This window comes from Streptomyces sp. NPDC027962, from assembly GCF_055566095.1.
Genome location: NZ_JBVHTA010000001.1, coordinates 248,662 through 355,815 on the forward strand (window position 1 = coordinate 248,662; position 107,154 = coordinate 355,815).

At 70.5% G+C, this 107,154-nt stretch carries 87 protein-coding genes (1 of these 87 only partly in view); 41 read left to right on the forward strand and 46 right to left on the reverse strand.

Features of this window, described 5'->3' with window-relative positions; translation table 11 throughout:
- A protein-coding gene (locus ACZ4SA_RS01165) for a glycoside hydrolase family 5 protein (protein ID WP_468268180.1) crosses the window boundary here: on the forward strand, nucleotides 1-1,165 show its 3' portion. 293 nt of this gene lie to the left of the window's left edge; the window shows 1,165 of its 1,458 coding nt (coding positions 294-1,458); the start codon falls outside the window, past its left edge; its stop codon occupies nucleotides 1,163-1,165.
- On the opposite strand, the gene ACZ4SA_RS01170 is transcribed toward ACZ4SA_RS01165, so the two are convergent.
- Nucleotides 1,143-1,997 carry an MBL fold metallo-hydrolase gene (locus tag ACZ4SA_RS01170; RefSeq protein WP_468268184.1) on the reverse strand — a complete coding sequence of 285 codons (855 nt, stop codon included), beginning with the start codon at nucleotides 1,995-1,997 and terminating at the stop codon, nucleotides 1,143-1,145. The two genes, ACZ4SA_RS01165 and ACZ4SA_RS01170, sit on opposite strands and share 23 nt — an antisense overlap.
- Before the next feature lie 189 nt (nucleotides 1,998-2,186).
- Here ACZ4SA_RS01170 and ACZ4SA_RS01175 point away from each other — a divergent pair, with 189 nt between their 5' ends.
- Both ACZ4SA_RS01175 and ACZ4SA_RS01180 read left to right on the forward strand, forming a co-directional pair.
- Complete coding sequence (locus ACZ4SA_RS01175; protein ID WP_468268187.1) at nucleotides 2,187-2,396, forward strand: helix-turn-helix domain-containing protein; 210 nt, start codon at nucleotides 2,187-2,189, stop codon at nucleotides 2,394-2,396.
- Nucleotides 2,396-2,968 (forward strand): Clp protease N-terminal domain-containing protein, encoded by a 573-nt coding sequence (locus tag ACZ4SA_RS01180; RefSeq protein ID WP_468268190.1) that lies wholly within the window; start codon nucleotides 2,396-2,398, stop codon nucleotides 2,966-2,968. The genes ACZ4SA_RS01175 and ACZ4SA_RS01180 overlap by 1 nt, the downstream gene beginning before the upstream one ends.
- A 146-nt stretch (nucleotides 2,969-3,114) precedes the next feature.
- Here ACZ4SA_RS01180 and ACZ4SA_RS01185 read toward each other — a convergent pair whose 3' ends face one another.
- Both ACZ4SA_RS01185 and ACZ4SA_RS01190 read right to left on the reverse strand, forming a co-directional pair.
- The gene (locus tag ACZ4SA_RS01185; protein ID WP_468268193.1) at nucleotides 3,115-4,149 is read right to left on the reverse strand and encodes a PadR family transcriptional regulator; all 1,035 of its coding nucleotides are present in this window, start codon (nucleotides 4,147-4,149) and stop codon (nucleotides 3,115-3,117) included.
- 1 nt (nucleotide 4,150) lies between these two features.
- The gene (locus tag ACZ4SA_RS01190; RefSeq protein ID WP_468268197.1) at nucleotides 4,151-5,017 is read right to left on the reverse strand and encodes a DUF4097 family beta strand repeat-containing protein; all 867 of its coding nucleotides are present in this window, start codon (nucleotides 5,015-5,017) and stop codon (nucleotides 4,151-4,153) included.
- Between the two features lie 157 nt (nucleotides 5,018-5,174).
- On the opposite strand from ACZ4SA_RS01190, the gene ACZ4SA_RS01195 reads away from it, so the two are divergent.
- Nucleotides 5,175-5,984: a hypothetical protein gene (locus tag ACZ4SA_RS01195; RefSeq protein ID WP_468268200.1), complete on the forward strand. Its 810-nt coding sequence runs from the start codon at nucleotides 5,175-5,177 to the stop codon at nucleotides 5,982-5,984.
- A gap of 27 nt (nucleotides 5,985-6,011) precedes the next feature.
- On the opposite strand, the gene ACZ4SA_RS01200 is transcribed toward ACZ4SA_RS01195, so the two are convergent.
- The 7 genes from ACZ4SA_RS01200 to ACZ4SA_RS01230 form a co-directional block, all read right to left on the reverse strand.
- Nucleotides 6,012-6,191, reverse strand: coding sequence for a DUF6104 family protein (locus ACZ4SA_RS01200; RefSeq protein WP_003992906.1), 180 nt, complete (start codon nucleotides 6,189-6,191; stop codon nucleotides 6,012-6,014).
- A 100-nt stretch (nucleotides 6,192-6,291) separates the two neighbouring features.
- Nucleotides 6,292-10,098: a multifunctional oxoglutarate decarboxylase/oxoglutarate dehydrogenase thiamine pyrophosphate-binding subunit/dihydrolipoyllysine-residue succinyltransferase subunit gene (locus ACZ4SA_RS01205; RefSeq protein ID WP_468268203.1), complete on the reverse strand. Its 3,807-nt coding sequence runs from the start codon at nucleotides 10,096-10,098 to the stop codon at nucleotides 6,292-6,294.
- A 334-nt stretch (nucleotides 10,099-10,432) separates the two neighbouring features.
- A complete protein-coding gene (locus ACZ4SA_RS01210; RefSeq protein ID WP_468268206.1) occupies nucleotides 10,433-11,536 on the reverse strand; it encodes a HAMP domain-containing sensor histidine kinase in 1,104 nt (367 codons plus the stop codon).
- On the reverse strand, nucleotides 11,533-12,270 hold the full coding sequence (locus tag ACZ4SA_RS01215) for a response regulator transcription factor (RefSeq protein ID WP_100111355.1): 738 nt from the start codon (nucleotides 12,268-12,270) through the stop codon (nucleotides 11,533-11,535). Before ACZ4SA_RS01215 ends, ACZ4SA_RS01210 begins: the two co-directional genes overlap by 4 nt.
- A 105-nt stretch (nucleotides 12,271-12,375) precedes the next feature.
- Complete coding sequence (locus ACZ4SA_RS01220; RefSeq protein ID WP_468268209.1) at nucleotides 12,376-13,071, reverse strand: spermidine synthase family protein; 696 nt, start codon at nucleotides 13,069-13,071, stop codon at nucleotides 12,376-12,378.
- A gap of 164 nt (nucleotides 13,072-13,235) precedes the next feature.
- Complete coding sequence (locus tag ACZ4SA_RS01225; RefSeq protein ID WP_468268211.1) at nucleotides 13,236-13,883, reverse strand: GNAT family N-acetyltransferase; 648 nt, start codon at nucleotides 13,881-13,883, stop codon at nucleotides 13,236-13,238.
- Between the two features lie 100 nt (nucleotides 13,884-13,983).
- A complete protein-coding gene (locus tag ACZ4SA_RS01230; RefSeq protein ID WP_468268476.1) occupies nucleotides 13,984-14,790 on the reverse strand; it encodes a nucleotidyltransferase in 807 nt (268 codons plus the stop codon).
- A 184-nt stretch (nucleotides 14,791-14,974) separates the two neighbouring features.
- Between ACZ4SA_RS01230 and lon the strand changes: the two genes are divergently transcribed.
- The 3 genes from lon (at nucleotide 14,975) to ACZ4SA_RS01245 (ending at nucleotide 18,993) form a co-directional block, all read left to right on the forward strand.
- Nucleotides 14,975-17,386 carry an endopeptidase La gene (gene lon / locus ACZ4SA_RS01235; RefSeq protein WP_468268214.1) on the forward strand — a complete coding sequence of 804 codons (2,412 nt, stop codon included), beginning with the start codon at nucleotides 14,975-14,977 and terminating at the stop codon, nucleotides 17,384-17,386.
- A gap of 126 nt (nucleotides 17,387-17,512) precedes the next feature.
- Entirely contained in the window at nucleotides 17,513-18,310 is a 798-nt protein-coding gene (locus tag ACZ4SA_RS01240) for a pentapeptide repeat-containing protein (protein WP_468268217.1), read from the forward strand.
- Nucleotides 18,311-18,453: 143 nt separating this feature from the next.
- Nucleotides 18,454-18,993 carry a MarR family winged helix-turn-helix transcriptional regulator gene (locus ACZ4SA_RS01245; protein WP_468268220.1) on the forward strand — a complete coding sequence of 180 codons (540 nt, stop codon included), beginning with the start codon at nucleotides 18,454-18,456 and terminating at the stop codon, nucleotides 18,991-18,993.
- Nucleotides 18,994-19,142: 149 nt separating this feature from the next.
- On the opposite strand, the gene ACZ4SA_RS01250 is transcribed toward ACZ4SA_RS01245, so the two are convergent.
- Nucleotides 19,143-19,931, reverse strand: coding sequence for a hypothetical protein (locus ACZ4SA_RS01250; RefSeq protein ID WP_468268223.1), 789 nt, complete (start codon nucleotides 19,929-19,931; stop codon nucleotides 19,143-19,145).
- 363 nt (nucleotides 19,932-20,294) lie between these two features.
- Here ACZ4SA_RS01250 and ACZ4SA_RS01255 point away from each other — a divergent pair, with 363 nt between their 5' ends.
- The 5 genes from ACZ4SA_RS01255 to ACZ4SA_RS01275 are packed head-to-tail and all read left to right on the forward strand — an operon-like array spanning nucleotide 20,295 to nucleotide 26,252.
- Nucleotides 20,295-23,420 (forward strand): nitrate- and nitrite sensing domain-containing protein, encoded by a 3,126-nt coding sequence (locus ACZ4SA_RS01255; RefSeq protein ID WP_468268226.1) that lies wholly within the window; start codon nucleotides 20,295-20,297, stop codon nucleotides 23,418-23,420.
- Nucleotides 23,417-23,899, forward strand: a complete 483-nt coding sequence (locus ACZ4SA_RS01260; RefSeq protein WP_468268229.1) for a roadblock/LC7 domain-containing protein — start codon at nucleotides 23,417-23,419, stop codon at nucleotides 23,897-23,899. Before ACZ4SA_RS01255 ends, ACZ4SA_RS01260 begins: the two co-directional genes overlap by 4 nt.
- Complete coding sequence (locus ACZ4SA_RS01265) at nucleotides 23,899-24,336, forward strand: DUF742 domain-containing protein (RefSeq protein WP_468268232.1); 438 nt, start codon at nucleotides 23,899-23,901, stop codon at nucleotides 24,334-24,336. The genes ACZ4SA_RS01260 and ACZ4SA_RS01265 overlap by 1 nt, the downstream gene beginning before the upstream one ends.
- Complete coding sequence (locus ACZ4SA_RS01270; protein WP_468268235.1) at nucleotides 24,317-24,985, forward strand: GTP-binding protein; 669 nt, start codon at nucleotides 24,317-24,319, stop codon at nucleotides 24,983-24,985. The genes ACZ4SA_RS01265 and ACZ4SA_RS01270 overlap by 20 nt, the downstream gene beginning before the upstream one ends.
- A gap of 31 nt (nucleotides 24,986-25,016) precedes the next feature.
- The gene (locus ACZ4SA_RS01275; RefSeq protein WP_468268238.1) at nucleotides 25,017-26,252 is read left to right on the forward strand and encodes a styrene monooxygenase/indole monooxygenase family protein; all 1,236 of its coding nucleotides are present in this window, start codon (nucleotides 25,017-25,019) and stop codon (nucleotides 26,250-26,252) included.
- A gap of 102 nt (nucleotides 26,253-26,354) precedes the next feature.
- Here ACZ4SA_RS01275 and ACZ4SA_RS01280 read toward each other — a convergent pair whose 3' ends face one another.
- From ACZ4SA_RS01280 to ACZ4SA_RS01295, 4 genes are read right to left on the reverse strand one after another with little or no spacing between them, the layout of a single operon-like run.
- Nucleotides 26,355-29,210 carry an outer membrane protein assembly factor BamB family protein gene (locus ACZ4SA_RS01280; protein ID WP_468268241.1) on the reverse strand — a complete coding sequence of 952 codons (2,856 nt, stop codon included), beginning with the start codon at nucleotides 29,208-29,210 and terminating at the stop codon, nucleotides 26,355-26,357.
- 12 nt (nucleotides 29,211-29,222) lie between these two features.
- Nucleotides 29,223-29,498 carry a hypothetical protein gene (locus tag ACZ4SA_RS01285; RefSeq protein ID WP_468268244.1) on the reverse strand — a complete coding sequence of 92 codons (276 nt, stop codon included), beginning with the start codon at nucleotides 29,496-29,498 and terminating at the stop codon, nucleotides 29,223-29,225.
- A 10-nt stretch (nucleotides 29,499-29,508) separates the two neighbouring features.
- Nucleotides 29,509-30,237 (reverse strand): TetR/AcrR family transcriptional regulator, encoded by a 729-nt coding sequence (locus tag ACZ4SA_RS01290; RefSeq protein WP_468268247.1) that lies wholly within the window; start codon nucleotides 30,235-30,237, stop codon nucleotides 29,509-29,511.
- A gap of 43 nt (nucleotides 30,238-30,280) precedes the next feature.
- Nucleotides 30,281-31,216 (reverse strand): AurF N-oxygenase family protein, encoded by a 936-nt coding sequence (locus tag ACZ4SA_RS01295; protein WP_468268250.1) that lies wholly within the window; start codon nucleotides 31,214-31,216, stop codon nucleotides 30,281-30,283.
- A 164-nt stretch (nucleotides 31,217-31,380) separates the two neighbouring features.
- Between ACZ4SA_RS01295 and ACZ4SA_RS01300 the strand changes: the two genes are divergently transcribed.
- The gene (locus ACZ4SA_RS01300; protein WP_468268253.1) at nucleotides 31,381-32,496 is read left to right on the forward strand and encodes a ferritin-like domain-containing protein; all 1,116 of its coding nucleotides are present in this window, start codon (nucleotides 31,381-31,383) and stop codon (nucleotides 32,494-32,496) included.
- Nucleotides 32,497-32,511: 15 nt separating this feature from the next.
- Here ACZ4SA_RS01300 and ACZ4SA_RS01305 read toward each other — a convergent pair whose 3' ends face one another.
- The 7 genes from ACZ4SA_RS01305 to ACZ4SA_RS01335 form a co-directional block, all read right to left on the reverse strand.
- Nucleotides 32,512-32,970, reverse strand: coding sequence for a DUF3291 domain-containing protein (locus ACZ4SA_RS01305; protein WP_468268256.1), 459 nt, complete (start codon nucleotides 32,968-32,970; stop codon nucleotides 32,512-32,514).
- Nucleotides 32,967-34,019, reverse strand: a complete 1,053-nt coding sequence (locus ACZ4SA_RS01310) for an amidase family protein (protein WP_468268479.1) — start codon at nucleotides 34,017-34,019, stop codon at nucleotides 32,967-32,969. Before ACZ4SA_RS01310 ends, ACZ4SA_RS01305 begins: the two co-directional genes overlap by 4 nt.
- Nucleotides 34,020-34,021: 2 nt before the next feature.
- Complete coding sequence (locus tag ACZ4SA_RS01315) at nucleotides 34,022-35,482, reverse strand: penicillin-binding transpeptidase domain-containing protein (RefSeq protein ID WP_468268259.1); 1,461 nt, start codon at nucleotides 35,480-35,482, stop codon at nucleotides 34,022-34,024.
- Entirely contained in the window at nucleotides 35,479-36,870 is a 1,392-nt protein-coding gene (locus ACZ4SA_RS01320; protein ID WP_468268262.1) for an FtsW/RodA/SpoVE family cell cycle protein, read from the reverse strand. The genes ACZ4SA_RS01315 and ACZ4SA_RS01320 overlap by 4 nt, the downstream gene beginning before the upstream one ends.
- Nucleotides 36,871-36,946: 76 nt before the next feature.
- Complete coding sequence (locus ACZ4SA_RS01325) at nucleotides 36,947-37,210, reverse strand: hypothetical protein (RefSeq protein WP_468268265.1); 264 nt, start codon at nucleotides 37,208-37,210, stop codon at nucleotides 36,947-36,949.
- 125 nt (nucleotides 37,211-37,335) lie between these two features.
- Nucleotides 37,336-37,644: a zinc-ribbon domain-containing protein gene (locus ACZ4SA_RS01330; RefSeq protein WP_468268268.1), complete on the reverse strand. Its 309-nt coding sequence runs from the start codon at nucleotides 37,642-37,644 to the stop codon at nucleotides 37,336-37,338.
- 30 nt (nucleotides 37,645-37,674) lie between these two features.
- On the reverse strand, nucleotides 37,675-39,816 hold the full coding sequence (locus tag ACZ4SA_RS01335; protein ID WP_468268270.1) for a PBS lyase: 2,142 nt from the start codon (nucleotides 39,814-39,816) through the stop codon (nucleotides 37,675-37,677).
- Between the two features lie 173 nt (nucleotides 39,817-39,989).
- Between ACZ4SA_RS01335 and ACZ4SA_RS01340 the strand changes: the two genes are divergently transcribed.
- Entirely contained in the window at nucleotides 39,990-40,790 is an 801-nt protein-coding gene (locus ACZ4SA_RS01340; protein WP_468268273.1) for a nuclease-related domain-containing protein, read from the forward strand.
- An 80-nt stretch (nucleotides 40,791-40,870) separates the two neighbouring features.
- Here the strand turns inward: ACZ4SA_RS01340 and ACZ4SA_RS01345 are convergent, their stop codons facing one another.
- The 3 genes from ACZ4SA_RS01345 to ligD all read right to left on the reverse strand — a co-directional run bounded on the left by ACZ4SA_RS01345 (nucleotide 40,871) and on the right by ligD (nucleotide 43,212).
- Nucleotides 40,871-41,302: a nuclear transport factor 2 family protein gene (locus ACZ4SA_RS01345; protein WP_468268276.1), complete on the reverse strand. Its 432-nt coding sequence runs from the start codon at nucleotides 41,300-41,302 to the stop codon at nucleotides 40,871-40,873.
- Nucleotides 41,303-41,416: 114 nt separating this feature from the next.
- On the reverse strand, nucleotides 41,417-42,328 hold the full coding sequence (locus ACZ4SA_RS01350) for an ATP-dependent DNA ligase (protein WP_468268279.1): 912 nt from the start codon (nucleotides 42,326-42,328) through the stop codon (nucleotides 41,417-41,419).
- The gene (gene ligD / locus ACZ4SA_RS01355; protein ID WP_468268282.1) at nucleotides 42,325-43,212 is read right to left on the reverse strand and encodes a non-homologous end-joining DNA ligase; all 888 of its coding nucleotides are present in this window, start codon (nucleotides 43,210-43,212) and stop codon (nucleotides 42,325-42,327) included. Before ligD ends, ACZ4SA_RS01350 begins: the two co-directional genes overlap by 4 nt.
- Before the next feature lie 41 nt (nucleotides 43,213-43,253).
- On the opposite strand from ligD, the gene ku reads away from it, so the two are divergent.
- Nucleotides 43,254-44,306, forward strand: a complete 1,053-nt coding sequence (gene ku / locus ACZ4SA_RS01360) for a non-homologous end joining protein Ku (protein WP_468268285.1) — start codon at nucleotides 43,254-43,256, stop codon at nucleotides 44,304-44,306.
- A 112-nt stretch (nucleotides 44,307-44,418) separates the two neighbouring features.
- Here ku and ACZ4SA_RS01365 read toward each other — a convergent pair whose 3' ends face one another.
- Together ACZ4SA_RS01365 and ACZ4SA_RS01370 are read right to left on the reverse strand one after the other, a co-directional pair.
- Nucleotides 44,419-45,531 (reverse strand): right-handed parallel beta-helix repeat-containing protein, encoded by a 1,113-nt coding sequence (locus tag ACZ4SA_RS01365; RefSeq protein ID WP_468268288.1) that lies wholly within the window; start codon nucleotides 45,529-45,531, stop codon nucleotides 44,419-44,421.
- A 240-nt stretch (nucleotides 45,532-45,771) separates the two neighbouring features.
- Nucleotides 45,772-48,264: a SpoIIE family protein phosphatase gene (locus tag ACZ4SA_RS01370; RefSeq protein WP_468268291.1), complete on the reverse strand. Its 2,493-nt coding sequence runs from the start codon at nucleotides 48,262-48,264 to the stop codon at nucleotides 45,772-45,774.
- 159 nt (nucleotides 48,265-48,423) lie between these two features.
- Between ACZ4SA_RS01370 and ACZ4SA_RS01375 the strand changes: the two genes are divergently transcribed.
- Nucleotides 48,424-48,498, forward strand: coding sequence for a 50S ribosomal protein bL37 (locus tag ACZ4SA_RS01375; protein WP_403856427.1), 75 nt, complete (start codon nucleotides 48,424-48,426; stop codon nucleotides 48,496-48,498).
- Nucleotides 48,499-48,734: 236 nt separating this feature from the next.
- Here ACZ4SA_RS01375 and ACZ4SA_RS01380 read toward each other — a convergent pair whose 3' ends face one another.
- Complete coding sequence (locus ACZ4SA_RS01380) at nucleotides 48,735-50,075, reverse strand: glycoside hydrolase family protein (protein ID WP_468268294.1); 1,341 nt, start codon at nucleotides 50,073-50,075, stop codon at nucleotides 48,735-48,737.
- Nucleotides 50,076-50,257: 182 nt separating this feature from the next.
- Here ACZ4SA_RS01380 and ACZ4SA_RS01385 point away from each other — a divergent pair, with 182 nt between their 5' ends.
- From ACZ4SA_RS01385 to ACZ4SA_RS01405, 5 genes are all read left to right on the forward strand, one after another.
- Complete coding sequence (locus tag ACZ4SA_RS01385) at nucleotides 50,258-51,277, forward strand: LacI family DNA-binding transcriptional regulator (protein WP_468268297.1); 1,020 nt, start codon at nucleotides 50,258-50,260, stop codon at nucleotides 51,275-51,277.
- 54 nt (nucleotides 51,278-51,331) lie between these two features.
- Nucleotides 51,332-52,675 (forward strand): ABC transporter substrate-binding protein, encoded by a 1,344-nt coding sequence (locus ACZ4SA_RS01390; RefSeq protein ID WP_468268300.1) that lies wholly within the window; start codon nucleotides 51,332-51,334, stop codon nucleotides 52,673-52,675.
- Between the two features lie 76 nt (nucleotides 52,676-52,751).
- A complete protein-coding gene (locus ACZ4SA_RS01395) occupies nucleotides 52,752-53,741 on the forward strand; it encodes a carbohydrate ABC transporter permease (RefSeq protein WP_468268303.1) in 990 nt (329 codons plus the stop codon).
- Between the two features lie 7 nt (nucleotides 53,742-53,748).
- Nucleotides 53,749-54,591 carry a carbohydrate ABC transporter permease gene (locus ACZ4SA_RS01400; RefSeq protein ID WP_468268306.1) on the forward strand — a complete coding sequence of 281 codons (843 nt, stop codon included), beginning with the start codon at nucleotides 53,749-53,751 and terminating at the stop codon, nucleotides 54,589-54,591.
- 28 nt (nucleotides 54,592-54,619) lie between these two features.
- The gene (locus tag ACZ4SA_RS01405) at nucleotides 54,620-55,603 is read left to right on the forward strand and encodes a carbohydrate kinase family protein (protein WP_468268309.1); all 984 of its coding nucleotides are present in this window, start codon (nucleotides 54,620-54,622) and stop codon (nucleotides 55,601-55,603) included.
- 519 nt (nucleotides 55,604-56,122) lie between these two features.
- Here the strand turns inward: ACZ4SA_RS01405 and ACZ4SA_RS01410 are convergent.
- The 3 genes from ACZ4SA_RS01410 to ACZ4SA_RS01420 are packed head-to-tail and all read right to left on the reverse strand — an operon-like array spanning nucleotide 56,123 to nucleotide 59,114.
- A complete protein-coding gene (locus ACZ4SA_RS01410) occupies nucleotides 56,123-58,138 on the reverse strand; it encodes a M48 family metallopeptidase (RefSeq protein ID WP_468268312.1) in 2,016 nt (671 codons plus the stop codon).
- A complete protein-coding gene (locus ACZ4SA_RS01415; RefSeq protein WP_468268315.1) occupies nucleotides 58,135-58,905 on the reverse strand; it encodes an RNA polymerase sigma factor in 771 nt (256 codons plus the stop codon). Before ACZ4SA_RS01415 ends, ACZ4SA_RS01410 begins: the two co-directional genes overlap by 4 nt.
- On the reverse strand, nucleotides 58,902-59,114 hold the full coding sequence (locus tag ACZ4SA_RS01420; RefSeq protein ID WP_468268317.1) for a hypothetical protein: 213 nt from the start codon (nucleotides 59,112-59,114) through the stop codon (nucleotides 58,902-58,904). The genes ACZ4SA_RS01415 and ACZ4SA_RS01420 overlap by 4 nt, the downstream gene beginning before the upstream one ends.
- A gap of 88 nt (nucleotides 59,115-59,202) precedes the next feature.
- On the opposite strand from ACZ4SA_RS01420, the gene ACZ4SA_RS01425 reads away from it, so the two are divergent.
- From ACZ4SA_RS01425 to ACZ4SA_RS01450, 6 genes are all read left to right on the forward strand, one after another.
- Nucleotides 59,203-59,334 (forward strand): hypothetical protein, encoded by a 132-nt coding sequence (locus ACZ4SA_RS01425; RefSeq protein WP_468268320.1) that lies wholly within the window; start codon nucleotides 59,203-59,205, stop codon nucleotides 59,332-59,334.
- A gap of 75 nt (nucleotides 59,335-59,409) precedes the next feature.
- Entirely contained in the window at nucleotides 59,410-60,141 is a 732-nt protein-coding gene (locus ACZ4SA_RS01430) for a DUF7873 family protein (RefSeq protein ID WP_468268323.1), read from the forward strand.
- Between the two features lie 716 nt (nucleotides 60,142-60,857).
- On the forward strand, nucleotides 60,858-61,532 hold the full coding sequence (locus ACZ4SA_RS01435; protein ID WP_468268326.1) for a hypothetical protein: 675 nt from the start codon (nucleotides 60,858-60,860) through the stop codon (nucleotides 61,530-61,532).
- 530 nt (nucleotides 61,533-62,062) lie between these two features.
- Nucleotides 62,063-63,235 carry a serine/threonine-protein kinase gene (locus ACZ4SA_RS01440; protein WP_468268329.1) on the forward strand — a complete coding sequence of 391 codons (1,173 nt, stop codon included), beginning with the start codon at nucleotides 62,063-62,065 and terminating at the stop codon, nucleotides 63,233-63,235.
- Nucleotides 63,236-63,355: 120 nt separating this feature from the next.
- A complete protein-coding gene (locus ACZ4SA_RS01445; RefSeq protein ID WP_468268332.1) occupies nucleotides 63,356-66,376 on the forward strand; it encodes an SNF2-related protein in 3,021 nt (1,006 codons plus the stop codon).
- Between the two features lies 1 nt (nucleotide 66,377).
- On the forward strand, nucleotides 66,378-71,882 hold the full coding sequence (locus ACZ4SA_RS01450) for a DNA methyltransferase (protein WP_468268335.1): 5,505 nt from the start codon (nucleotides 66,378-66,380) through the stop codon (nucleotides 71,880-71,882).
- A gap of 329 nt (nucleotides 71,883-72,211) precedes the next feature.
- On the opposite strand, the gene ACZ4SA_RS01455 is transcribed toward ACZ4SA_RS01450, so the two are convergent.
- From ACZ4SA_RS01455 to ACZ4SA_RS01470, 4 genes are all read right to left on the reverse strand, one after another.
- Nucleotides 72,212-72,616 (reverse strand): restriction system modified-DNA reader domain-containing protein, encoded by a 405-nt coding sequence (locus ACZ4SA_RS01455; protein WP_468268338.1) that lies wholly within the window; start codon nucleotides 72,614-72,616, stop codon nucleotides 72,212-72,214.
- 199 nt (nucleotides 72,617-72,815) lie between these two features.
- The gene (locus ACZ4SA_RS01460; protein WP_468268341.1) at nucleotides 72,816-73,001 is read right to left on the reverse strand and encodes a DUF397 domain-containing protein; all 186 of its coding nucleotides are present in this window, start codon (nucleotides 72,999-73,001) and stop codon (nucleotides 72,816-72,818) included.
- Nucleotides 72,998-73,861 (reverse strand): helix-turn-helix domain-containing protein, encoded by an 864-nt coding sequence (locus ACZ4SA_RS01465; RefSeq protein ID WP_468268344.1) that lies wholly within the window; start codon nucleotides 73,859-73,861, stop codon nucleotides 72,998-73,000. The genes ACZ4SA_RS01460 and ACZ4SA_RS01465 overlap by 4 nt, the downstream gene beginning before the upstream one ends.
- A gap of 291 nt (nucleotides 73,862-74,152) precedes the next feature.
- Nucleotides 74,153-74,326, reverse strand: a complete 174-nt coding sequence (locus ACZ4SA_RS01470; RefSeq protein ID WP_468268347.1) for a hypothetical protein — start codon at nucleotides 74,324-74,326, stop codon at nucleotides 74,153-74,155.
- 123 nt (nucleotides 74,327-74,449) lie between these two features.
- Between ACZ4SA_RS01470 and ACZ4SA_RS01475 the strand changes: the two genes are divergently transcribed.
- Nucleotides 74,450-74,908: a DUF6069 family protein gene (locus ACZ4SA_RS01475; RefSeq protein WP_468268350.1), complete on the forward strand. Its 459-nt coding sequence runs from the start codon at nucleotides 74,450-74,452 to the stop codon at nucleotides 74,906-74,908.
- Nucleotides 74,909-75,437: 529 nt separating this feature from the next.
- Here the strand turns inward: ACZ4SA_RS01475 and ACZ4SA_RS01480 are convergent.
- The 6 genes from ACZ4SA_RS01480 to ACZ4SA_RS01505 form a co-directional block, all read right to left on the reverse strand.
- Nucleotides 75,438-76,073 (reverse strand): hypothetical protein, encoded by a 636-nt coding sequence (locus ACZ4SA_RS01480; RefSeq protein ID WP_468268353.1) that lies wholly within the window; start codon nucleotides 76,071-76,073, stop codon nucleotides 75,438-75,440.
- Between the two features lie 506 nt (nucleotides 76,074-76,579).
- Nucleotides 76,580-77,353 carry an inositol monophosphatase family protein gene (locus ACZ4SA_RS01485; protein ID WP_468268356.1) on the reverse strand — a complete coding sequence of 258 codons (774 nt, stop codon included), beginning with the start codon at nucleotides 77,351-77,353 and terminating at the stop codon, nucleotides 76,580-76,582.
- On the reverse strand, nucleotides 77,350-77,985 hold the full coding sequence (locus ACZ4SA_RS01490; RefSeq protein WP_468268359.1) for a 2'-5' RNA ligase family protein: 636 nt from the start codon (nucleotides 77,983-77,985) through the stop codon (nucleotides 77,350-77,352). Before ACZ4SA_RS01490 ends, ACZ4SA_RS01485 begins: the two co-directional genes overlap by 4 nt.
- A complete protein-coding gene (locus ACZ4SA_RS01495; protein WP_468268362.1) occupies nucleotides 77,982-78,842 on the reverse strand; it encodes a carbohydrate kinase family protein in 861 nt (286 codons plus the stop codon). Before ACZ4SA_RS01495 ends, ACZ4SA_RS01490 begins: the two co-directional genes overlap by 4 nt.
- A complete protein-coding gene (locus ACZ4SA_RS01500; protein WP_468268365.1) occupies nucleotides 78,839-80,146 on the reverse strand; it encodes a DUF4145 domain-containing protein in 1,308 nt (435 codons plus the stop codon). Before ACZ4SA_RS01500 ends, ACZ4SA_RS01495 begins: the two co-directional genes overlap by 4 nt.
- A gap of 75 nt (nucleotides 80,147-80,221) precedes the next feature.
- Nucleotides 80,222-81,493: a hypothetical protein gene (locus ACZ4SA_RS01505; RefSeq protein ID WP_468268368.1), complete on the reverse strand. Its 1,272-nt coding sequence runs from the start codon at nucleotides 81,491-81,493 to the stop codon at nucleotides 80,222-80,224.
- A gap of 272 nt (nucleotides 81,494-81,765) precedes the next feature.
- Here ACZ4SA_RS01505 and ACZ4SA_RS01510 point away from each other — a divergent pair, with 272 nt between their 5' ends.
- From ACZ4SA_RS01510 to ACZ4SA_RS01535, 6 genes are all read left to right on the forward strand, one after another.
- Nucleotides 81,766-82,224, forward strand: a complete 459-nt coding sequence (locus ACZ4SA_RS01510; RefSeq protein WP_468268371.1) for an ATP-binding protein — start codon at nucleotides 81,766-81,768, stop codon at nucleotides 82,222-82,224.
- 153 nt (nucleotides 82,225-82,377) lie between these two features.
- The gene (locus tag ACZ4SA_RS01515; protein ID WP_468268374.1) at nucleotides 82,378-83,619 is read left to right on the forward strand and encodes a DUF262 domain-containing protein; all 1,242 of its coding nucleotides are present in this window, start codon (nucleotides 82,378-82,380) and stop codon (nucleotides 83,617-83,619) included.
- Entirely contained in the window at nucleotides 83,616-84,803 is a 1,188-nt protein-coding gene (locus ACZ4SA_RS01520) for an AAA family ATPase (RefSeq protein ID WP_468268377.1), read from the forward strand. Before ACZ4SA_RS01515 ends, ACZ4SA_RS01520 begins: the two co-directional genes overlap by 4 nt.
- 55 nt (nucleotides 84,804-84,858) lie before the next feature.
- Nucleotides 84,859-85,800, forward strand: coding sequence for a hypothetical protein (locus ACZ4SA_RS01525; protein WP_468268380.1), 942 nt, complete (start codon nucleotides 84,859-84,861; stop codon nucleotides 85,798-85,800).
- Between the two features lie 108 nt (nucleotides 85,801-85,908).
- The gene (locus tag ACZ4SA_RS01530; protein WP_468268383.1) at nucleotides 85,909-92,706 is read left to right on the forward strand and encodes a DEAD/DEAH box helicase; all 6,798 of its coding nucleotides are present in this window, start codon (nucleotides 85,909-85,911) and stop codon (nucleotides 92,704-92,706) included.
- Nucleotides 92,703-94,985: a UvrD-helicase domain-containing protein gene (locus ACZ4SA_RS01535; RefSeq protein ID WP_468268386.1), complete on the forward strand. Its 2,283-nt coding sequence runs from the start codon at nucleotides 92,703-92,705 to the stop codon at nucleotides 94,983-94,985. Before ACZ4SA_RS01530 ends, ACZ4SA_RS01535 begins: the two co-directional genes overlap by 4 nt.
- Nucleotides 94,986-95,060: 75 nt before the next feature.
- Here the strand turns inward: ACZ4SA_RS01535 and ACZ4SA_RS01540 are convergent, their stop codons facing one another.
- Nucleotides 95,061-97,655, reverse strand: a complete 2,595-nt coding sequence (locus ACZ4SA_RS01540; protein WP_468268389.1) for an NACHT domain-containing protein — start codon at nucleotides 97,653-97,655, stop codon at nucleotides 95,061-95,063.
- 262 nt (nucleotides 97,656-97,917) lie between these two features.
- On the opposite strand from ACZ4SA_RS01540, the gene ACZ4SA_RS01545 reads away from it, so the two are divergent.
- The 5 genes from ACZ4SA_RS01545 (at nucleotide 97,918) to ACZ4SA_RS01565 (ending at nucleotide 103,691) form a co-directional block, all read left to right on the forward strand.
- Complete coding sequence (locus ACZ4SA_RS01545) at nucleotides 97,918-98,877, forward strand: nuclease-related domain-containing protein (RefSeq protein WP_468268392.1); 960 nt, start codon at nucleotides 97,918-97,920, stop codon at nucleotides 98,875-98,877.
- A gap of 163 nt (nucleotides 98,878-99,040) precedes the next feature.
- Nucleotides 99,041-99,859, forward strand: coding sequence for an HAD-IIA family hydrolase (locus ACZ4SA_RS01550; protein ID WP_468268395.1), 819 nt, complete (start codon nucleotides 99,041-99,043; stop codon nucleotides 99,857-99,859).
- A 444-nt stretch (nucleotides 99,860-100,303) separates the two neighbouring features.
- The gene (locus ACZ4SA_RS01555; RefSeq protein WP_468268398.1) at nucleotides 100,304-100,831 is read left to right on the forward strand and encodes a hypothetical protein; all 528 of its coding nucleotides are present in this window, start codon (nucleotides 100,304-100,306) and stop codon (nucleotides 100,829-100,831) included.
- 392 nt (nucleotides 100,832-101,223) lie between these two features.
- Nucleotides 101,224-101,520 carry a GYD domain-containing protein gene (locus tag ACZ4SA_RS01560; RefSeq protein ID WP_468268401.1) on the forward strand — a complete coding sequence of 99 codons (297 nt, stop codon included), beginning with the start codon at nucleotides 101,224-101,226 and terminating at the stop codon, nucleotides 101,518-101,520.
- Nucleotides 101,521-102,539: 1,019 nt separating this feature from the next.
- Nucleotides 102,540-103,691, forward strand: coding sequence for a M48 family metalloprotease (locus ACZ4SA_RS01565; protein WP_468268404.1), 1,152 nt, complete (start codon nucleotides 102,540-102,542; stop codon nucleotides 103,689-103,691).
- A gap of 32 nt (nucleotides 103,692-103,723) precedes the next feature.
- Here ACZ4SA_RS01565 and ACZ4SA_RS01570 read toward each other — a convergent pair whose 3' ends face one another.
- Both ACZ4SA_RS01570 and ACZ4SA_RS01575 read right to left on the reverse strand, forming a co-directional pair.
- On the reverse strand, nucleotides 103,724-104,347 hold the full coding sequence (locus ACZ4SA_RS01570) for a hypothetical protein (protein ID WP_468268407.1): 624 nt from the start codon (nucleotides 104,345-104,347) through the stop codon (nucleotides 103,724-103,726).
- Complete coding sequence (locus tag ACZ4SA_RS01575; RefSeq protein WP_468268410.1) at nucleotides 104,347-104,715, reverse strand: hypothetical protein; 369 nt, start codon at nucleotides 104,713-104,715, stop codon at nucleotides 104,347-104,349. Before ACZ4SA_RS01575 ends, ACZ4SA_RS01570 begins: the two co-directional genes overlap by 1 nt.
- A 438-nt stretch (nucleotides 104,716-105,153) precedes the next feature.
- On the opposite strand from ACZ4SA_RS01575, the gene ACZ4SA_RS01580 reads away from it, so the two are divergent.
- Nucleotides 105,154-105,501: a GntR family transcriptional regulator gene (locus ACZ4SA_RS01580; protein WP_468268483.1), complete on the forward strand. Its 348-nt coding sequence runs from the start codon at nucleotides 105,154-105,156 to the stop codon at nucleotides 105,499-105,501.
- 1 nt (nucleotide 105,502) lies between these two features.
- Nucleotides 105,503-106,075: an HD domain-containing protein gene (locus tag ACZ4SA_RS01585; RefSeq protein ID WP_468268413.1), complete on the forward strand. Its 573-nt coding sequence runs from the start codon at nucleotides 105,503-105,505 to the stop codon at nucleotides 106,073-106,075.
- Here the strand turns inward: ACZ4SA_RS01585 and ACZ4SA_RS01590 are convergent.
- Both ACZ4SA_RS01590 and ACZ4SA_RS01595 read right to left on the reverse strand, forming a co-directional pair.
- Entirely contained in the window at nucleotides 106,063-106,536 is a 474-nt protein-coding gene (locus ACZ4SA_RS01590) for an NUDIX hydrolase (RefSeq protein WP_468268416.1), read from the reverse strand. The genes ACZ4SA_RS01585 and ACZ4SA_RS01590 overlap by 13 nt on opposite strands.
- Nucleotides 106,537-106,538: 2 nt before the next feature.
- Nucleotides 106,539-107,111: an XRE family transcriptional regulator gene (locus tag ACZ4SA_RS01595; protein WP_468268419.1), complete on the reverse strand. Its 573-nt coding sequence runs from the start codon at nucleotides 107,109-107,111 to the stop codon at nucleotides 106,539-106,541.
- Nucleotides 107,112-107,154: the final 43 nt, after the last annotated feature.

Below are 107,154 nucleotides of genomic sequence, written 5' to 3' on the forward strand. Positions count from 1 at the left end.
CAACTTCGCCCGGCTGCTGGTCTTCTGGGACGATCTGGAGCCGGTGCGCGGGCAGTACAGCGAGGCGTACCTCCGCAAGATCGAGCGCGTGCTCGACTGGGCGCGAAAGCACGGCATCCAGGTCCTCCTCGACGCCCACCAGGACGTTTTCGGGCCCGCCTTCGGGCACCGCGGCATTCCCGAGTGGGCGACCAGGACCGACGGGCTGCCTTTCACCCCGCACCCCGACGACTGGTTCGCCGAGTATTTCGAGCCCGCCGTGCAGCGCGCGTTCACCCATCTCTACGAGGACCCCGACCTGCGACGCGCCCAGGCGCACATGTGGCGTGTGCTCGCAGACCGTTTCGAGGACCATCCCGCCGTCATCGGCTACGACCTGATCAACGAGCCCATGGGCGAGATCGCCGAGGGCGAGGACCTGCCGACGGCCGCCCGGCGTATCGAGGCCGAGCAGCTCACGCCGATGTACAACCGGCTGGCGGGCGCGGTCCGTTCCGTGGACCGGGAGAACTGGATCTTCGTGGAGCCGACCCCGATCGTCGGCGAGGGCGTGCCGACCGGGCTCGGCCGGATCGAGGACCCGAGGACGGTCTACGCACCGCACTTCTACAACACCGCCATGGAGGCCGGCGCGGACTACGACCCCGCTGCCGGCTGGATCGAAGCGTACGAGCGTGCCGTGGCCGCCTATCCCGCGCAGTACGGGGTTCCGGTCGTCGTCGGTGAGTGGGGCCCGCTGAACAACGCCCTGCCGAACATGGGCCGCTTCTACCGCGAGGCCCTGGCCTCCCTGAACCGCTACAGCTCCGGCTGGGCGGGCTACGTCTGGTGCTACGGCAGCGGATACTGCGCGCTCGACGCGCAGGGCGGTTTCCGTACGAACAAGGAGCGGACCGCCGCACCGTACGCCGCGGCTGTGGCCGGGCGGGTCACCGCCGACACATATGCCCCGGGGAGCGCGACCTACCGGCTCGAGTACCGGGCGAAGCCGGGTACGACGGAGATCTCGCTGCCGCCGAGCGCGAGCGGTTGGCGTATCGAGGTGACCGGGCACGCATGGACCCCGACCTCAGGCGCCCCGGCCCACCGGGCGGCCACCGTGTGCGTCCATGGCCGGCCGGGCGCGCGAGTCGGTGTCGTCGTCACTCCTCGTACACCACGATGAAGTCGCCGCTCGGCCCCCGGCGGGCGGCGAGCGCCTCGCTCAGCCGGCGCAGATGTCCCGGCGTCAGCTCGAGTGGCGGCTCGTCCGGCTGGTACGTCGTGCCGCGCGGATAGTCCTGGTCCGGAGTGCGGGTCATCTCGATGTGGCAGCCGAGGACGTGTGTCACCCGGGTCGTCTCGCAGAAGGCCAGCAGCCGGTCGACGGTGGCGGTGAAAGCGGCCAGGTCCTTGACGTACAGCCGGCCCGGGTAGAGGGAGTCGCCGGTGAGAAGGAGGCCGGTGTGCCGGTCGTGGAAGACGACGGCGGACTCCTCGTGGCCGGGGCCCGGCAGCAGATCGAGCACCCTTCCGCCCAGGTCCAGCTCCGCGGGGCGCAGCGGCCACTGCTCGAAGCCGAAGTACGAGATCACCTCGGCCCGCGACGGCCCCACCGTCTCGGTGTGCGGCCGGTCGGCGAACTGCCCGTCGCCGGCGATGTGGTCGCCGTGCGCGTGCGTGTGGGCCACGATCAGCCCGTACTCCTGCCGACCCTCCCGCGGACGGAGACGCAGCCACGCGTCGATCAGTGCGTCGACCGTGGCGCGCAGCGGCATGCCGGAGGGGTCGGCGGTCGCGCCGGAGTCCAGCAGCAGCGCCCGCTCGTTCCCGAACAGCAGGAACAGGAACGGCGCCTCGAAGTGGACGGACTTGTTCTGGCGCAGGATCAGGGTGTGCTCGGAGTACGCGTGGACCTGGATCGCCGGCGCGGGATCGTCCGCGGGCGAGGGATGCCCCGCATGCCACCGGACGTCGAGGCAGCCGGCGACGGGGGCGTCGGTACGGAAGTCGATCACGTAGCTCACCGTACGCCGCCCGGTCCCGCCCGGTCCGCCCCCGGTTCCGGGTGTTCGGCCGGGCAGGAACAAAGTCCTGGCACCAGGACTCAATCCCGCTCAGTTTCCAGGAACGGTCCGAGAGGCACCCCTGCCCTTGATGTCAACCACGGTTGACGCCCGGGTGGGTGTCAATGTAGGTTGACAGCCATGACCGAAGCAACAGATCTCGCCGAGCGCGCCGGTGATCGTGATCCGCGCGTCGGGCTGCGTGCCGTCGCCGCGCTGCGGCGGCTGCTGGAACAGCTCGAAGCCCTGCAGGTCAGAAGCGCCCGCAACCAGGGCTGGTCGTGGCAGGAGATCGCGGCGGAACTGGGCGTCAGCCGACAGGCCGTACACAAGAAGCACGGGAGGCTGTGATGTTCGAGCGGTTCACCAAGGACGCCCGTGCGGTGGTGATCGGGGCCACCGCGTGTTCGGAGCGGGCCGAGGCCTCCACTGTCACCCAGGAGCATCTGCTGCTGGCGCTGATGGACCTGGAAGGAGCCCGGACCGCGTTCGCCTTCCGCGCCCTCGGAGTCATGGACCGGCGGGACTCGCTCGAGGCCGCCCTGGCAGACGCCCGCCGGCGGGGCGGCATGACCAAGGCGGACGAGGAGGCCCTCGCCGGCCTCGGAATCGACGTCGCTGAGATCGTCGCCCGGGTCGAGGAGACCCATGGGACCGGGGCGCTGGCCGCGGACCGCAGGGACCGGCGCTGGTGGTCCGGTCACCGCACCTTCACCCGCGAGGCGAAGCAGACACTGGAGAAGTCGCTGCGGATCGCGCTGGGCAGGCGCGACAAGGTCATCGGCGCGGAACACATCCTGCTGGCACTCGCCACCGGGCCGGGTGTGGTTCCGGAGGTCCTCGCCGACCACGGCGTGACGTACGCGGCCTTGGAGCGGGCGATGTTCGGCGAGCCGATCGGCGGGACGGCAAAGGCGGGTTGAGTCCGGGCGCGCGGGCCGGCGAGCCTGACGGCGGCTGAGGCAAAGGCGCGTTGAGCCCAGGCATGGGTCAGCGAGCCTGACGGCGGCTGCGGCAAGGCGGGTTGAGCACGGGTGCGGGTCGGGGCGAGAGGCGCCCCGACCCGTGGTCACTCCCTGGGGCCGCGCAGCAGGGCGACGATGTGCGCCGCCGCTGTCGACAGATGGCGGCGGGCCTCGCCCAGCTGGTCCGCGGTCACGCCGTGGTCGCGCGCCGCGTCCCGTACGTCGTCGCGGAACCGGTCCAGCAGCCGTTCGAGATCGCGCACGGGATCGGCCGAACCCCTCGTGTCCACGGCGTCCTTCGCCCAGTCGGGGTCGACGTCGGCCGGTTCCGGCTTCACATACGGCGGCCATGCCGTGCCGCGCGCCATCCCGCCGAGCTGGGAGGTCAGCTCCGTCAGCCCTTCGCGCACACCGGTCGGCCAGTCACCACGTGCGAAGTGGCCCTGGACCTGCTCCTGCACCTGCCTGGCGATGCGCTGCATCTCGGCGCGGGCGCTCTCGTGCGCCTCCTGCGCCTGTCGGCGTGCCTGCTGTGCATCCTCGCGGGCGCGGCGCGACTCGTCCTTCGCGCGGCGTGCCTGCTCCTTCCATTCCTGCTTGGCGCGCTTGAACTCCTCCTTCGCCGCCCGCCACGACTCCTTGTCCCCGAAGTCCCCGAAGTCCCCGGGACCCGCGGAGTCACCGGAGTCTGACGGGCCGCCGAACTCGCCGCGCCCCGGCTGCCGGTCGCCCCTCTTGCCGCCGGACGCCTTACGGGTCCGGTCGGCGGCCGCGCGCATCTCACTGCGCAACGTGCCGGCCGCCCCCCGCACGTCGTCGCGGATCTCCGCCGCGAGTTCGGAGACGGACTCGCGGATCTCCAGCTCCAGATCGGCCAGTTCGCCGCTGCGGCCCGCCAGCTCGGCCCGGCCCGCGTCGGTGATCGAGTAGACCTTGCGACCGCCCTCGGTGGCGTGGGTGACGAGGCCCTCGGCCTCCAGCTTGGCCAGCCGCGGGTAGACAGTGCCCGCACTCGGCGCGTAGAGGCCCTGGAAACGCTCCTCGAGGAGGCGGATCACCTCGTAGCCGTGGCGCGGGGCCTCATCGAGGAGCTTCAGCAGATAGAGGCGGAGCCGGCCGTGGGCGAAAACGGGGGGCATGTCAGAGTCCCTTCCCACTCGGGGTGTCGGCGGGCGCCGCCTCATGCGGTTCGTCCTCGGCCGGCGGCCTGCGCAGCAGCGCGATGGAGCCGGAGACCGTGGTCGCCTTGAGCGTGCCGGTGCCCGCGCCCAGCGTGCCGGTGATCCTTTTCGCGCCCCACTGGCCACTGACCCTGAGGTTCTCGAAGGCGTTGGACACCGCGCCGCTCGCGGTGTTCGCCTCGACGCGTGCGTCCGCCGGATGCGGCAGCCGGATGGCGACCTCGCCGGAGACCGTGGCCAGCCGGATGTCCGTGGGCCTCTCGCCGCGGTCGAGGTCGATGACCATGTCACCGGTGACCGATTCGGCCTTCACGGCGGACCCCGCGCCGTCGATCACGGTCAGGTCGCCGGAGACCGAGTTGTAGCGCAGGTCGCCGGTGACGGACTGGGCCTCGAGGTTGCCGGAGACGGTTTCCGCGCGGACGGCGCCCGAGAGGCCGACCAGCGTCGTGTCGCCGCTGACGCCGCGCACCACCGTCCGGCCGCGGACGCCGGAGACGACCGCGCCCGCTCCGACGACACCGACTTCGACGGTCGCGGCGGCCGGTACCGCGAGCGAGACGACGGCGCTGCGGTGATGGCCCTTGGGGTCGAGCCACTTGAGGAAGCCCGTCCAGGGCAGGTCCTCGTAGGAGACGGTGAGGGTGGAGCCGTTTCTGGTGACGACGAGCGGCGGGCCTTCGACCTCGGAGATCTCCAGGCGGGTGGAGCGTTCGTCCGTGCCCACGACGTTGACCGTTCCATTGACGATACGGACATTGAGGGTCGTCACCGGGTCGTCGAAGGTGAGCTTCCTCTGCTCCGCGACTTCCCACGTCTCTGCCATGGTGCTGACCTCCCGGGCCGCCACGACGCAACATATCGCGTCTCGTTGGGAACACGATATATCGCGGTTGAGCGATGTCAAGCGTGATCCCGCCTCGCTGGACGCGCAGACCGCCCATGAGCGTCTGCTTCAGGGCAAATTGCCCTAGCGTGGGAGCATGAACGCGACATCCGTCGGAGCGCTGCTGCTGTGCCGGGCCGAACCGGCGGCCGTACGGCGCCCGGCCCATCTGCTGCGCGAACAGGTGCTCCTCGCCCCCGCCGGCCGCGAGTGGAGCGCGCTCGTCCCCGAGGGCCGGCCGTGGCTGGACGGCCATGAGCACGTCGACGCGGTCGTCGGCGGATGGGCCGCCGCGCTCGCGGTCGGATCGAGTCGGCCCGTCCTTGCCCTGTGGTGGGACGGCGACCGGGCCGGCTTCACGCTGGCCGCCGGCTTCCGCCGCCCGGTCGGATACATCTGGCTCGCGGACGGCACCCCCGTCGGCGAGGACGAGGCGATGCGCACCTTCGCCGCGCGCCTGGGGCTCGACCCGGTCCTCGACCTCCAGGCCCTGGAGCCCCTGACGGCGCCCGACCCCGACTCCGACGCGCGGGCGCGGCTGATCGGCCTGACCGCGGTCCTGTCCCGCACGGGCCTCGATCTGCCCGCCGGCCTCAGCCCGGGCGGCCCGGCCGACCGGCTGCGCTCGACCGCCCGGCAGGCGGACGCCGAGACGGTCGCGTCCACCGGACCGCCCGAACCGGCACGGGCGAAGCAGGCCGGCGAGCTCGAGGAGCGCCCTACCCGCTGCCCGTGGCCCCACGGGACGGCAGCCCGCCGCGCGGGCGCCGTCCAACTGGGCATGGGACTGCCGCTGGTGGCCTGGGGCGCTTGGCGGCGCAGCGCCGGGTGGGCGGCCGCCGGAGCGGTACTGGTCGCGCACGGCGCGCTGGCGCTGTCGTGCGGCGAACCGCGGCCGAGGGTCTGACCTGTCGACGGGACCGTCCTGACCGAGCTACTCGTCGTCCTCGTCGTCGAGTCGGGCCAGCCAGGTGGCGAGGCGTTCGACGGGGACCTCGAAGTCCGGGTTGAGATCGACGAACGTGCGCAGCTGCTCGGCGAGCCACTCGAAGGTGACCTCCTCCTCGCCGCGCCGCTTCTCCAGTTCCTCGATGCCGCGGTCGGTGAAGTACATGCCATCAGGATATGACCTGCGAAAAGCCGAAGGGCCCGGCCCCCGCGACTGATCGCGGGGGCCGGGCCCGGGTACTACGTCACTCGGCGGCGCAGCCGTCTCACGCGTCGAAGACGTCGTTGACCAGCTGCTCCTGCTCCTGCTCGTGGCGCTTCTTCGAACCCACGGCCGGGGACGAGCCGTGCGGACGCGAGATGCGGCGCAGGCGCTCGCCGTGCGGGATGTCCGCGCCGACGGCCAGGTCGAGGTGGTCGATCAGGTTGAGCGCGATGAACGGCCAGGCACCCTGGTTCGCCGGCTCCTCCTGGGCCCACAGGTACTTCTCGGCGTTCGGGTACTTGGCGATCTCGGCCTGGAGCTCGGCACCCGGCAGCGGGTACAGGCGCTCGAGGCGGATGATCGCCGTGTCCGTCGTGCCGCGCTTCTTGCGCTCGGAGTCCAGGTCGTAGAAGAACTTGCCGGACGTGAACACGACCTTGCGGACCGCGGCCGCGTCCACCGAGTCGTCGCCGATCACCGGGCGGAAGCCGCCGGTGGTGAACTCCTCCGCCTTCGACGCCGCGGCCTTCAGACGCAGCATCGACTTCGGGGTGAAGACGACCAGCGGCTTGTGGTGCGGGTTGTGGACCTGCCAGCGCAGCAGGTGGAAGTAGTTCGACGGCAGGGTCGGCATCGCGACCGTCATGTTGTTCTGCGCGCACATCTGGAGGAAGCGCTCCGGACGCGCGGAGCTGTGGTCCGGTCCCTGGCCCTCGTAGCCGTGCGGCAGCAGCAGCGTGACGCCGGAGTGCTGGCCCCACTTCTGCTCGGCCGAGGAGATGAACTCGTCGACGACGGTCTGCGCGCCGTTGACGAAGTCACCGAACTGGGCCTCCCACATGACCAGGGCGTCCGGGCGGGCCAGCGAGTAGCCGTACTCGAAGCCCATCGCCGCGTACTCGCTGAGCAGCGAGTCGTAGACGTTGTAGCGGGCCTGGTCCTCGGACAGGTAGAGCAGCGGGGTGTAGTCCTCACCGGTCTCCTGGTCCACCAGCACCGCGTGGCGCTGGCCGAACGTGCCGCGGCGGGTGTCCTGGCCGGACAGCCGGACCGGGGTGCCCTCCATCAGCAGCGAGCCGATGGCCAGCGTCTCGCCCATGCCCCAGTCGATCGTGCCGTCCTCGACCGATGCCGCGCGGCGCTGCATCTGCGGCAGGAGCCGCGGGTGCACGGTGATGTGGTCGGGGATGTTGACCTGGGACTCGGCGATCCGCTTGACGACCTCCTGGGAGACCCCCGTGGTCACCGAGACGGGGAACTCCGGCTCGGCGTCCGGGACATGGGCCGGAGCCGGGTGGCTGGTGGCCTCGCGCACCTCGGCGAAGACCTTCTCCAGCTGGCCCTGGAAGTCCTGGAGGGCCTGCTCGGCCTCTTCCAGCGTGATGTCGCCGCGACCGATGAGCGACTCGGTGTACAGCTTGCGCACCGAACGCTTCTTGTCGATCAGGTTGTACATCTGCGGGTTGGTGAACTGCGGGTTGTCGCCCTCGTTGTGACCGCGGCGGCGGTAGCAGATGAGGTCGATCACGACGTCCTTGTTGAACGCCTGACGGAACTCGAAGGCCAGGCGGGCCACGCGGACCACGGCCTCCGGGTCGTCGCCGTTCACATGGAAGATCGGCGCCTCGATCATGCGGGCCACGTCGGTGGCGTACATGGACGAACGCGACGACTCCGGGGCGGCGGTGAAGCCGACCTGGTTGTTGATGACGATGTGGACCGTGCCGCCGGTGCGGTAGCCGCGCAGCTGCGACATGTTCAGCGTCTCGGCGACCACGCCCTGGCCCGCGAAGGCCGCGTCACCGTGCAGGGCGACCGGCAGGACGGTGAAGTCCGTGCCGCCCTTGTTGATGACGTCCTGCTTGGCGCGGGCGACACCCTCGAGGACCGGGTCGACGGCCTCGAGGTGGGAGGGGTTGGCGACCAGCGAGACCTTGATCTGCTCGCCGTCGAGGCCGGTGAACGTGCCCTCGGCGCCCAGGTGGTACTTGACGTCGCCGGAGCCGTGCATCGACTTCGGGTCGAGGTTGCCCTCGAACTCCCGGAAGATCTGGGCGTACGACTTGCCGACGATGTTCGCCAGCACGTTCAGCCGGCCGCGGTGGGCCATGCCGATGACGACTTCGTCGAGGCGCGACTCGGCGGCCGAGTCGATGACCGCGTCGAGCAGCGGGATGACGGACTCGCCGCCCTCCAGCGAGAAGCGCTTCTGGCCGACGTACTTGGTCTGCAGGAAGGTCTCGAAGGCCTCCGCCGCGTTCAGCCGGCGCAGGATGCGAAGCTGCTCCTCGCGCTCCGGCTTGGAGGTGGCGCGCTCCACCCGGTCCTGCAGCCACTTGCGCTGCTTCGGGTCCTGGATGTGCATGAACTCGATGCCGGTGGTGCGGCAGTACGACTCGCGCAGCACGCCGAGGATGTCGCGCAGCTTCATCATCGACTTGCCGGCGAAGCCGCCGACGGCGAACTCGCGCTCCAGGTCCCAGAGTGTGAGGCCGTGCTCGGTGATGTCCAGGTCGGGGTGCTTGCGCTGGCGGTATTCCAGCGGGTCGGTGTCGGCCATGACATGGCCGCGGACCCGGTAGGAGTGAATCAGCTCGAAGACCCGCGCGGCCTTGGTGACGTCGTCGTCGTGCGAGGCGTCGATGTCCTTGAGCCAGCGGACCGGCTCGTAGGGGATGCGCAGCGACTCGAAGATCTCGTCGTAGAACTCCTCCTCGCCGAGGAGGAAGTTCGCGACGATCCGCAGGAACTCGCCGGACGCGGCGCCCTGGATGACACGGTGGTCGTACGTCGAGGTGAGGGTCATCACCTTGGAGATGCCCAGCTTGTTCAGGGTGTCCTGCGAGGTGCCCTGGAACTCGGCCGGGTAGTCCATCGAGCCGACGCCCATGATGACGGACTGTCCGGGCATCAGACGCGGCACGGAGTGGACGGTGCCGAGGCCGCCGGGGTTGGTCAGCGAGACGGTGACGCCGGTGAAGTCGTCCATCGTCAGCTTGTTGTTGCGGGCGCGGCGGACGATGTCCTCGTAGGCCTGCCAGAACTCGAAGAAGTTCAGCGTCTCGGCCTTCTTGATGCCCGCGACGACCAGCTGGCGGTCGCCGTTGGGCTTCACCAGGTCGATGGCCAGACCGAAGTTGACGTGGTCGGGCTTGACGAGGGTCGGCTTGCCGTCCTTCTCCGCGAAGGACCAGTTCATCGACGGCATGGCCTTGATGGCCTGCACCATCGCGTACCCGATGAGGTGCGTGAAGGAGATCTTCCCGCCCCGGGCGCGCTTGAGGTGGTTGTTGATGACGATGCGGTTGTCGAAGAGCAGCTTCACCGGGACGGCGCGCACGGACGTGGCCGTGGGCAGCTCCAGCGACGCGTTCATGTTCTTCGCGACCGCGGCGGCGGGGCCGCGCAGTGTCACGTATGCGGGGCCGTCCGCCGGCTGGGCGTCGGCCTTGGACGGGGCCGGCTTGGCCGCGGCGGGCTTCGCCGGGGCCGCGGGCTGCGCCGGAGCGGCCGCGGGGGCCGGCTTGGCGGGAGCCGCGGGTGCCTGCGCCCGGGCGGCGGGCGCGGGCTGCGCCGGGGCCGCCGGCTGGGCCGGAGCGGCGGCGGCCGGGGCGGGAGCCGCCGTGGCGCCGTCGGTCTGAGTCTGCTTCGCCCCCGCGGCGGGAGCATCCGCCGTGGCGGCCGCTCCCGGCTTGTAGTCGGCGAAGAAGTCCCACCAGGCACGGTCGACCGAATTCGGGTCCTGGAGGTACTGCTGGTAGATCTCGTCGACGAGCCACTCATTGGCACCGAACGCGGCGGCAGGGTTGTGACCCTGCCCGGCTTGGTCGGTCGAGATGCTCGAGTTACTGGGGGACTGAGACGACACGGCGAGAACCGCCCTCTTCCGCTTCACAAGGTGATGGACAGCGGAAATAAAGGCTACGCCTCCCTGGCCGAGAGGTGCAGGCCGGGCCGGTCAACGTCGTGCAAGTCACACCGAAGGGCGCGTTTCGGAGCCGTTAATGGCGGGAAACAAGCATGGTTCACTCGACGTGAGGTACGCCTGACGGCGGTCACGGGCCTTCGGCCCGCACCTTCGACGGAGCTCCGGCAACGTCGTGACCGGCCGCTTTCCGCGGCTTCGCGTGGCGGCTTCCCACGTCTCGACTGTCTACACGCAGAATCCGTGCTTCCGGTTCGCTTCCGGTTCGAACCCTACGTCAAGCCCGCGCCGACCGGACGCCCGGAAGGGTGACTCGGATGCGGCAGCCGTGTGCGGATTCGGCCACTCCGATACGCCCGCCGTGCAGATCGACGGCCCAGCGCGCGATCGCGAGGCCCAGCCCCGTACCACCGTCGCTGCCCGGACCGTGCGGGGACGGCACGCCACCCCGGTTGAAACGCTCGAAGACGCGGTGGCGCTCCTGTTCCGGGATGCCCGGCCCCTCGTCGAGCACTTCCAGGTGGAGAGACTCCCGGTAGGGGCCGCGCCGGGCCCGTACCGTCACCCGGCCATGGGCCGGCGAGTGCTTCACCGCGTTGTCGATGAGATTCGCCACCACCTGGTGCAGCCGCTCCGCGTCCGCGTACGCGGTCAGCTCCGGCGGCGACACGTCCAGGTGCAGATGGACGTCGGTACGGGTGTGGTGGCCGGAGCCCGAGGCCAGACCGCGCCGCGAGGACGCCAGATTGGCCTCCTTCAGGACGCCCGACAGATACGGCCACACCTCGAAGCGCCGCGCCCTCAGCGGCAGCACACCGTTGTCGAGACGGGACAGGTCGAGCAGTGTCTCGACGAGACGGCCCAGGCGCTCGGTCTGCCTGAGAGCCGTCCGCATCGTCTCCGGATCGGCGGCGGACACCCCGTCGACCACGTTCTCCAACACCGCCCGCAGCGCGGCGATGGGAGTGCGCAGCTCGTGCGAGACGTTGGCGACCAGCTCCTTGCGGTGCCGGTCCACGGCCTCCAGATCGTCGGCCATCCGGTTGATGGTGGAGGCCAGGTCGCCGAGCTCGTCGCGGCGGTCCGCGCCGCGCACCCGGCGCGTGTAGTCGCCGTGCGATATGCCCTTGGCGACCGTGTTCATCTCGTCCAGCGGCGCGGTCAGACCGTGCGCCACGAACTGGGTGATCAGTAGGGTCGCGATGATCGTGAAGACGGTGATGAACCGCAGTTCGGTCTTGCTGTGCAGGGCCATCAGCAGCAGACCGGTGGTGATGAAGACCGAGACCACCACGAGCGTACTGAGCTTGGTCTTGATCGATATCGTGATGGACGCGGTGCTCAGCCGCTTCCGTGGTCCGCCGGTCCGCCGCCGTCTCATGGCGCCGGCGTCTCCAGCGCGTAACCGACACCGTGGACGGTGCGGATGCGCTCGGCGCCGATCTTGCGCCGCAGAGCCTTGATATGGCTGTCGACCGTGCGCGTGCCGGACGCGTCCGCCCAGTCCCACACCTCCGCGAGCAGCTGCTCGCGGGACAGGACCGCGCGCGGCGTGTTCGCCAGGCACACCAGCAGGTCGAACTCGGTCGGCGTCAGATGTACGTCCTCGGCCCGCACCCGCACGCGGCGCTGTGCGTGGTCGATCTCCAGCTCGCCCAGGCGCAGGATTCCGCTGCGCGGCGTCACCGCGGCGAGCGCTGCCCGCTCCACCCGGCGCAGCAGGACGTGCACCCGGGCCGCGAGCTCCCGCATCGAGAACGGCTTGGTCATGTAGTCGTCCGCGCCGACGCCGAGCCCGACGAGCATGTCCGTCTCGTCGTCCCTGGCGGTCAGCATCAGTACCGGTACCGGCCGCTGCGCCTGCACCCGGCGGCAGACCTCGAGCCCGTCGAAACCGGGCAGCATGACGTCCAGGACCATCAGGTCCGGCTGCCAGGCATCGGCCGCGTCGACGGCCGCGGGGCCGTCGAGAGCGGTCTGCACCAGGAAACCCTCGGCCCGCAGCCGTGCCGCGATGGCGTCGACGATCGTGGCGTCGTCCTCGACCACCAGCACCCGGCGCTGGGCACCAGGAGTGGCCGCGACGCCGCCTTGCGTGGTGTGTGTCTGCTCCATCGCCCCGCCCTTGTACGCGTTCTCTGCGAGCTGCATGTGGATCTCTGGTTCGAAGGTGGATCCCGTGTGTAGTCCAGCAGCGTAAAGGCACCGACGGCATCCCGGCTACGCAGGGCGAACCCCGAGGTGGACCACGTCCGGTACGCCCCGGGCAACCCGGATCTCTTCGGTTCTTACCCCGCTGAATCCGGCATTCCGCAACGCATCCTCGAATTCCGCGGACGGCTGCGCGGACCATACGGCCAGTACTCCGCCGGGCTCCAACGCGCCCTGGCAGGCGGCCAGTCCGGTCGGCGAGTACATGTTTGTGTTGTCCTCCGTGACGGTCCAGTCGGGCCCGTTGTCGATGTCCAGGCACAGAGCGTCATAACGGTCCGTGGTCGAACGGAGGTAGGCCAGAAGGTCCGTGTGAAGGATCACGCAGCGGGGATCGCCGAGGGCCTGACCGGAGATCGCTGCGAGTGGTCCCGAGCGGTGCCAGTCGATGACGGCCTGCTCGCGCTCGACGACGACGATCCTCCGCCAGGACGGGTTCGCGGCGGCATGAGCGAGCGAGAAGCCGACCCCGAGCCCGCCGATGAGCACGCTGGGAGCGACGTTGCCCGTGTCGAGTGCGGCGTACGCGGCGTCGATGAGCAGCCGCTCCGACCGCCCGTCGGAGGTGTCCATCAGGAAGCTCCCGTTGGCGATGATCTCGTGCACCGTCGTGTCCCCACGCTGCCGGCGCCGCAGCACGACCTCCCCGTAGGGCCCCTCGCGCCGGTCGAGCGTGACGGGGGCGTCGGTTTCGGGGAACTGCATGGCTTTCGACCTCCGGGCGGCGGTGGAGTGGCGACACGGACCGCGTCCATCTTCTCCGGCGGCCGACGAAGGGTACAAACCTGTTGCACGGCCGTTCGGCGGGTGCGGTGACGGCCGTCGCGGGCGAGGCCCGCGGCGATTCACCGGCTGTGATTCCGCGGTCTTCAGTTCCCTCCCGGGCTGTGGAACAGGCTCACCAGCGGGGTGTGGGTGCGCCAGCCCAGGGACTCGTAGAGGGCCCGGCCGTCGGGTGTCCCGCCCAGCACGCCTACCGTGGCGCCCCGTTCGAGCGCGGCGTTGTGGAGAGTGTGCATCACCAGTCGTCCGAGGCCCTTGCGGCGGTGCTCGGGCGCCGTCTCGACCTGGTCGACGACGGCCGTGCGCCCGGTCGGTGCGATCTGGGCGCGGGCCGCGAAGGAGCCGTCGGCGGCCACTACGAGGGCCCGGACGACACCGCCGCGTGTCCAGGTCTTGAGGGTGTAGCCATCGGGTACGACCGTTGCGGCGCGGCGCAGTTCGGCGGACATCAGCCAGCCGGGTTCGTCGACCGACCAGTCGGGGCCCGCCCAGGCGACGACGGAGTCGGGGGCGGCGAACACCTTCAGCCAGACGGTCGGCGCCGCCACCTCCGCGGCGACCTTGCGCACGGTCGCCTCGTCGTCCGCGGTCAGGACATGGCGGGTGGCGTGCTTGACCTGGCCGACGTCGAGGGTGAAGCCCCAGGGTCTGGGCACCGGGTCCGCGGAGCCGCGTGAGACGGCCCAGCCGCGTACCCAGGCATCAACGATCTCTGCGGTGGAATCGAAGGACATCCCGGCTCCTCGGTACGCTGAAGTAATAGACCATATCGTTGAGTGGCTATTACATATCGGTCTGAGGGGTGTCGGCGACCGAATAAAGGGGTGACGCCGGTCACGGGCGGGGTGCCTTCTCGCCGTGCACCGCCGTGTACTCCGCTGCCAGCCACGGGCCCAGGTCCTCGACGAGCGTCGTCAGCACCGCACGGTCCGCCGACCGCGTCCGGGCGGCGGCCGCGGCAAGCCGCATCTGCGCGGCCCGCTCCGGGTAGTAACGGCCGAACACTTCGGCGGACTCGACCAGATCGCTGGTCCAGCCGCCCCAGCGCGGCATGACCAGCGTGAATCCCGAGCGCACGATGCGCCGTGCCGCCCCACGGGACAGCGCGCCGAGCTCGGCGTTCGTGGCGGTCTCGTCCGCGCGGCGGCGCCAGCGCGGCACGGCGAGGGTCAGATCCCCGTTGGTTTCCCGGGCGAGCAGCGCGGTCGGGCGGTAGCGGGGCAGGCGGGTGGCGAGGTCGTCCCCCAGCAGCGGGGTGCACAGGCATGCGACGAAGAAGCCGAGGTCATGGCGCTCGAGCTCGCTGAGCAGTGCCGGGACGCCGAAGAGCAGGGTGCCGGCGCCGTCGATCTGGGCGAACTGCCGGTCGAGCGAGGCCTCGATCCTCAGGGCGTCCGCTCGGTCGTCGTCCGTCGGCTCCTCCCGCAGGGCCAGCAGCAGGTCGAGGTCGGAGCTGCCCGGGACGGCGTTCCCGCGCGGCACGCTGCCGTAGAGATACGCGCTGTGCAGCCGGCCGCCGCCGAACGTGTGGGTGATCGCGGCGCGTGCCGCCGCCACGACCGGAGCGAACGGGGCCTGCACCTGCCTCAGGGCACCCTCCCGCGCGATCGTCCCGTCGGCGTTCAGCCCCTTGGCCCCCATGGATTCTCGTGGCATGGGGGCACGCTGTCACGGAGCCGGCCCCGCTTCGGCTTCCGACCGGAAACATGCCTGGCCGCAGCCCGTGCGAGCGGTGATCGCTCACAGCGAACAGGCGGCAGGGAACATTCCAAGGCTCACCTGCATTGAGTCGGTGTAGCTCAACTTGACTGCCTAAGGGGAGATCATGGCTGCCGATTCCACGGCGAACCTCACACTGCCCGTCCTGCCGCTCGACGACGAGGTCGTGCTGCCCGGCATGGTCGTGCCGCTCGACCTGTCCGACACCGATGTACGGGCCGCGGTCGAGGCCGCTCAGGCTGCCGCCCGTCCCTCCGGAAACGGCAACAAGCCGAAGGTGCTGCTCGTTCCCCGCGTCGACGGCACCTACGCGGCGACGGGTGTGCTCGGCACGGTCGAGCAGGTCGGCCGGCTCTCCGACGGCGACCCGGGTGCACTGATCCGCGGCGTCGGCCGCGTCCGTATCGGCGCCGGTACGACAGGGCCGGGGGTCGCTCTGTGGGTCGAGGGCAGCGTGGTCGAGGAGACGGTTCCCGACCAGCTGCCCGGCGCGGTGACCGAGCTGGTCAAGGAGTACAAGGCGCTGGCCACCGACTGGCTGAAGAAGCGCGGCGCCTGGCAGGTCGTCGACCGGGTGCAGCAGATCGAAGGCATCTCACAGCTAGCCGACAACGCCGGCTACTCGCCGTTCCTGACCACCGCCCAGAAGATCGAGCTCCTGGAGACCACCGACCCGGTCGCCCGCCTCAAGCTCGCCACCGAGCAGCTCCGCGACCACCTCGCGGAACAGGACGTCGCCGAGTCCATCGCGAAGGACGTCCAGGAGGGCGTCGACAAGCAGCAGCGCGAGTTCCTGCTGCGGCGTCAGCTGGACGCCGTACGCAAGGAGCTGCGCGAGCTGAACGGCCAGGAGGGCGAGGACGAGTCCGACGACTACCGGGCCCGTGTCGAGGCCGCCGACCTGCCTACGAGCGTCCGGGAGGCCGCGCTCAAGGAGGTCGAGAAGCTGGAGCGGGCCTCCGACCAGAGCCCCGAGGGCTCCTGGATCCGTACCTGGCTCGACACCGTTCTCGAACTGCCCTGGAACGAGCGGACGGAGGACGCGTACGACATCCGGGGCGCCAAGGCGGTGCTTGACGCGGAGCACGCGGGCCTGCAGGACGTGAAGGAGCGGATCACCGAATACCTGGCGGTGCGCAAGCGGCGCGCCGACCGGGGCCTGGGCGTGGTCGGCGGGAGGCGCGGGGGCGCGGTGCTCGCGCTCGTCGGCCCGCCCGGCGTGGGCAAGACCTCCCTCGGCGAGTCCGTCGCCCACGCGATGGGACGCACGTTCGTGCGCGTCGCGCTCGGCGGCGTGCGGGACGAGGCCGAGATCCGCGGCCACCGGCGTACGTACGTGGGCGCGCTGCCCGGACGGATCGTCCGGGCGATCAAGGAGGCCGGCTCGATGAACCCCGTCGTCCTGCTCGACGAGATCGACAAGGTCGGTTCCGACTTCCGCGGGGACCCGGCCGCGGCCCTGCTCGAGGTCCTCGACCCCGCGCAGAACCACACCTTCCGCGACCACTACCTGGAGGTCGAACTCGACCTCAGCGACGTCGTCTTCCTGGCCACCGCCAATGTGCTGGAGGCCATCCCGGAGGCGCTGCTCGACCGCATGGAACTCGTGCGGCTCGACGGCTACACCGAGGACGAGAAGGTCGTCATCGCCCGTGACCACCTCGTGCCGCGCCAGCTGGAGCGGGCCGGCCTGGAGACCGGCGAGGTGACCCTGGACGAGTCGGCGCTGCGCAAGCTGGCCGGCGAGTACACCCGCGAAGCGGGCGTACGGAACCTGGAGCGGGCCGTCGCGCGGCTGCTCAGGAAGATCGCGGCACAGCACGAACTGGGCGACCGCGAGCTGCCGTTCACCGCCACCGACGGTGAGCTGCGCGGTCTCATCGGCCGGCCGCGCCATGTGCCCGAGTCCGCGCAGGACCCGGCCGAGCGCCGCACCGCGGTGCCCGGCGTTGCCACCGGTCTCGCCGTGACCGGCGCCGGCGGCGACGTCCTGTTCGTGGAGGCGTCGCTCGCCGACCCCGAGACGGGCGCGGCCGGACTGACCCTGACCGGTCAGCTCGGCGACGTCATGAAGGAGTCCGCGCAGATCGCGCTGAGCTTCCTGCGCTCGCACGGCGCGGAGCTGGAGCTGCCGGTCGCCGACCTCAAGGACCGGGGCGTGCACATCCACTTCCCGGCGGGCGCGGTGCCCAAGGACGGCCCCAGCGCGGGCGTCACGATGACGACGGCGCTCGCGTCGCTGCTCTCCGGGCGTCTGGTGCGCACGGACGTGGCGATGACCGGTGAGGTGTCGCTGACCGGCCGGGTGCTGCCCGTCGGCGGCGTGAAGCAGAAGCTGCTCGCGGCGCACCGGGCGGGCATCACGACGGTCGTGATCCCGAAGCGGAACGAGGCGGACCTGGACGACGTCCCGGCCGAGATCCTCGACAAGCTGGAGGTCCACCCGGTGACGGACGTCCGGCAGGCGCTGGAGATCGCGCTCTCCCCGGCGGACGTGCCGGTGACGGCCGCGGCCTGAGCGGCGGCGGCCGAGGGGCCTGGCGATGGTGGCCTGAGTGCCGGTGGCCGACGGGCCCGGCGGTGGTGATGCTGGTGACCCACTGCCGGGCCCGAGCGGTGTCCACCCGTCCCGCACAATGGACGGATGACCGCTCTGCAGGCCGACTGCTCGAACTGCTTCGGGCTGTGCTGCGTCGCACTGCCCTTCTCCGCATCCGCCGACTTCGCCGTGAACAAGGACGCCGGGGAACCCTGCGCCAATCTGCGCACCGACTTCAGCTGCGGCATCCACACCCGCCTCCGCGAGAGCGGCTTCCAGGGCTGCACCGTCTACGACTGCTTCGGCGCCGGTCAGCAGGTCTCCCAGGTCACCTTCGGCGGCCGGGACTGGCGGCAGGCCCCGGAAACGGCCGACGAGATGTTCGCGGTCTTCCCCGTCGTACGGCAGCTGCACGAACTGCTCTGGTACGTCGAGGAGGCACTGACGCTGCCTGCCGCGCGCGAGGTGCATGCGGACCTGCGCCGGCAGCGCGAGACCGTCACGGAGCTGACCCGCCTCGCCCCCGACGCCCTGCGGAAGCTGGACGTCGCCGCGCACCGCGCGGAGGCCAACGCAACTCTGCTGCGGACCAGCGAGCTCGTCCGCGCGGAGGTCAGGCGCAAGAAGAAGGACCGCAGGGGTGCCGATCTTATGGGCGCCGCGCTCAGGGGCGCGGATCTGCGGGGTGTCAGCCTGCGCGGCGCGTATCTGATCGCGGCCGATCTGAAGGGCGCGGATCTGCGGCTGGCCGATCTCATCGGAGCCGACCTCAGGGACGCCGATCTGTCCGGCGCGGACCTGACCGGCTGCATCTTCCTCACCCAGCCGCAGCTCAACGCGGCCAGGGGTGACACGGCCACCCGGCTCCCGGACGGGCTCACCCGCCCCTCGCACTGGTCGTGACGACCGGCGCGGCGAGGCGCGGGCGGCCCCGGATCGGGTGCCGACGACTCAGCCGTTGGGCCTCAGCCGTTGGCGAGGGCCTGGACGCGGGACCGTCCGCTGCCGTTGGTCCATGCCTGCGAAATACTGGTGGAGCTGCGGCAATGCCTGGCCGCTGGAAAAGACTTTCAGGACCGGAAGAGCGCGCGAGGGGTGCTGACGTGCACGAAGGCGGTACGGCGAGTGGAACGGGCCCCGGGGGAAGAAATGGTGTGGACCAGGAATTCCTCGCCCTGGAGCGGGAGTTGTCCGTGTTCCTGCGCCGCGCGAGGGCTTCGTCCGGCGAAATGGCGCGCGAGGTGCACCCGGAGCTGGAACCCGCCGCGTACGGACTGCTCGTACGGCTGGAGGAGGCCGGAGCGCAGCGCGCCACGGAACTGGCCGGCTACTTCGGCGTCGGTAAGGCGACCATGAGCCGCCAGCTGCGCGCGCTGGAGGAGCTCGGCCTGGTCGCCCGCGAACCGGACCCGGCCGACGGCCGGGCTTCCCTCCTACGGCTCACGGACGAAGGGCTGGCCCGCTTCCGTCATGTGCGCGACGCACGCCGCGACCGGTACATGAGCAAGCTCGCCGACTGGGACCGCGGTGAGGTCGCGGAGCTCGCCCGCCTGCTCCACCAGCTCAACGCCCGCGCGGAGAGCTGACCGGCCGCTGGCGGGGCGGGCTCCCGCCCGAACCCGGCGCCTCGATCGCCGGCAGGCCCGGCCGGGCGCGGGGGGCGCGGCGTCCGGCCGGGCGACCCCGCCGTTTCCCGCCCGCGCTCCCCGTCCGGGCTCCACGCCACCGCGCCGCGTCACAGCTCCGCGAAGACCGCCGACGCGTCGTCGTGGAGCTTCCACCGGATCACCGCCGTACGGGCCTTCGCCGCCGTCTCCAGATCCCGCACCCGGTCGATCAGCCCCTGTGCCCCCTGCTTGCGCAGCAGCGCCACGCACTGACCCCAGTCACCCTCGGCGAACATGTCGACCCAGCGGGACGCGCCGTCCGTCAGGGCGGCCAGGGAGCGCACCCGCGCGCGCGGAACGCTGCCCGTGACCGCGCGCAGCGCCACCGACGGGTCGGCCGCCGCCGTGAAGAAGCCGCCCTCCGCGTTCCGCAGCGCGTCGGCCGACGCGTGGGTGCGCAGTGCCTCGCGCGGCAGTCGGTCCAGCCGGTCGTCGAGCACCGCACAGGCCGTGCCCTCGGGTGACTCCAGCAGCAGGGTGGAGTCGGAGAGCACCAGATACTCGACCTCCTCCTCCGGGCCGCCCCAACGCGCAAGGACCACCGTCGCCTGAGGCGTACGCACGTGAGAAAGGTCACATGTCCCGCGGTGGGCATCCGCGGTGCGCCGGATTGCCTCCGCGAGGACCTCCCGAAGCGTGAGGTCGCGCCGCGAACCGGACAGTTCGACCAGTGCGCCCCCGAGGCGAGCGGTGAACCACGGCACGTCGTGAAGGCATCCCGCATCGCCGGCGGGAGGCGTGACACCGTCCAGCGCCACGACTGTTCCGCCCTGGCCCGAGGCGGGCAGAGCCACGGACACCCAGTCCTCATTGGGGCGTTCGGGGGAGCCGGGTGAGGTGGCGAGTTCGATACGCATGAAGCCAGTCTGCATGAGACCTTCACAAGGTCCCCGCGGACCGGCGATCGGCCGTACCAGCAGGTCAGACCGGGTGCTTCGCCCCGAATGGCGCGCTGTGCGAAGGTGCGGGCGCGCATCCTGCCAAAGGGTCGCCGGAAGGTCCAACCCGGGGCCTCGCACGGGCCGTACGGGCGCTTCCGGGAGTTGTTCGCCAACTCCCGAGTGTTGTTCACTCGTTCGGGTGGCGGAGCGGCCGATGCGCGCCTCCCTCCCAAAAGCGCTGGAATGGTCGGAAGCCGTACCAGGGGTGGGGCTCACGCGTGTGACCGGTCGTCATCTCTGCTTCATGGGTGGACGAGTCAAGCAAGATTGCGAGCACCGGTGCAGAAGAAGCGGCCTCGGAGCAACGGCGGCAGGCCCACTGGGACCCCGGGAGACCTCCAGGTCCTGGCCACCCCCCAGGCGACCCCGGCACCACGGACGCAGGACGGGCACACCGCCGACCGCCCTGCCGAGCAAGTACCGGCAGGGCGGCCCCGCAGGGTGCGCAACCGGCTGGTCGGCGGCGTCGCCGTGGTCGGCCTCGTCGTCGTGGCGGCCGGCACGCCCGGCATCCTCGCCACCTCCGCGGAACTGACCGAGTCCCAGCGGCTCGTCACCCTCGCCGGACTCGACCGCCAGGCCGTCACCCTCGCCCACTCGCTTGCCGACGAGCGCGACGAGGTCACCGCGTACATCGCGGCCGGCCGCGACGACCAGAAGGGCGACGGGAAGGACCGCCGCAAGACCTCCGGCACCCTCAGCGCCCGTGTGGACCGGCAGATCGACGAGATCCGGACCGACATGCCCGCCGAGCGCGCAGACCTGCGCCGCTCGCTCGCCGGCGTGTCCGCCATCCGCAGCAGCGCAATCACCGGCAACGGCACCGCGATGGAGGCCCACCAGGCCTACACGGCCGTCATCTCCGCGCTGCACGCCCTGGCCGACGAGCTCGCCGACCGGACCCCGCCCCGCGCCGCCGACTCGACCCGGGCACCCGCCGCCCTCGGCCTCGCCGTCGAACAGGCCTCCGCCACCCGCGGGCTTCTGCTCGCCGCGCTGGCCGTGCCCAAGCCGGAGAGCGTGCTCACCTACGACCCCGTCACCGGTCTGCCCGTGCAGAGCGCCGGCGAGGACTCGGGCGCCGACGCCCGCTCCCGCAACGCCCTCACCGCCGCCGCGCAGCAGTCACGCGTCCGCGAACTCGCCGCGCTCGCCGACTTCCAGCAGGCTGCCGGCAAGGCCGGCCGCGACAGGTTCGGCTCCACCGTCACGGGACCCGAGGTCAAGACCGCGGAGACCTATCTAGCGCGCCTCACCGACCAGCCCCGGCTGTCCAGCGCCGAACGCGACACCGACCCGGCCAAGCTCGAGGCCGCGCTCACCGCCCGCATCGAGCAGATGCGCGGCGCCGAGTCCTCCCTCGCCACCGACCGGATCGAACGGTTCGAGCAGCTGCGCGACGACGACGTCACCGCCCTCGAAGTGCGGATCGCCCTGCTCGGCGGCCTTCTGGTCGTCACCGTCGGCGTGCTCGCCGCCGTCTCCCGCACCCTCACCCGACCGCTCGCCGTCCTGCGTATCGGCGCTGCCCGTCTCGCCGAGGCGCCCGCACCCCAGGCGGAGGAGCCGGTCCGCTTCACCGGCCGCAACGACGAGTTCGCCCAGGTCGTACGGTCCCTGAACACCCTGCACGGCAAGGTCCGCGACCTCGGCTCCCGGGCCGAGCTGCTGAACGGCGACCGCAGCGAGCTCATCGGTGCGCGCGAGGCCCTCGAGACCGAACTGACCGCGGCCCGCGCCGAACTGCAGCAGCGCACCGACGAGATCACCACGGAGCTGGCACGGCTGCGCCACACCGTCCACCACACCTTCGTCAACCTCTCCCTGCGGACCCTCGGCCTCGTCGAGCGCCAGCTCGGCGTCATCGAGAACCTGGAGGAGCGCGAGCAGGACCCGGACCGCCTCGCCACGCTGTTCAAGCTCGACCACATGGCCACCGTCATGCGCAGGCACAGCGAGAACCTCCTGGTCCTCGCCGGCACGGACCACGGACACGGACACGTCGCTCCCGTCCCGCTCGTCGACGTGCTGCGCGCCGCGGTCAGCGAGATCGAACGCTACGAGCGCGTGGTCATCCAGTCCCTGCCGCCGCACGCCCAGGTCGCGGGCTTCGCCGCCGACGACCTCAGCCACCTGGTCGCCGAGCTCCTCGAGAACGCGACCTCGTTCTCGCCGCCGGACGCCCAGGTGGAGCTGTCCGGCTGGCTGCTGGAGAGCGGCGAGGTGATGCTCTCGATCCAGGACGCGGGCATCGGCATGACCGCGACCCGTATCGCGGAGGTCAACGCACGCCTCGAGGACCCCGAGACGTACGAGACCGAGCCCCCCGCGGGCCGCGAGGGCGAAGGCCTCGGACTGAGGGTGGCCGCGCTGCTGGCGGCGCGTCACGGTGTACGGATCCAGCTGCGGGAGCACAAGCAGGGCGGGATCACCGCGGTGGTCGTCGTACCGAAGGGGCTGATGCCGACCGGGCCGCCGGCCGCGGCAGAGCGTCAGGTCCCCGTGTCGGGCACAGCGCCCGCGCTGAACCTCCCGGGCTCGGCGGCCGAGGCCAACTCGAACGCACTGCCGCGCAGTCCGCAGCGGACGGCGGCGGAAGCGGCCCTGCGGGGGGAGACGGTCGCTCCGGCGGATGCCGCGGTGGTTGACTCCGCGGCGGATCAGAACGTGGTGGATCCGGCCGGCCCTTCCGACGACGTCGACACCGCCGACGTACTGGACGACGACCTCCATGACGATCTCCTCGACGGAGACGGAGACGGAGACGGAGACGGAGACGGAGACGGCGATCTCGAGCCTGCCGTCCCCGCCGAGACCGACCCGTTCGTCGAAGCCGCGGAGCGGGCGATCCTGGCCGCGGCCGAGGAGCAGGAGACACACGAGCGGACGGCAGACAGCGAACCGGCGGCGGTCGGGATCGACCAGGAGACGTTCACCATGCGCCTGCCGCGGCAGGCGGAGGCCACGGACGTCCCCGCTGCCGAGGAGTACCCCGCCGAGACGCCGCCGGCGGCGGAGCCCACGGCCGAGAATCCTTCGCACGAGAGCCCTGCGGCCGAGACTCCTTCCCACGAGACGCCTGCGGCCGAGTCGCCGGACGCCCTCGCCCTCCAGCACCGCGTGACCGACAAGGGCCTGCCCAAGCGCACCCCCAAGTCGGTCAAGCCCGCCACCGGGCCCACCGAGCGCACCGGGAGCATCGACGCCGAGGCGCTGCGCCGCCGGCTCGGTGGCTTCCACCAGGGGGCGAACAAGGGCCGGCAGGACGCCGAGGCCGAGATCGTGGAGGCCGCAGCACAAGCGACCGCAGCTCAAGCGACTGCAGCACAAGCGACCACAGGGCAGACGAACCAGCGGGACACCGAAGCAGAAACGGGGGACACAGTCGAGGAGGCACGCAGTTGACTGCGACCGGCACGTTCGGCCTGAGCAGCGAGGCCCGCAACCTTCAATGGTTGCTGGGCAATCTGGTGGAGGAGGTGCCAGGAGTACGGTCGGTCGCCGTCGTCTCGTCCGACGGACTGCTGCTGCTCTCCTCCGACCCCGAGCAGAACGCAGCCCCGGCCGTCGTCGGCCGCCCCGATGGCCCCCGGGGCTCCAGCGCGGACCTCGCCACCATCGTCTCCGGCATCGGCAGCCTCACCATCGGTGCCGCGGGCCTGATGGACGGCGGCGGCGTCAAGCAGACGGTGATCGCCATGGAGGAGGGCAGCCTCTTCGTCATGTCGATCAGTGACGGGTCCCTGATCGGGGTGCACGCGACCCCCGACTGCGACATGAGCGTCGTCGCGTACCACATGGCCCTCTTCGTGGGCCGCGCCGGACACGTCCTCACCCCCGAAGTCCGCAGCGAACTGCGCAAATCGATGGAGAGTGGCCTGTGATGTCCGCCCCCAAACTTCCGGTGCGCGGCGACGGCAAACGTCCCGCCCGGGTCCGCCCGTACTCCCTCACCGGCGGCCGCACCCGTTTCGGGCACGTACTGCTCGTCGAGACGTTCGTCGCCGCGCTCGAGGCACCGCCCGAGCGGAGCGAGCTGGGGGTACCCCCTCTCCGACGGCTGAGGGCGAGCAAGGAACTGCCCGGTGGCAACCTCGCCCGTGTCATGCCCGAGCTGCGGGCAATCGTCGAGCTCTGCCGCCGTATGCGTACCGTCGCCGAGATCTCGGCGCTGCTCAAGATACCGCTCGGCGTCGTCCGGGTGCTGCTCAGCGACCTGGCGGACCAGGGAAAGATCCGCGTGTACGGAACCGGTCACGGCACCGGTCAGCCCGACCGCGCACTGCTTGAAAGGGTGCTGAGTGGACTCCGCCGCCTCTGACACGCTTCCCACCCGGGCCCGGACCCAGGACGCTCCCCAGGAAGCAGCCCACCGGCCGCAGCCCGAAGAGGCGCTGCAGCCGTGGCAGTTGGACACCACCCGTGCCCCCACCGCGACGAAGATCGTGGTCGCGGGCGGCTTCGGCGTCGGCAAGACGACGTTCGTCGGTTCGGTCTCCGAGATCACGCCCCTGCAGACAGAGGCGCTGATGACCCGGGCGAGCGAGGACACCGACGACCTCACCGCCACGCCCGACAAGGTCACCACGACAGTGGCCATGGACTTCGGCCGGATCACGCTCGACGACGATCTGGTGCTCTACGTCTTCGGCACGCCCGGTCAGCAGCGCTTCTGGTTCATGTGGGACGACCTCGTGCGCGGTGCGATCGGCGCGATCGTGCTCGCGGACACCCGGCGGCTGGAGGACTGCTTCCCGGCGCTGGACTACTTCGAGAGCTGCGGGCTGCCGTACATCGTGGCGGTCAACCATTTCGAGGGAACGACCGCGTACGAGACCGCGGACGTACGGGAGGCCCTGACGGTGCCGCCGCACGTACCTGTGGTGATCATGGACGCGCGCAATCGGATCACGGTGATCGAGTCGCTGCTGGCACTGGTCGCCCACGCTCTCGAGGCCACCCCCGAATAGCCTCCCGAACATCAACGGAGAACCCCTCGCCATGCGGAAGATACTCATAGTCGGAGCCGGACAGTCCGGTCTCCAGCTCGCCCTCGGCCTCCAGTCGAAGGGCTACGAGGTCACCCTGATGTCCAACCGCACGGCGGACGAGATCCGGTCCGGCCGGGTCATGTCCACGCAGTGCATGTTCCACACCGCACTCCAGCACGAGCGCGACCTCGGCATCAACTTCTGGGAGCCGCAGGCGCCGCAGATCGAGGGCCTCGGCGTCTCCGTCGCCGCTCCCGACTCGAGCCGCGCCGTCGACTGGGTCGGCAGGCTCGACGGTTACGCGCAGTCCGTGGACCAGCGGGTGAAGATGGCCGGCTGGATGGACGCGTTCGCCCAGCGCGGCGGACAGCTGGTCATCCACGGCGCGGCCGTCTCCGACCTGGACTACTTCTCCCGCACCTACGACCTGGTCATGGTGTCCGCCGGCAAGGGCGAGCTGGTCTCGATGTTCGGCCGGGACGCGTCCCGTTCGCCGTACACCGAGCCGCAGCGCGCGCTCGCCGTCGCCTACGTCCATGGTCTCGGCCCGCGCCCGGAGCACCCCGACTACGATGCGGTCCGCTGCAACCTCGTCCCGGGTGTCGGCGAACTGTTCGTCATGCCGACCTTCACCACGTCCGGCCGGGCCGACATCCTTTTCTGGGAGGGCGTCCCCGGCGGCCCGCTCGACGCGTTCCAGGGCGTCAAGGACCCGGCAGAGCACCTCTCCCTGACGCTCGAGCTCATGGAGAAGTTCACGCCCTGGGAGTACGCGCGGGCAACCAAGGTCGAACTGACCGACGCGGGCGGCACGCTCGCCGGCCGCTACGCCCCGACCGTCCGCAACCCCATCGGCCGGCTGCCCGGTGGCGGGCTGGCCCTCGGTGTCGCGGACGTCGTCGTGGCCAACGACCCGATCACCGGCCAGGGCTCCAACTCGGCGTCCAAGTGCGCCGCGGCCTACCTGGCCTCGATCACCGAGCACGGCGACAAGCCGTTCGACGCGGAGTGGATGCAGGGCACGTTCGACCGCTACTGGGACACCGCACAGCACGTCACCAAGTGGACGAACGCGATGCTCGGCGTCCCGCCGGAGCACGTACTGAACCTGATCGGCGCGGCCGGTCAGCTCCCGCCGGTCGCGAACCGCTTCGCCAATGGCTTCAACGACCCCTCGGACTTCGAGAACTTCTTCTACGACCCCGAGAAGACGTCGGCCTACCTGGCCTCGGTGTCCGGCGCCTGACCGGCTGCCCGAAATCCCCCTCGTGGCCCCGTCAGAGCTCGCCGTCGCACCGGCAGGCAGCTCTGGCGGGGAGGCGGAGCGGCGACGTGGTTGCCGGTGTGGTCAGTCCACCGGCAGGGCGTAGAACGTCCGCCCCCGCTGGATCACGGCCCGGCCGTCGCCGCCGCCGGGCAGGACCGTGTAGCGCGGCGCGGCCTGCTCCTTGGCGTCGGTCGCGCCTGCCTCCTGGAACTTCCACAGCCGCCGTCCGTCGCGTGCCGCGAACGCCGTCAGCTGCGCGGCGTCGCCCGCGAGCACCGTACGGCCGCTGCCGCTGAGCACGGTCCGGGGCGTCTGGCGCCATGCCGGCGCCTCGGTCCAGCGCCGCCACAGTTGCCGTCCTGTCGCCATGTCGACAGCGCTCACCTGCTGGTAGCGGTTGGCGACGTACAGGTTGGGCCCGTGCAGGGCGGCCGTTCCGTACGGATGAACACCGGCTTCGCCGACCGTCTTCGCGGCGGGCAGGCGCCACAGCCGCTTGCCTCCGGAGCTGTCGTACGCGTGCAGCTCGCCGCCCGCGGAGGCGAAGACCTTGCCCGTCCTGCCGTCGCCGGTGACGATGGCGTTCGCGGCGACCGTGGTGAGCGGCACGGACTTGAGTGCCTTGCCCGTCCGCCGGTCGAAGGCGAGCAGCACGGATCCGTTCTTCGCGGCCTTCCGCTGGGCGGGGGTGAGGGTGGAGCCCTCCTGCCGTACGAGGACGCTGTCGGTCCGGGCGGCGACCAGCTGATAGCCCGGTGTGTACGGGGCGCGGCCGTCCGGGACACGTGCCCGCCACAGTTGGTTGCGGGTGGTCAGGTCGAAGGCGACGAGGTAGGTCTCCTTCACGGTGACCTTCCGCTTGCGCTTCTTGACGGTCCTCTCGACCGACTTCGTGACATGGCCCACCAGCCAGACGGTGCTCCCGTCCGCCCCGGCCGTCCCGCCGAAGGCCAGGGTCTCGCCGGGGCGGGCCAGGGTCTTGAGGGGCAGACGGTGCACGATCCGGCCGTCGCCTGCGGCGATCCACACAAGTTCGTCGGGGCCGACGACGAGGCAGAGCGTGTCGTCGACGGGTACGGCCCCCAGGGCGGACGCTGCGCCGTCGGCGGCCCAGAGACGCCGGCCGGTGTGCAGGTCCACGCCGGTGGTCCGGGCGCTGTCGGTGACGACCAGCACGCGGTCCTGCCAGACGGTGGCGTTGACGGCGCCGGCGCGGTCGGCGGGGTGCTCGTACCGCCACAGCGGATCGGGCGCGAGTCCGGCCATGCGGCTGGGCTTCGGCGCGGGAGCGCCCGCTTTCGGACTCTCGCCGGACCCGGCGAACGCGTATCCGATCCCGCCACCGACACCGACCCCGACCAGCGCGGCAACGCCTGTGACGACCAGACCGCGCCGCGACATCCCCTGCCCGGGCGAGCCGCCGGGCGGGGCGGCGAAGGCGGCACGGGCTTGGACGCCGGGCACGGCCGGTCCGGCCGGTCCGGCCGTGCCCGGCGGGGCGGCGTATGCGGCGTCGGTGTGGAGGCCGCCGGTTGGCGGGAGAGGGTTGGGGACGGGCGTGTTGCCGGGCGCGGCGGTGCCCGGCGGGGCCGCCGCCGGGGTTCCGGTCCCCGCCGGTCCGGGCGGGAGCGCGCCGAGGTCGGGGGTGAGGGAGGCCGCCGGGTTCGCCGGCCCTCGGTGGGTGGGGCCGTGGCGGGTATCGGCTCCGCGGCCACCCGTCGGCCACGCAGGCGTGGCACCGACGTCGGCGCGGCTTTCGCCGCCGCGCGCCGGCCGGCCGGGCAGGCCCGAGGGCACACCCCTGCCGCCGGGGGCGCCCGGAGCCGCCTGGCCCGGCAGGGCGAGAAGCGCGGGCGGGGCCTGTCCTGCCGGGGCGGGCCCGAGGCCGGCCGGAGCGCCGGCCGGTGGCTGGGCGCCGGGCGTCGCCTGGGCCGCCGGTAGCGCCTTTGGCGCCGCCGCGGCCGGTAGGGGCGCGCGGCGGACGAGCATGGTCGCGGTGTCGCCGACCGCCGCGCCTCCGGCGCCCCGCAGCGTCGCCGCCTCCGTGGCCTGCCTGCCCAGGGACGTCCGCAGCGCCTCGGGGAGCCAACCGTCGCGGGCCAGTGCCGCTGCGCCCTCCAGAGCCAGATCCGCGGCCACCGTTCCCGCCCTGGGGCGGTCGTCCGGTGACTTGGCCAGGCACTGGGTCACCAGGGGCCGCAGCTCCTCGGGGACGCCGGCGAGGTCGGGCTCCGCGTGTGCGATGCGGTTCGCGTCCGCGAGCGGCGTCGTGCCCGTGGCCGCGTACGCCAGCAGGAGTCCCAGGACGAAGATGTCCGAGGCCGTTCCCGGTTCCGTGCCCAGTACTTGCTCGGGCGTCAGATAGCCCAGCCGGACCGAGAGTTGTCCGCCGGGTCCCGCCTCGGCCACGGCCGCCGCGCCCAGCGCACCGAACGCCGTCAGTCGCGGGCCGTCCGCCGTGAGCAGCACCGTGTCCGGCGCGAGGCCTTGCAGAACCGTTCCTGTCGCGTGCACCCGCGACAAAGTCTCGGCCAGTGCCGCGCCCAGTGTCCGTACGGCACGCTCGGGCAGCGGACCGGCGAGCGCGATCGCCTCGCGCAGTGTCAGGGCCGGGACGTACGGCGCGGCCGTCCACAGCTGCTCCCCGTCCGTGCGGGAGTCGACCGGCGCCTGCACCCATCCGCCGGCCAGCAGTTCTGCTGTGCCCGCCTCCGCGTGGAAGTGGCGGCGGAAGGCGGCGAGCTGCACGAGTCCGGGGCGGGCCAGCGCGACGACGACCGGTCCGTCGTCCTCGTCGTCCGGTCCGGCGGCGAGGAACCGTACGCAGCTCGCCGATTCACCCAGGCGTGCCAGCGTCCGGTACGGTCCGACCCGCTCCGGATCGTCCTGCTGCAGCGGCTCCACCGCGACATTCCCCCCTGGCGACGCGACCGACATGGTTCCGTGATCCTATGGCGCGCCGTTCGGCTTCGACCAGGGCCACCTCAGCTCGCGCCGTTCCACGCCCTCGGGTGCGTACGCGTACTTCCAGCCGCGCTGGAGCCCGAGCCGCTTGCTGTAGCCGGACGGGACGCGCCGGTAGGCGTGCACGGTGGGCGGGGTGCCGTCGTCGTTCGGGACGGGGACCTTGTACCACTTCGGCGGGTGGCCGGTGGGGCCGACCAGCACGGGCAGCACGCGGCCGTCGAGCGGGCCGCCCTCGAAGGGGGTGTTCTCGCTTCTCACCGGACCAGTGTCACAGCAGGTGCGCTGCTCCGCCCGCGGCGGGTGCCAGCCTGTGCAGCAGTGTGCCGACGGGGCCGCCGGGGGTCTCCTGCTCGAGCAGGTCCGCCACGACGGCGGCCGTTTCCTCGTCGGTCGCCGCCGTTGCGGCCAGCAGGGCGACAAGGTGGTCGACGAGCCATTCGCGCAGTTCGTCCGCCGCAGGCTGCTTGTCCTCGTCCAGCCAGATCAGCGAAGCCGCCTCGACCGCCGCGATCCAGGTGCGGACCATCATCCCAAGCCGTGGCCCCGGGCGGTCCACGCCGAGGTGGACCAGGATCTGCTCGGCGGCGGCCCGCCGCACCTCGTCGACGATCGCGGTCGTACGGGAGGTCTCCGCGACGCTTCCGCCGCGCAGCAGCGCGCTGAACCCGGCGTCGTGCTCGTCGACGAAGACGAGGTAGCGGTCCAGGACCCGGGTGAGGCGCTCGGTCGGTGGGCCGACCTGCGGTTCGGCGAAGCACTGCTCCAGCCGGTCGGCGGCGGAGCGCAACGCCGCCTCGTACAGCTGTTGCTTGCCGCCGGGAAAATAGCGGTAGACGAGGGGCCGGGACACCCCGGCCTCCTCCGCCACGTCGTCGAGTGAGATCTCCTCCGGCGGCCGGTGCGCGAAAAGGGTGAGCGCCGCCGCGAGCAGTTGCGTGCGGCGCTCCTCGACACTGAGCCGTCGGTACGCGCGGGTCGCGGGAGCGGGACTGGTCATGCTCCGCAGCGTAACCGCAGCGTGCCGCCTGCCTCTCATACGATCAGGCGAGAAGGCCGGAACTCTTCCACAGCCTGCGGCCGGCCCCCCGAAGGACACCGATGTCGTCCAGGAAGTCGGTCAGCCGGCGCGCGCCGGACTGCATGACCTCCCGCCGGTGCCCGCTCGCCCGCACCTGGGCGACGGCCTCGCGCCGGTCGAGGCCGACGTTCTCGTACACCTTGGGGCTGACGAAGCAGACACTGAAGACGCGGGCCGCCTCGCCGCAGCTGAGGCGGGTGAACTCCTGCTCCCAGCGCGGCGCGGTCACCATCTGGCGTCGCAACTCCTCGCGGGCGTACCGAACATGACGTGCCTCCTCCACCACGTGGATGCGGGTGACACCGCGCACCAGCGTCTGCACCCGCTCGTCGGGGAATGTGAGGCGCTGCATCCAGTCGAGGATCTCCTCGCCGAGGAGGGTCGCGGCGAACGAGCCGGGCGTGGTGGAGACCGTCTTCAGGACACGGGCCAGGTTGTGGTAGACCCGCGGCACCGGGTACTCGGGCGTCCCGCCCTTCTTGATCATCCTGGCGAACATCATCGAGTGCCGGCACTCGTCGGCGATCTCGGTGAGCGCGTAGCGGACGTGGTTACTGGTCAGCGACTTGTCGTAGATGTGGCGCACCAGCAGCTGCATCAGGATGATCTCGAACCAGATCCCGAGCGAGGCGAGCGAGGCGGCTTCGTGGCGGGCCAGGTCCATCCGCTGCTCCTCGGACATCCTGCGCCACATCGGGGTGTCGTAGAGGGAGACCAGCTCGGGGGGCCAGAACCACTTGCCCTCCTCGACCGGCGCCTCCCAGTCGAGTTCCTTGTCCGGGTCGAAGGAGTGCTTGGCGGACGACTCGAGCAGGCGTTCCGCGACCTGTTCGCGGTCCCGGAGCGGGCCGAGTGCGTCGCGAAGCAGCTGCACGTCGCGTTCGGTCACTGTTGTCATGGCTGTGCGCACCTCGCGAGTGGGGTACTGGTGTCACGCTATGAGACTCCCCGTCAGCAAGCCCGTCAAGAGTGCGCGCACAAGTTGTTGACTCTGCGTCTACCAGCGTGTGAGCCTGCCAACTGCCCCTGTTCTCCGAGGAATACGAGGCGAAGGAGCCGTCAGTGTCGACCCACGACCGCTACACGAACGCCCCCGAGAGCCCGCTCTGGCAGGTCCCCGCCTCCGGCGCCGCCCGCTTCAGCTGGGAGTACGAAGAAGGCCGCGAGCGGCTCCTCGCCCTCTACCAGAAGGGCAAGGACAAACAGTGGGACGGCGCCAAGCGCATCGACTGGCACCTGGAGGTCGATCCGTACGACCCGCTGGGCACGCCGGACGAGGCCCTGACCCTGTACGGGACCCGCCACTGGGCGAAGATGACGGAACGCGACAGGGGTGAGCTGCGCAAGCACTACACCTCCTGGCAGTTCAGCCAGTTCCTGCACGGCGAGCAGGGCGCCATGATCTGCGCGGCGCGGATCGTCGAATCCGTGCCCGACCTCGACGCCAAGTTCTACTCCGCCACCCAGACCATGGACGAGGCCCGGCACGCGGAGATCTACGGCCGCTTCCTGCACGAGAAGATCGGCATGCTCTACCCGATCAACGACAACCTCCAGTCGCTGCTCGGGGACACCCTGCGCGACTCCCGCTGGGACATGCCCTACCTCGGCATGCAGGTGCTCATCGAGGGCCTGGCACTCGCCGCGTTCGGCATGATCCGCGACACCACGACCAAGCCGCTGCCCAAGCAGATCCTGGCCTACATCATGCAGGACGAGGCCCGCCATGTGGCCTTCGGCCGGATGGCGCTGCGGGACTACTACCAGCAGCTGTCGGACGCGGAACTGCGCGAACGCGAGGAGTTCGTGATCGAGGGCTGCTACCTGATGCGCGACCGGCTGCGCGGCGTGGAGGTCCTGGAGAACTTCGGCGTCTCGCGCAAGGAGGCGGAGGAGCACTCGGAGCAGTCCGAGTTCCTCCACCTCTTCCGCAAGCTGCTGTTCAGCCGGATCGTGCCGTGCGTGAAGGACATCGGACTGTGGGGCGAGCGGCTGCAGAAGGCCTATCTCGACATGGGCGTCTTCGAGATGGGCGACGCCAGTCTCGACCTGCTGATGTCGCAGGACGAGGAGATCGCCGAGCAACTCGACCGGGAACGCTTCGCGGCGGAGGAACAGGCCCGTGTGACGGAGGTGACGGACGCGATCGCGGAGGGGGCGGGACCGGTCAACACGTGAACGTCGATCACTCTGTCAGACTCCGTCCCTGGGCGCCGGGAAGGTCTTCCGCAAGGTGAACGCCCGCTCCGTCGGGCCGTGCTCGCGGATGTGCACCAGGCGTTCCTCCGCCTCGCGGACCGTCGGCCGGTGGCCCGCGGGGACCCACCACAGCGTTGTCATGACCTCCTCCATGCGCTCGAAGAACTCGTAGCGCCGCTTCAGCAGTTCCCTGTGCGTGCCCTGGTACATGAACGCCGTCAGGGCATCCGGGTCCCGCCACACCGACATGTTCACCAGCAGCCATTCGTCGCCGAAGATCCGCAGGTCCGTCGCGTCACCGCCCTCGCTCTGGAGCCGCCAGACGAAGCCGTCGGCGGCGTCCGCGACGGCGTTCACCGGGACGAGGTTGTCCACGAAGTCCTGCAACTGCGGTGAGTCCAGCGGATGTTTGAGGCAGCCTATGTTCACCTGGGCAAGCTCGTGAATGGTCATGGCCGCACAGTAATCAGGCACTCCTGAGCGGCCACCGCCATTTCGACCAGTGAGACGTCCGTCCCCCGCTCCGCCACCAGTTGGAGCCCGACCGGACAGCCGTCGCCGGTGAAACCGGCCGGGACGGTGGCAGCCGGATGGCCGCTCAGATTGAACGCCCAGGTCAGCGCCGTCGAGTAGACATCGGTTCCCGGGCCCTCGTGGCCGTGCGGGCGGTTGGGGGTGGCCGGGGTCAGCAGCAGGTCCGCCCGGGTGAACAGCGCGTCGAGCCGCCGGTCGTTCTCCTCCCGTACCGCCTCCCCCTGCGACGGGCGGCCACCGCGCACGGCCGACCAGGCGTCGTACGGGTCGAGGAGCGCGCAGTCCGCGGCCACCGTCCGCACGACGCCGGCGGACTCCAGCCGTGCCACCGCCGCCCGAGCTGCCTCCGCCACCTCGGGGTCCGTCGCGGCGAAGCCGAGGTCGGGCGACCATACGGCCCGCAGGGGCAGTGCCGGGGGTGCCGGCGCGTACGCGTCCAGCACACAGCGCAGATACGGCCGGGCGTCCGCCGCGGTGGGCGTCAGCACCCCCGCCGCCGCCAGACCCGTACGGTCGGGCGACGGCAGCAGCCCGTTCGTCGTCTTCAGCCCGAACACCCCGCACCACGCCGCCGGGATCCGTACCGAGCCCGCGCCGTCGCTGCCCGTCGCCAGGCCCACCATCCCCGCCGCGACCGCCGCCGCCGAGCCCGCGGACGACCCGCCCGGGGTGCGGTCCGCACGCCACGGGTTGCGGGTCGGCCCGTGCGCGCCGAGGCCCCAGGTCTGCCAGTACGTGCCGGGCCCCGGCACCGACGTGGAGCCGACCGGTACCGCGCCCGCCGCGACCAGCCGGCGTGCCGCGTACGAGCGGATGCCGGAAGGCCCCTTCACGGCGAACGGCAGCCCGGCCAGCGGCAGTCCAGGGTCCGTGGCGCGCTCGCGGGCGAGCGCGTCCTCGCCCCACACCTCGATGAAGGCGCTCAGGCCCGGATCGAGCCGGCCGATGGCCTCCAGCGTCCCGGCGATGTTCACGAGTCCCAGAGTGCCGCCTCCATGACCGCCCGCGCGATCGGGGCCGCGCTGCCCCCGCCGCTGATGTCCTCCCGTACCGCGGACGCGTCCTCGACGACCACGGCGACCGCGACCGCGGGCAGGGCGGCGTCGCGGCCCTGCGCCCAGGCGATGAACCAGGCGTACGGGAGTCCGGAGTTGTCGATGCCGTGCTGCGCGGTGCCGGTCTTGCCGCCGACGGTGGCGCCCTTGATCGCGGCGTTGGCGCCGGTGCCGTCCTCCACGACGCGCACCATCAGCTCACGCAGCCGCTGCGCGGTGGCCGGGTTCATGGCCCGCCGGTAGGCGCGGGGGCCGTTCTGCGCGGCGAGGTCGCCGTTCGACCGCGTCAACCGCTCCACCAGGTAGGGGGTCCGGATGTCGCCGCCGTCGGCGACGGCCGCCGCGACCATCGCCATCTGCAGCGGTGTGGCCGTCGTGTTGAACTGCCCGATCGAGGACAGGGCGAGCTGGTCAGGGGACATGTCGGTGTCGAAGTTCGACGCCGTGACCGCCGACGGGATCCGCAGGCCGGAGTCGTTGAAGCCGAAGGCGCGTGCCGTGGCGACCATGTCCGTGAGCCCGACCCGTACTCCGAGGTTCGCCATCACCGTGTTGCAGGACCATTGGATGGCGTGGGCGAGGGAGGCGTTCCTGCAGCCCTTCGTCGCGTTGGGCAGCGGTGTGCGGGTGCCGGGCAGCAGGTACGGCTCCGGGGTGCGGGTGGGCGCGTCGACGTCGTCCACGGCCCCGGTCTCCAGCGCGGCGGCGGCCGTCACGATCTTGAAGGCCGAGCCCGGCGGATACGTCTGACGGATCGCCCGGTTGAGCATGGGCTGCGTGGGCGCGCCGTTGAGCCGCGCCCACACCCGCGAGACGCCGCTGCCGGTGCCGGACAGCAGCCCGGGGTCGTAGGACGGGCTGCTGACCAGCGCCAGGATCCTGCCGGTCGACGGTTCGACCGCCGCGACCGCCCCGCGCCGGCCGGCGAGACCCGTATAGGCGGCCTCCTGCATCGAGGCCCTGATCGTGGTGACGACGTCGCCGCCGGGCGGCCGGTCGCGGATGATGTCGTTCCACAGGGGCAGCCGGGTGAGCAGGGGGTCGGTGCCGCTGAGGATCGAGTCCTCCGCATGCTCGACGAACGAGGTGCCGTACGTCTGCGACGCGTAGCCCGTCACCGGCGCGTACAGCGGCCCGTGGCGGTAGGTGCGCTCGTGGCGGAGCTGCTCGCCGGTGTCCCTGGACCCGGTGACCGGGAGGCCGTCGACCAGGATGTCGCCGCGCGGCTCGGCGTAACGGGCGATGGCCTGCCGGCGGTTGGCGGGGTTCCGCTCGAGTTCGCCGGCCTCGACGAGCTGTACGCGGGCGGCGTTGACGAGCAGCGCGAGCAGCAGCAGCAGGCAGAACACGGCGGCGTGCCGGATGCAGCGCGTCACTGCCGTACCGCCGGCGCGGGGGGGAGGGCGCTCACGTCCACGGGTGCGGGGTGCGGCGCGCGGGCCGAGTGGCTGGCCCGGACGAGCAGCGCCACCATGATCCAGTTGGTGACCACGGAGGAGCCGCCGTGCGCGAGGAACGGCATCGCCATACCGGTCAGCGGGATCAATCCCGTCACGCCGCCCGCGATGACGAAGACCTGGAGCGCGAGGATGGAGGACAGGCCCACCACGAGGAGCCGGCCGAACGGGTCGCGCAGTGCGAGCCCGGCGCTGAAGCCCCGTGCGACCAGCAGGGCGTAGAGCAGGAAGATCGCGCTCAGGCCGACGAGGCCGAGTTCCTCCCCGGCGGTGGCGAGGATGAAGTCGGACTTCGCGGCGAAGCCGATGAGCACGGAGTGGCCGAGCCCCAGTCCGGTGCCCAGCATCCCGCCGGAGGCGAAGGCGAACAGCGACTGGGCCAGCTGCCCGGCGCCCTGCCCCGCCTCGATGCTCGCGAACGGGTTCAGCCAGTCCTCGACCCGGCTGTGGACGTGCGGCTCGAGCGATCCCACGGCGTACGCGCCCGCCGACGCCAGCACCAGGCCGACCGCGATCCAGCCGAGCCGGCCCGTCGCCACGTACAGCATGATGACGAAGAGCCCGAAGAACAGCAGCGAGGTGCCGAGGTCCCGCTCCAGCACCAGCACGCCGACGCTGACCAGCCAGACCGCGACGATCGGGCCGAGGACCCGGCCGGTGGGGAGCTGGAGCCTGCGGATCAGACGGCTGGCGTGGGTGAGGGCGTTGCGGTTGGCGGCGAGGTACGCGGCGAAGAACACGGCCAGCAGGATCTTGGCGAACTCACCGGGCTGGAAGGACAGTTGACCGAGCCTGATCCAGATCCTCGCCCCGTTCACCGGGGGGAAGAAGATCGGCGCGCTGAGCAGGACGAGCGCGGCGGCGCCCGAGACGTACGCGTACTGCCGGAGGGTGCGGTGGTCGCGCAGGAGCAGGACGACGCCGATGAACAGGGCGACGCCCAGCGTGGACCACACCAGCTGGGTCGGGGCCGCCCGGTCCTGCGGCGTCTCCAGGTCGAGGCGGTAGATCAGCACCAGCCCGAGGCCGTTGAGCAGGACCGCGATGGGCAGCAGCAGTGGGTCCGCGTACGGGGCGCGCAGCCGTACGGCGAGATGCGCGAGGAGGGCGAGGACGCCGAGGCCCGCTCCGTAGCCGGCGACGTCCGGCGGCACGGCGTCGTTCCTGGCGAGTCCGACGGCGACGTAGCCGTAGACGCAGATGAGGACCGCGCAGACGAGGAGCGACAACTCGACGCCCCGCCGCTTGACGGGGTGCCGCGCGGGGTGTGGCTCGGGCGGTGGAGCGCCCGCCGTCGTTCCGGTCATGCCACGCAACGTAGCAAGTGGCGGGTTTGTTTGTCCCTTTTATGTCATAGTGCGCCGACGTCGAACAGACGGACTGTCACATCGGTTCGCCCGGCTTCGTGAACGGCGCACACCCGGGCCGCGTCAGATGTGCCAGGGCGCCGCCCTCCGGCGCGTTCGTGAAGCGCAGCTGGGCGCCGGTCACGGCCGACTGTCCCGCCGCGATGGTCGGTCCGAGCCCGTGCCCTTTGCCGCCGCCCTCGGTCCGGAACCGCTGCGGCCCGTGCTCCGCCGGATACGCCGGACCGCCCGGCCCGTGGTCGTGGACCGCCACCCCCGGCCCGTCCACGGTCACCGCCACCGGGGGCCGCCCCGCCCGCCCGTGTCCTGCGGCTCGCGGCTGCCGCTTCCGGTGCGCCCGCCCAGTGCTGTCCCGGCTGCTGCGCCCGTCCGCCCAGTGCTGTCCCGGCTGCTGCTCTCCCGCGCTCAGCGCTGGTACGGGTGCTGTCCCGGCTGCTGCGCCTGCCCGTGGGGCTGCCCGCCGTGGGCAACCTGGCCGCCCGCCGACTGGAGCTGCAGCTGCTCCGCCTGCTCCGAGGTGATCTGCTGCTCCGCGCCGCAGAAGGTGCACTGCGTCGCGTACTTCGTCGAGAACGGGAACAGCGGCACGAAGAACAGCGTGAACTTCGTGACGCGCTTCCTGAGCGTGTGCGCGGAGGGATTGCCGCAGTGGCCGCACACCAGCGTCAGTATCGCCAGCTGGTAGATGTACCCCTTGGTACCGAAAATGATCATGTTCTCGGGTCCTCCCCGTTCCTGGTCCGCTCAAGGTCTGCGGTGAACCGCCCGCCGGCACAGGGCCAGCAGCCTCTCGTCGTCCACGATGTCATGGCCGTCCGCCCCGTTGTCGAGCGCGTTGTGACGTCGTGCGCACAGCAGCTCCCGGTCGACGAGCCGCTCCGCACCCTCCGCGCCCGCCGTCGTGAGCTCCGCCAGGCACTCCGCCGCCGGAATCCGGGCGCGCGGCAGCGTCTCCCAGACGGAACGCAGCGCCGGCCACGCCTGCTCCGGATCGCCCGTCACCCGCCACAGGGCGCCCGCCGCCCTCACCCGTGTCCACGGCTCGATCGACCGCAGCAGCCTGCCCAGCTGAGGCGCCGCCGCGGCTCCGGCCGGACCGAGGCCCGCGAGCACCGAGGCCGCCGTCCGCCTGGCCCCGTGGTCCGGCACGGTGAGTACCGAGCACAGCACCGGCATCACCGCGTCCGCGTCGCCCTCGATCGCCCACAGGGCCCCCGCGGCCCGCGCCACGAGCGACGCGTCCGCCCAGGAGGAACCCGAGGAGCTCGAGGGCACGGGTCTGGAGCTGCCCTGCGCGCGATGCCCCGCCTCGTGCAGCAGCGCCCACAGATCGGGCACCGCCTCGCCCGCCGCCGGCCCGAGAGCGGTCAGCGTCCGCACGGCCGACTCGACCACCCAGGCGCGCCGTTCGCCCGCCGCGCTCCGCAGCACGCGCAGCACGGCCGGCACCGACCGGGCCGCCTCTTCGCCTCCGCCGACGACGGACAGCCCGTGGAGCAACGGCCCCGCCCGGTCGAAGAACCGGTCGTCCAGCTCGATGCCGGCCAGCCGATCGCACAGCGCCGGGGCCAGCGGCGCGGCCGCCCGCCCCAGCTGATCCAGCGAGTGCCCGAGGTCCCGTGGGGGCTCCGCCCGCTCCAGCAGCCGCGACAGGAGGGGGACCGCCCGTGCGTCACCCGCCCTCGCGAGTGCCACGACTGCCGGGCCGAGCGTCGGCGGCCCGTTCTCCCACTCGCGTATCCAGGCACCCGGGTCGGCGTCCAGGCGCTGGGCCAGCGCGTCCACCGCCGGCGCCGCCAGGCCGAACAGCTCCTTCAGGGCGTACGCCGCCGCCCCGCTCAGCCGGGGGTCGGGGTCCGCGAGCTGCTCGCCGATCAGCCCCACCAGCTCCCCGTAGGCGCCCCGCCACGTCCGCAGCAGCGCGCTGCTCATCCGTACGGCGTCGATGCGCTGCGCCCGGTCCGGGCTGCACAACTGGTCGGCCAGCAGCGCGATCCGGTCGTCCACGCGATCGCCCAGGCCGGAGTGGAGCGCACGCAGCAGATCCGCCGCCCAGGGGGCGCCGCGGTCCGCGGTGTCCGCCGCCCGCACCTGGCGCAGCTGCCCCAGCAGCGTCGGCGACGGCAGCCGCTCCGCGGCCTGGAGCGATGCCATCGGCTCCGTCCGCAGCTCACGCAGCAGCTCCGTCACCCCCGGTACGACGTCGGAGGGCAGCGCCGTGGGTGCGCAGCGGGCCAGCTGGGCGAGCGCGGCCAACCGCAGCCCCGCGCCATACGCCATCCCGGACAGGCCGGTGAGCCACTCCACCACCTCGGGCAGCAGGCCCTGGTGCCGCAGCGCGATCCGGCCGGTGGCCTCCACGCAGGCCAGCCGCACCTCCGCGTCCGGTTCGCAGTCCAGCCGCGCCCGCAGCAGCCGCAGCACCCGCACCGGGTCGCTGTGCAGCGTGGCAAGTGCGAGCGGCGCGGCGAGCCGCACCCCGCGGTCCGGGTCGCCGACCAGGGCGAGGAAGACATCCGCGCCCGCGGTGACCGCCGAGGCGGCCATGGCGTAGTTCGCGGCACCCTCGAACTCCTCGTCCTCCGGGTCCAGTTCGTCGTCGCCGTCCAGATCGATGCCGCCGATGCTGGTCAGCAGCTCGACTATGCCGCCGCGGTCCTGCACGGCGGGGTCCGCCGCCAGCTCCATCAGGAACGGGATGCAGGCCAGCGTCGAGTCGTACACGTCCCCCTGGTGGTGCACGGTCCCGTACATGCCGTCGAGTGCGGTCTCACGCTCGACGGGATCCGCGGAGGCGAGTCCGCGCAGCAGCTCCGGCACATCGTCGGCCGGGCCGTGGGCATGCTCCAGAGAGGCCCATTCGACCTCGTCGATTCCCGCGAACACGATTGTCCCCCTCCCAAGAAACCTTGGGTCTCAACCCTTGTGTCTGGGGGAAGTGTGCCCCACGGATCCGACATCCTGACCGGTATCCGGCGGGGTTGTCTCGGCGTTGTTGAATCCAGGCCTGTTGCCGCCGTCGGCCGTGGCTGTTCCCATGGTCGGGGGTGGTGATGCCGATGCAGCGACTACGGGTGACGCCCACACGTGTCCAGGGCAGGGACCGCCTGTACGTGAGCCTCCCCGGCGGCGCCGACGTCGCCTGGTACGACCGCGACACCGGCCGGGTCGCCCTGATCCGCGAAAGCCACCGCGACGCCGTGCTCGCGGCCCTCGCCCCCTTCACGACGGGCGAGATCACGGTGGGGCCGCCGCCCGTCCCCACCCGTGCCGAGCTCGCCCGTCTCGCGCTGCCGCCGGACGACGACCTGGCGCCCAACCGGCCCGGCGAGGCGCTGCTCGCGGACCTCGAACGCCACCCGCCCGCCGCCCTGCGTCTTCGGCCGGACCCGCGGCGCTCCGACCTCGAGGCGCAGGCGCGGATCGGCGGCATGCTCGAGGAACTGGAGCCCGCGGGCTGGCGCGTTCTGCACTCGGTGCCCCTGCCGGGCGCCGACCGCGTCGACCATCTGGCCGTCGGCCCCGGCGGCGTACTGGCCCTGCACACGCTCGCCGCCCACCGGCAGCGGGTGCGCGTCGACGGCGCCCGGGTTCTGGCCGGCCGCGGCGGGGGCTGCGACCTGAGGCTCACCCGACGCCGCGCGGAGCGGGCCGCGCATGCACTGACCGTCGCCGTGCGGCCCGTTCTCGTCGTGGTGGGCGCGGCCCGTCTGGACGCGGCCTGGGCGGACGGCGACGTACGGATCCTGCGGGGCGAGGAGGTGCCCGCGCTGGCCCGGCAGGGCGGCGTGCTCAAGCCGGCCGACATCGAGGCGCTGTACGCGGCGGCGCGGGACCGCCGCACCTGGCTCGGTGCCTGACGGCCCCGCCCGCCGGGTGTCCTACGGCTGGAACGGGTCGCTGCTCGCCGGAGGTTGTGGCCCCACCGGAGCTTGTCGCCTCACCGGAGGTTGTCGCCCCAGCCGCCCTGCATCATCGTCTGGAACGCCCACTTCCCGTCGCGCCTGATCAGGATGTCGGCGTAGCGCAGCTGCTCGGTCCGTCCGTCCATGGTCATGGTCGAGTCGGTGAAGACGACGGCCATGGCGGGGGAGAGGAACACCGGAGTCCGTACCGACTCGAAGGTGATGTCGTCGCTCCCGTCGCCCATCACATGGCCCATGGTCTCGATGAACTGCCGGCGGTCCCACTGGGCGGAGGCGCCGTCGCCCTGCGAGTCGTCGCTGATCAGGTTGAGCGGGAAGACGGCCATGTCCGCCATGCGCCCGACGTCGCGTTTTGCGCTGTGCGCGTCGTAGGCGGCGAACCACTCCTGGATGCTCGCCAGCTCCTCGGCGCTCGGGGTGTATCCGGTGTCGGGCAGAAACGTCACACTTTCTCCTTGCCGCTCATCGACTGTGGCCACGCACGTGGGTGACCCCCTGGGCCCACCTACGTGCGTCGAGGAAGGTAATGCCCCGACCCTTCAGTAGTCAAACTTGATTAATCATATCCGGTCGAGTTCCTCCGGAGTCCTCAGCCGCAGCACGGTCGTCACGGTGTGCCGTGTGGTGCCCAGTTCCACCTCGGCCGTCACCCCTGGCTCCACCGCCCGGTACGCCACCTCGCCGATCCCTGTCGCGACGGCCGCCCCCGTCCCGCCGGTCGACCGCCCGCCCAGCACCGTCGCGGACTGCGCCCGTAGCCCCGGCTGCATCGGGCTGGACACCAACGGGGTGTCGTCGTCCGGCAGGACGACGACCAACGCGGTGGGCCGGCTCTCCGGCCCCGTGAAACCGACGACCGCCGCGTCATGCGTCGCGGTGTGCCGCAGCTTGCGCCACAGCCGCACGCCGCCCCGGTACGTCTGGTCGAGCCGCTTCACCACCAGCCCCTCGACGCCGATCGCCGGCAGCCTCTCGTACCAGCCCTGCGCCTCCTCGGCGTCGAGCGTCATCGGTACGGGCTGCAGAGGCGGCCCCAGCGGTGCGACCAGCGCCACCAGCCGCGCCCGCCGTTTCTCGTACGCGAGTGGCCGCAGATCCTCGCCCGACTCGGCCAGCAGGTCGAAGGCGGCGTACGAGGCGGGCAGGCTGCGCGCGAGCGTGGGTGCCCGGCCCGGTGTGGCGGCCGCCCGCTTCTGCACCGCGGCGAAGTCGGTGCGTCCCTCGCGCCACACCACCACCTCGCCGTCGAGCACCGTGCCCTCCGGCAACTGCCGGGCCGCTGCCGCGAGATCGGGGAAGGCGGCCGTGACGATCCGCCCCGACCGGGCCTGCAACAGCACCTCGCCGTCGATACGGAAGATCACCATCCGGTGGCCGTCGAACTTCGGCTCGTACGCCAGCCCGGCCGCACGCGGCAACACGTTCACCGATTCGGCGAGCGCGACCTTCAGCGGCGGCCGGGGCAGCGTCACGGCAGGCGTCCCGCTCCGGTGTGCTCGGCGACCGGGGCGAACAGGTCCCCGTACCGCTCCAGCCTCGGGCCGATGGCGGAGAGCCGGAACACCAGACCGGCCCCGTTCGCGCTGCCTTCCTCGACCTCCTCCCAGGTCACCGGCGCCGAGACGGTCGGCTCCTGGCGGGCCCGCAGCGTGTAGGGGGTGGCGGTGGTCTTCGCGGCGGCGTTCTGGCTGTGGTCGACGAAGACCTTGCCGGGCCGCAGCGCACGGGCCATCCGGTGCAGAACGAGCTGCGGCAGCGCCGCCTCGCCCTCGACGGCGAGGGACTTCGCGTACGCGGAGACCCGCTCCGACGGTGTGGGTTTCAGCGGCACGACCAGATGCAGCCCCTTGGAGCCGGACGTCTTTGCGTAGGCCGTGAGCCCGTCCTTCTCGAGCCGCTCGCGCAGCCACAGGGCCACCGCGCAGCACTCGGCGACGGAGGCGGGAGCGCCGGGGTCGAGGTCGAGGACCATCCGGTCGGCGACGGCCGGCTGCTCGGCCCGCCACTGCGGTGTGTGGAACTCGACCACCAGATTCGCCGCCCAGACCAGTGATGCGAGGTCCTCGATCACGACCTGCCGCGCCTTCGGGTCATCCGACCGGGGGACCGGGGCCGTGCGCACCCAGCCGGGTGTTCCGGGCGGCGGGTTCTTGGTGAAGAACAGCTGGCCGTCGGGGCCGTCCGGGTAGCGGAGGAAGGAGACGGGCCGGCTGCGGAGATGGGGGAGGATCGCCTCCGCCGTGATGGCGTAGTAGTGCACGATCTCGCCCTTGGTGGTCCCGGTGGCGGGGTGGATGACCTTCTCCAGATTGGTGAGCGCCAGTCGCCGCCCCGCCACCTCCGTGATCGGCGTCATACGATGAGAATCCCATGAATCTCGGGCGAAAGGGATGAAACGTGCGATCCATCTGGAACGGCGCGATCTCATTCGGGCTGGTCAGCATCCCGGTCAAGCTCGTCAACGCGACGGAGAACCACTCCGTCTCCTTCCGACAGATCCACGCCGCCGACGGCGGCCGGATCCGCTACCGCAAGGTGTGCGAACTGGAGGAGAAGGAGGTGACGCAGGCCGAGATAGGCAAGGCGTACGAGGACGCCGACGGCTCGATGATCCCGATCACGGACGAGGACCTCGCCTCCCTCCCGCTGCCGACCGCGAAGACGATCGAGATCGTCGCCTTCGTCCCCGCCTCCGAGATCGACCCGCTCCAGATGGACACGGCCTACTACCTCTCCGCCAACGGCGTACCGGCCGCCAAGCCCTACACGCTCCTGCGTGAGGCGCTCAAACGCAGTCAGCGTGTGGCCATCGCCAAGTTCGCACTGCGCGGACGCGAGCGGCTCGGTATGCTGCGGGTCGTCGACGACGTGATCGCCATGCACGGGCTGCTGTGGCCGGACGAGATCAGGGAGCCGGAGGGGGTCGCCCCGCAGAGCGACGTCACCGTGCGGGACGCCGAACTCGACCTGGCCGACGCGCTGATGAACACCCTCGGCGAGGTCGACCTCGAGTCCCTGCACGACGACTACCGCGAGGCGGTCGAGGCCATGATCGCTGCGAAGGCCGAGGGCGGGGGCGCGGCCCCCGGGACGGCGCCGCCGGAGCGCGAGGGCGGCAAGGTCATCGACCTGATGGCCGCTCTGGAGAGCAGTGTGCGCGCCGCACAGGAGGCGCGGGGCGAGGGCGCGGAAGAAGCCCGTGAGGCGGAGGTGACGCCGATCAAGGGGCGGCGGGCCGCAGCCTCACCGAAGTCGCCGGGCGGGGCGAAGAAGTCGACCTCCACCACCGCGAAGAAGACCGCCGCCAAGAAGACGGCGGCGGCCAAGTCCACGTCGTCGGCGGCGAAGAAGTCCTCTTCGAAGACGTCCACCAAGTCCACGGCGAAGTCGACGGCCAGGTCCACCGCCAAGAGGGCGGCCCCGTCCGCGAAGAAGCGCTCCTCGGCGTGACGGTGTCCGGGCGCGGTGGGCGGCGTCCGGTGGCGCTCGGCCGAAATCTCCTCCCGGCGTTCGAGCGCCGCCCCCCCTGGTCAGAATCTCCCCCGCCACCGCGTCCGGGCGGTCAGCGCCCCACGGTGGCGGTGGCCGTGGTGCCGCAGCACTCGAAGGTCTGCACGGGTGCGCCCGACGTCTGCCTGATCCGTACACCGTCGAGCACCGCGTGTGGGCCGACAGCCGATGCGACGACTGCGACACCGTGTACGCCGCCCCGGATCCGGTCCTTGTGGACCGTGAAGGAACCGTCCCGGAGTGCGATCCCGACATACGAGTTCCACCGGATGCTGTTGTGTCCGATGTCGACGCCTCCGCCTGCGACGTCGATTCCGACCTGGTTGCCTTCGATCCGGTTGTGCCGCAGGACGGTGCCCGGCGAGTCGGCGAGGATGCCCGCGTGCTGGACCTCGTTGAAGAAGTCGGGGCCGCAGCCCGGGTCGGGCTCCCGGCACTCGTTCTCGCTGATGGTGCTGTGGGTGACACGGCCTGCCGAGCCGGCCACGAACTCGATGCCATCGGTCGACAACGTGGGGTGCCCGGTGACGGTGCTGTGCTCGACGGCGGCGGTGGAACCCTCGTTGAGGACGACCACGCCCGCGCCCTGGTAGCCCGTGATCTCGGTGTGACGAATGGTCGCCGAACCCGTACTGGTCATCGGTTCCCCGATGCGGACGGCGTTGGCGCTGCGGAAGCAGGGTGCGGCGGGGGTGTCGGTGATGTGGGTCACGGCGGCGTGGCCGAGGTCGAGATGAGCGCCCTCGAGCACGCGGATGCCGGAGCCGAGAGCGCCGTTCTCGCACGTGCCGGGGCCCGGCCCGCTGACGGCGAGGCGGGACAGCGAGACGGACGCGCCGTTGCGGATCTCCACGATCGAGTTGCTGCCGCCGACGCCGGGAGCCAGAGTCCGCGGGGCCAGAATCGTCGTCCTCCGGTCGCCCGATCCGACGATGGAAACGTCCTTGTCGATCACCACTTGTTCCCGGTAGACACCCGGCCGGACGGCGATCCGGTCACCGGCGTCGGCGGCGTCGACCGCTGCCTGGATCGTCGGATGGTCCATGGGGACCACGAGGTCGTGTCGCCCGTCGGCCGCTGCCGACGTCGTCACCAGCGGACCGGCGATCGCGGTGACGACACAGAGGCTCAGGCGGGCGGCCGCCCTGACAAGTCGAGTTGCCATTCCGATTCCGCTCTCTCGTGGGGGCGCTCGCACCCCGGATCCGGGCATGGAACCGGGCAATCGAGAACCGTCGGCCGGACACCCCGGCCGGGCCGCCAACGTATTCACGGCTCCGAGGACACGGCACACCCACACGTCCGACCGGGGTCCCGCTTCCCCCTGTCGGCCCCTCCAGGGGCCGCCCCCGCATCCCGCCCGTCCGAAAAGACATGCCCGGCCCGACGCTCGCCCCTGGCGGCGTCAGCCGAACGGGAGCTCCCCGTCGCCGTCCGTCGGCAAGGCCTGCTCCGTCCAGATGGTCTTGCCCGCTTGCGAGTAGCGCGTCCCCCACCGCTGGACCAGCTGCGAGACGATGAACAGCCCCCTGCCCCCTTCGTCCTCGACCGTGCTGTGGCGCAGATGCGGTGACGTGTGACCGGAGTCCGCGACCTCGCACAGCAGCGTCCGGTCGCGGATGAGGCGGAGTTGCAGCGGCCCTTCGGCGTACCGGACGGCGTTGGTGACCAGCTCGCTGACCACGAGCTCGGTCGAGAACCCCAGCTCGTCCAACCCCCATTCGCCCAGCTGCTCCGTCGCGAGCTCCCTGGCGTGGCCCACCGCGACCTTCTCGGCGGGGAGTTCCCACGCGGCGACATGGTCGGCGTCGAGTTCGCGGGTGCGGATCAGGAGCAGCGCCGTGTCGTCGGCCGTCGTACCCCCCGGCAGCAGCTCCGCCACCACCCGCTCGCACAGCTCCTCCAACGGCCTGTCGTGGGCGCTCAGCACTCGCCTCAGGGTGTCGAGCCCCTGCTCGACGTCGCGGTCACGGGACTCGACCAGGCCGTCGGTGAACAGCGCGAGCAGGGTTCCCGTCGGCAGTTCGACCTCCAGGGACTCGAACGGCAGCCCTCCGAGACCCAGCGGCGGTCCGGCCGGCAGGTCCGGGAAGGAGAGCGCGCCGTCGGGGGGCACGACGAGCGGCGGCAGATGTCCGGCCCGGGCCATCGCGCACCGGCAGGTGACCGGGTCGTAGACCGCGTACAGGCAGGTCGCCCCGGTCGTGACGTCGGGGTGCGGGCCGCCGGGCGCGTCGGCCTCGGCCGGCGGGAGGTCAGGCGCGAGGCCCTGCTCCGCCTCCTGCCGCCCCTCCGGCTCCGACGGCCGGCCCACCAGATCGTCGAGCCGTGTCAGCAGTTCCTCGGGGGGCATGTCCAGCTTGGCCAACGCCTCCACCGTCGTACGCAGCCGGCCCATCGTGGCCGCCGCGGCCAGCCCGTGCCCCACGACGTCCCCGACCACCAGGCCCACCCGGGCGCCCGACAACGGGATGACGTCGAACCAGTCCCCGCCCACGCCGGTCACGCCGTCGGCCGGCAGGTAGCGGTGGGCGACTTCGACCGCGGACCGCCGCGGAAGATGCTGCGGCAGCAGCTGGCGCTGCAGGGTGAGGGCCGCGGCCCGCTCACGGGTGAAGCGGCGCGCGTTGTCGATGCACACGGCCGCGCGCGTCGTCAGCTCGTCGGCGAGCGCGACCTCGCCGTTGTCGAAGAAGAACGGACGCAGGTCACGGGTGTAGGTCACCAGCCCCAGCGGTGCGGCGCCCGTCCGCAACGGCACGACGAGCACGTTCTCGTCGACCACGAGCCCGCCGGAGGCGAGGCTGCGCCGCTGGGGCGAACCGGGCGGGTGGTCCACGAGCCGGGGCAACCCCTCGGTGCCCGCCGTCACCTCACCGTCCGCCGGGCCGACCACCCGCACCAGTGCGGCCCGCGCCCCGGTGGCCGCACGCGGATCCTCGCCGTCCAGCACGGCCTGCACGACGTCGACCGCGACCGACGAGGCGAAATCCGGTACGACCACCTCCGCGATCTCCCGCGCCGTGGCCGCCACGTCCAGCGTGGTGCCGATCATCCGGCCCGCATCCACGAGCAGGGCCAGCCGCTTCTGGGCCACATAGCGGTCGGTGATGTCGAAGGCGTCCTCGCACACCCCGAGCACATGCCCTTCCGCGTCCTGGAGCCGGTAGTACGAGCAGGACCAGACATGGTCCGCCCCGGGCTCGCTGGGCATCTGCGCCAGAAAGTGCAGGTCGAGTACGGGCTCCCCGGTCTCGAGGACGTCGCGCATGACCTCGTTGAGACTCTCCGGATACCCCTCGGTGATGACCTTGCCGCCCGGATAGAGTTCGTCGGACCGCATCCCCCGGTACTGGGCGAACGGTCGGCCGATCTCGTGGCCCGACGCGGAGTTGTCCCAGATCAGCCGCAGGTCGGTGTCGTAGATGGCCAGCCCGAGCGGGGACTGCGTGGCGAGCCCCTGCAGCATCGCCAGCCGCGACTCCCACAGCCGCAGACGCTCCAGCTCCGCGGCCACGAGAACCCGTGCCGCCCTGCCGCCTTCGGACAGCTCGCCCACCGTGGTGGCCACCGACAGCGAGTGGCCGTCCCGGTGCCGTGCGACGCGGATGTCGCTGCCGCTGAGCGGGAGGCCGTGTCCGGAGCCCGCGGCGGGCACCGGCCCGCCCGACAGAAAAGCGTCCACAGGCCGGCCGACGACCTCGGCGGCCGGGTATCCCAGGAGATCCTCGGCCCCCGGGCTCCATCCAATGACCCTGTCCTGGTCGTCGAGTACCACCGTGGCCGCCACGGCGATGTCGAGCGGGCCACGGAAGTCGGCACTTTCCGCGGCGTTCTGTGCGCTCCACGCGCCCGCCGCGCACCACGTACTCGTCGACGCCGGGCCAACACGGTTCATTACTTTAAGAATCGTCCCGTGCGTGTCCTCGCACAACCGATGAAGCCCGGCCGGCGCCACGGCACCTGGGTGCGGGCCCCGGAGCCCGAACCTAGACTGACTGGGGCCCGGAATCTCCCGGAATCTCCCTGAATGTTCTGCACACGACGGAGGTACGCCATGTCCAAGCGAGGCAACAAGCGACGAGCCCGCAAGAAGAAGGGCGCGAACCACGGCAAGCGCCCCAACAGCTGACGCGCGGGGCGGCCCGGGCCCCCCGGCCCGGTGACCGCCCGGCTCTGAGGCGGTACGGCTGCGCCCCGCCGCCTCCGGGCCGGAGGCGGCGGGACACAGCCGGAACATCACGGGGCGTGCCGTGCCGCCATGAGACGCACCAGTTCCTCGGCGGCGGTCACCCCTCCCCGCCCCGCGCGAGGGGCGGCGCCGTGGCCGGGGATGCCTGGGTTTGTCGGTCGTCCTGTGGGCTCTGGTCAGCGGGGCGAAGGGCCGGGCCAGACGGCCGAGGCGTCGTCGCGGTGAGGATCGGGCAGGTGGATCGGACGGGTGGGGACTGTGCGGATCCGTCCGTCCGATATCGCCGCCCACGTGGCGGGGCGTCCCGAGTAGCACAGGGTCGTCAGAACGAAGACGCCGTCCGCGTAGACCTCGACGTACTCACCGATGGTGAGGATGCGCAGGGAGGCGGCCGGCTTGGTCAGGACGGTCTCGCCGAGCCTGCCTCCGCCGGGGCCGGTGACCCAGAGGTTCGTGCCGTCACAGCCGACGGCGAGGGCCGGGCCCTCGTCATCGGTGCGCAGGGCGACCTCCATGCGGCCAAAGACGCTGATGTCTCCGACCGCGTGCAGGGCGGGCTGGTCGGTGGCCTCGCCGAGCCAGGTCTCCAGGCCGGGCCACCATTCCAGGCGAGGTGCCTCGTTCGGGGGCGTGACCAGGAGTTTCGGCTGCGCGAGCATTCCGCGGCAGCGTTCGCCGGTGTCGGTGAGGCCGACCCGGCGAGGGGTGGTGTGCAGCACGACCCGGGAGCCGTCGGGGGCGTCGATGACCCGGGGGGCGTACGAGCCGGCCGGGCCGAGCGGGCCGTGGCGGGTCCACGGGCCGCGCAGACGGGGCGCCGTCCATGCCTCGAAGCCCCGGGTGGCGCCGATGGAGCCGATCAGCAGCCAGCCGCCGTCGTCGAGGCGTTCCAGGACGGGGCACTCCAGCTCGTCGACGTCGCCCGGGGAGATGAGCGGCGGGTGCACGGTCCAGTGCTCGAGGTCGTCGGAGGTGGCCAGGGCGACGCAGCCGCTGACCTCGACGGGCAGGGAGGCGTCCTGGGCGCAGACGACCATGACCCAGCCGTCCGACTCGTCGTCGCGTACGACGAACGGGTCGCGCCAGCCCATGCGTTCACCGGTGAGATACCACCGCGCGTCCGCTTCCACGACCGGCCCGGTGCCGTGACGGTGCCAGCCGGTGCCGTCGGTGCGGTCGGAGTACGCCAGGCCGACTGACTGCAGCGGCCGGCCGCCCGGGGTGAGCCCGGAGACGCCGGTGTAGAACATCGCCGTCCCGGCGCCGTGCCGGACGGGGTGCATGGTCCAGACGGCCTGCTGGTCGAACCTGCCGGGCAGGCCGTTGCCGAAGACGGTGCCCTCGGGCCGCCAGTGGACCAGGTCGGTGGAGGTGGCCCGGCCGTAGGAGGTCTCCATCCGCAGATGGTCGAACTCACTCGTCCACGGGCCCTGCAGATGAAGCACCGCGTAGCTGCCGTCGTCGTCGCGCAGCAGGGCGAAGTCGTTCACGCAGAGGCCGGGCGGGGCGTATCGCATGCGCACTTCCTGTCGGCTGGACAGCGCTCAAGCGTGTGCGCTGATCGCGGGTCTGGTGGATCTCGGTTGAGAATCGACCCAAGTAAATATGAACGCAAACGCTTGCGCAATGAAGGGGGTGGGTTTACGGTCACGTCACCTCCAGATCACACCCACGTGAAACCGACGGGAGGACCGCCCCCGTGACGGTCAGCATCACCGACGTCGCCCGCACCGCCGGCGTCTCCGCATCCACCGTGTCCCGCGCCCTGCGTGGCCGGCCGGGCGTCTCGGACGAGGTACGAGCGCATATCACGGCCGTCGCCGCCGAACTCGGCTACACCGCCTCGCGGTCGGCCTCCACGCTGGCCGGCGGGCGCACCTTCACCATCGGGGTCATCGCCCCGTACGTCGGTCGCTGGTTCTTCGGCACCGTGCTGGACGCCGCCGAGAAGGTGTTCAGCGCTGCCGGCTACGACCTCCTCTTGTACAACCTGGGAACGCCGGAGGCACGCAAGCGTTTCTTCGCCCAGCTGCCGGTGCGCAAACGGGTGGACGCGGTGCTGTCCCTGCTGATCCCCGACGAGGAGGAGGCCGCCGCGCTGCGCTCTCTCGGGGTGCCGCTGGCCACGACCGTCGGAGGAGCCAGGGACGGCTTCACCGTGGTCGGCATCGACGACCACGCCGGCGCCACCGGCGCCGTGCGGCATCTGGTGAACCTGGGACACCGCCGGATCGGCATGATCTCCGGCGCGAGCGAACCGCTCCACTGGACCACCCCCGTCCAGCGCCGCCAGGCGTACCTGGACGTGCTGGCCGACGCGGGCATCGCGCATGACCCGGCACTGGAGGTGGACGGCGGCTACACGGTCGAGGGCGGCGAGCGCGCGATGACCGAGCTGCTGGCCGCCTCCCGGCCGCCGACCGCCGTGTTCGCGCAGTCCGACGAGATGGCGATGGGCGCGCTGCGGGTGCTTCGCCGCCACCGGTTCACGGTGCCCGACGACGTGTCCGTGGTCGGCTTCGACGACCACGAACTCGCCGAGGTGATCGGGCTGACCACCGTCGCGCAACCCGTCGCCGGCCAAGGCGCGGAAGCCGCCCGGCTGCTGCTGGACCAGCTCGACCAGCCGGGCACCGAACCGCCCGGTCACGTACAGATGCCCCTCCGCCTGGTGCTGCGCGAGACCACCGCCCCGCCCAACCCCCGCGGGCCCCAGTAGCAAGCCCCCACCCCGAAGTACCCCGAACCCCACCCCGGCACGGAGGCACCACCCATGAACACCCGAAGCAGAGAGCTGCGCCGTACGGCCCGTACGGGTCTGGCCCTCGTCCTTCCCCTGGCCGCGCTGGCCGCGTGCGGCGGGGGCGGCGGTACGGACGCATCCGCCGAGGAGGGCAGCGGCAAGGGCACCGTCAGCGTCTGGGCCCACCAGGGCCAGGAGAGCGAGGCCACCGCGCTGCAGAACGCGGTGAAGTCGTTCAACTCCTCGCAGAACGACATCAAGGCCGAGCTGAAGCTGATACCCGACCAGGACTACACCAAGACCATAACCGCCACTGACGCCTCCGAACTGCCGGACGTGCTGGAGTTCGACGGCCCGACCATGGCGAACTTCGTCTACAACAAGAAGCTCGCCCCGATCGACGGCCACGTCTCCGCCGAGACCCTCGACAACGCCACCGACGCCGTCAAGGCGCAGGGCGAGATCGACGGCAAGCACTACGGCCTGGGCATGTACGACTCCGGGCTCGGCATCTACGCCAACAAGAAGCTGCTGGACGCGGCCGGCGTGAAGTACCCCACGGGCATCGCCGACGGCTGGACGGCCGACGAGTTCACCGCCGCGCTCAAGGCGCTGAAGGCCAAGGACCCCGACGGCAAGGTCCTCGACATCTCGGAGCAGTACGGTCTGGCCACCGAATGGGGCACCTACGGCTTCGCCCCGATCGTCTGGTCGGCCGGCGGTTCCCTGCTCAAGGACGGCAAGGCAGCGGACGTCCTCGACACCCCGCAGGTGGCGTCGGCGATGAAGACCTTCCAGTCGTGGAAGACGTACGTCGACCCCAACACCGACGGCAACGCCTTCGCCAAGGGCCGGGTCGCCCTCAGCTGGGTCGGCCACTGGACGTACCCCGCCTACAGCGAAGCCCTGGGCAAGGACCTCGTCGTCCTGCCGCTGCCGGACTTCGGCAACGGCCCCAAGACCGGCCAGGGCTCCTGGGCCTGGGGCGTCGGTGCGAACACCAAGAACGCCAAGGCAGCGGGCGCCTTCCTCGACTACCTCCTCAACGACACCAACGTCACCGCGATGACCAAGGCCAACGGCGCGGTGCCCGCTACCGAATCCGCGCTCGCCGCCAGTGAGCTCTACAAGGAAGGCGGCCCGCTGCAGCTCTTCGCCGACCAGCTCGCCAAGCCCTGCGGTGACAGCGACATCAGCGTCTCCTGCGTCGCCGCCACCCGCCCGGTCACCGCCGGATACCCCACGATCACCGCCAAGTTCGGCGAGGCCCTGAACTCGGTCTACGGCGGCGCAGACCCCAAGGACGCCCTGGCCAAGGCCGCCCGCGCCATCGACCAGGACTTCTCCGACAACGCCGGCTACCAGATCCCGTAGGACCGAACCGTAGGACCCGAGCGGCCGGGCAGGCACGCGGCAACCGTGCCTGCCCCGCCAGGAACAGGACCGACCCGTGAAAACCCTGGAACCCGCGCACGCCGCGCCTTCACGCCGGGAGAAGGCCCCACCGGCGACCTCCGCGAAGCGCTCGAAGCCGGCGCGCAAGAACCGCGAATGGGTGCACGGACTGCTGATGTCCGCCCCGGGCGTCGGCGGTCTCATCGCCTTCGTCGGCATCCCGTTCGGCTACGCCGTGGTGCTCTCCTTCTACAACGTCCGCCTCGGCTCCCCGCTGGAGCCGTCGTTCTTCGGACTGGAGCACTACCGGCGGCTGTTCACCGACCCCGACATGTCCGGACCGTTCCTGCGGGCCCTGCTGAACAACCTCACCTTCGCCGCGGCCGTCGTACCGCTCCAGACCGCTCTGGCGCTGGCGCTGGCGATCCTGCTCAACCGCAAGCTGAAGGCGATCGGCCTGTTCCGGTCCTTCTTCTTCATGCCGGTCGTCTTCCCGATGGCGCTGGTCGCCGTGATCTGGCGGCTGATCCTTGCCCGCAGCGAGCAAGGCATGCTCAACTCCCTGCTGGACGCGGTGAGTTTCGGCCACTGGGGCGCCTTCGACTGGCTCGGTGACACCGCCACCGCCATGGCCTCGATCGTCGTGCTGTCCATCTGGCAGGGCGTCGGCTTCCAGATGGTCATTCTGCTGGCCGGACTCCAGCAGATCCCGAGCGAGCTCTACGAGGCCGCGCAGCTCGACCGGGCCTCGCTGTGGCAGCAGTTCCGGCACATCACCCTGCCCGGCATCCGCGGCACCCTGGTGTTCGTCGTCATGCTCACCTCGGTGCTGTCGTTCCGCGTGTTCGACCAGGTGTACATCCTCGTCCGCGGCGGCGGCCTCGACGAGGACGCCACCCGCACGGTGATGTACCAGGCCGTCACCACGGCCTTCGACCAGAACAACGTCGGCCAGGCATCGGCCATCACGGTGGTGTTCTTCCTGATCGTCGTCTCCCTGACGATCATCCAGCGCCGTGTCGTCCGGCCCGACAACGAGGACTGACCGAACCATGGCCATGACCCGTACAGCCGTACGCCGCTTCGCCGACTACGGCGTCCTGAGCATCCTGGCGTTCATCTTCGCCCTCCCCGCCCTCTACCTCTTCCTCGGCAGCCTCAAGCCGTCCGACGAGGTCCTCAGCGGCCTGTCCGGCTTCCTGCCCACCCACTTGTCCTTCGACAACTACGCCGCCGTCCTCGACAGCCTCAGCTCCGAGAGCACCGGCTACTTCTGGCAGTTCATGGGAGTGTCGGTGCTGCTGGCGTTCGTCGTGGTGACCGGCGGGCTGATCGTCAACTCGATGGCCGCCTACGGCCTGTCACGGCTGAAGTGGCGGGGCCAGGGGGCGGTGTTCACCCTCGTCCTGCTGCTGATGCTGATCCCGTTCGAGTCGGTGGCGGTGCCGCTGTTCTACATGTTCAACGGTCAGCGCAACACGGTCTACATCCAGGCGCTGCCGTTCATCGCCAACGCCTTCGCCGTCTACCAGTTCCACACGTTCTTCCGGAAGATCCCGCCGAGCATCGAGGAGGCGGCCCGGCTGGACGGCGCGGGTCCCTGGCGCACCTTCTTCGCGATCATCATGCCGATGTCCAAGCCGGTGTTCGCCTCGGTCGCGATCCTCACCTTCCTCATCCAGTGGGGCTCGTTCCTGTGGCCGGTGCTGATGGTCTCCGATCCGTCGGTGCGTCCCCTCCCCCTGGAGATGAGCGTCTTCCAGGGGCAGCAGCCCCCGGACTGGGGCCAGATCCTCGCCTTCGGCGTCCTCCTGGTCCTCCCCGTCCTGATCGTCTTCGCGTTGTTCCAGCGATGGTTCGTCCAGGGCGTCGCCAGCGCCGCCGTCAAGGGCTGAACGTGCACCACAGAAAGGCAGCGACCCGATGAACCCCCAAGCGGCCGGCCACGCGGTCACCGTCCTCGGCGAGTGCGTCGCCGACGTCTTCACCAACCCGACCCCCCACTCGGAGACGGGCCCCGGACCGCACGACCTCACCCTGCGGGTGCTGCCCGGCGGCGGACCGGCCAACACCGCGGTCGCACTCGCCCGGCTGGGCACGCCCACCCGATTCCTCGGCCGGATCTCCCGTGACGTCTTCGGCGAGCTCTTCCGCGCCCGCCTCACCCGATCCGGCGTCGATCTGACCGCCTGCATCACCGCACCCGAGCCGAGCACCCTCGCCATCGCCGACCTCCGCCCCGACGGGCAGGCCACCTACTCCTTCTACGCCGAGGGCACCGCCGACTGGCAGTGGTCCGACCCTGAACTGGCCGCCGCACCCCTGGACAGCAGCACCTGCCTGCACACCGGCTCACTGGCACTCGTACGGGATCCAGGCGGCTCCCGCATCGAAGAACACCTCACATCGGCCCGCCGGCACACGACCATCTCCCTCGACCCCAACGTCCGCCCGCTGCTGGTGGAGCCCGCCGTCTACCAAGAGCGCCTCGAGCGCTGGTGCGAACTCGCCGACATCTTCCGCCTCAGCGAGGACGACCTGGCCAACCTGCTCCCCGGCGCCGACCTGGACGAAGCCTGCGACACCCTCCACTCCGCCGGCGCACACCTCGTCGTGGTCACCCTTGGCGACCGCGGCGCCCTTGCCTCTCTCGACGGCACCCGCATCACCGTTCCGCACCAGCCCACCCGTGTCGCCGACACCGTCGGCGCCGGGGACTCCTTCACCGCCGGCCTCCTGCACCACCTGGCCGCAATCGGCCGACTCGGCGGCCGTCTGGACGGACTGACCATCGACGAAACCGCCGACGCCTGCGCCTACGCGGCCAAGGTCGCCGCCCGGACCTGTGAGGTGCCCGGCGCAGATCCACCGTGGGCGGACCAACTGCCGTCGAGCACCAGTCCCTGAACCGTGCCGGTGGCGCACCTCACCTCGAGGCACGTTCATGGACGCCGCCGCAAAGCGCCCCGAGCCGGGTGGCCCCACCGGCGCCGACCGGGTCAGGTGGAACGCGCTCGAGCGGCGGCCACCCTCATCGCGGCCGCCACGGGCACCGTCGGCACGAGCCACCGCGTCGAACCGGCCGCCCTCCTCAGAGCCCCCGCCAACCTCCACCGCTGAGCCCGGGACCTCGCCGCCTTCCGTGCGGAAGCACACCGCATCCTCACGACCCTGGGCGGCGGCACCAGTACACGCCGGCACTGGCGGAATTGGTGAACCACTCGCCCGGCTGCTGCCGTGAGCCGACCTGACCTGACGCGAGAAGCCGTATCTCAACCGATCGTGGAACGTGCAGGTCGAACAGGGGTCCCGGTCGGGGGGACTCGCTCGCCTGCCGGCGCTCCCTCGACCAAGTGCGAGGAAACCCAGCGGGTTTTCTTCACCGTGCGGGACGTCAGCCCTTCCTTCCCGAACGCAGGCCCTTGTTCACCTGGTGGGCTGCGGCCGGGGAATCCGCACGCACAGGCCGCTGTACGTGAGGTGGCCGGGCGGGCAGGTGGGGTGGAAGAGCGGTGTCGGCGGAGGGTACCGGTCCGGTAGCGACGGCAGCGGCGGCCGTGAGCGCTGCTCGTTCTCCATGTCCCAGCGCAGCGTGAACAGCAGCAGTGCGACCAGGGCCATGAGGAAGACGGCCACCGGGAACGCGGGCCGCGCCGGCTTGCCCTCCGGCTCCTCCGCCGCCGCGGACCCGGGTGGAATCCGCAGGGCGGAGTCCGAGCCCGCCGCGCTCAGCTCCGTCTCGAGCGAGACCCCGCAAAGCAGCAGAATGGCGCGCAGCCTGTCGGCGCTGTTCGGGTCGGTCAGCGCGGCCGGGACCAGCTCCAGAGCTTCGGCCGCCGCCGGGTCCTCGGCCACGGCCCGGCCGGGGCCGTGCATGCGGAAGACCCACCGGGCCCGGCGCGCGGCCACCAGCGCTTGTCCGGCCAGCAGTTCGAGCGCGAGGACGGCCCGCCGGGCATCGGCCTCCCGCTGTTCCTCGACGCCGTGCGGGACGTGTCGGCCACGGTCCTCGCCCGGGGTCTCTCCCCGCTCCTGCCACCGATCGGCCATGTGCTGCGTCCACCACGTCCCGCCGTGCCGGGGGGACTCTTCCGCCCTGGCTCCTCGGGGGGCATGGGGCGAGGGCGCGGCTTCCCACCGCTCGCCCCAGCCCGTGTCCCGCAGCGCGTCGGCGAGTTCGCCGCCGCGCGCGCCGGTCAGCAGGTCCAGGACGCCGCCCGTCGTCGGGCGAGCGAGCGCGATGAGCCCCATCGCCGGGTCCAACTCCTCGACTGCGCGTACCGCCCGGACTTCCGCCGCCTCCGTCAGCCAGTCGGACCAGGGCCGCGGCGGGTGCTCACGACGGTGCGTCCGCGGCAGAAGCAGCGCGGCGAGCACCCGGTCCGGAAGGGTCCCTTCGTCGTTGACGAGCACGTAGGCGGGGCGCGGATCCGGTTCTGCCTGCCCTTCCGGCAGTGCCCGCAGCGCGTCCAGCCGCTGTTCCAGCGGTGGATGCGAGTCGAACGGATGACGCACGGCCACCGGGTGCCGCGCTTCCCCCGCCACCTGGCGCACCCGGGTCTGCGCGTACCGCGGATCGGTGAGCACGGCGTCGAAGGCACGCACCGGGTCGTCCGGCAGACGGCCCAGAACCGCCATGGGCGTCAGCACCCGTGAGCGGAAGTCCTGCCACGCGGCGGCTACCGTTTCCACGGACACCAGGGCCCGGACGGCCGCGTCCCTGCCCGTCACCGCCGCTGCCGTCGCGTCCGCCTCCAGTTCCTGTCGGCGACGTACGGCGAAGGACAGCGCGTTGTAGAGCCAGGCGTACAGACTCAGCGTCAGATGCTGGAAGCCCGTGTAGACGGTGACGATGGGATTCCCGGCCTCCGGCTTGGCGAAGCTCTCGCGTGCCGCGTCCAGACCGATCGCTCCCCGGTAGACCGTCGCGGCAAAGCGGGTGTGTCCCTGTGCGTAGTGGGCGAGTTCATGCGCGAGTACGGCCCGCAGTTCGTCGGCCCTCAGTCCGGCCAGCAGCGGCACCCCCACGTACAGGCGCCGCTCCCACGTCCCGCCCCGGCCGCCCGCCTGCTCGCTGACCGCGGCGTTGGCCTCCATGGTCAGGCGGATCTCCGTCGGAGCGGGCACCTCGATCCGGTCGGCCAGGTCCAGGACGGTCTCCCACAGGCCGAAAGCGTCGTCGAGGTCCACCGCCGCCGTGCCGGGGCGGGGGCCGGCCCCCTTGCCGACGCACATGACGAGCTGAGGAAGCATCACCAGAGCGGCGGCTGCGAAGGAGATCTGCGTCAGCAGCAGGGGCAGGCCGAATTCGCCCTCCGGGTCGAAGACCACCCGGGACATCACCACCCCGAACACCGCGTACCCGCCGATGAGGACGACGGCCAGCACATGGAACCCGACCACGAGGGCGAGCGCGCCGGCCGACCGTAGTAACCGGCTCACTCGTCCTCCTCCTCGGTCTCTGCCGCCCGGGCGTCCGCCGAGGCGGCGAGTACGGCGGCCAGTTGCCGGGCCGGCCGCTGTGACCGGGCGACGGCGGCGCGCAGCCACAGCTCGGTCCGGCGCAGGGCCGCGGTGACGGGGTCGGCGGGAGCAGCAGTCTGTTCCCGAAGCCGTTCCAGTGCGTGCGAGGGCACCAGGCCGAGATCGTCGTGCCTCTCACGCCCTGCCCGCCGGCCGTTCCGCGCGTCTGCCTTGTCCGACATGCCCACCGCCTTCACCAGCTTGGCGCGGGCCTTGAAGACACTGGACGCGACCGCGCCCCTGGTCAGGCCCAGCTCCTCGGCGATCGCCTCCTGGGTCATGCCCTCCAGACAGTTGAGCACCAGCACGGTCCGCTGCCGGGAGGGCAGCTCGGCCAGCGCGGTAAGAACGGCACGGGCTTCCACCGTCTGTTCGACTCCGGCCGACGGGGGTGGCCGGAGCGTGTCCGGCTCCGCGGGCCGGGTGCGCGACCGATCGCGGGCGACGGCCCACAGGCGCTGCCGGACGATCCGGTAGACCCAGGCGTCGGGAGAGTCGTAGTGACGCAGCCGTTCCCAGCGGGCAAAGGCCGCTGCGTACGCCTCCTGCACCGCATCCTCGGCGTCCTGCGGGTGACCGCACAGCAGCAGGGCCCTCGCCGTCATGCCGGGGAAGGAGCGTGCGAAGAAACTGTCGAACGGCTCGACCGTCCTCACCGCTCCCGATGTGTGCGCCTGCCCGGTCACCGGCTCTCCCCCTCGTCCCTGCGGCCGGGAAACAGCGTCACTCTGGCCCGGCCCGGCCCGTGATGGTCCAGGACCAGGGTCGCGTTCCCGGACTCCGAGACGACGGCAACGATACGCCGCCGCTCCCTGGACATCAGCCAGAACAGCAGGACTCTCGGCAGAAAGGCCGCCACGCCCATGGCGGCCGTCAACATCATCGATTCCTGCATCGGGAGCACTCCCTCTTGTTCGCCGGACAAGCCTTCGTCCAGTAACAGCCGTGGAGCGGGGGATTGTTTACCGTGACGGGGCTCGGGGGTGCGACGGCATTCCGAGCGGTTCCCAAAGGCCCCGCAGGTGGCCGTGGACGGCCCCGGCCACCCCGCCCCGGCCGCCGGGCGCGACGACCAGTGGGCCGAACTGCTCAGCAGCCTCGGCCGACCGGCCTGACGCGACCGCGCACGGAAACCACAGGACCCGGCGCCGCCCCCTCCGGTAGGTTCGCTGCTGTTCGAAGGGGGAGAAGTGGCGAAGCTCAATCAGATCATCGCCGTCGAAAAGGGCGTCAAGAGCAAGTCGTACCAGGACATCACCGCGGCCCACCAGAAGGTGCAGAAGGTCGCGCTGCTGGCCGGGATCTCGCGTACGTACCAGCCGAAGGACGAGGAGGGCGAGCAACTGCCGCCCGAGTCCACGCGTGTGCAGGTCATGGCCGAGGACGTGCTGCGCGAGATGTCGGCGTCGCTGACCCGGCTGTTCGACGTGACCGCTACCAAGGACTGGGCCAACTGCTCGGCCCGCGCGGACGTCGTCGTCGACGGGCGGACGATCGTCGCCGAAGCGCCGGTCAGCTACCTGCTCTTCCTCGAGAAGCAGCTCACCGACCTGCACACCTTCGTGAAGAAGCTGCCCGTGCTGGACGCCTCCGAGTCCTGGTCGCCGGACCCGTCGACGGACTGGTGGAAGACGGACCCCGTGCGCACGATCCGTACGAAGAAGGTGCCGCGCAACCACGTCAAGGCCGAGGCGACCGACAAGCACCCGGCGCAGGTCGAGGTGTACTACGAGGACGTGCCGATCGGTTACTGGACCACGGTCAAGTTCTCCGGGGCGCTCCCGGCGCGCAGGGTGAACGAGCTGCTGGGGCGGGTCGAGAAGCTCCAGCACGCGGTCAAGTTCGCCCGTGAGGAGGCCAACAGCGCCGAGGTCACCGACCAGCGGGTCGGCGACGCGGTGTTCGGCTACCTCTTCGGCTGACGGCACACCGGCCGGCGCCGCCAGGCGCCGGCCCCACGATTGCCCCCGCGTGCGAGCGCGGGGGTGCGCAACAGGCGCGGACCGGAATGAGGACCGGTCCGCGTGATGGGCGCAAGCTGAAACTGAGGTTCAGCCTGACGACGCGGTGACAGTGAAGGTTCGAGTCCTTCCCCCGGCACGACACAGGCCGGGGTGGCCCAACATGGCAGAGGCAGCCGCGATCACACTCAGACTCTCGCTCCAGCTTCAGCATCGCCACCGATCGCCAGATCGAACGGGTACGGACGAACGCCGGCGGATGCGGGTTCGAATCCAGCCTGCACCTCTTGCACGGTGCGGTAGTTCAAAGGAAGAACACGTCGGCCTTATGACTGATCCGTATCCTTAAACGCCACTGGCGTGCGCAATTGGGTGGCATCCCCAGGGACCCGGGAGCTGGATACGACTCCCGGGTCCCGCCACGTCCGGGACGAATTCGGTACAGGGGCGCCGGGCGCCGAGCATCGGCCGCCCCACGGTGCCGCCCCGCCTGCGGCAAGGACTCGGCGGCGGTTTCACCGTCAACTACAATTTGCCTGCTCTTGGTGTGGCTGCGGAGGCAGTTGGGACAGCCTCGCAGGCACAGGTGGTGAGCTGGGACGCACCTGCGGGTGTCCTCAACCCCCGTGCGGAGTAACCCGGTTCACCAACCCCCATGCACGAGGGAAAGGCACAAGATGACGATGAACCGCGCCATACGGCACGGTGGCCGGTTACTGGCCCTGACGGTGGCGGTCTGTGGAATTACGGCGGCGACCGCCCTGCCCGCAGCAGCCGATGAGCAGCCGACACGGCAGCAACTGACGGCTGACTGCGCCTCCGGCGAGGGCAAGTGCACCTTCAACTCCCCCCAATTGGGCGAGGCGTACCTGGGGCAGTTCCGCCAGGTCTCCGACTCGCTCTACAACTGCAGTACGTCGGATGCCACTCAGTCCATGACCTGGAGCGACACCGTGGGCTCGACCGACTCGGTCGGTGTCTCGGTCACCGCGGGCGGCAAGATCGCGGGCATCGTGGACCTGAGCGTGACGGCAAGCTACAGCCACAGCTGGTCGAGCACACACTCGGAGAGCAGCTCCCTGGGCATGACGGTCAAGCCCGGTGAAGTGGGCTGGATCTCCCGCGCCCAGGTGATGCAGAAGGTCTCCGGCACCTGGCAGACCCACTACGACAGCCCCAAGTGGGGGCACTACTACTGGTTCTGGCAGGACACCATCACCGGACCGGCCGCGAACGGTACGGACGGCAAGAGCAACGCCGTGGTCGTCAAGAGCCGAATGATGACCGCCGCGGAGAAGAAATCCTGTTCCGCCGATGCCCATGAGGGCAGGGCGTTCGTGCAGGAGCGCTGACGCGCGGCCCCTGCTCTGTCCCACGGCGGGGCAGGGGCCCGTCGCCGCCGTCGACCGACGCCTCCCGTCCCACCATCATGCCGGTGGGTCTGTGGCGCCCGGGGTGTGCACAGCCACTGATTCGCGGGAGGATGCCACGCTCCGGCGTCTTCCCGTCGTCGTCTTCCCGCGGGTGAATGCAGCCGGGCGCGGCTCAGGGACGCGCCCGAGCGTGGGCCTGCAGTCTCTGAAGACTTCGCACGGCCGCCGCGCTGCGGAGCGTGTCGGCTCGACGAGGTGGACCTGCGCCGCCGGAAGAACGGGGACTGGTACTGGCGGTGCTACAACCGGGCGTGCCCCGGGCGAAAGGGGTCCCGTAGCTGGGAGACGCCAGTGCGTTTCACCGCACGCCACCGGACATGACGGTCCGGCGTGGCACGGGACTGCGCCACACGGAGCGGGTCCGACGCCTCGCATAAACTGACAGCGGGCCATGGGCCGTTCACGCCCGGAGGCACGGCACGCAGGCCGCAAGGGGGAGACGCAGCATCATGGAGCCACTGAGGGACGACGACCCGAAAACGATCGGGGGCTTCGCCCTCGTGTGCCGCATCGGGTCCGGCGGGATGGGCCAGGTGTTCCTCGGCGAGTCCGTGGCCGGACACCAGGCCGCCGTGAAGGTCATCAAGCCCTCGGTCCTCGACGAGGACACCCGTGCGCGCTTCCTGTCCGAAGTGGAGAGCCTGCGCACCGTGTACGGTCCGTTCGTCGCCGCCTTCGTGGGGGCGGACGCGGGCGCGGACCAGCCCTGGCTGGCGGTGGAGTACGTCCCCGGACCGGATCTGCGCACCTTCGTGTCCGGGCACGGTCCTCTCCCGCTCGCCGAGACCGCGAGCCTCGGGGCGCTGCTGGCCGAAGGGCTCGGCACGGTGCACGAGGCGGGCCTGCTCCACCGGGACCTGAAGCCGCAGAACATCCTGCTGGCCGAGTACGGACCCAAGGTGATCGACTTCGGGCTCGCCGTGCTCGCCGAACGACGGACCACCCTGACGGCCACCGGTTTCGTCGTCGGCAGCGTGCTGTGCATGCCGCCCGAGCAGGCCCGGGGCGAGCACCGGCTGGACCGGTCCGCCGACGTCTACGCGCTCGGCGCGGTGCTGCTGTTCGCGGCGACCGGGCACTATCCGTACGAGGGGCCGACGTGGCAGTCCGTTGCCCTGAAGATCGAGGACCCCTCGACCACTCCCGACCTGACCGGCCTGCCGCCGGAGCTGGCGCCTGTGATCACGGACATGCTGGCCACGGACCCGGCCGCCCGGCCCGCGCTCCCGGAGGTCATCAAGCGGCTCGTCGACGTCATCCAGGGCCAGGGGCTGACCGCGCTGCAGGCCAAGCGCCGTCTCACCGACCTGACGCCCGAGATCGTCGTGCCTCAGCTCCCCGCGACCGCGTTCGACAGCGCGGCCGGTGAGCCCGCCTACACGCCGTCCGCCGTCGACGTGGCGGCGGCCGAGGACGAGGAGGCGGCCGCACCGGCGTCGGCCGGGGCTCAGCCGCATGCCGTCGACGCCGAGCCCGCGGAGGAACCGGAGGACGCCGTCCCGCCGGCCGGGCAGACAGGCGCCCTGCCCCGAGGCCGCGCCGCCACCGGCGTCCGCCCCACCGCACCCCTGCGGATCGCCGAGCGGATCCGTGCCGCCTACGCACGCGAGGCGCGCTTCTGAGCTGTGGGGCTGCCCCTTCTCCAGACCCGCACGGCAGCCCCGGCCGCCGTGACAGACTTGCCGTCGCCGAGCCGCAAGAGGCAGGGCCGCACGACGCACGGGACGACGGAGGGACCGCGGGTGACCGACCAGGGGGCGACGCAGGGGGAGACCCGGTTCCCACCGGGTGCGCAGATCCTCGTACGGGACGAGGAGTGGCTGGTCCGCAACACCGTTCCCACCGACCACGACGGCGAGAAGATCGAAGCGGTCGGCGTCTCCGAGTTCGTCCGCGACGAGGAAGCGGTCTTCTTCAGCGGGATCGACGACGTGGAGCTGCTCGACCCGGAGAAGACCCGGCTCGTCCCCGACACCTCCTCGTACTTCCGGCGCAGCCGCCTCTTCATCGAAGCCGTGCTGCGCAAGACGCCGCTGCCGCAGTCGGAGCGGGGCCTGGCGCTCACCGATCGCTTCCTGCTCGACCCGCTCGTCTACCAGCAGCGCCCCGCCGAGCTCGCCCTGTCCATGCGCAACCTCCGCCCCCGGGTGCTGATCGCCGACGTCGTCGGCCTCGGCAAGACGCTGGAGATCGGACTGACCCTCGCGGAGCTCATCCGCCGCGGCCGGGGCGAGCGCATCCTGGTCGTGACCCCGCAGAGCATCCTGGAGCAGTTCCAGCACGAGCTGTGGACGCGTTTCTCGATCCCGCTCGTGCGGCTCGACTCCCTCGGCGTCCAGCGCATCCAGCGGGAGATCCCGGCGGGCCGGAATCCGTTCACGCACTACAAGCGCGTGATCATCTCTGTGGACACGCTCAAGAACATCGGCCAGTACCGGCACCACCTGGAGCGCATCCGCTGGGACGCCGTCGTCATCGACGAGTCCCACAACCTGATCAACCCCGGCAGCCAGCGCCGAGCTCTCGCCGAGATCCTCGCCCCGCGCACGGATGCCCTGCTGCTCGCCAGCGCGACCCCGCACAACGGCGACAAGCGCTCCTTCGCCGACCTGATCTCGCTCCTCGACCCGGCCGCCATCGCCGACCCCGACCACTACGACCCGGCACAGGACCTCGGCCACCTCTACATCCGGCGCACCAAGATCAGCCCCGAGGTGCGGGACGAGATGGGCACCGAGTGGCCCGACCGCGGGCCCACCGTCTCGCTCCACTGCGCCGCCACGGAGGCGGAGGAGCGGATCTTCGCCGAGCTCACCGAGCACTGGCTCCCCGCCCCGCCGACGAGCACGGACTTCGGCACGGCCGACCAGGACCGCACCTCGGTCGCCACCGAGCAGCTCTTCGCCTACAACCTGCTCAAGACGTTCCTGTCCTCCCACACGGCCCTCGGTGAGACGGTCGCCAACCGCATCGCCTCGCTCGGCGACCGGGTCCGCAGGGCCGAGGAGAAGGGGCTGCCGCCCGACCCGGCCATCGCCCCGGAGCAGGCGGCCCTGGCCCGGCTGCGGGAGATCGTCGCGGGCATGGGCGACGGCACCGCACCCGGTGACTCCGCGAAACTCGACGCCCTCGTCGAGCAGCTGAAGGAGATCGGCGTCGGCCCCCGGTCCGCCACCCGGGCCGTCGTCTTCTCCGAACGCGTCCGCACGCTCACATGGCTGGCCGAGGTCGTCCCCGCCCGCCTGGGCTTCCCGGTCGGGGCGGACGGCACGTCGAAGGCCGTCACAGTCATGCACGGCGGGCTCAGCGACGACGAGCAGAACAAGGTCCTGGAGGCGTTCGGCCTGGCCGACAACCCGGTCCGGCTGCTGTTCACCGGCGACGTCGCTTCCGAGGGCGTCAACCTGCACCGCCAGTGCCACCACCTCATCCACTACGACATCCCGTGGTCGCTGATCCGCATCGAGCAGCGCAACGGCCGTATCGACCGGTACGGGCAGAAGCACGAGCCCCAGTTCCGGGCTCTGATCCTCACCTCCGCCGTGCCCGGCGCCAAGGACGACCGCACGGTCGCCGAGAAGCTGCTCCTGCGGGAGGAGGAGGCCCACAAGCTGGACGGAACGGCCGAGGCCGTGTCCGGTTTCTACCGGGCGGAGGAGGAGGAACGCCGGCTCATCAGGGAACTGGTCCGGGGCGGCACGGTCGAGGATTTCCTGGAGTCCGCCCCCGCCGACGACACCGCCCTCGCCGACCTGTTCGGCCAGGTGGGCACGATCACCGAGCACGAACTGCCCCCGCGCGCCGAGCTGATCTCCCTCTTCGAGGGCGACACGGCCGACTTCGTCTCCACCGCCCTCGACGAGGTCTACGAGGAGCGCGCCGAGGACCTGATCGGCCTGTCGTCCGGCACCGACGCCAAGGGCGGCGCGTACTTCTCGCTCTCCCCGGCCATGGCCCCCGACCTGCTGCACCGCCTCAAGGCCCTGCCGCCCTCCTATCTCAAGGAGCAGCGTGTCGCCGAGCGGATGCTGGTCACCTTCGACCGCACCCTCGCGCAGCGTAAGCTCACCGAGGCCAGGGACAGCAGCAGCACCATGTGGCCGGAGGTCTCCTTCCTCACCGACATCCACCCGGTGGTGGAGTGGCTGACGGACAAGGTCCTCGTCGAGTTCGGCCGGCAGGAGGCCCCGGTCATCACCACGCCCCACGTCGACGGGCCGGTGTTCCTCGTCCAGGGCATCCACTCCAACGCCCTGGGCCGCCCCACCGTGGTGCGCTGGATGGCCGTGACCGGCCTCGACGCCGACGGCACCGGAACGCCCGAGGTGCGCCCCATGGCGGACGCCCTTCGCGATGCGAAGGTCGGCCCGCGGCTCGCCCGCACCGGCGGGCCGCGCGACCCGGACCGGCTCCAGGCCCTCGTCCCGGCCGCCGTCGCCGCCGCCCGCGCACACCTGGAGACGGGCAGGGCCGCATGGGAGGAGCAGATCAGCGAGCCCCTCGCCACCTACCGCGACCATGTCGCCCGGTGGCGCGACGACTCCCTGCTGCCCGGCATCACGGGCCGCCGCGAGCGCCTCGTCGAGGAGACCGCCGACGAACTGGCCCGGCTGCTCGACCAGTTGCACACCACCGGCCGCCCGCTGCTGCGCGTCCTGGCCGTCCTCGACCGGCCCGGCGACCCAAACGCCCCCGGCGCCGGTCCGGCGGCCGGACCCGCCGCCATCGCCCCTCACCCGTCCGACGCCCAGGCGGAGATCTGACGTGACGTACGACTCGCTGGTCAACCACGGCGACTACCTCTCGGCCCACTACCTCGCCGAAGTCCTCCCCAAGGATCTCAAGGCCAAGGACGGCCTCCTCGCCCGCTGGGCCGTCTTCGAGGAGGAGGAGCGCCGCCGGTACACCGACGCCGTCGCCGAGGCGAAGCGCCAGGGCGCCGCCCCCGACTCCGTGCCGCCACGTGCCCGCACCCCCCGCGAGGGCCTGCGCGCCCTGCGCGCCCCCTACTTCGCGGGCCGCGCCGCCCTCGCCCAGGACGCGGAAACGCTCGCCGAACCCGACGCGCCGGTCCCCGCGGGCTGGCAGAAGCGGGTCACCGAACTGCACCTGGACACCCTGCACGCCCTCGGCTACACAGCCGCCCACGAGCAGACCGTCACCGTCCACCGTGCCGACCACGAGTACACCGTCCAGGTCGTACACGCCGAACCCGGCCTGTACGCCGTCTCCTGCGGCTGGACCACCCGGCCCGACGCCGCCCTCGACCCGGACGGCGCCGGCCGGCTGCTCCACCCCGTGGCCCTGGAGGCGTCGGCGACCCTTGAGGACGCCAAGGCCCTCACCGACTTCCTCTTCGCCTGCGACGCACCCCCGCGCTACGTCCTCCTGCTCGTCGGCGGCGTCATCGTCCTCGCCGACCGCCTCGCCTGGCACGAGGGCCGCTACCTGGCCGCCGACCTCGACGAGGCCCTGGGCCGCCGCGACGACCGCCACGGCGGCGAACTCGACACGGTGGCCGCGTTGTTCGGCGCCGACTCGCTGCGCGTCCCCGCCGAGGGCGGCACCGCGCCGCTCGCCGCCTTCCTCGACAAGTCCGGCAAGCACGCCGTCGGCGTCTCCACCGAACTGCGCGAGGGCCTGCGCCTGAGCGTCGAATGGATCGCCAACGAGGTCCTGGACCGCCTGCGCGAACCGGAGAACGGCGTCACCCCGGCCGACCTCGACGACCCGGCCCGCCTGGCCAAGGAACTCAGCCGCGAGTCGCTGCGCTACCTGTACCGGATCCTGTTCCTGCTGTACGCCGAGGCCAGCCCCGCGCTCGGCATCCTGCCCTCCGACTACCCGGAGTACGAACAGGGATACGGCCTCCAGCGCCTCGGCGACCTCGTCCTGCGCGACCTCGTCGGCGAACGTTCCCGGCGCGGCTTCCACCTGTACGAGTCACTCGACCTGCTCTTCGACAAGGTCGAGAACGGCCACCGCCGCTACGGCACCGAGCCCGAGGACCTGGCGGCCGAGGCCGCCGCCCGCGAGGCCACCGAGGCGGAGAACGAGGCGGCCCGGCTGCTCGCCGCCGGCACGATCACCCCGGCCGAGCACACCGAACGCGTCCGCGAGGCCGACCGGGTGCGCCGCGCCGCCGCCCGCAGCACGAGCGCGGGTCTGCGCTTCGAGGCGCTGAGCTCCGAGCTCTTCACCAAGGAGGCCGTCCGGCTCATCTCGGACGACCAGATCGAGAACCCGGCGTACCGAGGCGGCGAGGGTGAGCGGCGCCGCCCGTTCCTGGACACCCGGCTGCGCAACGAGACACTGCACAAGGTGCTGCGCCGCCTGATGCTCACCAAGGGCAAGGGCAGGGGACGCGGCGGGTTCATCTCGTACGCCCAGCTCGGCATCAACCAGCTCGGCGCGGTGTACGAGGGCCTGATGTCATACACCGGCTTCATCGCCGAGGAGGAGTTGTACGAGGTTGCCAAGGGCGGCGACCCGTCGGGCGGCAGCTGGATGATTGCCGCCTCCCGTGTCCGGGACTACCCGGACGACGTCTTCGTCAAGCGCACGAACGAGGAGACCGGCCGCTCGGAGAGGGTCGTCCATCCGAAGGGCACGTTCGTCTACCGCCTGGCAGGCCGTGACCGCCAGACCTCCGCCTCGTACTACACCCCGAAGTCCCTCACCGAGGTCACGGTCGAGCTGGCCCTCAAGCACCGTCTCGACCAGCACGACACCGTCACCCCGGCCAGGGAACTCCTGGAGTGGAAGATCTGCGAACCCGCCCTCGGGTCGGGCGCGTTCCTCAACGAGGCCATCGACCAGGTGGCCGCCGAGTACCTGAGGCGGCGCGAACACGAGCTGGGCCGCCGGATCGACCCCGAGCTGCGGCAGATCGAGCTCCAGAAGGCCAAGGCGTACATCGCCCTGCACAACGCGTACGGGGTCGACCTCAACGCCACCGCGGTGGAGCTGGCCGAGGTCTCGCTCTGGCTCAACTCCATGCATCCGGGGATGCGTGCCCCCTGGTTCGGCCTGCACCTGCGGCGCGGCAACTCGCTCATCGGCGCGGGCCGGAAGGTCTACCGGGCGGATGCTCTGACGGATGGTGCGTGGCTGGCGAAGAAGAACACCCTGCCGCCGACCGACCTGCCCTTCCGTGACGGCCCGCTGCCCGAGGGCGCGGTGCACCAGTTCCTGCTGCCCGCGATCGGCTGGGGTGCGGTCGCGGGAGAGCCGGAGGCGAAGAAGCTCGCGGAGGACGAGGCCAGAGCGCTGGGGAAGTGGCGCAAGGGCGTACAGAAGGCACCGAAGGGGCCGAAGCCGTTCCAGGAGCGCGGGGAGGAGACCGACGAGGCACGGCAGAAGCGCTACGAACGGTGGCGCAAGGCGGCTCAGAGGACCGAGCTGGGCCGGCTGCAGGGCGTGGCCCGGCGCGCCGAGTTCCTGTGGTCGCTGGTCGCCACCCGGCTCGAACTCTCCGAGCGGAAGATCGCGCGCCGCATCGACGTGTGGGGCGCGGACTGGCTGGAGCAGTCGGCGGAGGCGGAGGACAAGCAGAAGGTCCTGGACGACCTGACGCGGTACGGCACGCCGTACTGGCGGCTCAAGACCGTAATGGACGCGTGGTGCGCGCTGTGGTTCTGGCCGCTGGACAAGGTCGGCGAACTCGACGGCACGGACCCGGTGTACGGGACGGGCGGTGGGCTTGTCGACGAGTCGTCGGTGGCGGGGCTGCTGGGCGGCGCGCGCGCGGCGGTGGCTGCCGAGGAGCCGATGGAGCCGACCGGCCCCGCCCCGGGGGACCAACTGTGGCAGGCGTCCGGGCTGTTCGACGACCCGGACGGCGAGCAGGAGGAGTTGGGCGCGGGCGCCGGGCTTGCGACCGGACCCAAGCGGGGCTCTTCGGGGCGCAGGGCCCAGGTCAAGGACCAGCGGCGCGCGTGCATCCCCCTGGTGACGTTCGCCGACTGGCTGGACTTCCTGGAGTCGGTCCTGGGTAAGGAGGACCTGCCCGAGGGTTCGTATCTGGCAGGCATCGAGGACCTGGCCCCGGACGAGGCGCTGGAGCTGCTGAGCGACGTCGAGGACCGCCTGGAGGGCCTCCTCGGCATGGACACCCCGGCGCGGCTGCCGTTCCGCTACCCGTGGCTGAACACGGTGGAGGACATCGCCGGCACGACGGAGAAGGACATAAAGGCGGAGGACGGCCACGGCTTCTTCCACTGGGAGCTGCACTTCGCGCACGTGTTCCGGGGGAAGGGTGGCGGGTTCGACCTCCAGGTGGGGAACCCGCCGTGGGTGCGGCCGGATTGGGACGAGGCTCGGGTGCTGGCCGAGTTCGAGCCATGGTTCAAGCTGAGCGAAAAGCCCTCAGCTGATCAATGGCGAGAGCGTAAGAATGCTGTGCTGACAAATGTTGTACAACGCCGCTCATATTTTGGGGAACTTGCCGCAATTGTCGGCATGGCTGGGTTCCTCAGCGACCCCACGACGTACATGCTGATTTCAGGTACAAGACCCGATCTTTATCGGGCTTTTATGTGTCAAGTGTGGCGTCATTTTGGCGTGGGCGGAACGGCTGGACTTGTCCATCCGGACACGCACTTTGGTGGCGTGAAGGAAGGCCGACTGCGTGAAGCCGCCTACGCGCATCTCCGGATTCATGGGCACTTTTCGAATCGGCGAGGTGTATTCTCTGAGATTCATGCGAACACTGAGTTTGGCGTTCAGATCTATGGTGAGGAGCGTCCGATCCGCTTCACGCATGTAAGCTGGCTCTTCGATCCATCGACGCTGCGCGATTCGTTTGTCCATGACGGCCAAGGCGAACTGCCGGGCATCAAGTCAGCGGGGCAGTGGGAGCTACGCCCGCACCGGGCGCGTCTGATCGAGGTGGACGCGGACTTGCTCGCGCAGTGGCACCGACTGTCAGGCGGTACAACGATCCCTGCTAGTCAGGCAGCGCTGCTCTATCCGGTGACGACGGATGAGCAGGGTGCAATCACGGCGCTTGCGAATGTCAAGGATCGGGTGGGTGCGCACGACCCTAGAATTACCATCGGCATGTTCGAGAACTTGGCCACAAAGAAGTTGGGCCTTTATCGGTGGGCCACTGCAATGCCGGAATCGCTCGACGAGGTAATCCTGCAAGGGCCGCACCTGGGCGTGGCCTCCTCAGTCTTCAATAAGCAACCGAATCGAGTTGGTAAAACAAACCGTGACTGGTCCAGTTGGAACCTCCTGGCACTCGCGGCGGATGAAATTCCGCGCACGAACTATGTGCGCGACTGTGGGCGTGAGAAGTTCAGAGGGGTCCAGGATCGGTGGCTGGATCACGGGCGCCTGAAGTCGTCATGGGCCCCATCCTTTGGAGACTGGGATAGTCGTTCCAATGTCTTGAGTGATGTTGAACTAGAGCTTCCTGAAAACGAGCAGAGAGAGCTGCTACGGCGTCGACTGTGGCTCTTCCGTCCATATACAGAGTTCTATCGTCTGGCATGGCGGAGAATGATTCCTTTCGATACTGAAAGGAGCTTGTTCGCTGCTCTGATCCCGCCAGGGCCAGCCCATGTGCATACCGTTGAATCAATGGCGCTGGCTGACAATCTACTCACTTCGCTTAATGCTGGCTTCTGGGCTGCCTTGCCGCTGGACTATTTGCTGCGAATTACAGGGCGCTCCGACTTGCAGGTAGCGGAGGCCAGGAAGATGCCGTTTGCTGATCCTAGTCACCCCCTGGCCGGGTCTCTCCTGCTGCGCACTCTGCGCCTTAACTGTCTAACCGAGGCATACGCCTCGGTTTGGGAGGAACTTTATGACGATACCTGGCCTAAGGGTGAGGAGTGGGCAGTATCGTGGCCTAGGATTTCACCCCTTGCGGCACACCTGGAATCATCCTGGCGACACAGCACCCCACTTCGCACGGAGTTTGAGCGCCGTGCGGCCCTTGTTGAGATCGATGCGCTGGTAGCGGTCTGGCTCGGAATGACTGCGAAGCAGTTGGTAGCGATTTATCGATCGCGCTTTCCGATTCTCGCTGATTATGAACAAGAGATCTGGTTTGACTCTTCCGGTCGCAGGATTGCGCGCAATCATCATGTTTTTGGATTTGGTCAGACCAAGCAGGATTATGCGGGGTTGCTGGCTTATGAGGCGGGTGAAATCCCTTGCCCGCCGGAAGGGTATGCGGCGCCGTTCTATAAAGCAGAACGGGAGCGAGAGCTATACGCTGCGCATGCATTCTTTGTGAGTCGTCTAGAGAATAGCCGGTAGCTCTGCGATGACTGCCTTGATTGAGAGAAATGGAATGTTAGAGGTGGCGGCCGACCGGGGTGCCCCGCGCAGCAGTGGCTAGCGCGGGGTGCGAGGGCGCTCAGGTCTGGTGACAGGTGAATGGTTATGGGGGTGGGAACGTTGCGATGAGAAATACTAGCGATCCGATAGCGACGGCGACGAGGATGGGCTGGGTCAGCTTCTCGCGAGTATAGGCAACGTACCCAGCTGCGAGAGCACAAACTAATATGAGCGTCAATGTTGTTGTGTTCAAGATAACCTCTGGTGGGGCTAGTTAGATTTCCAAGGGTGTCGCCCCTTGGTGGCAATCAGGTGGATTCACGAAGCTCTTGCAGGGCAACCCCTTTGGTGGTGCGCCAGGCAGACCATCCGTTTACGGCAACCCCTGCTGCGGCTGAGCAGGCGCCCGACGGAGTGTCATGCACGGTGCCGTCATCAAGACGAAGCTTTCCGTCGGCGGTTACGAATGCGGTATGCACTTGGCCCAAGTTGCGGCGGCGCCAGGTTAGGGCCTGACCGACGGTCAGTCGCCCGGCGGCAAGTAGAGGAGTAAGGGCAGCAGCCCGGTTTCGATCGGTAGACACAGCGGTTGCTTCGCGGTCCAGTCCCAGTAGTCGCCGCAGCACGCTGTTGGGAGTGTCGACAAGTGGTTTCGCCTCCCGTGCCAGTCGCGCGTACACCTCGTCGTCAACGTCAATCGAGTGAGTAGGCATTCACCCCACCTTTCGGTCACCTAGTCAGATAATACGACGTCCAGGTCCAGGTGTCCAGGCTTCCAGGCGACGAACTCGCGCTCAGAGCCAACGACTTGGCCGGCGTGGCATGCGTGGCGCAGCCCGAGTTCACTGGCGCAGACAGCAGCGCCCCGCGTCAGACGAAGGCTGACGCGGGGCGCTGCTGTCTATGTGAGAGTCAGCCCTGGGCGGCGAACGAGACGAAGTCGTCCCACGCGGTGGGGGAGAGGGCAAGCTCCGGGCTCATCTGGTCCTTCGAGTCCCGGACGTGGATCGCCTGCGTGCCCTTCGCCACCTCGACGCAGTCGTCACCCTGCGAGCCGCTGTAACTGCTCTTGAACCAGGCCAGGTCGGACGTGTTCATAGCGCTCCTCGCAATCGTTTCAACAGGCCCAAGGAGTCCTCGGGGGTCAAGGCCTGCGAGCGCAGTTTCGCATACCGCTGCTGGAGCAGGCTGATCTCTTTCGTGTTGGCGATCAGCCGTCCGTTCTGCTGTCCCTCGGAGTAGGCGAACCATTTATGGTCCGGGGTCTCAGCCAGACGCATCGGTCCGTCCGTTCCCGCGTGCGACGGCTGCCGCAGCGGCATCACCTGGAACTCCACGTTCCAGTTCCGCTCGATCAACTCCAGCAGGCGGTCGAACTGTTCCCGCGTCACACGCTCCCCGCCCGTCCACCGCTCCAGCACCGCCTGCTCCACGATGAAGCTGAACGCCGTCGGAGGCTTCCGCGTCACCGCCAGCAACTCCTGTCGCGCCAGCCGCGCCGCGATCCGCTCCTCCAACTCCTCCGGGTCGGGCAGCGGCGGCACGTCCAGCGACACCGCCCGCGCGTACGCCTCCGTCTGCAGCAGACCCGGCACGACTCGGCATTCGTACGTGTACAGGCTGATCGCCGTCGTCTCCACGCGGGCCCACTGCCGGAACCAACTCGCCAGCCCCGCCTGCCGCGACAGGTGCGGCGCCGCCTTCCGCAGCGCGCCCGTGTTCCCGAGCGCCGCCTCCGCGCGTTCCACGAAGTCGCGGTCCGGCATGCGGCGGCCCTGCTCGATCGAGGCAACCGTGTGCTTCGAGAAGCGTACGAGGTCGCCGAACTCCTCCCGGCTCAGGTTCGCATGCTCCCGTAACGCCTGGACGAACGCGCCGAACGTGCGCAGACTGTCCGACACCCCCGGTTCGGTGCTGCCGCCCGCTCCCGTACCGCCGTCCGTGCATTCGTAGGCCACTGTCGGCCACCTCCCGCGCGCACCCGCCCTGCCGCCGTACCGCTTCTGACTCGCTCCATCGTCACGCCGAGTAATGCGTACTGTCCACCGATCGTGCGCGTACGCTGACACCGCGTACGCGGCTCATCGCTGGTGAACGGCCCGGATCCCCCGCCAGATTGGGCACACGGCACCACCGCACGCCCTTGTCCCCGTCAAGCGCCCGTTACCGTACGTATGTTCACAGAGAGGTTCTGCTTCCGGCCGCATGCCACGGCGGCCTGACAGCAACCGGTCACTGAGCGAAAGTCCTCAGTCCACACCCGTCCTGGAGCGCATCCGGTCAAGCGCCCCGGTGGCGGCCTCCCCGGGACGCGCGTTGTTGAGGTGGACGGCGACAAGCAAGCCCTTGGTGTCCTCATGGGCCTCGGAGTAGCTGGTGGCGGTGTACGGCGAGGCGTCCTGCGGCTGAAGGAGAAGGTTCACCGTCGCACCACGGAATGTCATCCAGACGGGTCTTGACCTCAAGTTTGGTTCAGGTTGGAGGGTTACTCGTACGCACCGCCGGCGGCCAGGGGCGGCGCGGCACTTCACCCATTGGAGAAGCCCATGTCGAGCAATACCGTTCAGGAACCCGGCCCCGCTGGGCCTGACGCATCCCCGGTCCACCGCTCCGGCCTCACCTGGTGGAAGGCCCTCGTCACCGGGGCGGCCTGCGCGGTCGTCGTCAATCTGATCATCCTCGCCGTCGCCGAGCTGGCCGATGCCTCGCTCGTCATCGTCGACGGCGGCGAAGAGCATCCGATCACGGTCGGGGGCGTCGTCGGCGCCTCAGCCGTCCCGCTGGTCGTCGGGACGGGTGCTGCCCTGTTGCTGTCCCTGTGGAAACCGGTCTTCCTGCGGATCGCGCAGTACATGGGCGGCGGCCTGGCACTGTTGTCGGTCGCTGGCCCGCTGTCGTCCGGCGCCGATGGCGGCACCGTCGCAGCCTTGACTCTGATGCACATCACCGTCGGCGTGGCGGTCGTCACCACTCTGGAGCTTCACCGCCGCCACCGGCTCCTCTAACGCTGTGACCGTGAGCCAACCTTGAGAAGTCGGCGCTCGCCTCACTCGCAGATTTCCCCGACTCCCCGCAGCACATCGAGCCCCCGGGCGCACAGTGCGCCCGGGGGCAGAACCGGCGAGTCGAAGGAGAACACCGTGCCGTCGGCGGGGTAGCCGATCGAGGCGTGGTGGCCCTGGAGCCCAGAGCCCGGACCGACGACGAGGGTCGTCCGGGCGGCCGGGCGTCGTCCATCGTCGGCCGAGGGCCGGCGCGTGCACGACGCCCACGTCGGTGACGGTGCCGACCTCGGCCCGGCCGGGCGAAGCTGGGCGTGGCCCGACCTTGGCGTCTCTTGGAAGGCTCCAGCGGGTCGCCTGCAGGCGGAGGTTCGCAGCGGGTGCCTCCCGCGCCGGCCTCGTATGCCGGAATTCGCGGTGATTCCCAGCTCCGTCACGGAGTACGCACCGCTTTCCGAGGCCGCATGAAGACGTCGGCCCGCACTCCCTGCCAGGGGGTGCGGGCCGACGCGTCGCGCACCGGTAGCCCGGCCTACGGGCCGACGAGGTACTTGACGTCGCTCACGACGTACTCGCCGTAGCGGAACGCCGCCCCGAGCGCCTCCAACCTCGCGTACTGCTCTGCGGACAGATACAGGTACTCCGGGGACAACGAGGCGCTTTTCGTGCGCAGGACCTGCAGCAGCAGCCGGAAGGCGAGATCGGGACTGCAGTTGCGGACGCACTCGACGAGCGCATCCGACACCTTCTCGCCGAGTACCGCCCGGAGCTCCACCACCGCCGACAGGACCTGATCGGCCAGGTCTCTCCCCTCGAAGCAGTCGGCGCCGGAGAGAGCCGGGGTGTCCGAGCGGCGGGAGAGCCATGCGTCACACACACCGAGCACCTGCCCCATCCACTCGGCACCGTCCCTGGCGCCGCCTCGGTGGTAGAAGCGTTCTCCTCCCTCCACGCCTTGCTGCCACAGCTCGGTGATCCGGTCCGGCGACAGCCCCTCGAGGAGGAGCCGGGCATCACGGCGGACCAGCAGGACCGCCTCCGGCTCGAGCTCCTCCACGAACTGATCGGCCACGGCCGCCGCTGCCGTGGAGGCACTCAATGTCCAGTCCTGGTGGAAAAAACTCATAATCCAGGGGACGCCGAACATGAACTCCGTGGACCGATCCATCGACTGTCTCCTCCTTACACCGGGTACGCGGTATGGACGTAATAGCCGAACCGGTGGCCCGGCGCCGTGGGTGAGGGCAATATGCCGGTATCGCGCTCCTGCACTCAGTGTTCATGGTCGGGATCGCCTGTGTGCCTGCTGTGAAGATAAGTGGGCAGGGTGGTGATTGATGGCCGGAAAGCGACCTGATCGCACCCACCCTCGCGGTGTGTTGCCTGTCCGGTGAGATCGGCTGCGGCACACGCCCCGGCGAGGCGAAGCGGTCTGGGGGAGCCGTACCGCCACACCGGACCGGCCTCCTCGACCATCACCTCGCCGGTGACCGCGCAGGCCGTGCGCTGCCAGGCCGGGCAGCCGGAAAGCACGGCCCGGGTTCACCTCCGTGCGGGGCATGCGACACCACCGCCCACCGCCGCCACTCACGAAGCGCCCGTCACCGTCCGTGTGTCAGCCAGTGGCTGACGAGAGGATCTGCTGCCGAGCGAGTGCGACCGGGTGCCGCCGGCTCAGCTGCTCGCCCACAGGCCGGCGAGCTTCCGGGCCGTCCCGGGCGTACCCGCCAGCAGAACCGGCGAGTCGAAGGAGAACGCCGTGCCGTCGGCGCCGAGCACGGCCCGCCCCCGCTCGCGGCAGAGCGCCACCCCGGCCGCGACGTCCCACGGCTTGGGCGCGATGCACACGCAGGCGTCCAGCCAGCCCTCCGTCAGGCCCACCAGGTCCAGCGCCATCGAACCCTGCATGCGGACCCGGTAGGCCTCGTCGTGGACACGGTCGAGGAAGCGTCGTGTGCCTGCGCTGCCTCCGCTGCCTGCGCCTGCCGAGCCGGTGCCGGAGACGCCCACCACCGCGCGGCCCAGGGTCTCGGCCACGGGACCAGGGTCGTCCGGGCGGCCGGGCGTGGTCCAGCGCCGGCCGAGGGCCGGCGCGTGCACGACGCCCACCAGCGGCACGCCGTCCCGCACAAGGGCGAGCGACACGGCGTACATCGGCGCGCCCCGGGCGAAGTTCATCGTCCCGTCGATCGGATCGAGGACCCAGCAGTGTGCCGGCAGCGGGACCCCGGGGGACGAGGACTCCTCGCCGACGACCGGGATGTGGGGCGTACGGGCGGCCAGTACCCGCGTCACCCGGGACTCCACCTCGACATCTGCGGCGGTGACCTCCTCGCCGAAGGCCTTGAACCGCGCGGTCGACCACTCCCCGTCGGCCGTCGACAGCCAGGCGGCGGCCTCGTCCACGGCTGCCTCGGCGACCGTCAGCAGGTCGTCCCGGTCCGTCACGTCCGGCCCAGGGGTTGTTCCAGCAGCGTCCGGGCGTGGGCGCCGTGCTCGCCCATCGCATAGAAGCTGAGCCGGTCGAAGACCCACTCCTTGGGCAGGCTGACCCGCTCTCGCGCGGTGCGGACCAGTTCCAGGGCGGTCTTCTCCTCGGCGCGGCCCAGCGTCACGTGCGGGGCGTAGGCGGCGCCGGTGTAGCGGTAGCCGTAGCGCTCGTAGCCGGCCCGCTCGTCGTCGGTGAACCGGGAGATGTCCTTGTCGCCGTCGAAGGAGGCACGGTCGAGGTGCCGTTCCAGCGCGGCGAGCGCGGCCTCCTGCAGAGCTTCGAGCAGCGGTGGCCGCTCCAGGGCGAGGAACAGCCAGCCGGTGGGCTGGTAGACCACGTCCGTGGTCGACAGTGACATCTCGCCGTTCAGACCGCTCTCGACCGCCGCCGCGGCGATGGACCCGAGCGCCTCCGCCGGATCAAGCGAGTCGGCGAACGGGCCCTGGAAAACGGTGACATGGGGGAGGTTGCCGTCCGGGTCCAGGGGAGGCCGCAGCGGCACCTCGCCGCCGATGTCCCTCTGCAGCTGTACGGCGGCACGCAGATGGTCCGCACGCGGAAGCAGTGCGACACCGAGCCATCTCGTCATGGGTGAGCTCCCATTCTCGTGATCACATGACGTGCCGCGTCCAGGCCTCGCCGCATACACGCCGTCGGCGATTCGCCGTTCAGCCACCCGGCGATGACGCCCGCGTCGAACGCGTCGCCTCCGCCCGTACGGTCCAACGGCTCCACCGGCACGGTGGGTTCCTGGAACAGTTCCCCGGCTGCGGTGGCCCACACGGCGCCCTTGGCGCCCACGGTCACTATCACAGCACCCGCAACCAGTTCCGCCGTGCGCCGCGCGGTTCCGTGGGCGCCGGGCGCTTCACGGGCCTGCGGCAGGCGCGCCGCCTCGTCGGCGTTCATGAAGTTGAGCGACGCACCGTGTGCGAGCGGGCTCATGTCCCTGCCGTTCCACTCGACGGAGACGCTCCGCCCGGCCCGGTGTGCGAGTGCGACGACGCGTCCGAGTGCGGGCGTGGGCTCGCCGACGACGTGGACGTGATCCACCGTGCGTACGTCCTCTTCCGTGACGGCGTCGAAGGCGCGGCCGCGGTCCGCGCCCGCGAACGTCAGCATCCGTTTGCCGCCGCCCGAGGAGAGGACGACGGCCATGCTCGTACGGGCCCCGGCCTGCACCTGTACCAACGAGGTGTCGACACCGCTCGCGCCCAGCACCTCCAGGCACATCGCACCCGCCGTGTCGTCGCCCACGGCGGACACCAGCCTGACGGCGCAGCCCTGCCGTACCAGCCCCACCGCGGTGTTCGACGCCGCGCCTCCCGGGAGCACGGAGCACTGGCTGCCCCGCAGCTTCTCGTGCTCCACCGGAAGCCGGTCGGCCCGGGCGATGACGTCGAAGTTCACACCGCCCACGACCAGCACTCGCTTTTGCGCACTCACGGCCGTCCCCAGCGGTAGCTCTCGAACAGCACGTGACGCACGAGTCGTTCCCGGATGTCAGGCAGTGTCTCCGGTGGGAACGAGGCGTGGGCCACCAGGTCACGGACCACCCGCTCGTACGTCTCGTCGTCGGACCCGCAGTCGTGGAACGACCGCATCAGCTCTCGGTGCAGCTCCCCGGGACGCAACTCCAGTTCCTCCAGCCACGCCCGGTTCGCGATGAGCACGTTGGCGGCCGCTGAACGCAGACGGGCCTGAGTCGTTGCCGGCAGCATGTCGGAGTTGAGGAGTTCGAAGTAGCCGTCGTCCTCCCGCGCGTGCATGCGCAGGTTCTGACCGCCCACCGCCAGCACGTCCCGGTTCAGATGGAACAACTCCAGCCCGAGATGGTGCGGCACGTCGAGGACGCTGATCCCCATGTCCGCGAGGCCCGCCTCGTCGGTCGACAGCGCCGAGAGCAGGTTGTCGAACATGTCGCTGTGCTTGGGCACCGCGATCTGCGCCCCGGCCGGATCCGCGAGGAACTCCTCGGCCGTCGCCCCGCCCCAGCGGCCGGCGCGGGCGGCGAGCAGGTAGAAGTTGCGGCCGCCCATCGAGTAGCCGACCCGCCCCACGGGCACCACCTGGTCCTGGACGGCCTCATCCCTCTCGAGCAGGCGGAGTACGCGCTGCTCGTTGTAGACCGCCGCGTCGAGGAGTCGGGCCGACACGTCACGTATCAGGTTGTCGGACCAGGGGAGTTGGAGCGGCACCACACGGTGGTTCCGCCGCGCCAGCGCCTTCTCCAGACCGCAGCCGAGCAGAACGGCCTTCACCACGATCAGGGTCGAGTCGGCGAGGCGGGTCGTGCCCGTACTGCGCCGGTGGCCGGACAGCTCGTGCCGGACGGCCTCTTCGGCCAGCGATCTGGCCGTCTGGCCGTACCAGACGGCCAACTGCGTCAAGGCGTTGAGGCACGGCCTGACGTCCTCGGCGGAGATCTCCTCGGCCGACGCGTCCTGGGCGTGACTGCCGTAGTTGCCGTAGTTCTGGATCGTGCGCACGGCGAGGACGACCTTGGGCGGCACCAGATTCTTCGCGGAGAGCACGGTCAGCAGGGATTCGAGTGTCGGCTTCGAGCCGACGGCCTCCCGCAGGGCGATGTCCAAGAGGATCGACTCCGCTGCTCTCCTCGCTGTGCCGAGGAAGACCTCGGGGTCCGATTCCGCGTACCTCAGAGCCTTTCTGTACAGCCGGAGCGGCTCCCCCTCGCTGCCCGTCACCCCGTGTCCCGCATCCTCGTCTCCCAGGTTCGCGGACAGCAAGGTAGCAGCGTGATCACGGGCGGGTACAGCCGGTATCCGGTCGCCGTGCGCGCCCGGCGGGTGCGGGCACGGGAGTCATCGGCCGTTCCCTGGGTCCTGGCCGCGCAGTGAGGACAGGACCAGGCGGCCGTAGCGCGTGGTGAGCACCAGAGCCGTGGCGGCCAGGGCGGTGACGAGCGCGAGGGCAACGGCCGTGGGGCCCTTGGCGTCGAGCACCTGGAGGATGCTCAGGGCGGTTCCGACGGGCAGACCGAGGATCGTCAGGACACCGAGTGCGCCCGCGATCTGCTGACTCTCCTGGGTCTGCACCAGACGGGCGTAGTCGGCCGCTTCGGCGAGGATCTCGCTGAAGCGCTCGGCCAGGCGGTACTGGGCCTGGAAGCCCACCAGCAGCTCGTTGGCCGGTCCGTGCGCGGTGAGGTGCTGGCGCCAATAGGTGCTGCGGAACGTGGCGATGTGCCGTTCGAGGGCGGACACCCGGCGGGCCAGCTTCGGGCCGTCGAAGACACCGGAGAGCCCGTCGGTCAGTTCGTCGATGTGGTCGCGCTGGACGCTGCCGAGCAGCAGGGCGTCGAGGTAGACGGTGCGGGAGTGCAGCTGCGCGAAGGCGTAGAAGTCGCCGTCCCCCGGGTCGGCGCGATGCCCGAGGAACGCGGCGCCGTGGCGCAGGACCAGAGCGCTCCAGTCGGCGGATATCCGCAGCGCCTGCCCCGTCCGCTCGGGCCACTGCTCGAGCGGGGTGGGGAAGTCGGTGTCCGTGGACCGTGAGGCGAGGTACCAGAGCCAGCGGTCGGCCGTGTCCGGCAGCCGGCCGTCCTGCCGCAGTGCGGCGGTGTGCTGCACGTCAGGCGTGAGGAACGCGACGGTGTACGGGCGGGCGATGGCGAACGGGGCAGTGGCGCCGCGCGGCTCCGCGATGCCGTCGAGCAGCACCGCGGGGGAGAGCGGGCCGTCGAGCGGGTCGGGGGCGGCGGGGCTGCGGTGGCCGATGGCGCGCAGCGTCTCCAGCAGGGCGGGTCCCTCGACGTCGAAGTGCAGTACCGCCAGTCCGTGGTCGGGGAACCGGGCGGTGGCGGTGCGCAGTAACTCGATGCCCCTGAGACGCAGCGACTCGTGCCGCACGTCCGTGAACCGGTGCCAGCGGCACGGCCGCGCCGCGGTGCCGTAGAGGGCGCGGGCGGCGGCCGGGGTGAAGTACGTCTGCCGGGTGGCGGCATCGGTGCGGCGGCTGCCGAGGTCGAAGGGTATGGGCCCGGTCGGCCAGGTGGGAGAGGCGGTGAGCCGGACCGGCAGGACGACGGCGAGAGTCTGCCGGACGCCGGTGACGGTGCTCAGGTCCGTGGTCAACGAGGGATGCCTCCGGTAGGGAACGGACGGTCGTGGGCCGGGCGAGCCACAGAATACGGATCGTCCCGCCGGGAGAGCAGGGCGCCTGATGGTCGCGTGTGCCTGACGCATGACGATGGGGATGCAATCTGGCGACCCGGCGGGAACATGGCGAATCCTTCGCAGGGGCCCCTTTCCCCGTTCGTACCGCTCGCGCCACGTGTGCGTACGCTGACGCGGCGTACGCGGGTCACTGCTGGTGAGCGGCCTCGATTTTCCGCCAGATTGGGAGCATGACACCACCGTCCACCCCCGCCACCGGCCAAGCGCCCGTCACCGTGCGTGTGTTCACCCAGCGGTTCAGCTCCACCCCGCGCGGCGCCCGCCTCGCCCGCCGGCTCGCGCTCCACCAGCTCGACACCTGGGGCCTGCCCCACGGCAGCGACGCGTCCGACATCGCCGCCCTGCTCGTGGCGGAGCTCGCCGCCAACGCCGTCACCCACGGCCGCGTCCCCGGCCGGGACTTCGAGGTCGCGCTCAAGCTCCTCGGGCGGACCCTGCGCATCGAGGTCTCCGACACCCGGGGCGACCGCCGGCCCCCGGCTCCCGGCGCGCCCCGCCCCACGATGCCGCCGCTCGCGGAGACGGGCAGGGGCCTGCTCCTCGTGGAGGCGCTCGCCGACCGGTGGCAGGTGCTCGACCGCGTCCCCGTAGGCAAGACGGTCGTCGCCGAGCTGGACCTGCCGCGCTGACGGGCCCGGACGTCGCGCTGACAGGCCACGATGCCGTCTATAGGCTTGCCGGGCACGGCATCGGGCGGCATCGGGCGGCGGCGGGAGGCAACGGGGAGCATGGCGGGCCTGGAGGACAGCGGAGGTGGCCGGGCCACCGGAAGGAACCGGCCCGTGGGATTCCAGCGGTACGCGGCTCCAGAGGACATCGGCGGAGAGCAGGACCCGTTGTTCCTGCCGCTGGAGCCGCCCCTGGAGATCGGGTCGGACGGCCGGCCAACCGGCGTCGAGCTGGAGGTCACCTCCGGCGTGGACGAGGAGGACGGCGGCCTCTACAGCGACGCGGACGGCATCTCCGCCCCGTTCCGGCCCGACAGCATCAAGATCCACACGGAGACGACCACCGTCGATCTGCTGCTGTCGCGGCTGCGCGAGGGGATGATCGATCTGGCGCCGGACTTCCAGCGCCGGGCAGGTATCTGGAGCGACGTCATGCAGAGCCGGCTCATCGAGTCGCTGCTGCTGCGCATCCCCATCTCCAACTTCCACATGGCCCAGGACGGCGAGGACAACTGGGCCGTGGTCGACGGCATCCAGCGCCTCACCGCCATCGCCCGGTTCATCGCCCCGGACGTCGTCGACATGCCGCCGTTGACCCTGCGCGGACTGGACTACCTGACCGACTTCCACGGCAAGGGCTACGCGGACCTCACCGGACGGCTGAAGATCCGGCTGCGGGAGACCCAGCTCGTCGTGCACATCATCCAACAGGGCACCCCGGAGGCCGTGAAGTACAACGTCTTCTCCCGTATCAACACCGGCGGGCTTCCGCTCAAGGCGCAGGAGTTGCGGCACGCGCTGGTGCAGGGGCCGGTCCGGGAGTTCCTCGCCGACCTGGCGGAGCACCCGTCGTTCGGCGAGGCCACCGGCTGGAGCGTGTCCAACGAGCGGATGGCCGATCGGGAGATGGTGCTGCGCTTCCTGGCCTTTCGCCTGTCCGACCCCGCCGAGCACACCCAGCAGGACTTCGACCGCTTCCTGGTCACCGCCATGCATCAGGTCAACCGGCTGACCGACGGGGAGCGGGACTCCCTGGCCCGCGAGTTCCGGGCGGCGATGGAGTGCGCAAAGGACCTCTTCGGCGAACACGCATTCCGCAAGTGGCGTGGTGGACCTGGGCGTTCACCGATCAACAAGGCACTGTTCGAGACGGTCGCCGTCAACCTCGCGCTACTCGGTGATCACGAGCGGCAACAGCTGGTAGCGTCCCGGGAGACGATGCTCGCCGGCTTCTTCCACCTCATGAAGGACTGGGACTTCGACCGGTCGATCTCCATCAGCACCGGCGACCCCAAGAAGGTCCGTACAAGGTTCAGCGAGATGGCACGATTGTTCCAGGGGGGAGCTGCACAGTGATCGACCGTCTGACACTGCACAACTTCAAGGCGTTCCGAGACGTGTCCTTACCGCTGGGCCCGCTCACCCTCCTCACCGGGCTCAACTCGTCCGGCAAGAGCAGCGTCCTCCAGTCGATCGCACTTCTGCGCCAGTCGTACGAGGCGGGCGACCTCGCGGCCTCCGAGTACCTCCCCGAAGCCCAGCGGATCGGACTGGCGGTCGGCGTCGGAAACCAGGGCTTCCTGCTCAACGGCGAACTCGTCGGTCTCGGCACCGGGGAGGACGTCCTGCACGAGGACTTCGCGGAGGACGAGGCCCGGATCGAAATCCGCGTCGACGAGGGGCCGTACCACTACGAGTGGTCCGTCGAGTACGAGGCCGAGCAGAACCTGCTGCCACTGCGCGATGTGGACCTGCCACTCACCTCGGAAGGCCCCGCCGCGCCGACCGGGCCAGAGGCCGTGGCCCCGTCGTTCCTCACCGCCCCCTTCCAGTACCTGCACGCCGACCGGATCTCGCCCGCCGAGTTCTACCCGCGCGACCACCACGCGGCCATCGGCCGCGCCTTTCTCGGCGTACGAGGCGAACACACCGTCAACTTCCTCCGCCATCAAGCCCGGGACGAGGTCCCCGCAGGCCCTCTGCGTCATCCGCGTGCCGCGTCAGACCTGCTGCTTGACCAGGCCGCCGCCTGGATGGGTGAGTTGTGCCCCGGGGTGGACATCCAGGCCGAGGCCGTCAAGGGCGCCGACGCAGTACAACTCTCGTACGGATTCCAGGGCACCCTCGGCCCCACCCGGCGCCGCCGTCCCAGCAACGTCGGCTTCGGTCTCACGTACGTCCTGCCGATCGTGGTGGCCTGTCTCACCGCTCGCCCCGGCTCCCTGGTCCTCCTGGAGAACCCGGAGGCGCACCTGCACCCCCAGGGGCAGACCCGGATGGCCGCCCTGGCGGCAGCGGCCGCCGCGCAGGGCGCTCAAGTGATCATGGAGACGCACAGCGACCACGTCATCAACGGCGTGCGGCTCGCCGTGAAACAGGGGCGGCTCGCCCCCGACTCGGTGGTGCTCCACTACTTCCGTGGCGACGGAACCGGCGTGGAGGTCGTCAGCCCGCGGGTCGACACGGACGGCATGCTCGACCAATGGCCCGAGGGCTTCTTCGACGAGCTGGAGAACACGCTGGACCAGCTCATCGGCTGACACCCTGCCTGCGGAGGGCGGGGCAAGGCGCACACACCGTCGCGGAGGGGGAGACGTGCCGCAGCTGTTCCTGAACGAGAAGTCCTGTGAGACGACAGCGGACCCGGAGCGGGTCAACCGTGCCATGACCGAGATGGTCAGGGCCGTCCTCGCGGTTGCCAGGGAGGACCGGGCCGGGACTTTGCTGGTCTCCCGGGAGCCGGTCACCGCGTTACAGCTCGCCCAGGGCCACGCCATCGGCAAGTGGATCGGCACCCCGGGCACCAAGGAACTGTGGCAGCGGCTGCTGATCCTCCAGTCCAAGTGGCCCCACCGGGAGGCTTTTCCCGAGGGGGAGACCTACTCCGATGTCGAGTACCGGCACGGCGGGGACAGGGTCGAGGGGCTCGGAGCCGCGCACCTGACCGGTGGCCTCGGTGTCTCCCTGTCGGTCGAGCCGCGGTGGGCCGCCGACCGGCTCACCCTCGTCCGGGAGGAACTCCTCGACGACGAGGACGGCGGTACCGCGCTCACCGAGGTGGAGATCTCCCACGCCGCGACCCGCGAGCACGTCACGACCCACCTGCCGTGGATCCGGCGTGGTGCGGACGCCGGCCGGCAGAAGGCCGTCGAAGGCATGCGATCCGGCGCGGAGCTGTGGGCCGCCCGGACCGACCTCTTCCCGCTCCTGCAGTTCCTGCCGCTCGCGGAACAGCATTTCGCCGAACTCTCCGAGGCCTGGGTGCGGCCGGTCGGCGAGCGGCTCGGGGAGCTCCAGGACGCGGTCAGCGACTGGGACCCGGACCGGCAGCCCATCTCGCCCCAGTGGCGTTCCTACGTCCGCACCGAATTCGAGGCCCGGCGGCGGCTGTGCTGGTTCCCCGACATCGACGGCGAGAACCGGCTGTTCGACTGGCACTGCGACTTCCTGCCGAAGCCGGGTCGGATGCACTTCCGGCTCGTCCACGAGGAGCGCACCCTGCGCATCGCGTACGTGGGACGGAAGCTAGGCGTCTGAGCCGGACCCGACCTGTCTGTCAGCCCCGTTACCGTAGGGCGGTGCACGGGCACGTCCTCGGCCTGCCCGCTCCCCCAGCACCACCAGCACCGCAACGGAGGACCACGCGTGCGTCCCACACTCGCCGCCGAACAGGTACGGGCCAGCCTGAGCCAGTACCTCGCGACGACGTACGCGCTGGCTGACGAGAGCACCCGCCGCGCCCTGGAAGGGTTCCTCGGGGACGCCGACGACGGCATCTTCCGCGGCCCCTACCTGCGTGTCCGCACGCCCTTCCGGACCGCCGAGGGCAAGGACTGGCAGCGGCACCTGACCTGGTGGCCCCGCGACTTCACCCCGCACTGGCACCAGGAACTCGCCTGGGAGCGGCTGTCCACGCTGCACGGACCGGCACGGCCCACCCTCGTCACCACCGGCACCGGCTCCGGGAAGACCGAGTCGTTCCTCATCCCGTTGCTCGACCACTGCCGCCGGGAGCGTGAGGCGGGCCGGGAGGGCGTCAAGGCGATCCTGCTCTACCCGATGAACGCCCTCGCCACCGACCAGGCCCACCGCATCAACAACCGGCTCGACGACCCCAAGGACGCCCGGCTGCGCGATGCCGGCGTCCAGGCCGCGCTCTACATCGGCGACAAGCCGTCCCAGGAGTTCAAGCAGGGCAACCCGAAGATCGCCGTCGACCGTGACGAGATCCGGCGCACCCGGCCGGACATCCTGATCACCAACTACAAGATGCTCGATCTGCTGCTCCAGCGGCCCGAGGACCAGCGGCTGTGGCAGGACTCCGCGCTCGCGTACGTCGTCCTCGACGAGTTCCACACCTATGACGGCGCCCAGGGCACGGACGTCGCCATGCTGCTGCGTCGGCTCGGGTCTGTCACCGGGCTCGCCGAACCGGGCCGGCCGCTGGGGCCGGTCTGCCCCGTCGCCACCTCCGCGACGCTGGGGGAGAACGCCACCGGTGGGACCGGGGGGCGGGGCGGCGGCGCCGGAATGCTGGAGGTCGCCGAGCAGGTCTTCGGCGTGCCGTTCCCGCCCGACTCCGTCGTTGGCGAAGACCGGCGCTCCACCAGGGACTTCACCGGCGAGAGCGACTTCACGCTGCCGTTCCCCTCGCCGCAGGAGGTCGCCGAGCTCGGTGACCCCACCCGCGACCCGGGTGTCATGGACGACCTCGTCGCCGCGTTCACGGGCCTGAGCGGGCCGACCCCGGAGGAACTGGGCGGGGTACTGCGCCGTCACCGGCTCACTGCCGCCGTGCTCGAGATCCTCGACGGCACTCCCCGGACCCTCGCCGAGATCACCGAGGTGCTGCCCCGCTACGCCTACCACTGGGGCATGGCCGTGCAGCAGCGGCCACGTATCGCCGCCGCGGCACTCGCCCGCTACATCGCCCTCCTGTCGTACGCCCGCGACCCCGAGCACCCCGGGCGGCCGCTGCTGTCCATCGAGATCCACCACTGGGTGCGGTCGGTCTCCCGTGTGCTGCGCGGAATCAGCGCGGCCCGTGCCGAATTCCGCTGGGACGACGAGCGGGTGACCTCCCGCGGTGCACTGGCCCGCAAGGACAGGGGTTCGACCGCCCCGCCGTCCCCGTACGACGGGGAGGAACCCGTCGTACCGGCCGACGCGGCCGAGTCGGCCGCCGTACCGGCCGACGACAGCGCACCGCCGCCCGCCGAGGTGTTCCTGCCGGCAGTGTTCTGCCGCGAGTGTGGACGCTCCGGCTGGGCCGCTTACTCGCCGGAGGTTGACCCGTCCGAACTCGATCTGAACGCCTCGAAGATCCGCCGCGCCTCCGTGGGCCGCGACAAGCGCCGGGTGCGTAACATGATCGCCGCGACCCCGCAGGAAGTGCACGACGCGGCCTTCGGGGCCGGGGCGGAACGCCGGCGCGGCGGACCCGCAGTCATGGTCCTGGAAGGTATCGGCGGACGGCTGCGCCCGCTGTCACCCGAGGCCGACTTCACCGCCCCGGCCGACGGCGAGGGACCGCGCCGGCCAAGGCCCCTGACCAACGCCGCGTTCGTCCACGCCGACCTCGACGGCGACCGTGCCGCCGAACGCGATCAGTGCCCCGCCTGCCGCACCTTCAACTCCATCCGCTACCTCGGCACCGGCCTGGCCGCGCTCGCCGCCGCAGCCGTCACCCAGCTCTTCACCGGGGGCGAACTGGACAAGAACCTGGGCGAGAACAAGACCCTCCTCTTCAACGACTCCGTCCAGGACGCCGCCCACCGTGCCGGCTACGTCGCCAGCCGCTCCTACACGTTCTCGCTGCGCGCGCTGCTCGCCAGCCGTATCGACGAGAACGAACCGATCACCCTGAGCGACCTCGCCGCGGACCTGATCGCCGACGTCGTCGACAGCAAGGCGGTACAGGCCGCCGTCATCCCCCCGGACCTGCACCTGATCCGGGGCGTGGACACCCTGCTCTCCGGCCGCAGCCGCGGGTCCCGGGCCACCTGGGAACTGATCGCGCAGCGCCTGGCGTTCGCCACCGTCATGGAGTTCGGCCTGCGGTCCCGGCAGGGCCGCACCCTGGAACTCACCCGCACCGTCGCCGCCGACGTGCCCCTGCCCGACGCCGACGCCGTCGCCGACCTCGTACGGGAGATCCTCCTCACTACGCCGGGAGAGATCGCGCTGCCCGACGGGTCCACGCCCGGCACCGACCGGTACACCGGCTTCGTCCGGGGTCTGCTGGAGCGGCTGCGTATCCGGGGTGCCGTCCGGCACGCCTGGCTGGATCCCTGGCTCGACCAGGCCGGGGTGCGCAGGTGGGCGATCTGGGGCGGCCGCGCGACCGGGATGCCCGCCTTCCCCCGCGGGGTGTCCGCGCCCGCGTTCCTGCTCGGCAGCCCCAAACAGGGCAGTGAGGACTTCGACGTCCTCACCGGCCGCCTCGGCTGGTACCAGGACTGGGCCGTACGCTCCCTCGGCCTGCGCCGGGAGTCCGCCACCGACTTCCTGACCCGGCTGCTGCCCGCCCTCGCCGATGAGGGGGTCCTCGCCGCGCGCACCGCACTCGACGGCGCCACCCGCGTCTACGGCCTCCAGCCCGGCCACATCCAGGTCCGCAGACTCGCCGACGACGCGCTGCCCGACGCCACCGCGCACTGCCCGGTCTGCTTCTGGGAACAGACCGTCCACCCCGACCTCGCCGACCAGTGGCACGGGCAGCCGTGCCCTCGCTACCGCTGCGGCGGATTCCTTGCCACCGGCCGCGATGTGGACAGCGGCCTGCGGCAACGGGACTTCAGCGACGACTTCTACCGGTGTATGTACCGTGAGGCCGGCGTCTTCACCATCAACACCGCCGAGCACACCGGCACCCTCAGCCGCGCCAAGCGCGAGGCGGTCGAGAAGGCCTTCCGTGAGGGCATCGACGTCCACTATGCCAACCCGCAGGTGCTGTCCTGCACCCCCACCCTCGAACTCGGCATCGACATCGGCGACCTGTCGGCCGTCGTCCTCGCCTCCTTGCCGAAGGGGCCGGCCAACTACATCCAGCGCGTGGGCCGGGCGGGCCGCTCCACCGGCAACGCCTACCTGCTCACCATGGTCGACCGCGGTCCGCGCGACCGCTACTACCTCGAAGAGCCCCTGCTCATGATCGCCGGAGACGTCCTGCCCCCCGGCTGCTACCTGTCCGCGGTCGAGATCCTGCGCCGCCAGTACCTCGCCCATCTCCTCGACCTCGCCGGCGCCGGGCGCCTGACCGCCCCCGACGGGACGCCGGTGCGGCCCCTGCCCCGGCCCGCCACCGAACTGTTCGGCGCCTCGGCGTGGCAGGACGAGTTCGCCGAGGCCGCACTGGTAAGGGGAGAACGGCTCGTGGAGGACTTCCTCGCCCTCTTCCCCCCGTACGACGAGAACCGCGGCACGGGCGTCAGTCCGCAGGCCCGCGCCGCCCTCACCACCTACGCCACCGACCCCGGCGAGCAGGGGCTGGTGGCGGCGCTGACAACCGCGTGCCGGCGCTGGGAGGACCGGCGTGCCGACATGCAGCGCCGGATCGAGGCCATCGACCGGGCGCACGGACTGCTCGTCGCCGGCGACCCCGAACACGAACGACAGGGCCGCGAACTGCGCGCCGAACGCCGGGACGTGGCACGAGTCTCTCGCGAGATCAGCCGCACGACCGCGCACGGCGCGCTCGTGGACCTCGGCCTGCTTCCGAACTACAGCCTCATCGACTCGGCCACCGAACTGGAGGCCACCCTCACCTGGTCCGACAAGGCCCCTGACGGGACTCGCAAGGACCACAGCAAGACCCTCCGCCACAGCCGTCCCGCACGCCTTGCCCTTTCCGAGTTCGCCCCCGGCAACCACTACTACGCCCAGGGCTACAAGCACCGCGTCACCGGACTGGACATCGGCAGCCCCGGACGTCCGGCGTGGATCTGGTGGCGTATCTGCCCCGACTGCGGGCACGTCCGCACGCACCGTGCCGAGCAGGACCCCTCGCCGTGTCCCCGCTGCCGGTCCGCGGCCGTCGGAGACATCGGCTGCCTGCACAAAGTCCTGGTGCCCCGCCGCGTCACCTCCCGGGACGAACGCGACGACGTCCGCGTGCGCGACGACACCGACGAACGGGAAAGGCGCCACTACACCGTCGTCCCGGCCGTCGACATCGACGCGAAAGACGTCGAACAAGCCTGGAAGCACGAACACGCCACCTTCGGATGGGAGTTCACCCGACAGGCCTGGATCCGCCACCTCAACGTCGGAGCCACCCGGGTGGACGGCGGGAGCGACACGCCGTTCGCCGGCCGGGAGGTCCGCCTCAACCCCTTCTGGGTCTGCGACGCCTGTGGCTTCGCAGACCCGGACGGAGGGCCCGCCGCCCACGACACCGGCGACGCCGCCGCCCACGGCAAGTACCACCGGCCCTGGTGCCCCCGGCGTCGCGGCGGGGTCGACGCCGCGCGTCGCGGTGAGAAGATTCTGCTCGCCCACGAGTTGCGCACCGACGCCCTTCGGATCCTCGTCCCCGCCGTCACTGCGCACACCCAGGAACGGCTCGTTTCCTTCAAGGCGCTGCTGCTGGCCGGTATCGCCCGCAGCTACGGCGGCGACCCCGACCACCTCGCGGTCGTCGCTGACTCCATGCCGGAAGAACGCGGCGAGGCAGCCCTGCGCCGCCACTTCCTCGTGCTGTACGACACGCTGCCGGGCGGCACCGGATATCTGCACCGCCTCGCCGGTCAGGACGGCCTGCGGGGCGTCCTGGACGACGCCCGCCAGGTGATCGAGACCTGTGTGTGCGCCGGTCAGGGCCGCCCCGCGTGCCACCGCTGCCTGCTGCGGCACGTCACCGACAGCGAGTACGAACTCGTCTCCCGCGAGCACGCGCTGGACATGCTCGGCGACCTCTTCGGGCGCACAGCGGACCGGTGGAGCGTCGTACCCGTCACCACCACCCGGGACATCACGCTCGTGCACCAGGTGGAGAGCGAACTGGAGGCACTCTTCCGGCACGGGCTGCTCGAATGGGCCGAGGGGGTGGACGAGGTCAGCGTCCGCAGCGCGCTCACCGCCGACGGCACCCGGGACACAACCCTGCGCTTCACCGCACCCGACGGCACGGTCCGCGGCTGGCAGATGGAGACGCAGACCCCGCTCGGCTTCACCCGGCCGGACGTCGTCTTCCGCAGCACCGACGACGATCGGAGGGTGGCCGTCTACCTCGACGGCTACCGCTACCACGCGAGCGCCGAGCACCTCACCGCCGAGTCCGACGCCGACAAGCGCACCCGTCTGCGGGCCGAGGGCTGGCAGGTCTTCCAGCTCACCTGGGACGACGTGCAGGCATGGACGGGCCGGACCGGGCCGCAGACCGATCCCGCCTGGAAGCCGTACCCGAACACCGCGCAGAAGACGGCCATGGACGTCCACCGGCGCGTGCACGCCGGCGACACCCGGGACCTGCCGCGCTTCGTATGGGCCAACCCGGTCGAGACCCTCATCGGCTACCTCACCGACCCCGACCCCGACGCATGGCGCCGCCGCACCCAGAGCGCACTCGCGGGCTTCGCGGCCGTGTCGGCGACCAGCAGAGCCCTGGCGGACGGCGAGGAGGTCGGCCGCAGGATCGGCGAGGCACTGAACGGGCGGCGGCTGGCCGGAGGACAGGGCGCCGTCCAGGTCATGACGACCCGGGACGCGTCAGGGTGCCCGCTCGTCATCGCGCTCGACCTGCGCAGGGGGCAGACCGGGGCGGCCTGGACGGCACTGGCCGTACTCGACGACAGCGGGGACGCGGTCGCCGCGGACGAGACCGCCCACCGGAGGCGCTGGAAGGCATGGCTCTACTGGAGCAACCTGCTCCAGTTCCTCGACGCGGGCGAAGGGGAAGGGGTCCAGCTCACGGTCGGCATGATGCCCGGATTCGACCCGCGTGAACTGGCTGTCACCGGCGGTACCGGATGGCTCACCTCCCAGCGGCGGTCGCACGAACCCGCGGCGGCCGGGCGGGAGCCTCAAGCGGCGGGGCAGGAGCCTCGAGCGGCCGGGCCGAGCAGCGAGGAAGCCCCCGAGGCCGTCCGCGACCCCGCCTGGGACGAGGTCATCGAGTTCCTCATCGACGACCCCGGCCTGCCCTGCCTCGCCCGAGCCCTCGCCGAGCTCGGCCTGCCCGCGCCCGAGGCGGGCTACGAACTGGGGTCGGCCGCCTGGCCCGCCGAACTCGCCTGGCCCGCAAGGCGCGTCGGCGTCGTCCTCGCGCACCGGCCCGACCCGGGCAGCAAACGGGACATCGACGCCGAACAACGGGACCAGGCCTACCGGGAGGCGGGCTGGCAGGTCCGTACCGCGACGGAGTGGAACGCCGGTGAGCTCGCCGCGCTGCTGGGCGGGGACATGGGTGGGGTTACGAACGAGCGCGAGGAGAACGAGGAATGACGGTCACCGGATCGCCGAGGGCAGGCGTGACCCTGCGCCTGCTGGACAAGGCCGACAAGGAGATCGTCAAACTGGACCGCGCGGTCCTGGGGGCGTTCTACAAGTTCCAGCACGACTTCCGCCGCAACCCCGATGCCGGCGGCTTCGACCTCAAACAGCTGGAAGGCCACGACCGGCTCTGGTCGGCACGAGTCAACCGCGAGTGGCGGGCCCTGATGATCCGCCTCGGCGGAGACGACTGGCTGCTCGTCTCCGTCAAGCACCGCAGCCACGTCCACAAGAACCTGGATCGGCTCAACTACGGCATCAACCACATCACCGGTGCCATCGAGTACGTGGACCTCCAGGTCGTCGAGGAGAGCCTGCTGCGCCGCGAACTCGCGCCGCAGGCCGTAACCGCGCCGCCCGCCGTCCCCGCTCCGGAGCCCGCGCCGCACAGGCCCGCGGAAGAGCCCCTCTTCGCCGCGTACAGCGACGAGCAGCTCGCGGACCTCGGCGTGGCCGAAGCCCTCATCCCGATCGTCCGGAAGATCACCACGGACGACGAACTGCTCGGCCTCGCCGAGTACGCACCCCGCCACACCAGTGAAGTCCTCCTGCGGCTGGCCGACGGCGTGCCGTACGACGCGGTCATGGAACAGGTCACCGCGCCCGTCGCCGTGAGCGAGCCGCAGCGAAACCTCGACACCGACGACTGGCAGGCGGCCGTCGACCGCTCCCAGACCGTGGTGATCACCGACGACGAGTCACTGCAGAGCATCCTGGAGGAAGGGGACTTCGGGCGGTGGAAGATCTTCCTCCACCCCACCCAGGAGAAGCTCGTCCACCGGCGCTACTCCGGCCCCGCCCGCGTCGGCGGCGGACCGGGAACCGGCAAGACCATCGTCGCCCTCCACCGCGTGTGCCACCTGGTGCGCGCGCTTCCGCCCGGCCACGACAAGCCCGTACTGCTCACCACGTTCAACAAGAACCTCGCCGCCGATCTGCGAGCCCGGCTCCTCTCGCTCGGCGGCCCCGACGTGCTGGCGCGGGTCGACATCACCCACGTCGACCAGCTCGCCACCCGCATCGTCAGCGAGGCCGACCCGGGCAACGCCAAGCGGCGCATCGACGACACCACGGCGCTGCGCGAGTGGCGGGAACTGCTGGTGGAAGCGGGAGAGAGCCGCTGGAGCGCCGAGTTCCTCAGCGACGAGTGGAACCAGGTCATCCTCGGCCAGGCCGTTACCTCCCGCAGCGACTACTTCGCCGCCAGGCGCGCCGGCCGGGGACGCAGCGTCACCCGCGCCGAACGGGCCGGGATCTGGCAGCTTGCCGAACGCTTCGCCCAGCGGCTGGAGACCAAGGGACTGGAGACCCACCGCCAGGTCGCCGAAAGAGCGGCACGGCTGGAGATCGCCCGCAAGGCCAGGATCGACCGGCGGTCGGAGGAACGCGACGAACGGGGCGGCCTGGACAACCTCCACGTCGAGGCCGGCTCCGGTGCCTGGCTGCGCTACCGGTACCGCCACATCGTGGTCGACGAGGCGCAGGACCTCAGCGCCGCCCACTGGAAGATGCTGCGCGCCATGGCGCCCGCCGAACCCGACGACATCTTCCTCGTCGGCGACACCCACCAGCGGATCTACGACAACCAGGTCACCCTCGGCAGCCTCGGCGTCCACATCCGCGGCCGCTCCTCCCGGTTGACCCTCAGCTACCGCACCACCCGGGAAATCCTCCGCGACGCCATCCGGGTACTGGGCGACGCGGACTATGACGACCTCGACGGCGACGCCGACACCCTTGCCGGATACCGCTCGGTTCTCCACGGTCTGAGCCCGTCCCTGCGCGGCGCGCGGAGCTGGGACGAGGAGATGGACCTCGTCGTGGAGCAGCTACGGGCGTGGCACGACGTGCCCCGCGAGTCCACGGCGATCTGCGTCCCGACCAACGACATGGTCACCCAGGTCGCCGACCGCCTCGCCCGCCGTGGCATCACTCCGACGGAGATCACGCAGGACGGTCCGCGCGGCGACCAGGGCGTCCACATCGGCACCATGTACCGCTTCAAGGGGCTGGAGTACCGCTGCCTGATCATCGCCGGCGTGGCCGAGGGCCTCGTGCCGCGGGCTTCGGTGGACGCCTGGGAACACACCGACCCGACGCGTCATCAGCGGGAACTCCACCGGGCGCGCTCGCTGCTGTTCGTCGCGGCGACCCGCGCTCGTGACGCACTCACGATCACGTGGCACGGTGACCCGAGCCGCTTCCTGAAGCCGCTGCTCCCACCCCGGTGAGGGCGGCTGCGCCGCCCCGCCGCGGTCCGCGACGGGGCGGGCGACACGGTCGGCCGATCCCGCTCCGGCCGCCCCTCACGTCCCGTCGCGCTCCACCCGTACGCCCTCCGGCACCCCGCGCACCGGACCGACGTGCCGCCCCAGCCGCAGGGTCGTCAGCCGGGGGAAGGCCCGGAGCGGGCCCAAGTCCTGGCGGGCGTCGTGGACCAGCAGGTAGAGGTGGGTGAGGCGGTCCGCCACCAGGCCCTCGACCAGCTGCCCGGGGGTGAGCAGTTCGGCGACCTGGATGCGCTCACGGCCGCCGAGGCGGCGCAGCTCGGCCATCTCCTCCGGTCCGGTCACCGTGAAGTACAGCCCCTCCGGATCCAGATGGGCGATCACCTCGTCCGCGTACCGCTCGGTGTCGAACCGCCGCCAGGCGCCCGCCAGTTCCGCCCGCACGGCAGGCGAGCGCCGGTCCCGGAGCCGTACCAGGTAGTCGATCGCCGCGTCGTCCCGGACCCCGGCCGCGGTCGCGGCCAGCAGCAGGGCGCGGTCGTCGGAGACCTTCTCCGGGTCCGGCAGCAGCTCCAGGGCTATGGGCCCGATCCAGCCCAGCCCGCGCGCACTGTCAAGACTGTCCGGCTGGGCTATGAAACGGGTCCGCTGACGCACCATCTCCCGTGTCTCGGGGCTCATCTCCGTGGCGTGCTCCAGGCAGGCGGAGGCAAGCAGCTTGCAGTACTTGGCCTCCGCCGCCGTCAGCCCCGGCCGGGCGGAGACCAGCTCCTCCATCATCTGCGCGCATTCGTCCGGCCGGGCGAGCGAGACCGCCATGCGGATCACCTCGTCCCAGTCGGAACGGTGGGCGTTGTTCACCAGGAAGCGGATGTCGTGCCGCTCGACGGCCTCCTTGGCGCTCAGATAGTCCTGGAAGGTGCGGTGGACGAAGTCCACCACACCGGGTGTCGGCATCCGCAGCAGCCCGGTGCGGTGCAGGAGATGGTCGAACAGCTCCTCGGAGGTGCCCTGCCGGCCGGCGCTCGGGATCGCCGGCAGATAGAGGTCCAGAATGCTGACGGCGGTGCTCCGGTCCACCTCGGTCAGGTCGTTCAGCAGCATCCAGTGCGCGAGCTTCTGCAGCAGCCGCTCCTTGGCCTCACGGTCGATGACGATGCCGTCCGCGTCGACCTCGCGCTCGGGATCGCGGCGCTCCAGCAGCATCGCCAGTGCCGCCTTGTACAAGGCTTTGCGGCCCCGCGGCAGGATGCCGCTGCGGTCCCGGTTCAGCGCGCAGATCAGGCTGCACATCAGCGGATTGGTGGCCAGCCCGCGCAGTTCCCGGATGAGCCGCACCGAGTGCAGCAGCCGCCGCTCGTAGTGGGGGAGGCGGGAGTGGTCGGTGCCCGGGTCGGAGGTGGCGGCCGTGTGCCAGGAGCGGATGAACCGCGATACCTGGTCGCGGGTCATCGGCGCGAGCGTCAGCTCGGTGAAGCCCTGCGCCCCCAGCCACCGTTCGCGTACGGCCGTCGGCCGGGACGTCACCACCCAGCGGTTGCCCGGAAACGTGCGCTGGAGCGCGTCGATCTGCCCGCGCACGAGCTCGCGCCGTTCTGCGGGCGCCTCGTCGATGCCGTCGATCAGCAGCAGAGCCCGCCCGGAGGTGAGCACCCGTACCGCCCAGCCGTTCGGCTCGGACCCGGCCATCGGATGGTGCGCGGCGGACAGGAACTCGGCCGGCGCGGGCACGTCCTGGTCGGAGAAGCGGCGCACCGGCAGCACGAACGGCACCAGGCCGCGCAGCGACGCCAGCTCGTCGGGCAGCCGGTCATCGGCGGTGGACACCGCCAGCCACTGCATCAGGGTCGTCTTCCCGGACCCGGCGGTGCCCCGCACCAGCACGCGCGGCCGCCCCGCAAGCGCATGATCCACGGGCACAGGTGGCCGCGGCCCCGTCCCGTCGAGCGGCCCGGCCGGCTGGTCCTCGTCGGCGATCTCCGCGCCGAGCCCGATGTACGTCGCGTCCAGCGGCCAGCGCCCCGGCGAGTTGATGAAGTCGACGCCGACGATGGTCACCTGGCTGTACAGCTGGACCAGACTCGCCAGGTACCCGGACTCGAACCGCGCGTCGACACCGTCGGGGGACGGGTGCCGCTCCAGCAGCCGTACGATCTCCTCGATGCGCCTGCTCTGCTCGACCGCCGTCCGGGCCACGAACGTGGACCGCTGTGTGAAGAAGTGCAGGACGTGCACGCTCGCGGTGTCCACCAGCCGCTCGTGGAACCATGCCGCGTCCGCCGACAACTCCCGGCAGGCGTCGGGCACATGGCGGCGCAGCCGCCGCGCGAACTCCTCGGGCCCGAGGCCGACCGCCTGGACGTCGTCCATGTCCAGCTCGCCCAGCCCGTACAGGGTCCTTACGACCGCGTCCACGACGGCGGAGTGCTCGTCCTCGGGGAACCCGTCACGCGGGCCGGCCTCCCGCCGTGCGCGGCACACCAGATCATCGGTCAGTTTGCGGAGGTCGTCGTGGGAGAGGGTCCGTTTCTCACCACGGAAGGACACGAGCCCGGACAGTCGCACACCCCGCTCGACGAGACCGGCGCCCGCCCCTTCCCGTACGAAGAGCCGCTTGACGAGCGGGGTGACCACGCTCGCTCCGACACGTAACCCGATGCTGGCAGGATCCATCGTCCCGACCGTAGGGGAGGGCGGAGCCCCGCTCAAGAGGCCGGCACGCCCCCGCCGGCCGTGCGCCCTGCCGCGCCCGGGCCGCCGCGCCGAGGCACGTACCCACGGCATAGTCCCAGGTCCCGCCGCATGACGAGGCCCGTCGACCGGTGCGCCCGCTCTGCGCCCTTCTGCACAGCGTATCGGGGGGTGAGCCTGAGACGTACGGGGGCCGGTGCCGCCGCACGGCGGCACCGGACAACACCGCGGAGGAGGCAGGGGCATGCTCGAGGAACTGACGGTCACCGCATGGCAGAACTTCGGGCACGACCGCCTCTACGTGAACCTCCCCGACGGGACGCCCATCGGCTGGGCGGACCGCAGGACCGGCGGCATCACCGTGGTCCACGCGCGCTATCGCGACGACGTGACCGACGTGCTGGCCCGCCGCGCGCCCGAACTCCTGACTCCGGCGCCGCCCGAGATCCGCGTCTACGTCGGCTCCCTGACAAAGGGCATCGGCGGGGCGAGCCCGGCGGAAGCCGCGGCCCCGGCCGGCGAGCTGCCGCCGGAAACCGCCGCACCGCCGGCCCGGCCCGCGGCGCTGCCCGAGTTGACCCCGGAGGCCGACCTCGCCTCCCACCGCCCCGGCGCGACCCTCCGCGCCACGGCTCCCGCGGTCGGGTCCGGGGACTCAGGGCTGCTCGAACGACTCAGCTCCCGGGTCCAGCGCCGCCGGCCCATGGACGCGGCGCGCCGGAAGGAACTCCTCGGCGAACGCAGAACCGGCGCCGAACTCGGCCGCCTCACCCGCCACGGCTGGCGCGTCCTGCACTCGATCCCGCTCCTGGACGGCGGGGACATCGACCACCTGCTGATCGGCCCGGGCGGCGTCTTCACCATCCGTACCGAGTACTACCCGCAGCAGTCCGTACGGGCCGGCGACGACACGGTCACGATCGACGACGGCGCCCCCTGCCCGTACATCACCGAGTGCCGCGCCGAGGCCGCCCTCGTCCGGCAGACCCTGGAGCGCCACACCGACTTCCCGGTCCCCGTCCACGCGGTCCTCGTCTTCGTGGACGCGGCGTCCCTCGAAGTGGCGGCCACCCAGACCGACGTCCGCGTCTACCGCGAACGCCAACTCTCGGCCCTGGCCCCCTTGACGGGCACGCTCACCGCCTACGAGTCGGACCACCTGTACGAGATCGCGCGGCGGCGGGGTGTGTGGGGGGAGGCGTGACCGCGGGCCCCGGCGCCGTCACGCACACCGGTAACCACGCATGGCGACATTCACCTCACCCAGAGTGGCAACACCCTTGCCGCGGCAGTCCGGAATCGCCATGGGCCCCTCACTCGCGCGGTGCCGAGCTGCCCGAGCGGGCCGGCCTCGGTACGGTCGATTCATGGAACGGGTCGGCGCTGTCCTGATCGATATCGACGGCGTGCTCACGGTGTCCTGGAAGCCGCTGCCCGGCGCGGTGGAGGCGATGCGGCAGCTGCGTGAGCGCCGCGTACCCCTGGCGCTGCTCACCAACACCACGTCCCGCACACGCGGTTCGATCGCGACGGTCCTCGCGGAGGCCGGGTTCCCCGTCTCCGCCGAAGACGTCCTCACGGCTCCGGCCGCCACCGCCGCGTACCTCACCGAGCACTTTCCCGGAGCGCGCTGTCTGCTGCTCAACAGCGGCGACATCGCCGACGACCTCACGGGCGTCACCCTGATCGGCCCGGACGACGACGCCCCGGCGGACGTGGTGATCGCCGGCGGCGCCGGCCCGGAGTTCGACTATGCGACCCTCAACCGCGCGTTCACCCACCTCCAGCAGGGCGCCCCACTGGTGGCCATGCACCGCAACCTCTACTGGCGCACGGAGTCGGGCCTCGCACTCGACACGGGCGCCTTCCTGCTCGGCCTGGAACGAGCGGCGGACGTCGAGGCGGAAGTCATCGGCAAACCCGCCGCCGCGTTCTTCGCGACGGCTCTGTCCCGGGTGGGCGCCACTGCCTCCGAGACGCTGATGGTGGGCGACGACATCGACTCGGACGTCCTCGCCGCCCAACATCACGGCCTGACGGGCGTCCTGGTCAAGACGGGCAAGTACCGCCGGGAAACCCACGAGACGGCGTCGGGGACACCGGACCACGTGCTCGATTCGTTCGCGGATGTGCCGCGCCTGCTGGAGGAGTTGGAGCCGACGCGTGCCCACGGTACCGGCGCCTGACAGAGCGGCAGCGGCCCGCTCGTACATCAAACCCGATGCCATCCGAAGACTCGACGCGGTCCGGCGGTTCGTCCGGTGCCATCCGTTGTCGTCCCGGACAGGCTCCTCGTCGACGAGGACCGGCGATCGGCCCCAGCCATTTCCCGCCGCAGGCGCCAGGAGGACCGCCCCACGCTGCCCCGCTCCGGGTTGGCCCGGCTCATTCATCGGCTCCCGGGAGGAGTACGCCTGCTGTGGACCGATTGGGGCACTCTTGCCGTCCCTTGAGTGAAGGCTCGGAGCGGCGCGCACTCGCCGGCGACCGGTGTGGAGATATTCGGTTCCGAAATGAGACCGGCGGGGGTTTTGCTGGCGGAAGGCCACACGTCATCTGCCTTGTCGACGACCGTGATCCTTCCGCTCAGAGCCAGCGGCGGCTCTCCCCCTTGTGAAAGGAACGCCAGTATGAGGAAGCTCGCTTGGGCCGCTCGGGGCATCGCGGCAGTGACCGGGGCCATGCTCGCCGGAGGTGTCATGGCCCCGTCCGCGTCCGCGGACAGCGGCCTGGAGGTGGCCGCCTTCGTACAGGAGCTGCACGACAGCATCGGAGTCATGGACGGGTACGGGGGAAGGTGCAAGTCCACCCAGCGCGACGTCAGCTCCACCGTCGTCGACTATTCCGGAAGCGGCTTGTTCGAAACCGTGTTCCGCGCCACGACCGACCGACGGGGCAACGCCTACCTCAACGACAGCCGCGACCCCGGCGCCTGGATCGATCTCGACCTCGTCCCCGGAGCTCCGGAGTGCACGGAGGACCCCGCCGTCTCCGTGACGGAGGAAGACCCCGGCCACCTCTTCATCACCCTGCTGGCTGGGGACGGCAAGATCCACCAGGCCCGCTGCGAGGTCGCGGAAGGAACGCCCCTGACCTCGGCGAACATCGCGACGGCGTGTGCGCCCGGGTTCACCCCCGTTCCGGGCACGCCCGTGTAACAGCTTGTCCACCTTCCGCTCCGGCGGATACGTCAGGCCGGAGAAACGGCCAGTGGCCGGTTGCCGTCGGGTGATCGGCCACGTCGTCGTCTCGCTGTCGAGGGCGAGGTTGAACTCACTCGCCGCTCACTCGGGAGCAGCGATTGAGCAGGACAAGGACCTGGACTCAGTGGGACTGGGTCCAGGTCTTCATGTGTGGAACTCGTGCAGGTCAGCGCCTTGATCACGCTGATCTGCCGTTGTCACCTTCATGGTGCCGACGGCTGCCCACCGCTCGAGGAAGCGTGCGATGGCTCCTGTCACTCGTTCAGATGCGCCTCTCATGCGCATTGCGTGCATGATGCCCAGAATCGACCACGATGTGTTGTGCCTAATGACAGGGGTAACGGATCATGCCCACGTTTGTCGCGCTGCTGAACTGGACGGATCAGGGGGCCCGCGGCTACAAGGACACCCTGCAACGCGCCGAAGCCTTCACTGCAGCGGCACAGAAGCTCGAGGTGAAGGTCTTGAACCTCTACTGGGCCGTCGGTCCGTACGACATCGTGGCTGTCGTAGAGGCGCCCGACGACGAGACTGCCACCGCAGTGCTCCTACAGGTCGGCGCGTTGGGCAACGTCCGTAGCACGACCCTGCGAGCCTTCGGCCGGGAAGAAATGGACCGCATCATCGCCAAAGCCACTGGCTGAAGACTGCTACCTCGAGGACCGGTCAGTACGAGTGACACGCTCACGGCGGTACGGATCGAGGCCCCTGGATCTGTCCGGGGGCTTCGCCGTTTCCGGGTGCTGACTGACCTGGGACGACGCCTCATGATCCATCCCGCGAATAGGCCGCGGACTCTGTCATACGGCGACTCCGAAGCGGCATACGGCTGCACACGCAAGAAGACCCCGGCCTCAGCGTTTCCGCTGGTGACGGGGTCTTTGGGCACCTCATACAGGGTGCCCCCGGCAGGATTCGAACCTGCGCACACGGCTCCGGAGGGCATGCTCGGCGAGGTCGTCACCATACCTTTGGCCTGCGGGAACATCCTCTCGAGATGGCACGCGTCACAGACTCACACGCTGCTCACACGAGGACGTGCGTCAAGCCATGGCGGAGCTGGAGCGCCAGGAGGCTCATCGCGATCAGCCAACACTGTGTGAGGCTCTCTGGGTACGAGGCCCAGTAGCCTTCGTCTGGCTTGAGCGACCGCAACCGCCTCGTGCCGTGCCGTTGCCGATCGTGCTACACCCGCTACTGACCGTGGTCTACTGCTGCATCGGGCATGGAACGGGCGCGGGTACCCGCCCGAAGCGGGAGGGGGCGCACGCCCCTGGAAAGACTGCGCTGGTTGTGCGCCGGTTTCTGTTGGCAAGCTCTCTTTCGCGCTCCATGCCCCGTCGCACCCCCATCCAGTTCGGCATGCGGGCACTCGAGGGGGCAACCGGTGGCAGGGTTACATCACAGGTGCGCCGAGGTGGGGGAAGAGGGTGCCAGTGGAAGCTCGCTTTGTGGGCCGGCGCTCGCTGAGGCCTCTGGTGGCACCTTCTCAACGTAACTCCAGGGCAGTCGACGGCATCCTGCAGCGACGCGGAGCAGCGCGCCACCTCTTGCTTCTTGGAGCTAGTCGTACAGTTCCTCTGCCAGCGTCTGAGGCCGCTGCGCCGAGGCGAGGTAATAGCCGTATATGGGGCATGGACAGGCAGGCAATGGGGGCAGTTAATTGACGGCCGAGTCGGATCAGGCACAAACCTTCCTGTGGAATCTGCAGACAATGGTCGCCGAGGCGCGCGGCCCGGCGCGCGATACCCAGGGTGAGCGGTCGGTGGAGTTTCGTCGCAGCATAATAAGGGGCATTCTCCCCGATGCAAGCGAGGACCAAGTGAACACTTTTGTAGCGAGGACGGGACAGGCTCCGGAGCACTGGCCGCCACTCGGACCGCATGAGTCATTCGGGGGCTACCATATGATCCATAAGCTCGCGGACACCCTAGAAAAACATGTCCCCATACCTTTTGCGCGACCAATTTTGGGCACACTCACCACGGGCGATATTAATGCCGTAAGTCTGCTCGTTCCTGGTTCCGATGCGCATATTGTGGTATTCGAGGACCAGCTCTTCAACTTCGCCAACCTCTTCGGCAAGGCCGTGGCGCTCGCGATTCCATTCGAGGAGACCGAGGATGGGAACGTGATGTTTTCCTTGGGTAGCGCAGAGGTGCGGCGGCATATTGAGGAATCGCCTGAGCCTCTACACCGGTTTCGGGAGGTCGTCTTGGCCTATCTCCTGCACGGCGAGCCGGGCTGGGCCCCGCAGTACTTCATTTCACCTCAGGAAATTCATTTGCCCTCCATGCTCCGAGACGGACTGGAACTCTTCGTCCTCGGTCATGAGTACGGTCATGTAATAGGTGGCCATCTGGCAGACGGCACGACACATAGGCGACTGCTGGGCACGACGGATTCCGATCTTGCTGAGGTCGTCTGGAGTTGGGAAAAGGAACACTATGCCGACATGGTCGGTTGGGATTTGTCCATTTTGGCAATGCTCGAGAAAGGATTCGACGTCGCAGGAAGTCATGCGGGTGTCGAGTTCTTCTTCTCCGCCTGTGAAGTAATCGAAAAAGCTCTGCCGCTGCTCACCATCGGCCACACAGAAACGGTCGGGGTATCCTCCTCGCATCCGCCGACCGCGCAGCGACGGGAGCTCTTGCGTATGTATCTCAAGAAAAAAGTGCCCGCAAGCGATGCAGATTCAGCGATCCACCTTGGCGAACGAATCCAAGAGATCGTGAATATTCTATGGGAACACACCGCTCCCCTGATCCAGGAATTGCACCGCCGCGGCGAGCGTCCGGACGCCCGTTGGCTGTGAAGAGCTCGTCAAGCTGCGCCTGATCGCAGCGGCTACAGGCACCTATCCACTGGCTTTGCCGAAGCGACTCGCTCGATGCGCAACTTTCGCACCGCACCTTGGGCCCGCACGCGTAGGCTCCTGGCGTCTATGGCCACGAGTGGGCCGCAGAACACATTGCCTTCGGTGTCAACGACACGGATGCTTGATTTTTCCGCTCTTTCCCCATACCAGGTCAGGCCGACGCCCGTGGTGACGACAGCCAGAGCAGTGAAGCCAGCGGCGATCGCAAGGCGCAAATCTCTGACGGCTTTACGCACGCTGAGCCGCTGGTGCGTGAGGAGTTCTTCCAGTGAGCTTTCGGCGAGTCTGCGCCTGGGCAGACCGAAAGCGGCTCGCATGGCCAGGAAGGCGCCACTGGCAGACAAGAGCAGGCCCATCAGAAGCAGCAGCCCTACCGCGCTGCGCGTTCCGGGAGACAGCCCTTGAACCGTGTCGGGTCCTTTCACCACCCCGACAGACGTAAGCAGGGCGAGCAGTGCGGCGAGGCCGTTGCGCCAACTCTCCGCTTGGGCGCGGACCCGCGGCAACTCGTCTTCCAGTAGTCTGCGTGCCTCGTCGGCGCGGAGCCGACTCGCTGGCGTACTGGGTGTGCCAGGGGTGACACGAATCGTCATCACAGGCCCCACGTAACGCGCAGCACCCAGGAAGCACCGCAGCCTTGGCGGTCTTCGACATCGGGGTGGCTGACTCGGCAGCCGCAGATCACTTCGATTTCCCGCGTACTGGGCTGAGTGAGGCTTCGGCGCAGCACCCGGGCTAGCAGGCCAGGGCGGGAGCTTCCTGGTGCGACAGCACTTGAGTAGGCAACGAGCCGCTCGGAGAACACGCCTTCGTGCTGACAGCGCGGGCACGGGCCGCTCACGACGACCACTTCGGGCGTCTCCTCGTCCGGGTGCAAGCTCACCTTCGCCGTCCCGGCTGCAACCACGCTCCAGTTCGGGTCCGATACCACTTGGTACGGCACTTCTTCCTGGTCTGACATACGCCCCCTTGCCCTAGAGCCCAACATAACGCGGCGTGACTTGCACGTACTGGGAAACAGCCATGGCGGGCAGCACCGCACCCGCAAGGTCGGCTTAGCGGCTCGGCGCGAGTGATCACGACCCCTTACGCTGGCCCGCGGATCGGGCTGGCATCTGGACCTGCCGCAGTGCCTGATTTGGGGGCATGATCTTAGAGACTCGCGCCAAAGTGGCTGCCTAGAGCCGTCGGGCCCGACCGACCCAGGTCTGCCAGGGGCACTCGGAAGTGTTCGCAGCATCGTGGGACGCTTGACTCTGACGACGGACACGTGGAGAAGGGAGAGCGGGTGTCGCAACAGGCCAGCCCTCGGGGGACCTTCCTGAAGATTGCCGATGCGGTGAAAGTAGAGATCGACTCTAACCCCAATATGACAGAGCTGCCGTCGGCGGCAGAGCTGATGCGGGACCACGGTGTCTCACGCGGGGTCGCCCTGCGTGCCTTCGTAGTCCTTGAAAAGGAGGGGCGCGCAACACCGGTTCCTGGGGGCCGGTGGCGCGTCGTTCGGGAGGGTCAAGAGCAGCCCCGCAGGCCATTGGCGGAGCAGATCGAAGACGTGATCAGGGTCGAGCTTGAGGTAGGAGCGAAGTTCCCCAGCACGAGCGCCCTTGCCGAGCGGTTCGGAGTCTCACGCCCGACGGTGGCCAGGGCGCTCGACAAACTAGAGGCAGCAGGACTGTTGTCCGCAAGTCAGCAAGGGAAGCAGCGAACTGTATTGGCCCTGCCAGGCCAAGAGGGGCGACCGTAGCGTGAGAAAAACCGGGCTGACGGAGTGGGCGTACCCGCTCGCCGAGTCGTTGCTGGCCGAGCTACTCCCCCGCAGGTGGAAACACTCGCTGGGGGTAGCCGAGCGAGCGCGAACCATCGCGCCGATTCTCGGCGCGGACGCCGAGTTGATGGAAGCTGCTGCTGTGCTCCACGACATCGGCTATTCGCCGGACCTTGCTAAGACGGGATTCCACCCGCTCGACGGGGCCCGCTACCTCCGTGACGTCGCTGACGCAGACGAGCGCGTCGTGCAATTGGTGGCTCACCACTCGTGTGCGTGGATGGAAGCGGAAGCGCGAGGGCTGCGTGAGGAGTTGGAGAGCGAGTTCCCTCGCGAGGCTCCCCACCTCAATGACGCGCTCTGCTACTGCGACATGAACACCACGCCGGACGGCACCCCCACCAATCCCTTGGATCGCGTGAGCGAGATCGCCGGGCGCTACGGGACGGACAGCCTGATTGGCACGTTCATCCGCCGCGCCGAGCCGGAAATTCTGGCCAGCACAGCCCGTGTACTCGAGCGGCTCGCCAAGGCTGACCGTCAGCCGATGTAGGGCGCCGTCCGACTCCGGTCCATCGCGTGCTCGATCCGAAGCCGCATGGTCGGATGCACGTCGTACTCCGACAGGTCCGCTGGTTCGACCCAGCGGACCTGTGTCGTCTCATTGCTCGTTCGGACTTCGCCGCCGATCGGCCGGGCGCGGAAACAGATGCTGAACTGCTGTCGAGCCTCGCCATCGTCGTAGAGCATCACGTGGCCGGGGTCGGTGTAGATCCCTGACATATCGATGACTTCGGCCTTGATGCCGGTCTCTTCCCAGACCTCGCGTACCACGGTGTCACTGATGGACTCGCCAACGTCGTGACCGCCGCCGGGAAGCGCCCACCGGCCGTTGTCTGACCGCTGGATCATCAGGACCTGCCCCGCATCGTTCTGCACGAACGCCACGACGGACGGCACAACGGAGTTGGCCGGCGGGGCGTCTGGGTCGTGGAGGTAGTCGATGCGTCCCATGTTCATGCTCCCGTGAGGTCGTGGTCAGTGACCTGGCGCGCGCCTCCCCAGGTCTGCTCGATGCTATTCGCATACGTGTCGAAGAGCCCGCCCCCAGGAAGTCGCCGCAGGTGGAGCACGGGAGCCATGAACGCGCCGATGCCGTAGACGTGGGTGTTCACCAGCATTTCGTCATCCGCCCGGAACAACGAGTTGTAGAGCGTCGCATCGTGCAGCCGAAAGCTGATGTCCGGGTGGCTGGCGAAGAGGGGCCGGTAGTTCATGAGGGCGTTGCGAATCTTGCCATGCATAATCTCGTGCCCCTCGTCTATGCCACGTTGTTGAACCGCGGCACAGCCCGGATCACCAAGCAGGATGCGCACTTGCGCGTTTCCCCGGACCTTCGCCTTCAAGATGTCGATGAACTGCGGGTCTTCGGACAGCCACAGACCGGCAAACACGAGAACGTCGATGTGCCTTTCGGCCCGCCCGTAGATGTCGCGCCAGAGGCCAGGCGGAACCGTGTGCCGATGCGGGTAGACAGTGAACCGCCCCGTGTCAGGTAGAGACTCGATTCCGTGAAAGGATTGAGTCATGGCACGACCCTCCCGTTACCCGCTTGAGTTGCGCCGTCGCGCG

Bases quoted from the DNA above. Each gene is read 5' to 3' on its own strand.
- ACZ4SA_RS01545 (WP_468268392.1), top strand. From the start codon at position 97,918: ATGCTCGAGGAACTGACGGTCACCGCATGGCAGAACTTCGGGCACGAC.
- ACZ4SA_RS01510 (WP_468268371.1), top strand. From the start codon at position 81,766: ATGACACCACCGTCCACCCCCGCCACCGGCCAAGCGCCCGTCACCGTG.
- ACZ4SA_RS01185 (WP_468268193.1), bottom strand. From the start codon at position 4,149: ATGCCCCCCGTTTTCGCCCACGGCCGGCTCCGCCTCTATCTGCTGAAG.
- ACZ4SA_RS01400 (WP_468268306.1), top strand. From the start codon at position 53,749: ATGGCCATGACCCGTACAGCCGTACGCCGCTTCGCCGACTACGGCGTC.
- ACZ4SA_RS01435 (WP_468268326.1), top strand. From the start codon at position 60,858: ATGACGATGAACCGCGCCATACGGCACGGTGGCCGGTTACTGGCCCTG.
- ACZ4SA_RS01440 (WP_468268329.1), top strand. From the start codon at position 62,063: ATGGAGCCACTGAGGGACGACGACCCGAAAACGATCGGGGGCTTCGCC.
- ACZ4SA_RS01210 (WP_468268206.1), bottom strand. From the start codon at position 11,536: ATGAGACGGCGGCGGACCGGCGGACCACGGAAGCGGCTGAGCACCGCG.
- ACZ4SA_RS01380 (WP_468268294.1), bottom strand. From the start codon at position 50,075: ATGCGATACGCCCCGCCCGGCCTCTGCGTGAACGACTTCGCCCTGCTG.
- ACZ4SA_RS01540 (WP_468268389.1), bottom strand. From the start codon at position 97,655: ATGGATCCTGCCAGCATCGGGTTACGTGTCGGAGCGAGCGTGGTCACC.
- ACZ4SA_RS01275 (WP_468268238.1), top strand. From the start codon at position 25,017: ATGCGGAAGATACTCATAGTCGGAGCCGGACAGTCCGGTCTCCAGCTC.
- ACZ4SA_RS01305 (WP_468268256.1), bottom strand. From the start codon at position 32,970: ATGACCATTCACGAGCTTGCCCAGGTGAACATAGGCTGCCTCAAACAT.
- ACZ4SA_RS01330 (WP_468268268.1), bottom strand. From the start codon at position 37,644: ATGATCATTTTCGGTACCAAGGGGTACATCTACCAGCTGGCGATACTG.
- ACZ4SA_RS01280 (WP_468268241.1), bottom strand. From the start codon at position 29,210: ATGTCGGTCGCGTCGCCAGGGGGGAATGTCGCGGTGGAGCCGCTGCAG.
- ACZ4SA_RS01455 (WP_468268338.1), bottom strand. From the start codon at position 72,616: ATGCCTACTCACTCGATTGACGTTGACGACGAGGTGTACGCGCGACTG.
- ACZ4SA_RS01560 (WP_468268401.1), top strand. From the start codon at position 101,224: ATGCCCACGTTTGTCGCGCTGCTGAACTGGACGGATCAGGGGGCCCGC.
- ACZ4SA_RS01390 (WP_468268300.1), top strand. From the start codon at position 51,332: ATGAACACCCGAAGCAGAGAGCTGCGCCGTACGGCCCGTACGGGTCTG.
- ACZ4SA_RS01250 (WP_468268223.1), bottom strand. From the start codon at position 19,931: ATGCGTATCGAACTCGCCACCTCACCCGGCTCCCCCGAACGCCCCAAT.
- ACZ4SA_RS01290 (WP_468268247.1), bottom strand. From the start codon at position 30,237: ATGACCAGTCCCGCTCCCGCGACCCGCGCGTACCGACGGCTCAGTGTC.
- ACZ4SA_RS01460 (WP_468268341.1), bottom strand. From the start codon at position 73,001: ATGAACACGTCCGACCTGGCCTGGTTCAAGAGCAGTTACAGCGGCTCG.
- ACZ4SA_RS01405 (WP_468268309.1), top strand. From the start codon at position 54,620: ATGAACCCCCAAGCGGCCGGCCACGCGGTCACCGTCCTCGGCGAGTGC.
- ACZ4SA_RS01535 (WP_468268386.1), top strand. From the start codon at position 92,703: ATGACGGTCACCGGATCGCCGAGGGCAGGCGTGACCCTGCGCCTGCTG.
- ACZ4SA_RS01200 (WP_003992906.1), bottom strand. From the start codon at position 6,191: ATGTACTTCACCGACCGCGGCATCGAGGAACTGGAGAAGCGGCGCGGC.
- ACZ4SA_RS01175 (WP_468268187.1), top strand. From the start codon at position 2,187: ATGACCGAAGCAACAGATCTCGCCGAGCGCGCCGGTGATCGTGATCCG.
- ACZ4SA_RS01240 (WP_468268217.1), top strand. From the start codon at position 17,513: ATGACCGCTCTGCAGGCCGACTGCTCGAACTGCTTCGGGCTGTGCTGC.
- ACZ4SA_RS01420 (WP_468268317.1), bottom strand. From the start codon at position 59,114: ATGCAGGAATCGATGATGTTGACGGCCGCCATGGGCGTGGCGGCCTTT.
- ACZ4SA_RS01490 (WP_468268359.1), bottom strand. From the start codon at position 77,985: ATGACGAGATGGCTCGGTGTCGCACTGCTTCCGCGTGCGGACCATCTG.
- ACZ4SA_RS01295 (WP_468268250.1), bottom strand. From the start codon at position 31,216: ATGACAACAGTGACCGAACGCGACGTGCAGCTGCTTCGCGACGCACTC.
- ACZ4SA_RS01190 (WP_468268197.1), bottom strand. From the start codon at position 5,017: ATGGCAGAGACGTGGGAAGTCGCGGAGCAGAGGAAGCTCACCTTCGAC.
- ACZ4SA_RS01575 (WP_468268410.1), bottom strand. From the start codon at position 104,715: ATGTCAGACCAGGAAGAAGTGCCGTACCAAGTGGTATCGGACCCGAAC.
- lon (WP_468268214.1), top strand. From the start codon at position 14,975: ATGGCTGCCGATTCCACGGCGAACCTCACACTGCCCGTCCTGCCGCTC.
- ACZ4SA_RS01480 (WP_468268353.1), bottom strand. From the start codon at position 76,073: ATGGATCGGTCCACGGAGTTCATGTTCGGCGTCCCCTGGATTATGAGT.
- ACZ4SA_RS01570 (WP_468268407.1), bottom strand. From the start codon at position 104,347: ATGACGATTCGTGTCACCCCTGGCACACCCAGTACGCCAGCGAGTCGG.
- ACZ4SA_RS01590 (WP_468268416.1), bottom strand. From the start codon at position 106,536: ATGGGACGCATCGACTACCTCCACGACCCAGACGCCCCGCCGGCCAAC.
- ACZ4SA_RS01475 (WP_468268350.1), top strand. From the start codon at position 74,450: ATGTCGAGCAATACCGTTCAGGAACCCGGCCCCGCTGGGCCTGACGCA.
- ACZ4SA_RS01595 (WP_468268419.1), bottom strand. From the start codon at position 107,111: ATGACTCAATCCTTTCACGGAATCGAGTCTCTACCTGACACGGGGCGG.
- ACZ4SA_RS01320 (WP_468268262.1), bottom strand. From the start codon at position 36,870: ATGACCGGAACGACGGCGGGCGCTCCACCGCCCGAGCCACACCCCGCG.
- ACZ4SA_RS01550 (WP_468268395.1), top strand. From the start codon at position 99,041: ATGGAACGGGTCGGCGCTGTCCTGATCGATATCGACGGCGTGCTCACG.
- ACZ4SA_RS01370 (WP_468268291.1), bottom strand. From the start codon at position 48,264: ATGAACCGTGTTGGCCCGGCGTCGACGAGTACGTGGTGCGCGGCGGGC.
- ACZ4SA_RS01340 (WP_468268273.1), top strand. From the start codon at position 39,990: ATGCAGCGACTACGGGTGACGCCCACACGTGTCCAGGGCAGGGACCGC.
- ACZ4SA_RS01195 (WP_468268200.1), top strand. From the start codon at position 5,175: ATGAACGCGACATCCGTCGGAGCGCTGCTGCTGTGCCGGGCCGAACCG.
- ACZ4SA_RS01580 (WP_468268483.1), top strand. From the start codon at position 105,154: ATGCGGGACCACGGTGTCTCACGCGGGGTCGCCCTGCGTGCCTTCGTA.
- ACZ4SA_RS01220 (WP_468268209.1), bottom strand. From the start codon at position 13,071: ATGCAGTTCCCCGAAACCGACGCCCCCGTCACGCTCGACCGGCGCGAG.
- ligD (WP_468268282.1), bottom strand. From the start codon at position 43,212: ATGACGCCGATCACGGAGGTGGCGGGGCGGCGACTGGCGCTCACCAAT.
- ACZ4SA_RS01265 (WP_468268232.1), top strand. From the start codon at position 23,899: ATGTCCGCCCCCAAACTTCCGGTGCGCGGCGACGGCAAACGTCCCGCC.
- ACZ4SA_RS01225 (WP_468268211.1), bottom strand. From the start codon at position 13,883: ATGTCCTTCGATTCCACCGCAGAGATCGTTGATGCCTGGGTACGCGGC.
- ACZ4SA_RS01180 (WP_468268190.1), top strand. From the start codon at position 2,396: ATGTTCGAGCGGTTCACCAAGGACGCCCGTGCGGTGGTGATCGGGGCC.
- ACZ4SA_RS01230 (WP_468268476.1), bottom strand. From the start codon at position 14,790: ATGGGGGCCAAGGGGCTGAACGCCGACGGGACGATCGCGCGGGAGGGT.
- ACZ4SA_RS01245 (WP_468268220.1), top strand. From the start codon at position 18,454: ATGCCTGGCCGCTGGAAAAGACTTTCAGGACCGGAAGAGCGCGCGAGG.
- ACZ4SA_RS01365 (WP_468268288.1), bottom strand. From the start codon at position 45,531: ATGGCAACTCGACTTGTCAGGGCGGCCGCCCGCCTGAGCCTCTGTGTC.
- ACZ4SA_RS01215 (WP_100111355.1), bottom strand. From the start codon at position 12,270: ATGGAGCAGACACACACCACGCAAGGCGGCGTCGCGGCCACTCCTGGT.
- ACZ4SA_RS01555 (WP_468268398.1), top strand. From the start codon at position 100,304: ATGAGGAAGCTCGCTTGGGCCGCTCGGGGCATCGCGGCAGTGACCGGG.